Raw genomic sequence first — 112,393 nt, 5'->3', positions numbered from 1 at the left:
CGGATACGGACATCTTCGCACACGCATGAACACACCTTTCCTCGATACCGCCCGCCGCGTGATCCGCTGCGAATCCGACGCGCTGATCGAATTGGCCGACAGCTTGGACGACCGCTTTCGCGCTGCCATTGACCTGATGCGCTCCTGCAAGGGACGGATCATTGTCACGGGCATCGGCAAGTCCGGCCATATCGGCAATAAGATCGCGGCAACGCTGGCTTCCACCGGCACGCCCGCGCAATTCGTGCATCCGGCCGAAGCAAGCCATGGCGACTTGGGCATGATCACCGCCGCCGATGTGGTGCTGGCGATCTCAAACTCCGGCGAAGCGCCCGAACTGGCGAACCTCATCGCCTATTCCCGCCGCTATGCGATCCCGCTCATCGGCATGACCAGCCGCCCCGAGAGCAGCCTTGGGCGGCATAGCGATGTGATACTGGAGCTGCCGCGCACGGCGGAAGCCTGCGGCACCGGCGTGGTACCCACCACCTCAACCACAATGACCTTGGCGATGGGCGATGCGGTGGCCGTGGCGTTGATGGAGAACCGCGCTTTCACCGCTGAGCATTTCCGCGACTTCCACCCCGGCGGCAAATTGGGCGCGCGGCTGAGCCGTGTGGCTGACCTGATGCATGTCGGCGATGCCCTGCCGTTGGTCACCGTTGACGCACCCATGCCCGAAGCGCTTAACGAAATAAGCCGCAAAGGGTTTGGCGTGGTCTGTGTGACCGAAGCGGATGGTGCGCTCGCGGGGATCATTACCATGGGCGACCTTGCGCGGCATCTTGACGGCTTGATGGGCATGACAGCACGCGAGGTGATGACGCCTTCGCCCATCACCATTGGCCCGGATGAACTGGCTGAAAAGGCCGTTGGCGTCATGAACGGTCGTAAGATCACCTGCCTCGTCGTGATTGATCCCGACAAAGGAGAGGCGCCCGCAGGGCTGCTGCACCTCCACGACTGCCTGCGCGTCGGGCTGGGATAGGCTGGCATGGAGGCCGACCGCTACTCTCGCCTTGTCTCTTGGCTGAAGATCCTCTTCCCACTGATTGCGCTGGTGCTGCTGTCGACCCTGTTCCTCCTGTCTCGTGCGATTGATCCCGAGGCAACGATCCCCTTTGCAGACACCGAGGTACAAGAACGCCTGCGCGATCAACAGGTCACTGGGCCGTTCTATTCCGGCACCACCGACGACGGGGATCTGATCTCCTTTTCTGCAGAAAAACTGACCACCCCGCGCGGGCAGACCGGCACCAATGAGGCCGAAGACCTGCGCGCCGTGCTGGATTTGCAGAGCGGGGCGCAGATCGTGATGGATGCGGCCCGCGCCAAAGTGGATGCCGGAGCGGACCAGGCCGAGTTGATCGGAAACGTCCGGATCAATACGTCCACGGGCTACAGTATCCAGTCGGAACGGATGACTTCGAACCTGACCACGCTAGATATCGCGTCACCCGGCCCGGTCGAAGCCAATAGTCCCGCAGGCGAAATCACCGCCGGGGCGATGACCATCACAAACCGGCAGGACAGCGCCGGATCGCAAATGCTTTTCACAAAGGGCGTGAAGCTGATATACACGCCCCAGTCAATGAAAGAGTAACTGCCTTGAGACGTTTGATTTTTCTGCTTTTGCCGCTGTTTTTCGGACTGCAGGCGGCCGCCGTTGCCGCGCAATCGGCGAATGTCGCCTTTGGGGCCATGACGCAGGACACCGGCCTGCCGGTCGAGGTGACCGCAGATAACCTGTCGGTGGACAATGCGACAGGCACGGCGGTTTTCGAAGGCAACGTGCTCATTTCTCAAGGAGAGATGAAGCTATCTGCTCAGCGTGTTCGTGTAGTTTACCGAACCGGTGGCGAGGGGATTGCTCAGATGGAAGCTACGGGCGGCGTGCTGCTCGTCTCTGGTGAGGACGCCGCAGAGGCAGAGCGGGCGGACTACGACATTGACGCGGGCACTTTGGTCATGAGCGGCGATGTCCTGATGACGCAAGGACCCAGTGCGCTGAGTGCGCAGGAAATGACCGTGAACCTGACCGACGGCACCGCCCAGATGTCCGGCCGGGTCAAAACCGTTCTACAGACCGGCACCCGCAACTGATGTCCGCCCCCGATCTGAAGATTTCCGACGGAACGGTAGGGCTGCGCATCGACCACCTGCGCAAATCCTACCGCAAGAAGGCGGTGATCCGGGACTTCTCGATGCATCTTGACCGGGGAGAGGTCGTGGCTTTGCTGGGGCCGAACGGCTCTGGCAAGACGACGACTTTCTATTCCGTTGCCGGGCTTGTCACCCCTGAAGGAGGCCGCGTGACGGTTGACGGCAAGGATGTGACGACCTTGCCCATGTACCGCCGCGCGCAGCTTGGCATTGGTTATTTGCCGCAGGAGATGAGCATCTTTCGCGGGCTTTCTGTCGAAGACAACATCAGCGCGATCCTTGATATCCGGGTCAAACACAGTCACCAGCGGCGCGAGCGGCTTGAAGAACTGTTGACCGAGTTCTCAATCGAACATCTGCGCCGCGCACCCGCGCTGGCTTTATCAGGGGGCGAGCGCCGCCGGGTTGAAATCGCCCGCTGTCTGGCAGCCGATCCGAAGTACCTGCTGCTTGATGAGCCTTTTGCCGGCGTCGATCCGATTTCCGTCGGGGACATCCGTCATCTTGTTGCTGATCTAAAGACCCGGGGAATCGGTGTGCTGATCACCGATCACAACGTCCGCGAAACGCTGGAGATCGTAGACCGGGCCTATATCCTGCACGAAGGCAAGGTACTGATGTCTGGCACGCCGGAAGAAGTGGTGCAGAACGAAAATGTACGGCGGGTCTATCTGGGCGACAATTTCCGTATTTCTTGAACCGGCAACCTGCCGCCAATGTTTCGACTTGCATTCAATATTCCGCGCGTAGCCCATCGCGACCATTGACTTTCAATCCGAAACGCGGCCTCATTGACCTATGGTGATATCGCGTGCCTGTATGATCCTGCAACGCCCTTCATGTGAAGGATTGGGCAAAATCATTCCGCACGCAGCGCCATTCCTCCATATTTGAACCCGCCTTGCTCCACGCGCGCGTGGACCCTTTGGCGACGTTCGGATCAAGAATAACAAGGAGACGTTATGCGGTACCAAATCAGCGGCAAACAGATCGACATCGGCGACTCGCTTCGGACACATGTCCAAGCTGAATTGAATGAGGCGGTGAATAAATACGCCGAACGCCCGACCGATGCTCAGGTGGTGTTTTCCAAATCCGGGCATGAATTTGTCTGCGAAGCGACCGTACATCTTTCCACCGGGCTGAACGCCTCCGCCAAGGCCAAGGCGACTGAAATCTACGCCGCTTTCGACGGATGCCGGGAAAAGATGGAAAAGCAGTTGCGCCGCTATAAGCGCCGTTTGAAGGACCATCACAAAGACCGGTCCGAACCGGTTGAACTTTTGGGAGCGTCCTCTTATATCCTCGCGTCAGACAGCGACTCAGATGCGCAGGAACCCGACAGCCTCCAACCCATGATCATCGCCGAGATGCAGACAAAGATCGCAACTTTGTCTGTAGGTGAAGCGGTTATGCAGATGGAATTGTCGGGCGATCCGGTATTGTTGTTTCGCAAAGAAGGCCAAGAAGGCATGAACGTTGTGTACCGCCGTGAAGACGGGAACATCGGCTGGATTGATCCTTCGTAACGCAACGGCGAAAACAATCGCCATGAGAGCAGGGCGAGCGGAATGGATTTCGGCAAACTCCTTAAGCCGGAGGCGGTCAAGGTTTTGACTTCAGCTTCCAGCAAGAAACGTCTGATGCAGGACATCGGCGATCTGGCGCAGCAGGCCTATGGTCTGCCCGCAGGTCAGGTCGTTGACGCGCTGATGACGCGCGAGACCCTTGGTCCGACCGGTGTCGGCCACGGTGTCGCCCTGCCCCATGCGCGGATCAATGGCATCGACAAAGTCGTGGGTGCCTTCGTCCTGCTCGACAAGCCGATCGACTTTTCGTCGGTAGACCGTCAGCCGGTCGACGTGGCCTTTGCGCTCTTCGCGCCCGAAGATGCAGGTGTCGAGCATCTCAAAGCACTGGCACTGGTGGCCCGCACCCTGCGGGACACCAGCATCTGCACGAAACTGCGGTCGAACCCCGATCCAGCGACGCTCTACACCATCCTGACCGAAGAGAAGGCCGACAAGGCCGCCTGACCCCGCTTAGGCCCCTGCCGGCTCTGCGTTTCGCGGGGTCGGTTGATTGCGGGTCGCCTTCTTCTCCCCCAGCATCAACATCGCCGGTGTCACAACCAAAGTCAGCACCGTCGCGATCACCAGACCGCCTGCAATGGCCGAACTCAGTTCAGTCCACCACTGGGTCGACGGCGCGCCGTAGACGATCTCTCTCGTGAAGAAGTTGATGTTCAGCCCGATCACCATGGGCATCAGGCCAAGGGCGGTTGTAACCGACGTCAACACGACCGGACGCAAACGTTGCGCGCCGGTCCGCAATGCGGCCTCAAAGGGCGACAGCCCGTCTTTCTTGAGGTCGTTATAGGTGTCGATGAGAACGATATTGTTGTTCACCACGATCCCCGCCAGCGCGATCACACCGATCCCCCCCATGACGATGCCAAAGGGCCGCCCGGTGACCAAAAGGCCAAAGAGCACGCCGGCGATAGAGAATACGATCGCCGACATGACGATGAACGCTTGGTAAAAGGTGTTGAACTGGATCACGAGGATCACGAACATCAAGAAGACCGCGGTGATAAAGGCACCGACGAGAAAGATCATGCTCTCCTGCTGGTCTTCAGCCTCACCGCCAAAGCTGGCCTCGACACCTTCTGGCAGCTCCATCGCATCAATCGCAGCGCGCAGGGCGACCGTCTGGTCGTTGACCAAAACCCCTGGTGCGACATTCGCCTCAATCGTCACGACGCGCTGTTGGTCGACCCGTGTGATCGTACCGGTGCGCGGGCTGGGCTCAAACGTCACGAAGTTCGAAATGGGCACCAGACCCGAGGATGTCGGCACGCGAAGCGATTGCAACTCCTCCAGCGTCCGCTCATCCGAGGGGAACCGCACGTTGATATCGATTGAGCCTTCCGCATCGTCGGGCCGGTAATCGGCCACAGTGATGCCCCGCGTTAGCAGTTGAACCGCTTGACCCAATGTCGAAATATCCGCCCCGAAACGCGCTGCCTCCGACCGGTTCACGGCAATACGCCATTCCACACCCGGCAGGGGACGCGTGTCGGTCACATCCGTGAACCCGCCGATGTCCGCCATGGCACCCCGGATTTTTTCGACCACCTGCTGCTGCACCTGCGGATCGTGTGCGCGAACTTTTAGGTTGATGGGCTTACCCGGGCTCGGCCCGTTAGACGCCGTCTGCACCTGCACGTCGATTCCCGGAATGGCGGACATCTCGGTTCTGATCTCTTCCCCGATCACCGCGGCGGTCCGGCGTTTGTCCCAATCGATGAACTCTACCTGAATGGTGCCGATCAGATCGGCGCTGTCCCGGTTGCTACTGCCGGTGCGGGCATAAACGCTGGCAATCTCATCGTATTTAAACAGACGTTGCTCAACCTGACGCACCAATGCGTCCTTTTCGTAGATCGAAAAATTGTCTTGCGCGCGCACCTGAACTTGGGCGAAATCAGGCTCTACATCAGGGAAAAAGGTGATCCCATTGCCGAATTGACCGTAGACGGTAAAGCCCGCCATCAGGAACGCAATGGCGGCAATCAGCGTCATCCACGGGCGCAGAATGGCGAATTGCAGCAGCTTGACGTAGCCACCGGTAAAGCCCGTCAATTCACGCGGATCGCCCTGCTCCGCGGCATAAAGCGTTGCCTTGTCCTTGGCCGACTGTGGAGGGCGTTTGCCGATGATGCCGCCTACGACCGGGATGAACACCAGCGCCATGAAGAGCGAAGCGGTCAGGGTCAGGATCACGGTGATCGGCAGGAATTTCATGAACTCCCCGGTTGTGCCGGACCAGAACAGCAGTGGAAAGAACACGCTCAGCGTCGTCGCAGTCGAGGCGATGATCGGCCACGACATACGTTTGGCGGCATGGGCATAGGCGGCCTTGGGCGAGTGCCCCTCTTGCAAGCGACGGTCGGCCAGTTCGGTTGTCACAATCGCCCCGTCGACCAGCATGCCGACCACGAGAATCAGTGAGAAGAGCACCACAAGGTTCATCGTGTAGCCCATGGCCCAAAGCGCCGTGACCCCAGCCAAGAAAGCGCCCGGAATGGAAAGACCGACAAGAAGTGCCGAGCGGATGCCCAAGGCCCAGACGATTACGATCATCACGAGGATCACCGCGGCGATAACGTTAGCCTCAAGGTCGCTGAGCATATCCTCCACCTGTTCGGACTCGTCTTGCGTGTAGGTCACGGTGATGCTGTCAGGCCATTCGGCGCGCATCTCATCGATCAATTCGCGCACTTCATCCACGGTCTCGATAATGTTCGAACCAGAGCGTTTCTTGACCTCAAGCGCCAAGGCGGGCTGACCATCGATACGGGCGAAACCGGTCGGGTCTTCGAAGGTGCGGCGGATCGTGGCTACATCGGCAAAGGTCACCACCGTATCGCCGCGCACTTTGATCGGCAGCGACATGACGTCTTGGACGTTCTCGATCAGGCCGGGGACCTTGAGTACCAACCGCCCCGCGCTGCTTTCCATGGCGCCCGCTGCAATTAGCAGGTTGTTGCGGGTAATCTGGCCAATCAGCTCTTCGAAAGAGATGTTGTAAGTCTCAAACACTGTCGGATCGATCAAGACCTCCAGCAGTTCGGTCCGCTCCCCGCCCACATCGACCTCAAGCACGCCCGAGAGACCTTCAATCTCATCTTTCAACTCTTCAGTGATCGTGTTGAGCGTGCGTTCCGGCACAGGTCCGGAAAGGATCGCGGTCAGGATCGGGAAAAGCGCCGTGTTGATCTCGGTCACAACAGGGTCGGTCGCGTCTTCGGGGAGGTCCGATTTCGCACGGTCCACGCCTTCGCGCACCTTGTCGAGCGCCTCATCAGAGTCGAACCCCGGCTCGAACTCCAATTGCACCGAAGCATGGCCCTCGGCCCCATTAGAGGTGATCTGCTTCAGCCCGGTCAGCGCGCTCAGTTCGGTCTCCAGCGGCTCAACCAAAAGGCGCTCGCTGTCTTCGGGAGAGATGCCGTCCAGCGATGTCGAGACATAGAGTGTCGGTATTGGGACTTCCGGCGCGCTTTCCTTGGGAATGTTGATATAGGCAAAAGCCCCGACGACGAGGATCATCACCAACGCCAGATTTACCACGCGGGCGCGGCTGAAGGCGGCATCGATCAGGGCGTTCATTCGACTGGCTCCGCCTGGGCCGCCTCGGCGGTGCCGGTGATCTGACCATTACCGGTGTCGGTCTCTTCCGGCTCATCCAAGCCCGAAACACTTGCCGCAAGAGCTTCGACAGGCGCCTCTGCAAGGGCGCTTTCCGGCTGCGGGTTCACGGTTTCGCCGTGATTTACAAAGCCTTGGCCAATCGTGATGATCTCTGCTTTTTCCGGCAGACCTGCGATCCAGATGCCATCCGTTTGGGCGCGTACTATGGCGATGCGGTTAAAGACGACCTTATCTTCTTCATCGACAGTCTTGACCCCAAGCGTGCCATCCGTGTTCAACGACAGGATAGCAGGCGAGACAAAATGCGCTTGGGTATCCCCAGTGGGGATGCGCACCCGCGCCGAAATACCGGCGGGGATTGAGCCGTCAGCGTTCTCCACTTCAATCTCAGCCGTAAAGGTCCGTGTCTCTGCACTGGCGCTGCTGGAGAGGAACTTGACGGTGCCTTTCGCATCAATCCCTGTAATGAAAGACACATCCGCGGCCTGACCGACCGCAATGTATTTCAAAGACTGCTGCGGGATTTGCACCCGAATGGTGAGCGGTGTGTTGTCCACCAGCCGCGCGAAGTCCTCCCCGACGGAGACAAATTCGCCCGCCGAAATGTCCAGTTCTTCCAGCCGCCCGGCAAAGGGCGCGCGGATCTCGGTGTCGCGCATGGCTTCTTCTGCAGAGGTCACGGCTGAACGCGCAGCTGCGAGCGAGGCGCGCGCTTCGCTGACACGGTCTACGGTGGCCACACCACGGTCCAACAGAGCTTGCGCGTTGTCATACTCCCGCTGCGCACGGTTCAGTTCTTCCTGAGCGCGGGCGAGATCGGATTCGCGGGCCGTTGTGTTGAGCCGGGCGATCAAGTCGCCAGCGCTTACGTCCTCGCCTTTCGAGACCAGTACTTCGGCGATCTCGCCACCCGCTTCGGCACGAACCTGCGTGTCACGATCTGGCAGTGCCTGCCCTTCGGCCACGAAGACCTGCGTCACTGCCTCGGCAGTCGAACCTCGCACCGCTACCGTCACTGCGGACGGGGTGATCGGGCCGGTGTCTTCAGCTGCTTCTTCTTCAGTCGGCATGACGAACCCGCTGCCCATCCAGAGCGCGATCAGTAAAGCAATACCGCCAGCAACGAACTTTGAGCGCCCTGCCCCGGCATCGCTTTCGAAATCGAGCCTTTGGCGCTCGGGTGTTGAGGTATCAGTCATTGGTTCGTCTCCGTAGCCGCTGGCCTTTTGGGCCGCGCAGCATCATGTCTTGGGCTTCGTCACCCGGGGTATTGCATCTTCGAGCGCTGCGCTGATCGCATTATAGAAACTGGCAAAGGCTTCGAGGCGGGCGCGTACGTCCTGCGCCTCTTCGGGCAGTTTTTCGATCGTGTCGTCAATCTCAGCTTGGCTGCGGCGTGTGCCAGCCAGCGCAAATTTGGTCATCGCGGCGTAGGCGTCGTCGGCCAGTTGGAAATAGTCTTGCCGGTCGCCGGCCTTATTGATCCGCCGGATCAAACCGCGCTCTTCGAGCAATCTGATTGACGTGCTGATCGTGGCCCGGCTAACAGACAGACGTTTGGCCAAATCACCAAAGGCGACTTCTTCGCCCTCGAAAACCAGCATGGCAAAGACCTGACCGGACATGCGCGGCATGCCGTCATTGGAGGCAATCACCCCCATCCGCGCGATGAAGTCATCCCGCAGGCGGTCGAGTTTTTCGGTCGTTTCCATGAAGCGGTTCCAGACCCGTGACAAAGCGTGGTCGGTAGATAGACAGCCCTAGTCGCCAGTCAAGAGCGTTCAGACATTTCTGAACACTCTGAACGCACAATCGTGTGAAAATTCCCGCGGTCCGTGTAGGCAGATCGGTTTTCGGGCTATTTCAACCCGTTGCGGGCGATATAGCGGGCGAGATCAAGGACGAGCTGCCCCCGCGCGGCCGCGATTGCATTGGGCCCCCCTTCGGGGTTGAAAGGCACGCTCAGATCGAACAGACCGGAGCGCTCGCGACGGCCATCTCTTACAGCAACGAAGAACTGACCCGAGGCGCGAAAGTCACCCGCTTCTGTCGCCACCAGTTCCGCAAAACGCACTTCAACCCGCGCGTCCGGGAAGGCCTCAAAAGGCCAAGGCTCGGACGCCACCTGTTGCCCCGTCAGGCGGGCGAGGTTCTGGCTTAACTCCAGCGCCACCGCGCGTTCGGGCGAGTCCGCCCAGAGTACGTCGGTCGAGCTTACCAAACGACCGTCGGCCAGCTTCAGTGAAATCTCCTCGGCAGCCGCATAGGTCGGCAGGGAGACATCCCGCACTTCGACGGCAGAAAAGGCGATCGACATCTTCTCGCTCACCGCAGGGGCGCTGACCGTGAAACGCTCTGCCGTGCCCCCGCAAGCGACCAACAGGACCAAGAGGCCGAGGGTGGTGAAGGTCTTCACAACTGTCATGTTACCGTCCCAGCAAAAGCGAATTCGGGTTACGTTCAATGGTCCGCGCCAAAGATGCAAGGGCCTCGGCGGCCTTCTGGATCTCGCGCAGGGTCCGTTCGGTGCTACGGCTCAGCTGTTCGCCCTTGTCGTAGCCTTCGATGGTGCGGCCCGCCTGATTAAAGAGCCCAGTGAGGCGCGATACTACATTTGGCAGGTCCTTGGCCGACAACGCGATATTGTCCGCTGCGTTGCGCGCTGATGCCAGCGTACGGTTCACATTCTCGACCGCTCCGCCTTCGCGCAGTTCTTCCAACGTGCGGTTCACCTCATCCAAGGCGCGCTTTAGCGAGCCGGGAAGCGCGATAGCGTCCTCGGTGCCGATCACTGCGTCGGCGGATTCCGTCAGATCGCTAAGTGCCGCGATTAGCTCTTCGACTTCAAGCGAGTCCGCCTTGGCCGCAACGGCTTGAATTTGCTCAACCAGTTCTGGCACGCCTGCGACCGAGGAAGACACCGATTCCGCTGCCTCGGAGGCGCCTTCCAATGCGCTGCCAAGCCGCTCAACGATCCGCTCCTGCTCAAGTCGCGCCACCAAGCCTTCGATCTTCGTTAGCGTCGCGTTCAGTGCGACAGGGACATTCTTCACGTCTTCCGAAGACACCAGCCCCGTTAACTCGCCCAACAGGGTCCGCACGTCCTGCGGCGTCTCGCGCAGGTCTTCGTCAGAGACGAAAGCCTCGGCAGAGTTCAAGAAAGAAATCGCGCTGGACAGCAATTCTTCAATCGGCAGGCTGTTGATCCGGGTAAAGACCCCTTCGACCGTGGCCGCGGCGTCCGATACGTCGCTTTCGGTCGTCGGCATGACGACAAGACCATTCGCCGCCTCTTGCAAAACGGCCTCCTCGGCGTCCTCAACGATCACCATCTCTACCTTCAGCCCGCCGGTCAGCAGACTGGCCGAAGCCAAACGTGCCCGCAGACCGTCCTTCACGCGCTCTTTAAGGAAAGTCAGCGCTGCATCGGCGGTGACTTCGCCACGCAGACCCAAATGTGCTGGCTGGATCGACAAGATCGCGTTCAGCCGGACCCGACTGTCGCCAAAGCGCTCACGGTCAACCATGCCCGAGAGCGTATCGACCTCGCCGATCTCTAGGCCGCTCAGTTCTACGGGAGCACCGACGATCAGACCGGAAATATTATCGTCAAAGACAACGCTCATCTTCAGCGGATCAACTTCTGACGCGTTGAAGACGGAGTTCCGCGCAGTCTCTTTGTCAGGGTAAATCTCGAACACCGTACCGTCAGAAACAGGCTCTCCGCCCGAAACAAAGGTATCAAACGTAATCCCCCCGCCGACCAAGGTCGCCAGCGAGGAAAAATCGATCTCAGCCCCTGCAGGGCCAATGTTCACACTAAAGCCGGAGGCATCCCAGAACCGGGTTGAATCGTTGATCAGCCCGCGGTGCTCTTCAAAAATCAGCGCCTCGACGATGGCATAGTTGCCCTGTGGCGCAATCTTGGCATAACCAACGCGCCCCACTTCGATCCCCTTATACAGGATCGGTGCATTGTCCGTCAGATCACCATTGGCCGTTGAGCGAAAGGCGATCTCCAGCCCACCCTGTCCCGGGCGGATCAACGGCTCGGTTGAGGCGCCTTGGAACCGCTCGGCGTAGGGCCCAATCTGCTGATCCCAGGAGCCTTCGATATAGACCCCACTCAGCACCGTACTGAGGCCGGTGATCCCCTGTGCAGTCACTTCGGGCTGCACCACCCAGAAAACAGCGCCGCCGTCGATATAGGGGGCCACATCCTTGTCCACGCGAATATGCGCGGTCACCTTGTCCAGCCCACCCGTAAAGCCGAGCTTCTCTACCACGCCCACCGTCACATCGCGGAACCGCAACTCGGTTTCCCCGGCGGCGATGCCTGCACCTTCTTCAAACTCGACAATGATGACCGGCCCACGCTCCGCATAGGAGCGGTAGGCGACAAACAAAGCGACGAGAAGTGCAAGAATGGGGATGATCCAGATCACCGAAGCCCCGCTCAGGAATATCTTGCGCACGGGAGAGATCGGCACGTCGGGAGGCGTTTCAGTCATGGTGGTTCGGGCCCTCGTCTTTGGCTTGAGCATCCCAGATCATACGGGAATCAAACGCTTGCGCAGCCAACATCGTAAAGATCACAGAGAGGGCGAAAAAGATGCTCGCAGTTCCCGGATTGATGGATGCCAGTGTCTTGAGTTGCACCAGAGACGACAAAATCGCAACCACAAAGATGTCGATCATGGACCAACGGCCAATGTACTCAACCACCTCATAGAGGTAATGCCGCCGACGCTGCGAAGTGACCCAACCGAGCTGCACGCTGAGCGCCAGATAAGCCACGGCGAAAAACTTGCCCAGCGGAATGGCGACCGACGCAAACAGAATGATAAAGGCGATGCCCCAGTTGCCGTATTGCGCCAGTTCAATCGCACCGCCGATGATCGTGCTCTCATCGACCTGAAACAGGGTCCGTGTCAGGAGCATCGGATAGACGTTGGCGGGGATGTAGCACATCAGTCCGACTGTCCAATAGGCCCAGACCCGCTGCAGGCTCAGCTCATCGCGCGAGATCAGATTGTGCCCGCAACGGCCACAGGTCTCCGTGCCCATCGGCCAAGGCTTGGCGCAACGGGTGCAGGCAACGAGGCCCAACTCACGGGCGCTTAAGATTTTTTCGGGTGTTCCAGAGACTGCCATACTGACCATTTACACAAAAATCTGTCCTGCGCGATGACCAGCACCACCAGAGCTCCGAACATATAGAACGCGGGGCCGAATTCGACATCGGCAAGATCGGCCACTTTGACCAAGGCCACAGCACAGCCGATTGCAAAGACCTCGGCCATAGACCAAGGCCGCAGCCCTTCGGACAGGCGAAACGCCGGGATCGCATGACGGGCCGGGGGGCGGTCCAGCACCACTGGGATCAGCACATAGAGCGTGAGCATGACCCGCAGCAGCGGGATAAAGACAATCAGCGCGGCTGTTGCCAGCGACAGCAAGATCATCGGTCCACCGAACGCCAAGGCGGCATCTAGGATCGATACAGCATTGCTTGTCCCCGCCGCGTCGATCCGCAGAAAGGGAAAGACTGTTGCGCCGAGGATCAGCACCAAGACTGCGAGGGCCACCGCGATGATCTGCAGGCCAGCGTTACGCCGCGGGGTGATCAGAGCCGTGTGGCAGCGGCTGCAGGTTGCACGCTCCCCATGCTTCGGCCGCCGCAACCGGTAGGTGGCATCACACTGCGGACAGACGATCAACTCGTCTAACGGCAGGTCTGCAAGGGGGGTGGCGGCGTGATCCATTATCTCGGGATATATGATGCGTGGCGCAAAAGGCTACCAGTATTCTATGCGGGTCACCTCAATGTCAGAACCTCGCAAGCGGCTTCTCGCACTCACCGAAGTGTGATGGGAACGTAGCGCCTTAGCAGCCGTTGGGTCTTCAGAACCGAAAAGGAGACAGCAATGACCGATATCAACACTGCGAAGATCCTCATTCTGGCCACCGATGGCTTTGAACAGTCCGAACTGCAAAAGCCCTTGAAAGACCTCCGGGCCCGTGGCGCGACAGTGCATGTTGCGACCCCTGAGGGGAATGAGATCAAAGGCTGGGACGAAGACGACTGGGGCGACAGCACGCCTGCCGACCTCGCTCTGAAAGACGTCAATGTCGACGATTACCAAGGCATTGTCCTGCCCGGCGGCCAGATTAACCCCGATCTGCTGCGCGTGAACAAAGACGCCATTGCGCTGATCCGCAAGTTCCATGACAGCGGCAAAACTGTCGCCGCCATCTGCCATGCCCCGTGGCTGCTGATTGAAGCCGGGATCATCAAGGGCCGCAAGGCTACGTGCTGTCCCTCCATCGCAACAGACGTCAAAAACGCCGGAGCGAAATACGAAGACAGCGAAGTGGTGGCCGATCAGGGTATCGTGACCAGCCGGTCGCCCGAAGATCTGGATGCCTTCGTGGCCAAGATCGTTGAAGAGATCGAAGAAGGCAAACACGAGCGCAAAGCGGCCTGAGACGCCTTTGCCCTCTGTGGCTATTCACCCCCGGTTTCGCGACCGGGGGTTTTCTTATGCCAGATCGTGCGCAGACAGTCCGAGTTCGGCCAATACCGCATCGGTATCCGCCCCAATCGGACGCGGGGCGGCGGGCATCTGGGGCTTGGCATCGCCGAAGCGCGGCGCCCGACCTGACTGCAAGACCCCATCCGCACGCAGCATATTCCCTCGTGCCGCCATCTGAGGATGGTCAGGCGCTTCGGAAAAGCTGAGAACCGGCGCGACACAGGCGTCCGATCCATAAAAATGTGCCGCCCAGTCGTCGCGGCTACGGGTGGCAAAGATTTCTGCAAACTCTGCGGTGCGGACGTCCCATGTGGCCGTGTCATTCTGGCTCTCGCGGTAGTCGATCGGCAGACCCAGCTTCTCCAGCAGGATTGCGTAGAACTGTGGCTCCAACGCGCCGACCGCGACAAACTTGCCATCAGCGCAGGTGTAGCAGCGGTAGAACGGCGCCGCCCCGTCAAGCCAGTTTGATGCGCGTTGTTCCGTCCAGGCCCCCTGCGCCAGCATGCTGTGGATCAGCCCCATCATGGCTGGCACACCATCGACCATCGCGGCATCGACCACTTGCCCTTTGCCCGTCACCCCGCGTTCGATGACGGCCGAAAGTATGCCGAACAGCAGAAACATCGTGCCCCCGCCGTAATCGGCCACCAAGTTCAGCGGAGGGACCGGGGGTTGGTCCTTGGACCCCATCGCATGCAATGCGCCGGTCAGGGCGAGGTAGTTAATGTCATGCCCCGCCGTCTGCGCCCAAGGTCCGGTCTGCCCCCAGCCGGTCATGCGGCCATAGATCAGCTTTTCGTGGCATTCCTCTGGTCCCAACCCAAGCCGTTCCATCACGCCGGGGCGGAACCCTTCGATCAATACATCGCTGGCAGCGATCAGCCGCTTCGCCGCTTCCAGCCCATTCGAGGACTTGAGGTTCAGCACCACCGAACGCTTGCCGCGGCGATTGATGTCCGTTGGGTCGGCGGGCGCGGCTTTGCGATCCACCGTCACAACATCGGCGCCAAGATCGGCCAGCAATTGTCCGGCGAGCGGCGCAGGGCCAAGGCCAGAAAACTCGACCACCTTCAGCGATGCCAACGGACCCTTGCGCTCCTCCATCCTTATGCTGCTCCCGGAACCAGCACTTCGCGGCCCCCTTCGGTGAACTCTGACAGAGAAAGCGGCCAGACCGTGCCCGGCCAGCGCAACTCCATCTCGCGTTTGCGAGGACGGTAGATCGCTGTGTAGAGCGTGCCAAAACCGGCATTGAAAGCAGTCGAATAAAGGGGCGGTTTCAGGAACGCGTTTATGAACTTCTCCTCCGGGTCCCGGTGCAAGCGCAGCCGCTGAAGCAGATAGCGCTCCCGCTCGACCGTCGCAGTAAAGCGCGCGTGGCTGATCCACTCGACGCTCTCTTGGTGGTTCGTCGCCACCGCTGCGCGAGTGATCAGCGTAGGACGGTCCGGGGCCATCATCGCGGTGACGTAGTTGCGTTTGCGGTCCAGCACGGTGACGTTGTAGCTCATATGCGTCGGCACGCGGGCCAGCACTTCGCTTGCCTGTTCCGTGGTCTCGCAAGTCTGCAAGACGTACCGCAGGATCAGCGGCACGCCAAAGCCTTCGCCCACTACGCGCCGTCCACCAAAAGTGAGCGAAATCGCGAGCCCCGCGTCATTCACCCCGTCGACCAAGCCCCAAAGCCCGTCCGACGTGCCCATCACCTGTCGCCCCTGCCAGTTCGTGCGCAGCACCATCGCGTCAAAGGACTTGGGGTTATAGTCATAATTCCGCACCATGACCGGCTCTTTGCCCGCCCAAATCGCCTGACTACAGGCCGAGAGATAGGGCGGGAGACAATAGAAGCTCAGGAACCGCGCGGCATGATCGCCGCCGCCTGCGAGGGTGCAAAGCTCGTCATAAAGCGGCAGCAGTTCCGGCATATGGGTGCCAAGCGCGCGGCGGCACTGGGCATAGGTCGGGCGCGCGGCCTCACCTTCCTTGAGCCACCACGCATGGTAGTCGGGCCAATAGGCCGCGAAGAGACCGGCCCACTTGGGGCCGGGCGTGTCTTCGGACAAAGCGCGCCAGAACATCGCGACCTTTCATACCCGTTAAAGGATCTTGAAAGCCGGGTCAGAGACTTCCGGACCGGCAGACGCAGTGGGCAGGGGTTTGCCGTCAACTGCACGTTTGATCCCGTGAATCCACTTTTTCGCGCGCTCATTCAACTGGAAAGACTTCGTCATCGAACGACCCCGCGTCACGAGGATGCCAATGTCGGCCCCTTCATAGCGGTAATCACCCGGCTGAAGGATGCGCAGGAAGAAGGCTTCGTTCTCCGATTCCACCGCGCGGCGGTGATAATCGAAGCGGTCAAAGACGACGCTGCCGTCTTCTTTCATTTTGTAGATGCCGGTCTCTGGCGCTTCGGTGCAGATGTCGACACTGTCTTCGGTGTGTTTGATGACCATCTGGCTCCAGCCATCGATGTTCTGCGGATCGGCCCAGCGGGCGTTTAGCTCATCCACATCGAGGTTGAACTTCTTTTTCGAGAACTCCAGCAAGTGGAACAGGAACAGCGGCGCGTCAGCATGGGCAAAGGCCGCGTGGTTGGTCATCGAAGACGCGCCAGTAATGCGTGGGTTCAATTCGCCGAGCCACAGGTCGCCAGTTTTCTTGTCGATCAGGAAGTCCAACTCGAAATAGCCGCGATAACCCTCTTTGCGGAGTTGCTCCCCAAACTTGAAAGTCAGATCACGCGCCTTTTCGCGCACCTTGGGCGGGAAGGCGGTGGCGAGAATTTCATTGCCACACCAGCCGCCACGATAGGGGGTCAGTTCCTTAAACCCGACTAACTCGGTCATCAGCGGGCCGACGATCGTGCCTTCCTTGGTAGCGCAAGCCTCAATCGCCGCACCCCGGCAATCAATGCGCTTCATGATCTTGATCTCACCCTCGCCGATGATCTCGCTCTCGTGGCGGCGGAAATCGGCTTCGGATTTGATAAAGAACGTGGTGTGCCCGCTGTCGCCATAGGCCGATTGCAGCACCAGATCATTGCCGATCCCGGCCTTTTCACAGGTCTTTTTCAAGTCTTCATAAGACTTAACTTCGGCCAGAACGTTCGGCACCGAAGGCACGCCCGCCTTGTTGCCGATGCGCACGGTTTCGATCTTGTTGTCCATCGACTGGCGCAGCTTGGCCTTTGGGAACCAGACGTCAGCGCCCAGCTCTTTGGACAGGCGCTCGGTTTCTTCGTCGAACATCAGGAAGACGAATTTGGGCTTGCCGCCACGGCGTTTGATAAAGTCGATAACCTCTTTGTGCTGCAGCAGGTAGTTGTTGATGTCCTCAATGCTCTGGAACTCCGCATGCGGCTGTTCCGAAGGGCAAAAGACGTTGGGATGCTTGCCGCCGTAGCAATCGATGTAGCAGATGTATTTGAAGTTCTTCACCCATTCATCCAAGCCCAACAGGTTAAAGTTGGTGGCCGAGATGAAATAGACCGGGTCCTCGTTTCGGTGAAAGAACCGGCGGATTTCAGAGATATTTTTGAGGATTGTTGCCATGTCGTTGGTCCTTTTGGTCAAACGGGTGAAGAAGAAAGGTCTTTGCCGCGTACGCGGCTCAGCGCATCGGTTGTAAAGACGCGCAGGCCCAGATCGGGCCGGTATCCATGGATCTCGCTCACGTCTAATGCACGCATAAAGTCGAGAATTTCCTGGCTGACGACCTGTCCGGGGACAAGGATCGGAAAGCCGGGCGGATAGGGGATGATAAAACTGGCTGAGACCACGGTATCTCCCGCGTCCATCGCCTCTTGCAGTGAGCCGTTCAGGTCGAGGTAGTCACAGTTTTTCTCATCATAGGAGAGGAAGAAGGCCGTGCGAATGTCCCCCTCAGGCGTATCCGCTGCGCGGAAAGCATCGTGGAATTTGCTGAAATCCGGCAGCGGGGGATAATTATCCATCAGGTTGGTGACGCGACGATCGAACGACAGCCGTTCCATCCGGCTGGCATCGTCGAGCAATTCGTCCAGTGATTTCGCGATCTCGACCAACACTTCGATCAGGTAAGCGACCGAAGAGCGCGTGGTGCCGATGTTGGTCATAAACAACACGGTATTGCGCGAGGTCTTGTTGATCTGGATGCCGTACTTATCCATCAAAATCTGCGTCTTGAAGGTATCGCCATCCCAGCCGGTGCCGCCCACGGCGAGGGTGACGCGGGTCGCGTCGAGCACAAACTCGTCCTGCTCCCAGCAGTCCCACATATCGGTCCAGCCCTGTTCGACGTCGTAATAGCTGGTCACCCCGCTTTCACGGTGCATCTCCGGGATCATGTCACCGGCAGAGAGCACTTTGAAGTACTTGCTGAGCAGGGGGTGTTCACTGATCGCGCGGCGCATCGACATGGCCGCTTCGACCTGACGTTGCACAAACTCGAAGCCTTCTAGTTCCACCTGCCGCCGACCGACATCAAGCGAGGCGATGATCTGATAGTTCGGCGAGGTCGACGTGTGGGTCATATAAGCTTCGTGAAAGCTTTGCTCCACCTCGCCTTTAAAGTCCTGATCGTTGACGTGGATCATCGACCCTTGGCGCAGAGAGGTCAGCGTCTTGTGGGTCGATTGCGTTGCATAGGCCCGCACCCGCGCCTGCGGCGGTGGGATCAGACGGGTGTTCAGCAGGGTCTCCTCGTCTGCATCCTTCAGCGTTTTCTGCTGCTCTTCATAGGCCGCGGCATGGGCTTCGGATTTGAACTTTTCGCGCAGCACATTGGCCGCGTTCATCGCCGTGCGCTGGCGATATGTGGGACTAAACCGGGCAAAAGCGAACCACGCCTCATCCCAGAGGAAGATCAGGTCTGGCTTGATCGCCAGACATTCCTCCATCACCCGCTCGACGTTATAGACCAGCCCGTCAAAGGTGCAGTTGGTCAGCAGTAGCATGCGCACGCGATCAAGCTTGCCCGCGGCCTTAAGCTCCAATAGCCGCTCCTTGATTTCCCGCAGCGGTACCGCGCCGTACATCGAGTATTCATTGAGCGGATAGCTGTCGAGGTAACTGACCTGTGCGCCCGCCAGCACCATGCCGTAGTGATGCGACTTGTGGCAATCGCGGTCGACTAGAACGATGTCACCGGGCCGCACCAGTGCCTGCACGACGATCTTGTTACAGGTCGAGGTGCCGTTGGTGGCGAAAAATGTCTGTTTAGAGCCGAAGGCCCGGCTGGCGAGTTCTTGCGCTTCTTTGATCGGTCCATGCGGCTCAAGCAGACTGTCGAGTCCGCCCGACGTTGCTGAAGTCTCTGCGAGGAAGATGTTAGGCCCGTAAAAGGCCCCCATATCTTGAATCCAGTGACTTCGGGTGATCGATTTACCGCGGCTGATTGGCATGGCGTGAAAGACGCCCGTCGGCTGTTTGGAATATTCCACCAGCGCGGTGAAGAAGGGCGACTTGGCCCGCGCCTGCACTCCTCGCAAGATGTTCAAGTGCAGTTCCATAAAGTCTTCTTGGTTGTAGAAAACCCGCCGACAGATCCCCAGATCAAGGCCCGCGATATCCTCAACCGAGCGCTCCGTCACAAGATAGGCGTCCAATTCGGGGCGCACCTTGGCGATCATGCGGCACAGTTCAGGCCCATAGCTTTCGGGATGCAGCGCGTCGATCTCGTCTCGGCCTCCGGCGCGGGCGAGGTAGCGGGTCAGGATTGACTGATCCACTTTGGATTTCAGCGTGAGGCCGGGGCGCACCACGATGGCTTGGATGTTGTGGTTGAACATCACCGCAATGAGCGCGTCTTCGAGGCTGGGCACCACCACCGCCTCATAGATGAACGGATCCTCTGGACGGCGCATGCGGCTCACGTTGTTGCGCAGCCAGCGTTCCTGATGCTCGTTCACGCTGTCGACAATCAGCACTTCGAAATAGGGCTTGGCCAGTGCACGCGCCTCGGGTGGCTGCATGGCCTCGTCGTCGTGTTCGTCCTGATCCAGCGAATCCCGCTCCAGCGGGATGGTCCGGCGCCGGTAGGCGCCGGTGGTCAGGGCGCGGGTCACACGGTTAACGGCAAAAGCCAGATCCTCATAATTCCCGTGGGTGAATTGCCGGCGCATGTGGTCAAAAGCGCCCATGCCCGGAAAGGCCCAATAGGGCTCGATCAGAGCAAGTGAGTCGAACAGCGCCTCGATATCCTTGCGCCCTGCGGCTGCGCCCTTTCCCTTTGCATCTCGCGCAAGAGCGGTGGTGGCGGCGCGCAGCGCGCTCCACCGGTCAGAACGCAGTTGTATGGCCGAGGAATAGTCGTTCATGGAATGCATCAGGCGTCCTCTGCTGGAGGGCCGACCGATGCATCAGGCTGCGAAACGCGCGAACCTTACCTCGGTCTAGCCGCTGGTATTGTCATTCTGCCCGACGGTGACGGGCGGGGTTGGTGGATTAGGCGTCGCCGCAGCGGGTGCGGCAGGCGCCGGAGACTGCGCCACTTCGGGCGCGGTGCCCGCGGTGGGGCTGGCAAGAGGCTCTGGTGGGAAACCATTCTTGCCCTTGTAGGCGGGAAGCTCGGCGGGCACTTGCTGGCCCGGTACATCTACGTGCAGACCGGCGCGGGTGCCCTGTTGCGGGATTTCGAGCGGGCCGAGCGTGTTCAGATAGGCGTCAGCACCGCTTTCGCGGTCATAGATCGGGAAATCAGTCGACCGGTCGCGGAAAGATTTCAGCAACTGGCCCAGACCCTTCATCCCGGTCTCGCGCTGGCGGCGCACCATGTTCAGGTCGATCTCGATTGGGAACATGTCTTCTTGGCCCGCAGACTGGTGCAGAACCATCGATGTCGGGTCGACGACGCAGGATTTGCCCACGCCGCCCGCGCCAAGACCGTTCACGTCGAAGATATAGCACTGGAACTGCGCCGCCGTAGCCCGCGCGATGGCAAGTTCCGCATCGCGGTCGGTCGTGCCGGTCAGCACCGGGTGCAGCAGCACTTCGACCCCTTGCGAGGTCAGTTGGCGCGTGGTCTCGGGGAACCACATGTCATAGCAGATCGACAGGCCAAAGCGGCCCACGTTCGGCACGTCGAAGATGCAGAATTCATTCCCCGCCGCGACCCCGGCTTCATATGGCCGGAAGGGGAACATCTTGGCATAGCGGCGCACCACTTCACCTTCGGGGTTGATCACGACCGAGGTGTTATAGACCCGGCCATCTTCGGGGTGCTTGAGGAACATCGAGCCGGGGATCAGCCAGACCCGGTGCTTGCGCGCGGCGGCTTGGAAGACCTCAATCGTCTCGTTCTCTGGCGGCAGAGCGAAACGGTCCAGCGGGCCGAAGGGCGCAAGCTCGGAGAACAGCACCATCTGCGTCCAAGGGAAGCGCGCCATCAGGATGTCGAGCCGGTGAATCATGCCGTCGACATTGGGCTGCAGGGCGTTGACGTACATTTGCACGCCGGCGATGGCGAAGGGGGTCATGCGTGAATACTCCGAGCAACGCGGCGCATTGGAACATTTCCCTGCTTCATTCCGCGATTCACGTCTCTTACGCCCTCACGACCAGAACGGAAACAGGGGAACGACGCACGATTCGGTCTGCATTTGAGCCGACGAGAAATTCTCGTAGCTTGTCAGGATGTTCGGAGCCCATGACGACCAGATCAGCATCTGATTTCTTTATCGTTTTTAGCGCCTCACGGTGAATCTTACCAAATTTGAGGTGTTGCTTCACCTTTATGTCATCAGGCACTTCGCGGTCGACAAGCTTGGCAAGTTCCTGCGCAGCCCGCGCGGTTGCCTTCTTTTCGTAGTCCTGCGGGAAGAATCCCTCAACCAAAGGCGTCCCCATGTCAGGCACGACCGAGAGGATATGGAGCGTGCCCTTGGACAGACGGATCATGTCGATCGACTGTGGGAGAGCCTTTTCCCAAGATTTGGGATCGCTCAGGTCAATCGTCAGCAAGATGTTATCAAACATAGCGCGCCCTCCTCAGGCTGTCGCGGACTGGCGGGAGGTCCGCTCAGCGCGGCCCCGTTGCAGGAAGACCACTAACGCCAGCAGCAGAAGCGCCGGGATGAACATCCAGTATTTGCTGGGCTGCGGCACAGGCTTCAGCACGCGCAACACTTCTTGGTCCCAATCGAGCCCGGCAGATTGCGCAGGGCTGTCATAGACCACGTCGTCGATGATCATCTTGTCGCCATCCTCACGGAACACCAGGCCAGAGGCTTCCAATTTCTCGGCCCCGGTTTCGCCCTCCCCAATCGGCAACAGCGCGACAAATTCCAACGGATCCCCAAGGTCGTTGACGCCGGAGACCCGCAGTCGCAGCCGTTCCCCTGCCGGGGTTTCTTCGGCAGCCTGTACGATCTCGGTCGGCGCCTCTTCGCTATAGGGCGGCGAGATCATGTCCATCCAGAAGCCCGGGCGGAAGAGCGTAAAGGCGATCAGCAAGAGCGCGATTGTTTCATAGAAACGGTTACGGGTTAGGAACCAGCCCTGCGTCGCCGCTGCAAAGAGCAGCATCGCCACGGTCGCGACCACGAAGATGAACAGCCCCTGCCCCCATCCGACGCCGATCAGCAAAAGCTCGGTGTTGAAAATGAACAGGAACGGCAGCGCCGCGGTGCGCAGGCTGTAGAAGAAGGCCACCAAACCGGTGCGGATCGGATCACCGCCCGACACAGCCGCCGCGGCGAAGCTCGCAAGCCCCACCGGCGGGGTCACGTCCGCCATGATGCCAAAGTAGAAGACAAAGAGGTGCACGGCGATCAGCGGCACAATCAGACCGTTCTGTTGGCCCAACGTCACGATCACCGGTGCGAGCAGCGCCGAGACCACGATGTAGTTCGCCGTGGTGGGCAGGCCCATGCCGAGTATCAGCGACAGCACCGCAGTCAGGAAGAGGATCGCAAGGATATTGCCGCCCGACAGCACCTCAACCACATCCGCCAGCGCCGAACCGACGCCTGTCTGGCTGACCGCACCAACGATGATACCTGCGGTCGCGGTCGCAATGCCGATACCGATCATGTTGCGCGCGCCGGTGACAAGGCCGTCGATCAAGTCAAACACGCCTTCTTTGATGTCATTCACAAACTGGCTCTCACCCCGGAACATCGCCATCAGTGGGCGTTGTGTAAGCAGGATGAAAATCATGTAAGCCGCTGCCCAGAAGGCCGAGAGGCCCGGCGACAGACGGTCGACCATCAGCGCCCAGACCAGCACGACAACCGGTAGGATAAAGTGCAAACCGGAGCGGGCGGTGGGCCCGGGCATCGGCAGGGACGTTACCTCGGCATTCGGGTCGTCGAGCTTGAGCGGCTCTTCCTTGCTCGCCACATAGAGCAGCCCGACATAGACCGCGGTGAGGAAGACAAAGATGATATAGCCCGCCGTTTCTGGGAATGCCGGACGGATCCAGCCCATCAGATAATAAACGGCAAAGGACAACGCGCAGATCGCGATAATCGCAAATGCGATGCCGATCAGCTGCTGCACAAGCGGCTTGGGCGTATATGCGCGCGGCAAGCCCTGCATCCCGGCCTTCATCGCCTCAAGGTGTACGATGTACACCAGTGCGATGTAAGAAATCACCGCCGGAAGGAAGGCATGTTTCACGACGTCGAAGTAGGGGATGCCGACATATTCGACCATGAGGAAGGCCGCAGCCCCCATCACGGGCGGCATGATCTGACCGTTGACCGAAGAGGCCACCTCGACAGCACCGGCTTTTTCGGAGTTAAAGCCGACCTTCTTCATCAACGGAATGGTAAACGTACCCGTGGTCACCACGTTAGCGATGGAGGAGCCTGAGATCAGGCCCGTCATCGCCGAAGCCACGACCGCCGCTTTCGCCGGTCCACCACGCATGTGGCCCATGAGGCTAAAGGCGACCTGAATGAAATAGTTGCCCGCGCCTGCACGGTCCAACAGCGAACCGAAAAGCACGAAAAGGAAGACGAAAGAGGTCGAAACACCAAGGGCGATGCCAAAGACGCCTTCGGTGGTGATCCACTGGTGGTTCACAATCTCGGACAGGCTGTTGCCCTTATGCGCGATAATGCTGGGCATATAGGGGCCGAGCACGGTGTAGAACAGAAATAGGCTCGCCACGATCATCAAAGCCGGCCCGAGCGCGCGGCGCGTGGCTTCGAGCAGGATCAGCAGGCCAGTGACGCCTGCGATATAGTCAGGCAGGATAGGCGCGCCGACGCGATTGGCAATCTCGCGGTAGAAAATGAAGAGATAAAGCGCACAGAAGGTGCCGACGATGGCCAAGGCCCATTCCCAGATTGGGATGCGGTTCTTAGGTGAGCCGAGCAGCACTGTCGCGATGACAAAAAGCGCCGGGATCGGGATCCACCAAACGGCGGTCGAATCCTTTGTGCTGGCCATGAAAAGGGCTGCGAGCACGATAGGCACGATGACACCAAGCGCCACCTGAAAGCTGGTGCGCGTGGCCGGGAAGACCATAATGCCAAGGAAAACAGCAAAGCCGAGGTGGATGGACCGCGCAAGCGTGTCGTTAAACAGGCCGAAGGGCGAAGCGATATAGAGCTGAAACAGCGACCAAGCGAGTGCCACCAACAGCAAAAGAGTGCCCATGGGGCCCGCAACAGCGCGTCCGCCCGTATCAGAAGAAGCAACAAGTTCGTCAAGTTCTGCCTGACTTAATCCGCCGCGATCACCGGTTGCAGCGGTCTCGACGGCAGCCGCCTTTTGCTGGTCCTTCTCCGACATATCGTCCCCCTGTCAGCCCCATCTTATGACGGGTGCTTCTATTCTTCTTTGTTGGGTCTCTGACGGCAGCGTACCGCCGCCAGAGTTGTTATGTCACGCAAATACTAGAAGATTATTCGATCCAGCCTTGCTCTTTGTAGTATTTCTCGGCGCCCGGGTGCAGCGGAGCCGACAGACCGCCGGAGATCATTTCTTCTTCGGTCAGGTTTTCGAAGGCAGGGTGCAGGCGCTTAAAGCGGTCGAAGTTGTCGAAAACCGCTTTAACCACTTGATAGACCACGTCCTCGTCAACATCAGCGGAGGTGACGAATGTCGCTTTCACGCCGAAGGTTTTGACGTCTTCGTCAGTGCCCTTGTACATGCCGCCCGGCACGGTGGCCTCGGCGTAGTATGGGTTGTCGTCGATCAGACCTTGGATCGCGTCACCGTCGACCGGCACCAGCTTGGCGTCGATGGTCGATACGGCTTCTTGGATGGAACCGTTGGGGTGGCCCACGGTGTAGATGATCGCGTCGACCTTGTTGTCGCCTAGAGCAGCCGCTTGCTCAGCAGGCTTCAGCTCGGAGGCCAGAGCGAAATCGTCCAGCGTCCAGCCCTTGGCGTCCATCACGACTTCCATGGTGGCGCGCTGGCCGGAACCGGGGTTGCCGATGTTGACGCGCTTACCCTTGAGATCGTCAAAGGACTCGATGCCGCTGTCGGCACGGGCGATCACGTTGAACGGCTCACCATGCACAGAGAAAACCGCGCGCAGGTTGTCGAACTTATCGCCTTCGAACTGCGAGGAGCCGTTATAGGCGTGGAACTGCCAGTCGGACTGGGCAACTCCCATGTCCATGTCGCCCGCTTTGATCGCGTTGATGTTGGCGATGGAGCCGCCGGTCGACGGCGCGGTGCATTTCAGGTTGTGATCCGCAGTGCCGCGGTTCACCAGACGGCAGATCGACTGACCAACGACGAAGTAAACGCCCGTCTGGCCACCGGTGCCGATGGTGATGAACTTTTCCTGAGCCATGGCCGCGGAACCAGCTACCATGGCGCCGGTCATCGCGAGCATTTTGAACATTTTCATAAGATGTCTCCCATTGTTATATTGGCGGCCCACCCTTTAGGCGGACGCCATTGCATGCACAAGTAGAGCGCCAAGACGATTAGGCAATTGAACCGTCTTGGGAAATTCCACTTTGCGTGAGGGGCCAGGTGACGGCCACGCTCGCAGTGCGGGAATCTCCTAAACAGGTTAAGACGGTTTGCCGTTTCGATCAATCGGCCCGTTAACCTGTCGCTTGCGACAGGTCGGGCAGCACGGGTGCGGCAGCGATCAGCGCTTGGGTATAGGCATGTTGCGGCGCATCAAAGACCTTCGCCGTTTCGCCTGCCTCAACGATCTGCCCGGATTTCATCACTAAGACACGGTCCGTCACGCTGCGCACGACTGACAGATCATGCGAGATAAAGAGATAGGTGAGGTCATAGTGGCCACATAGATCAGCCAGAAGGTCGAGGATCTGCGCCCGGACAGAGACATCGAGGGCGCTGACAGCTTCGTCGAAAAGGATCAACTCTGGCCGGATGATGAGCGCGCGGGCAATGGCGATCCGCTGGCGCTGGCCGCCGGAAAACTCGTGAATGTATTTGCGGGCGTCTTTGGGTCTCAGCCCCACGGCGGTGAGTGCCTCATCAATCGCACGGGTTCGCTCCGCGCCTTGGGGCGGGGTGTCGAGCAGGTGAAATGGCTCGGTCACCAGACGGTCGACCCTATGGCGCGGATTGAAGCTGCCGAAAGGGTCTTGGAAGACCACCTGCAGCTTACGACGGACATTCAGATTGGGCTTTGTTCCGGTAAAGACCGGCTCGCCATCCAATAGGATACTGCCCTCCTGAACCGGCTCGAGGCCCAGAATCGCCCGCGTTAGCGTCGATTTCCCACAACCGGACTCGCCGACAAGTCCCAGCCGTTCGCCACGGTTCAATGTGAAGCTAACGTTGTCTACGGCGCGAAATTGGCCGGGCTGACCGAAGAGCGTTTTTCGCGGCAAGCGGTAGTCTCGGCAGACATCTTTGACCTCCAACAGCGGCACAGGCGCAGGCGCTTCGGGGAGGTTGACCTCATGCCGCGAGGCGTCAAAGAGCATCTTCGTATAGGGATGCTGCATGTTGTGGAGGAGGCTCTGTGTCTCGCCCTGTTCGACAATCTGACCCTTGCGCATGACGATAATGCGATCGGCCATATCTGCCACGACCGCGAGGTCATGGGTGATCATTAACAGGCCCATTCCATCCTCGCGCGCAAGCCGCGTGAGCAGCTGCAGGATCTGCGCTTGCGTGGTTACATCCAACGCAGTGGTGGGCTCATCGGCGATCAGCAGGCGGGGACGCAGGGCGATGGCAATGGCGATCACGACACGCTGTCGCTGGCCGCCACTGAGTTCGTGCGGAAATCGCGACAGAGGGAAGCGTTCTTGCGGAAGGCCGACACGCTCTAGGGTCTCCGCGGCGCGCGCTTCGGCCTCGGCGCGGGAAATGCTGCTGTCATGCACGCGGATGGTTTCAGCCACTTGCCGCCCGATGGACTGCACCGGGTTCAGCGCAGTCATAGGCTCTTGGAAGACCATGCCGATGTCGTTGCCGCGCATGTTACAAAGCGCCGCTTCACTCATCTGCGTCAGATCATCGTCGCCCAGCATGATGTGGCCGGTAGTCGTCGTCCCCTTAGGCAACAGCTGCATCGCCGCCAGCGCGGTCATCGATTTGCCCGAGCCGCTTTCCCCCGTAACGGCGACGATCTCACCGGGATCGACAGAGAAGGTTACCCCGTCGAGAATGTGCAGACCGTGGATCGACAGCGAGAGGTTGGAAACAGTCAAAAGCGTCATGTGCGTGCCACCCTCAGCCGCGGATCAAGCAAATCGCGCAGCCCGTCGCCCATCAGGTTTAGCCCCAACACCGTCAGGATAATCGCAAACCCGGGCATTAACGCCATATGCGGCGCGATGCTCACCATCGTCTGCGCATCTGCCAGCATCCGGCCCCAAGACGGCACCGGCGGCTGGGCACCAAGACCGACATAGCTCAGCCCCGCTTCGGCCAGAATGCCAAGGGAGAACTGAATGGTGCCCTGCACGATAAGCAGGTTCGCGACGTTGGGCAGGATATGCTCTGCCGAGATCCGCGCGGCGGATTTGCCGGCGACACGTGCCGCAAGGATGAATTCCCGCTGCCACAGAGACAGCGCCGCCCCGCGCGTGATGCGGGCGAAAACGGGAATGTTGAAAATGCCGATGGCGATAATGGCGTTGATGGCGCCTGCTCCAAAAACCGCTGTAATCAGAATGGCGATGACAATGGCCGGAAAGGCAAAGACCAGATCATTGCCACGCATGATGATCTCATCCACGAGACTGCCTCGCCGCGCTGCTGCCCAGAGCCCCAGCGGCACACCGGCCCCCATCCCAATGCCCACCGCCACAAGCGCCACTGCAATGGACGTGCGCGCGCCGACCATGATCATGCTCAGAATGTCGCGCCCAAAGTGGTCCGTGCCAAGCGGATGTACCGCCGAGGGCCCCTGCAACTTGTTGGCGATGTCGAGCCCGGCGTAGTCATAGGGCGTCCAGACAAAGCTGATGAGCGCGGCCAGCAGAAACACGGCGGTTAGCGTGGCGCCAAGGATCAGATTGCGGTTCATGTACGTGCCCTGAGCCGGGGGTCGACGGCGGCATAGGCCAGATCGACGAGGAAGTTCACCACGATCACCGAGAAGACCAAGAGCATCACGACAGACTCGACCACAATCAGATCGCGGGCCGAGATGGACTGGAAGACGAGCCGCCCAAGGCCGGGCAAGTAAAAGACCTGCTCAATGATGATCGACCCGGCGAGCAAGAAGGAAAATTGCAGCCCGATAATCGTTAGCACCGGGATCAGTGCATTGCGCAGCCCATGCCGCCAAAGCGCCTGTCGCGCAGTTAGCCCCTTGGCCCGCGCCGTACGCATGAAATCTTCACCCAGTACATCCAGGAGAGACGAGCGCATCACCCGTGCGAGTATCGCCGCCTGTGGCAGGGCCAATGCGATAGCGGGCAAGGTGAGTGCATGCAGCCCGGCCCAAAGCCCCTTGTCCCACCCCACAAAACCACCAGCCGAGAACCAACGTAGGTTAATCGAGAAAATCAGCACGAGGATCATTGCGAACCAGAAGTTCGGCACCGCGACCCCCAACTGCGTCGCTCCCATCACACCGATGTCCCCCGCGCCACCACGGCGCGATGCGGCGTAGATGCCCGCGGGGAAGGCCACGATGATAGACAGCGCCAAGGCATAGATCGCGAGCGGTACGGAAACCCAAAGCCGGTCTCCAATCATCTCGGTCACCGGCGTGCGGTAGGTGTAGGAGGTGCCAAAATCACCGGTCAGCATACCGCCCACCCATGCGAGGTATCGGTCCAGCCGAGACTGGTCGAGCCCCAGTTCTGTGCGCAGAGCGGCAAGGGTTTCGGGCTGTGCGTTCATCCCGAGCATAAAGGAAGCCGGGTCACCGGGGGCGACTTCGATCACGACGAAAATCACCAGCGAGGCGACGGCCAGACTGATAAGCAAGGAAAGAAATCTCTTCGCGGTATAACGCAGCATAGCGCGGAGGTTAGGCGGCGGCGTCGGAAGGGTCCAGAGGGGTCAGAACGATTGACGGGCGCATTCTGCATTTTCTTGCCGCCATCCGGTCACGGAAGCGTGAGCGCCTCCCCGACGGTCGGACAAAGCCTATTTATCAGGCGTTTAGCTCGACGATCACCAGTTATCCGCCGGTTCAATAAAAGCTGCGGGAACCAATGTGCCCAGTTCGGGTTGTCTTCGGGAGAACAGCGAAACAAGGAGATAGAAATGAAAACGACTTTGAAAACACTTGCGATTGCCGGCCTTCTGGGCACCGTATCCGCACCCGCTTTCGCCGCCGCGCATTTGGACATGGCAACCATGACCTGCGCCCAGTACCAGGACCTGAGCGATGAAGACAAAATGGAAGTTGCTTCCATGGCGATCGCTGAGCTGGAAGACGGCGGCCACGGTGGTTCGATGATCACCGAAACGAAAAACGACGGCACTGAGCCAAGCGACATCTCCGCAGCTGAAGCGACAGACGCTGAAGAGACCGAAGGTTCGATGATCGACAACGTCAAAGCTGTCGAAGATTCTGAGTCGGCTGACGAAATGGTCGATTCCGACATGGAGCAGGAAATGGAAGATTTCGCCGTTGCTTGTTCGCAGAACCCTGACGCACTTGTAAGCGAGGCCGCTGCCGGCCTGCGCGGTAAAGATTAACTTCACCTAGCTTATTGAGAAAGGGCGCGCTTATCAGCGCGCCCTTTTTTTGTTTAACAACCAATTAGAGGCTTACTCTCTCCAGCTGACCGCCGTCAGGTCTGTGGCTTGGGTCGGCGCGTTTTTCCAAATACCTTTCAGATCGGCCTTCGCAATGGTCGGGAAAGCCAACTGGAACAGATAGCCATTTACGTAATCCTCAGCGATCATCTGCTGTGCTTTGGCAAGCATCTCGCTGCGGGCCGCAGGGTCGGCAGTCTTGTTGAACTCCGCAATTAAAGACTGGAACTCGGCATTGTCGTACTGGAAATAGTAGTCCGGGTTTGCGTAGATATTAATGTCCATCGGTTCGGTGTGACTAACGATGGTCAGGCCAAAGTCTTTGCCCTTAAAAACAGTCTCTAGCCATTGTGCCCATTCTACATTGGTGATCTCCGCCTTGATGCCCACTTCGGCCAGCTGCGCGGCAATAATTTCACCGCCACGGCGGGCGTAGGAGGGTGGGGGCAGGTGCAATGTAGTCTCGAACCCGTCTTCAAACCCAGCCTCAGCCAGTAGCGCTTTCGCCTTTTCCGGATCGTGGCCGCTCATCTCGGTCAGATCGACATAGTCGGGGTTGTGCGGTGCAAAATGGGTGCCGATGGGCGTGCCATAACCAAACATGGCACCGTCAATGATCGCCTGCCGGTCGATGGCATGCGCCACCGCCTGACGCACCTTCACATTGTCGAAGGGCGCCTGCTTATTATTGATCGAGAGGATGGTCTCTCCCTCAGTCGAGCCGATAAGAACCTGAAAGCGCGGGTCCGCTTCGAACTGCGGAATGTTCTCTGGGGCGGGGAAGCCGGCGAAGACATCCACATCTTCTGCCATCACCGCGGCGAAAGCTGCAGTTGGGTCCGAGATAAATTTGAACGTCGCGGTTTCTAAGGTGGCAGGCTCGCCCCAATAGTCTTCGTAGCGCGATAGGGTGATTTTGTCGCCTTGGCTCCAATCGTCGAACTTAAAGGCGCCCGTACCAATGGGGGTTTGCTTGATATTTTCGATGGACTCCGGTGCCACGATCACAGCATCGCCCCATGCGAGGTTGAACAGCATGTTGCCGTTCGGCTCGCTCAGTTTGACCTCGACAGTTTGCGGGTCGATCACATTGACCTCGGAAATCGCGGAATAGAGCGCTTTTTGCGCGTTTGCGCTGTCTTCGGCGTTGATCCGGTCGAGCGTGAACTTCACGTCTTCGGCGTCCATCGTAGAGCCGTCATGGAAGGTCACACCTTCACGAAGCTTGAAGGTATAGGTCAGCCCGTCTTCGGAAATCTCCCAAGATTCCGCCAGACCCGGCACGACCGATCCATCGCCCATAAATCGGGTCAGCCCTTCGAAGACATTCGAATAGAGGACCGAGTCGATGGCCCCTGCGGCAGCGGACGTAGGATCGAGATGTGGCGGCTCAAGCTGAAGGGCAACGGTGATGTCCTCCTTTGCCCAAGCGCCAGTTGCGGCGACGGCGAGCGTGGCAGCAGCCACCCCGGTCATTAAGCTTTTCAAACGGTTCATGAATTTCTCCCCTGATGTCTTACTTTTCCGAAGGCTAGCCAAAAGCTGCGTGGCGCGCCAGCATTCGTTGCCAAGCGCGCATAAGGAGGGTATCGCCGGGCCTCTGCAAAGGCGCCCAACAGTCACGGCGCCAGCAAAACGAGCGATTGGAGAACCCATGGCCACACTTGGAATTGATTTCGGGACCTCCAATACCGCGGCGGGTATCGCTATTGACGGTGTTCCGCATCTGATTGCGCTTGAGGCTGAGGCGCAGACTCTGCCAACGGCTGTCTTTTTCGATTTTGAATCTTACGAGATGCGAATTGGCGCTGCCGCGTCTGACGCTTTGCTGGCCGGGGCCGAGGGGCGGTACATGCGTGGTCTGAAGAGCTTGCTCGGAACGCGATTGATGCGCGAAAAGCGGGTTCTCTTGGGCGAGCGGCTGGATTTCATCGACATCGTTGCGCGTTTTCTGAGCACGGTGAAGACCCGCGCCGAAGCGGCGACCGGCCAGAAATTCGACGCAGCCCTGTCAGGGCGCCCGGTACGGTTTCACTCAGACAACGACGCACGCAATGCGCAGGCTCTGATTGACCTGAAAGAAGCCTATGCCAGAGCTGGTTTCTCGCAAGTAGACTTTATGAATGAGCCGGAGGCCGCAGCGCAGGCCAACCGTGACGCGCTGCGCCCGGGCGATCTTGGCTTGGTGGTCGATATTGGCGGGGGCACCTCGGATTTCACCCTCTTCCGCCAACGGGGCGCGGATGAGATCGACATCTTGGCCAGCCACGGTATTCGCCTTGGCGGCACGGACTTTGACCGCTCCCTGTCAATTGGGCGGGTGATGCCGCAACTCGGTATGGGCAGCGAGATCCGCCATGCCTTTGGCAATGACACCCACCTGGCGCCGAACGCGATCTTTAACGACCTGGCGACTTGGGCAAAGATCCCATTTCTCTACGGTCCCGAAACACACCGTGCAGCAGCGGACCTACAGAAATTTGCGGTACATCCAAAACGTTTGGCCCGATTGGTCAAAGTGCTCGACGAAGAGTTGGGGCATGATCTGGCCTTTGCCGTTGAGGCGGGGAAAATCCGAGCAAATGACGGAAAGGACGGCGACGAAGACCCTGTGATTGACGTCTCAATGCTCAAACCACGCGCAACGCTTCCTCTGCCCCGCGCTTGGGTGCGCAAACGGTTGTCTGGGCTGGCCGAGCAAATTGGCGCGGCGGCTATGGAGACCTTGAAAGTTGCGGACATGGAGGCGGAAGAAGTGGACCGGCTGATCTTTGTTGGCGGGTCAAGCCTGATGCAGGTTGTCGAGGCGGCTCTGCAGGACCGGTTTCCGCAGGCGGAAGTGCACCGGGGTGCGGCGCTGACGGCGATTGTTGAGGGGTTGGCGTTGAAGTGCTCGAGTGGTTGAACGCGGGCGGACCGTCCGGGGGTGAAGGCGGGATACGGTATTTAAGAAAGGATGAAGGATTGAGGGCTCAAGCAGCTCGCCCAAACGTTTCCGGCAGGGGCACCTTCGCGTGATCAGCCAGCTTTTTACTGTTCGCAGAGGCGCTAAGCACTAGGTAATTCTTGTCTATACACTCAGGAAATATCTGATGGCCCCACTGATCCAGAACAAACCTCCGCAATCCGCTGTGTCGGAAGAAGCTGAAGAACGCTCCGTCAGCAATGCGGCGGCCCTGTCACCCAAACTGATCTATGAGGTGATCCGACGCGAGGGGCGCGACGAGTTGAACCGGACCAATCGCTCGCTGATCTGGTCGGGCATCTCAGCGGGTATGTTGATCAGCCTTTCGGTTTTGGGCGAGGCTATTTTCCGTACTTACCTGCCTGACGCAGAGTGGCGCTACCTCGTAGAGAACCTTGGCTATTCGCTGGGATTCATCGCGGTGATTATGGGGCGGATGCAGCTTTTTACTGAGAACACGATTACAACGGTCTTGCCACTTATGCAGGAACGCAGCTGGGGTATTCTCGGAAGCTTACTTCGGCTCTGGGGCGTGGTGTTAGGCGCCAATGTTATCGGAGCTTTTGCTGCAGCGGCACTGTTCATCTACACGCCTGCAGTCCCTCAAGAGATTCTCCCGGCGATCATTAGCCTGTCGGAACATGCGACAGGGATGGGTCCTGCGGAAGGCTTTTGGCGCGCCATACCGGCGGGGGTGATTGTGGCCCTGATCGTATGGATGTTGCCCGAGGCCGATGAGGCGGCGTTCTTTCTGATTCTTACCTTTACCTGGCTTATCGCTGCAGGTGATTTCACGCATATCGTGGCGGGATCGGTTGAGATGGCGGCGTTGATGCTGCACGGGGGGTTGGGGATCAGCCAAGCCATCTTCGGGTTCTTCCTGCCGGTGCTTGTCGGCAACATCATCGGGGGGACCTTGGTCTTTACCCTTGTCGCTTGGGGCCAGGTTCGCGACGATGTTGAGGAATCTGAACGTTGACCGGCTATGGTTGGCCTCACCCCGGACAGGAAAGGGCCTGATTTGATACAGCGCCGCCCACCGACACGACCGGCGATTTACTGGGACGCGATCAAAGCCAGTCTCGCGCAGGCGGCTGAGGCGAACCTTGCACTTATTTCGGCCGGGGTGGCGTTTTTTGCGATGTTGTCTTTGTTTCCCGCATTGGCTGCGCTGATCGCCCTGCTCGGATTGATTTCCGATCCGGTCGTTGTGGTGGCACAGCTGGAGGACGTTCGCGGGCTTTTGCCGGATGATGTTTATGACATCATCAATACGCAGGTGACGGGGCTCGTCACCGCCCGCGCCGATACTCTGGGTTGGGCGGGGGTGCTTTCGTTATTCGTTGCGTTGTGGTCGGCGCGTGCGGGCGTTGGGGCGATGGTGATTGGCCTCAACACCGTTTATGGCGAACGCAACCGCAAGGCAGCGCGGCATTACCTGCACGCCCTTCTGTTAACGATTAGCCTCGTGGCGGTTGGGATTGTGGCGCTCTTGACGGTTGTCGTCGCGCCGATCTTCTTGGCTTTTATCCCATTGGGCCCCTTTGGCAATGCCGTGGCCGACCTCTTGCGTTGGACGGTGGCCGTGGTCGTCTTGTTCGCAGGCGTTGGGGTTCTCTACCGGTTTGGTCCTAACCGCCGCGCCCCGCGCATGGCGTGGCTGAGCAGCGGTGCCATTCTGGCCGTAATGTCATGGGCTGCCGTGTCTGTTGGGTTTTCCTACTACGTCGCAAATTTCGGTAATTATAACCAAGTCTATGGATCGATTGGCGCGGTCATCGCCATGTTGATCTGGTTGTGGATCAGCAGCTTTTTGATCCTCTTCGGTGCCGCGCTTAATGCGCAGATTGAACGAAGAACCCGCCCGGACAGCACCATAGGCAAACCAAAACCGCGCGGTCAAAGGGGGGCGACTGCGGCGGATACTTGGATTAAGGTGGACAGCGATTAAGCCGCTACATCAGGGGGCGTTTCTGACGTCCTTCGAGCGACGTAAGCCCTTCTTTCGCCAAGGCTTCCAGGTCGTTGATCTGCAAAATACGGTCTGACCAAGAGAGAAGCTGACGCTCTTTGAGCGCGGCTAGGGTCTTGTTTGTATGCACTAGCGACAGGCCGAGCGCGTCTGCAAGGTCGCGCTGAGTATAGGGCAAGGGCATCTGGTTTTGCGTTACCATTCCCAGCGACCTGCCGCGTTCGAAAATCTTGACCAAGGCCCATGCGACAGACTGTGTGGCCGTACGCTGACCAATCGTTGCAAGCACCTCGCCCATGAAATGCTCTTCGATGGCGGCAAGCCAGGTGATGTCAAATGCGCGTTCGGGGTGGGATTTGAAAAAATTGTAGAACTCGCTCCGGTTAAACACACAGAGCCGCATATGGGTCCGCGCTTCAACTGAGTGGCCCATCTCGCCCATGACGCCGGCCTGCAATCCAATAAAGTCACCGGGAAAGACGAAATTAATGACCTGCCGTTTGCCGTTTTCCAAAGTCTTGTCTCGGATGCCCATACCCGAAAGCGCGGTGAACAGTTGCGGTGCGTTGGACCCTTCGAGAAGGATCGGCGTGCCCGGTTCTACGGTAAGCTCGCCCGACTTGAACTTTTCCATGAAGCTCAGTTCGTCTTTCGACAGAGGGAGAAATGCATCTTTGCGCTGTAACGGACAATAGCGGCATTGTGTCGGCATCGGCTGTTTGAGCCCCTTTATGTCATAGTTTAATGCGCGCTTGCCGAGATCGCCTTAGAGGAGGGCTTTTGAACCCTCGGGGGGAGACCCATGTCTATCCTGATCTACGAACCAGACCCATTGGTGTGTTCAGATATTAACGAAACCCTTTCTGCTGCTTTTCCGCAATGTAAAATTGACGTGCTGGAGGCTTTCGACATCACCAAGGTCGTCGAGAGGATCAGTGAGATCGCTGTCGCCGTATTCTCGGTCACGCAGGAAGAGTTTCAGCAGTGGCGGCCAGAAATTCGCAATCTGCGGGCCTGGTTTCCGGTTGTGCTCATCGTTGATGACACCCCTCAACCGGGCGAAGTGGACGTGGACCTAGACTATCTCCCCCGCCCGTTCTCTAGCACCACCTTGTTGAAAACTGTCAGCGACGCGCTTTCTGACCTGCGGTGATGCCCGCAAGAAAAGCCATTACGAGGTTCTTAAGCCCATCATGCTCAGGATGACCGCTATCCGCCTCGGGCTGTCGGGAAGGTGGCGCTGCGCCGCGTGAACCAGCGATGGCCAGGAGTAGAAAGCCAACGCCAAGGTAAGCAGCCCCGAGGATCAAGGCGGCGGTGAGGGCCGTAGTGACGGTCACGAGATAGAGCCAAGCTGCAAGGGTCAGGAACATCAGGCCAATCAGCAGCATGAACGCGCCGGTGGCGCTGAGCATTGCTGTTCGCGCTGCGCGCGCAGCCGAGGCGCGCAGATGTTGCATTACGCCAGCAAGCATTAGCGGCGTGCCGTTATGATACCCACGAGAAAGCCTAGTCCGGCAGCGATACCAAGTGCGGTGCCGGGTTGGGTCCGCAGAAATTCTTCTGCTTGTTTCTGCGCTTCCATTGCTTTCGCCCGTCCGGCTTCGGAAAGCTCGTCAGCAGCAGTTCGCGCCGTGTCACGCATCTCTTCTGACTTGGCTTTGCCGTAGCTGCCCAAAGTCTCGGTCAGAGAAGTAATGTCTTTCTTCAACAGCGCGATCTGATCGGCCAATTCGTCAACGGTCACTTGCTTGGCATTGGCGGCTGGTGTCTTGGCCATGTGTGGCTCCTGTCAAATTTATCTTAGGCCAAAATGGCCCGCTATGGCCTCGCGGCAATCTCGCGAGGGGGACAAGTAAGACGCGCCGATGCCCGCTAAACAAGCGGACAGGTATGGGCACGGCGCGTCTCTTGGCTTTAGGCGTTCAATGTTTCCGTGGAAGAGAAGAACATCGCCTGGGATACGGCGGAAACCACTTGATCCACAGAATAGGGTTTGGAGATCAAGAAGGCCGGTTCCGGCTTGTCACCTGTCAGCAAACGCTCGGGGAAGGCCGTGATAAAGATTACCGGGCGCATGCCAAGCTCGTTCAACAGGTCATTCACAGCGTCGATACCTGAAGAGTTATCAGCGAGCTGAATGTCCGCGAGGATGAGGTCCGGAACATCAGCCTTGCCGAGTTTGACCGCCTCTTCGCGGGTCCGTGCGATACCTGTTACACGGTGGCCCATGTCGGCCACGATGGATTCAATGTCCATCGCGATGATCGCTTCGTCTTCGATGATCATGACCGAACCAGAAGTGCTGTCCGCCATTTCGCGGTGGGCGATCTGGATCAATTCAGCCGCTTCGGCATCATCAACGCCGATAATCTTGGCGATCTCTTCGTGAGAAAAACCCTCAATCGTGTGCAGCAAAAGCGCTTCTCGGCTGTTGTTTGTGAGGCTGGACAGATGGCGCTGCGCCTTGGCCCGGGGGCCGCTTTCACCCTCTTCAACGGGGGCACCAGCGCTGGCCCAAATGCCGTAGAGCACCTTGAACAAACCTGTCTTTGTATCTACTCCGTCAAGCACCGAGCGATCAACCAGGATGGCCTCCAGCGCTGCGGCCGCGAAAGTGTCGCCGCTGGTCTGGCTACCTGTCATTGCCCGCGCGAACCGGCGAAGATAGGGAATGTTTGCACCCAGTTCATCGCTGATGCTGGTCTTTTGTGTCGCATCGTTCATCTAGTCGGATCCTTTTTAACTTTTCTTGGAACCAAACACCCGGACATTGTGTTTGGTTCCAGTATGCGTACATAATTATTCAAACGAGACGACGATGCCAGAGGTGATGTTAGTGAACTCAGGAAACAAGGACGAGCGCGAGCGCGTCATAGATGACAACCTCAAGCGGGTTTTCGATGAGACGCTGGAGGAAGGAATCCCTGATCGCTTCAAGGACCTGCTTCAAAAGCTGAAGGAACAGGACTCAGAAAAAGGATCGTCATAATGAACCGCTCCGATCCGCGCGATGAGCTGGTAGAACACCTGCCGGCCATGCGGGCCTTTGCCATTAGCCTGACCCGCAACGGCGCGACAGCAGACGACATGGTACAGGACACGCTGGTCAAGGCATGGACGAACATCGACAAATTTGAAGTCGGTACCAATATGCGGGCCTGGCTCTTCACCATTTTGCGCAACACCTATTACTCGTCTCGTCGTAAGGCCAAGCGCGAAGTGTCCGATGTTGACGGTGTCCTGACAGATGGTTTGGCGGAAAAGCCGGCCCATGATGGGCACATGCAGATGACTGACTTCCGCAAAGCTCTGGCTCTGCTGAAAGACGAACAACGCGAAGCCCTCTTGCTCGTTGGGGCCTCTGGGTTCTCTTACGAAGAAGCTGCCGAGATGTGCGGGGTTGCTGTTGGCACGATCAAGAGCCGTACCAATCGGGCACGTGCACGTCTGGCTGAACTTCTGGGTCACCACGACAATGAATCTTTGGAGATGACCGATGACGCCACAATGTCCGTGCTCTCCGCTTCCAAAGTTTCTTCTTTCTAAACATGACTTCAGGCTTTTTCAGCGGTGATCTGATGCGCGGGCTGACGATCCGGGTTCTGCTGTTTTTGTCCCTCGCGCTATTGCCCATCGGGCTGATCGCGGTGGTACAAACTCGGCAGATCGCGGATCAAAGCCGTGAAAGCGCGGAATTATCGCTGATTGCCGTAACCGAACAAGCTTCTGCAGCAGAGCGCCGGGTCATTCAGGAAGCATTCGGCGCCGCCGAGGCGCTAACCTCAATCGTACGCCTTAGGCGGGATGACCCGCAGGAATGCACCGACTTTCTAAGAGAGTATAAACAGGCCTCTGACATCTACTCGCTTGTTGGCTTTGTCGGACTGGATGGAAAAATGACCTGCTCCTCCACGGGGCAGGAACATGATTTTTCTGAGGTCGAGAACTTTCGCACTCTGCACGACAACCCGGTGCGTCGGGCCATGCCGGTCACCCAGGGGGCTGTTAGCAAACAGGTCATCACCCTTATCAATGCGCCGGTGTACGAAAACCGGGAGCTGATTGGGTTTATGGCCCTTAGCATCCCGCAGGACGCGATCAACGCGATCCGGGAAACCAACGATAAGCACAGCAACGTGGCGATGATGACCCTGAACAAGAAGGGCCATATCCTGACCACGGAAAACGGGTTGGAAACCGCCAAACAGGAATACCCGGCTGATATTGCGCTCTCTCTGCTGACGAATCAGGAGCCGAGCGTTTTCTTCTCCAAGAACGCGGTGGGCGAAGAACGCGCCTATGCAATCGTGCCGATTGTGCCGGATACAGTCTATGCCCTCAGCGTCTGGCCGAGCGATACGCCCTTTTTGGATACCGGCGTTTCAACACGACTGAGTGCGCTCTTGCCGATTGTCATGTGGGTCGCCAGCCTCGTCGTGGCCTTTTGGGCGCTGAACCGGCTTGCGATTAACCACATCCGCAAGCTGGGCCGGCAGATGCGGCGCTTCGCGCTGAACCGGACCCTGCCCCGTGGGACATTGGGATCGTCCGTGCCGACCGAACTTGTGGAGATGGAGGCCGCCTTCATCGGGATGGCGGAATCCATTCTGCGCGATGAAGCCACGCTCGAAGACAGTCTGCGGCAGAAGAACATCTTGCTGAAAGAGGTTCACCACCGGGTCAAAAACAACCTGCAACTGATCTCATCGATCATGAACATGCAGATCCGTCAGGCGAAAAGCGAAGATGCGCGTTTTGTCCTTCGGCGCTTGCAAGAGCGGATTCTCAGCCTCGCTACGGTTCACAAAAACTTGTATCAGAACGACGATCTCGTCCGTGTCGATGCCAGTGAACTCCTGCGCGAGATCGTAAATCAGAGCCTGTCGATCGGGCTGGCCTCCGGGGGCGATGTTCAGGTTGACCAGAGCTATGAAACCATTGAGATCGACGCGGACGACGCGGCCCCGCTAACGCTGCTGGTCTCCGAAGCGGTAACGAACGCGCTGAAGTACGTCGCGACCGTCGCCCCAGGCAAGGGCTTCATTTCGCTTAAACTCAGCTATACTGGGCCGGAAAAGGCGATGCTGGAGGTGCGCAATACCATCGGCAATCCTGACGAGGTGCCAACGGGCACCGGGCTCGGATCGCGGTTGATCCTCGCTTTTACCCGTCAGCTTAATGGCCATGTGGAAATCGAAACCAAGAACGGCGTCTATGAAATGCGCGTCGACTTCCCCGTGCCGACCGACAGTAAGATGGTTTACGATTACTAAACGCCTTTGTGCGAGTCTTTGCCGAGAAAGTGGCGCTTTGGTCACCGGGCCGATCAATCGTGAAATTTCCGGGAACCCTTTGCGTCAGTCCCAGTTGAGACCTTGAAACGCACTGCGGAAAGGACATGGAATGACCACGGAGCTATTTCTCGGCGGCCTGACCATCCTGACCTTGGCTGCGGTCATTATCCTTGCCCTCACCACGGGCCGAAGAGAACTTCATACGGATGAGGACCGAGCCGGAAGCGACGAACGGCAACCGGAAGCACAAAGGTCGAATTATCGGTCAGACTACTGACGACCTAAGCATGATCACCCGCCCCGAACACCAGTTTCGGGGCGGGTGATCGCTTGGCTGCCCTATGTCGGGAAATCTAGAAGCTTGGCGGCGTGCAAGCGCTGACAATGACGCATTTCTTGTCGCCTGTATTGCGGAACCGATGCGGCAGCCGACTGTCGAAGAGATATCCATCGCCTGCGCCGAGGTTGCTGATCGTGCCATCCACCGTTACCTCAATATCGCCTTGCACGACGATACCCGCTTCCTCGCCTTCATGGCTGAGCCATTCCGGCCCCGTGTCCGCGCCGGGTTCATAGGTCTCATACAACACCTGCAAAGCATGCCGCTCGGCATTTCCCAATTGGCGAAGTGACACCCCCCCTTGGCTGCTCGGGGAAATCTCGGTGAGTTCGTCGGCTCGGTAGAACACCTTGACCGTATCCTCGTCTTCCAAAATTGAGAAAAACTCCGCCATACTGATGGGAATCGCATCAAGCAGGCTCTTGAGAGAAGCCACTGAGGGGCTTGTGCGGTTCTTTTCGATCAGCGAAATCGTGCCATTGGTCAACCCGGCCCGCGACGCAAGTTCGCGTTGCGATAGCCCATGCTGCTCCCTTAGGGCCCGGAGTTTGTCGCCGATATTCAAAGACTTGTCCTTTTGGGTTTTCCGCCGTCTGCGCCCTTATAGCTAAAGGCATTCACGCCAGCACAAGCAAATTGGTAGATAGAGAACGAAATCAAGATTGACAATTATTTTAAACGACATCAGAGATTTTTTAAACGATCTACTGCTACAACCCCGTTCCTTCGCTTAAAGGTATCAGCCCATGTCCAGCACTGCCAAGAAGAAGACCAACCGCAAAACCTCTGCCAAAACCAAGGTGGAAGCGCCGAAAATGACCGTTGTGTCCTCGGACGTCGCCAACCAAAGCGGCCCGACCAACGCGGCACTCGTTGCCCGTCGCGATGCTGCTGTTCCGCGCGGCGTCGCTTCTGCCGCACCGATCTATGCCAAATATGCCGAAAACGCCGAGCTTTGGGACGTAGAAGGCAACCGTTACATCGACTTCGTTGGCGGCATCGGCGTGTTGAACACCGGCCACCGCCACCCCAAAGTCGTCGAAGCTGCGAAGGCGCAAGAAGACCTCTACACGCACACCAGCTTTCAGGTCGTGCCTTATGGTCCTTACATTGACCTCGCAGAAAAGCTGAACGCGCTGGCCCCCGGCGATGCGCCGAAAAAGACCCTGTTGGTCACCACCGGTGCCGAAGCGGTCGAGAACGCTGTGAAAATCGCCCGCGCCGCGACTGGCCGTCCGGGTGTTATCGCCTTCACCGGCGGCTACCATGGCCGCACACTGCTGACGCTGGGCATGACCGGCAAAGTCACTCCCTACAAAAAGGACGTCGGCCCCTTCCCGGCAGATGTCTTCCGCGCGCCTTTCCCGTCGGTCCGTGACGGTATCACCGTGCAGGACGCGATCACCGGGTTGAAGAACCTCTTCCTGACCGACGCCCAGCCCGAGCGCGTGGCCGCGATCATCATTGAGCCGGTGCTCGGCGAAGGCGGCTACACACCGGTTCCTTTCGAAATGATGCAGGAACTTCGTGCGATCTGCGACCAGCACGGCATTTTGCTGATTGCCGACGAAGTTCAGGCCGGCTTTGGCCGCACCGGCACTTGGTTCGCCATTGAGCACTCCGGCGTTGTGCCGGACCTTATCACCGTGGCGAAATCCATGGCCGGTGGTTACCCGCTGGCTGGCGTGATTGGCCGGGCCGATGTGATGGACGCAATGGCCCCCGGCGGCTTGGGCGGCACATATGGCGGCAACCCAGTCGCCTGCGCCGCAGCGTTGGCAGCGATTGAAGCGATCGAGGACGAAGGCCTGCTGGCCCGCTCCACCGCGATGGGCGAAACGCTGAAAGCCCGCTTTGCCGAGATCGGCGCGCGTGCGGCTCCCTACCGTTTCTGGGACATCCGCGGCCTTGGCGCCATGGTTGCCGTGGAGTTTGTGTCCGACTTTGACACCGCAACACCGGACGCCGACTTCACCAAACGCGTCATCGCCCACGCCCTCCAGCGCGGCCTGCTGCTGCTGAGCTGTGGCATGCATGGCAACGCCGTGCGGGTCATGGTGCCGCTGACTGCCTCAGACGCAATCGTTGACGAAGGTCTCGCGATTTTCGAAGCCGCAGTCGCGGCGGCGGTGGCCGAAGAGCAGAAGTAATCTCGAGCGGTTCATACCGGTCGGACTGAAGGCGCGCGGGGCAACCTGCGCGCCTTTTTTAATGGCTTCCGCCTGAGCGAGGCGCGTTTCTGGAAGTGTCAAGTCTTGGCATCGCGCGTCGAAGGGCGCAAACTCCGCGCAGCTGCAACACGCCAGAACTGGGGACCGCCATGCGACTGACAGGGAAAACGGCCATCGTAACCGGGGGAGCTTCGGGCTTTGGTGCGGGCATCGTCAGGCGCTTTTTGAAAGACGGGGCACGGGTGATGATCGCCGATATCGATGGCGATGGCGCAGCGCAACTGGCCCGCGAAATGGGGGACCACGCAACAGCACAGCAGGTTGATGTGGGCGACGCTGCATCGGTACGCGACTTGACGATCGCCGCGCAGGACCTTTGGGACCATATCGACATTCTGGTAAACAACGCAGGCGTCACCCACCTGCCCGGCGCGTTAGAAGACATCAGCGAAGAAGACTTCGACCGAATGTTTCACGTGAATATGAAGTCCGTCTATCTAACCGCGCGAACGGTGGTCCCCCATATGAAAGAGCAGGGGCGCGGTGCGATCTTGAACATTGCCTCCACGGGCGGTGTTTCACCCCGTGCGGGCCTGAACTGGTATAACGCGTCGAAGGGGTGGATGATCACCGCGACCAAAACGATGGCCGTGGAATTGGCGGATCACAGTATCCGGGTCAATGCGATCAACCCGGTGGCCGGAGAGACACCGCTGCTGGCATCCTTTATGGGAGAAGACACCCCTGAAATGCGCGAGAAATTTCTCTCCACCATCCCGCTAGGGCGCTTTTCGCAGCCCGAAGATATCGGCAACGCGGCCCTTTACCTTTGTTCTGACGAAGCCTCTATGGTCACCGGCGTGGCGCTGGAAGTCGACGGCGGGCGCTGTATATGAGCACAGCGATGAAGCCCGGCCCGCGCAACCTCATTACCGACGTGGCGGGGCTCAAAGTCGGCAATGCGCAAGACGAAGCGCTGAAATCTGGCACGACGGTTCTGATTGGGGACAACCCTTTCACCGCATCTGTACATGTCATGGGCGGCGCGCCCGGCACGCGTGAGACTGACCTGCTGGCGCCGGACAAGACCGTGGCCGCAGTGGATGCGCTGGTGCTATCAGGCGGCTCCGCCTTTGGTTTGGATGCCTGCTCGGGCGTGGTGGACGCATTGCGCGCTCAAGGGCGCGGCTTTCGCGTAGGCGATGCGCTGATCCCGCTGGTGCCCGGCGCGATCTTGTTTGATCTGCTAAACGGCGGTGACAAAGGCTGGGGGCAGAACCCCTACGCCGATCTAGGCCGCGCAGCGCTGGCGGATGCGTCTGAGAATTTTCCCCTCGGCTCCGTCGGCGCAGGCACCGGCGCGCTAAGTGCGATGGTCAAAGGTGGCCTCGGCTCTGCTAGTTTGCAACTGCCTGACGGTAGCATGGTTGGCGCACTGGTAGGCGCCAACCCGGTGGGCGCCGTCACCACCCCCGGAGACCACCACTTTCACGCCGCCCCTTTCGAGATTGATGGGGAGTTCGGCGGACTGGGGCCAGACCCGACCAGCGGTTTGGGGCTCAGTTTTGAAAGCCGCAAAATGGCGGCGATGTCGGCCCGCGCGAATACCACTATCGCTATTGTGGCGACCGATGCCACGCTCTCCAAAGCCGAATGCCAGCGCGTCGCCGTGGCGGCCCATGACGGCATCGCCCGCGCCGTCGTCCCCGCGCATATGCCGAATGACGGTGATCTGGTTTTCTCGCTGACCACCGCCTCAAAACCGGCCGGCGATGTGGCGATGATTGGCCATGCGGCGGCGCTCTGCCTGTCCCGCGCAATTGCCCGCGCGATCTATGCCGCCACCCCCGCCGAAGGGGATCTCTTGCCCTGCTGGAGCACATTGAATGCCTGAACTATCTCTTCCCGACATCTCCCTACACTACGAAATCGACGGCAGCGGACCGCCGCTCTTGATGCTGGCTGGCATGCTCAGCGACAGCGCGAGTTGGGGCGCATTGGCGCCGCTGCTTACCGATCATTTCACCCTAATCCGCCCAGACAACCGCAGCACCGGGCGCACAACGCCGTGGGACGCGGAAATCAGCGTGGCGCAAATGGCCCGCGACGCCTTGGCGCTGATGGATCATCTGGGGCATGAGACATTCCACCTCGTCGGTCACTCCATGGGCGGTTTGATGGCGATGGAATTGACCGGCATGGCCCTAGACCGGGTTCAAGCGCTTAGCATTCTCGCTTCGGCCCCTGTTCGCGCACCGCGGACGATGGCAGTGTTTGACGCGCTGCTGGCCGTGCGCCGGGCGCCGGAGGGGGAGCAACTCTGGCTGCGCGCGCTCTACCCATGGATTTTTGCGCCCGGATTTTTCACGGATCCCGACAATGTCGGAACGGCCCTTGCCGCCGCGCTCGCCTATCCCCACGCGCAAAGCGCTGACGCGATGGCCCATCAAATGCAGGCCCTCCGCGGCTTCCGCCCCACAGTACGCCCCGCCGATCTGACCTACCGGACGCAGGTGCTCCACGGCGCTGACGACCTGCTGATCCCCCGCGCCGATGCTGAGAAGGCCTTTGCTGCGATCCCCGACGTGACACAACGTACCCTGCCCGATGCCGGTCATTCGATCCATTGGGACGCGGCCGACGCCGTGGCCAAACACCTGCGCCAATTCCACGATACGACCCCGGAGACATAAGATGACACAAGACCTCTATGGGCTAGAAACCACAGCCAGCCGCCCGGATACCCTACAGGCAATTGATGACTTCATCCACGGTTTCCTCGCCTATCAACCCAAATCCGCCGGCGTCATTGCTGCGGCGGACGCGGATCCGGAGAGCCCCTTGGTCAACGCCTATGCGGCCTTGCTCTGGATGTTTCTCGAACACCCCGTCGCCCCCGAGAAAGCACGGCCCTATCTGCAGCGCGCTCAGGCGGCCCGTGGTGCGAATGCGCGGGAGCAAGAGGTCATCCGCGCTGTTGGCCATTGGGTCGACGGCGATGTGCCGGGCCTGTTGGCCGCCTGCGATAAGATCACCGATCAATGGCCACGCGATCTGGCGATGCTGAAACTGGCGCAATACCATTTGTTCAACATCGGGGATGCGGCTGGGATGCTGCGCATGGCACTGAAGTCTCTGCCCGAGGCCGAAGACATCGCCTACACACACGGCATGATCGCCTTTGGCTACGAACAATGCCATCTGCTCGACCGCGCCGAAGCCGCCGCCCGTCGCGCGATGGAGCTGCGCCATGACGAGCCTTGGGCGCATCACGCGCTGGCCCATGTCATGCTGACCGAGGGGCGCGTCGCCGAGGGGGCGCGTTTTATGGAGAGCGTTGTGGAAACTTGGACCGATCTGAACTCCTTTATGCGCAGTCACAACTGGTGGCATCTGGCGCTGTTCTACCTGTCGCAGGGCCGTCACGATGACGTGCGGCAGGCCTATGATCAGCACATCTGGGGGCTGGAGAAAGACTATTCGCAAGACCAAGTCGGCGCTGTGTCCTTGCTTGCACGGATGGAGTTTGCTGGCGTCGATGTAGGTGACCGCTGGGGCGATGTAGCCGATCACGTTGCGGCGCGGGGGCAAGATACGGTCAGCCCCTTCCTCACGCTGCAATACCTTTATGCGCTTTGCCGCACCGACCGGCCCGAGGCCGCTGAATTGTTCAAAGCTATCGAAGCTCGCTCCGCCGATACCACGGCCTATGACCACGCTGCCTGGGCCGAAGTGGCCCTGCCCGCCGCGCGCGGGATCGCAGCCCACGCCAAAGGTGACTGGGCTACTGCAATCCGCGAGTTGGGTATGGCCCTGCCGCGTATGGCGGAATGTGGTGGCAGTCATGCGCAGCGCGACTTGTTCGAACAGATCCACCTCGACGCGCTTGTGCGCGATGGCCGGGCCTCTGCCGCACAGCAGGTTTTAGAGATGCGACGCACCTATGATCCTGACGGGGTGCCACTGAACCTGATGCTCAGCGAAGTCTACGAAAAGACCGGCCTGCCCGATCTGGCCAAACAAGCCCGCGCCCGCGCGGAGCGGACGCTGGCCAGCGTTTAATTCGAGATCGGCGTTGCGGGCCCGAAAGCCACCTTAGCCCCGTGGGCCGATCGTCACCTCAAATTCCGCGATCCCGTCGACCCCGCCGGTCAACACATCGCCGGGCTCTACTGCGCCAACGCCCGCCGGTGTTCCGGTCATAATGATGTCACCCGGTGCCAGTGTCACACCGCGCGACAAGGCGGCGGTATGCTCGCGCACGGACCAGATCATATCGGCCAGATCAGCCTCTTGTTTCATCTCGCCATTCACCGCCAGCCAGATACGTCCTTTTTCAACCGAGGCGACATCCGCAATCGGCAGGATCGGTGCGATGGGCGCTGAATTGTCAAAGGCTTTGGCCCAGTCCCAAGGACGGCCCATCTTCTTGGCCTCCGCCTGCAAGTCCCGCCGGGTGAGGTCGATCCCCGCAGACGCGCCCCAAATGTGGTCCATCACCTCCGCCTCTTCAATATTCGCCCCGCCCTTGCCAATGGCGATGACCAGCTCGGCTTCGAAATGAAAGCTCTCGGTCAAAGGCGGATAGGGCACTGTGCAGGGCGTGTCGCGTGCTGCGTCGGCAGGCTTGGTGAAAAAGAACGGCGGGTCGCGCATGTCGTTGCCCATTTCGAGCACATGCGCCTCGTAATTGCGGCCGACACAGAACACGCGACGAACTGGAAAACGCTCTTCGCGGCCCTGTACGGCAAGACTGCTCTGCTTTGGGGGGGCAATCACATACATGGCTGGAATCCTCTTAAAATGTTACGGCTAAGGAACACCCGCGCTCAGTGACAGTCAATGACCCCCGCGCCTATATCATCATGCGAGTACCTTACAGATCGGCGCCTGTGCTGATCGCCTTTTGAACCTCTTTGATCTCCTCGGCACTCAACCCATAGTCTGCGGCTGCCACCTCGGCACTTATATAGCCGCGTAGCAGGTCGCGTTTGACCAGTTCCTTGGGCCGTTCGGACGCATTGCCGTAGCCGGCGCCACCGGGGAAGGCCATGACCACCTTGCGCCCATGCGGCACGAACTGTTTGCCCTTGCCGCGCATCGGCGTGCCGTCGTCCTGCGTGATGGTGGTCGGGGCACCTGGCGCGCCCCCCTGCCGTCCCCGTGCAGGGTGATCGACGCGGTCAAACATCGCTTGCATGTCGAACTCATGCCCCTCGCGCGCGCTGACCTCCATATATTGCCCCAAGCCACCACGCTGCCGTCCCGCGCCGCCGCTATCGGGGCGCAGCTCCTTGCGCCAGATCACCACCGGGCCTGCGTGTTCCGTGGCCTCCACCGGCATGGTCATCACGCCCGAGGGGAAGGCCGTGGCGTTGAGCCCGTCATGCTGGGGCCGCGCGCCGGAGCCGCCCGAGTTGAAAGTCAGCACCTCGGCGCGCCGGGCACCCTTGGGGGCCTCAGCATCGGTGCGCGGGCGCAGGCTGACTTGGAAGTTGCACAGACAGCCCGCACCCTCGGCAGGCACCATATTGGGCAGGATCTGATCCAACGCGGCATAGACCGTATCGGGCACAAAATGCCCCACGATATGGCGCAGCGCCACAGGGGCGGGATGCAGCGCATGCACGATGGTGTCCTCGGGTGCGGCGATGCGGAAGGGTGCGAGCGAGGCCGCGTTGTTGGGGATTTCCGGCGCGATGGCGCATTTCAGCGCGTAGCAGGCATAGGCTTTGGTATAGACCAGCGGGCAGTTGATGCCCTTTTTGTCGATCCCGCTGGTGCCCGCGAAATCCGACAGGATGTGGTCTTCTTCGATGCTCACCGTGACCTTCAGCGTGATCGGCGTGTCAAACCCGTCAATGGTCATCTCCCCCGTCGCCTGTTGGCGCGGCAGGGCGGCGATGCGCTCCAAAGTGGCGCGGCGGGAGTTGTCGAGGATGAAGCTGGCGATGCCGGTCAGATCATCGAGGGCGAACTCCTCCATCATATCAATCAGGCGGCGGTGACCGATCTCATTACAGGTGATCAGCGCGTAGATGTCGCCGATGAGCTGGTCCGGCTCGCGCACATTGCCGCGGATGATCCGCACCAGCGTCGCATCAACCTTGCCCGCATCGGCGAATTTCATGATCGGCAGGTAGAGCCCTTCCTCATAGACGCTCGCCGCATCCGCCCCAAAGCCGCGCCCGCCGATGTCGACGATATGCGCGGTACAGGCAAAGAACCCGACCAGCTTGCCACGGTGAAACGACGGCGTGACCATGGTGATGTCATGCAGGTGGCCGGTGCCCTCCCACGGGTCATTGGTGATATAGACGTCGCCCTCAAGGATGTTCTGCCGCCCGATGCGGCGGATGAAATGCGCCACCGCGTCGGCCATGGCGTTGACGTGACCCGGCGTGCCAGTGACTGCTTGGGCCAGCATCTGGCCGTCGGTGTCATAGACCCCTGCCGAGAGGTCCCCCGCTTCGCGCACCGAGGTCGAAAACGCCGTGCGCACCAGCGCCTGTGCCTGTTCTTCAACGACCGAGATCAACCGGTTCCACATGACCTGATAGGCGACGTTCGAATGTGTCTGCGTCATGTCTTTACCCTTTCACGGTGATGTCGATGCAGCCATCCGGCTGGCAGATGGCGCGGCGCGAGGCGGGGAGAATGATGGTGGTTTCATCCTCAGTGATCGCGGCGGGGCCTTGGGCGGTTTGGCCGGGGGTCATCTGCCCGCGCAGGACAACATTGGCCTCGCAGTATTCCGCCAGTGCCGGATCGAAAATACGCCGTGTTAGAGCCACATCTGCCGCGTCGCCGGGGGTCTGCTCCGGGGTTCTAGCGACGGCTTCGGGCGGGGTAGTGGCATTGACCGACCAGACCGTGATCTCGATGTCCAAGCCCTCGACGGTGCGGCCAAAGAGCTTGGCGTAATCCGCCTCGAACAACGCCTCGAAACGCGCCGCGTCCGGGGCCATCGCATCTTTCGCGCTCAGGATGATCGGGATTTCCCAGCCCTGCCCGCTGTAGCGCATGTAGACTTTGAACTCGGAGAGGATTTGCGCCTGGGCATCGCAGTTGCGCACAAAGCCCGTGGCCTCGTCTTGCAGTTCCCCCAACAGCGTCTTGATCCGGTCTGCGTCGAAATCCGAGAGTTTCATATAGACCGAACGGTTCGCCTCAAAACTGAACGGTGCGCGCAGGAAGCCAATGGCCGAGCCGACGCCAGCCCCCGGTGGCACCAGCAGACGCTCCACACCCAGTTTCTCGCAGAGCCGTCCGGCATGCAGCGGCGCGGCACCGCCAAAGGCGATCATCGTGTATTCGCTCAAGTCCTCGCCATTTTCCACTGCATGAACGCGAGCCGCGTTGGCCATGTTTTCGTCCACCACCTCGGCCAGACCGAAAGCAGCGGTGGCGGCGTCCATGTCGAGCTCTTGGCCGATGACATTTTGCAACGCCCCTTCGGAGCCTCCGGTGTCAAGCCGGATCGAGCCGCCCGCAAAATTGTCGGGGTCCAGCTTGCCCAGCACCAGATCGGCGTCGGTCACGGCGGGCTTCTCACCCCCGCGCCCGTAGCAGGCCGGCCCCGGCTCAGAGCCTGCGCTTTCCGGCCCGACGCGGATCTGCCGCATGGCGTCGACATGGGCCAGCGAGCCACCGCCTGCACCGATCTCTACCATGTCGATCACCGGGATCGAAATCGGCATGCCGGAGCCCTTCTTGAACCGATAGGTCCGCGCCACCTCAAAAACTCGGCTGGTCTTGGGGGTTTGGTTCTTGATTAGGCAAATCTTGGCGGTGGTGCCGCCCATGTCAAAGCTCAGCACCTTATCGAGCCCATAGCGTGCGGCGATGTTCGCGGCGAAAACCGCGCCGCCTGCGGGGCCGGATTCCACCAGACGCACGGGAAATTCGGCGGCGCTTTCGATCGAGATGATGCCGCCGCCGGAATGCATCAGGAAGATGTTGCAAGAGACACCTTCGTCCTGCAAGCGCCCTTCGAGCCGCCCGAGGTAGGACTTCATCAGCGGCTTGATATAGGCGTTGGCGACCACGGTGTTGAACCGCTCATACTCACGCATCTGTGGCGAGACCTCGGCAGAGATCGAGACCATGACGCCCGGCAGGCGCTCTTCCAGCACCTCGCGGATCATCCGCTCATGCGCGTCATTCAGATAGCTATGGATGAGCCCCACCGCGACACTGGTATAGCCGCCCTCGGCTATGCGGTCGGCCAAGGCTTCGACCTCGGCGCGGTCCAGCGGGATCAGCACGGCACCGGTGGCATCGACACGCTCATTCACCGTGTAGCGCATCTGACGGGGCAGCAGCGGCTCAGGCAGGGTGAGGTTCAGGTCATATTGCTCGAACCGGCTCTCGGTGCGCATTTCGATCACGTCGCGAAAACCTTGGGTGGTGATCAGCGCCGTCTTGGCCCCGCGCCGCTCGATCAGCGCGTTGGTGGCCAGCGTTGTGCCGTGGATGATCTGGGTGAGGTCGGCAGGCGTGACCCCGGCCTTGGCGCAGACCTGATGCATCCCATCGATGATCGCGTTTTCCGGAGCGGCATAGGTGGTGAGCACTTTGGTCGAAAAGCTCTCGCCGTCTTTTTCAAGCACCACGTCGGTGAAGGTGCCGCCGATGTCTACGCCCAGTCGGGTGGCCGATGCTGCCATGTCTCTCTCCTGTTTGGCGCAGGATAGGAGCGGGCACAGCATCGGTGCAAATTATTATATTCTATTGGCGTGAAAGGTTTTTGTGATCGTGGGCGAAGGACATGGCGCAGTCCCGCGCCAGTTCGGCGGCGCGGGTGACATGGCCGGGCGTGCGTTCGGCATGGTAGCGCGCTGCGACCTGCAAGGGCTGCGGATGCCACGGCGCGGGGAGGATCTTTAGCGTGCCCTCCGTCAGCGCGCCGGCCACCATCACCCGTGGCATCACCGCAACGCCCATCCCGTCCAGCACCATATTCATCGCCGCCGACAGGCTGCTCGACGGGACCAATCTGGCTTTCGGCGCGGTGGTCCCATCAAAGTGATGGATCAGATCAAGATGCGCCTGCGTGTGACGGGCGTGGCCCAGCACCGGATGGCGCACCAAAGCGGCGAGGTCGGGCGCGGGGCCGATCTGCGCGGCGAGGTCTGGGGCCGCGACCCAGACGTAGTCATAGGTCGCCAGGTCCAACTGCCCGCTGGCGGGGGTAGAGAAAGGCGCGGTTTGCAGGGTCAGATCAAGCGCATTGGCCGCCAGTTCCTGATCCAGATCGCGGGACAGATCGACCGTGAGTTCGACTGTGAGATTGGGATAGGCCTCGGCCAGCGCGCGCAGAAAGGGGCGGAGCCATGTGCTGGCGACGACTTCGGTCACGCCAAGGCGGATGCTGTCGTCGATCAGGTCGGGCCGCTCGGCGATCGTGACCAGACCTTCGGCTTCACGCAGGACCTGCCGCGCTTGGGCGAGCAGGGCGGTGCCTTTTTCGGTTAGGCGGATCGAGCCAGCGTCGCGCTGCATCAGGGTCACGCCCAGCGTGGTCTCTAAGCCCGCAATCCGGGCCGATATATTAGGCTGCGTGGTATTCAGATGCGCGGCGGCGCGGCGAAAGCTGCCCAGATCGGCGACCCAGATCAGCGCTTCAAGCTGTTTCAGCGTGAAGAGATTGCCGATCATTCGCGCCAGTCAAAAAAGCCCGGCCCGGCCTCGGCCAAAAGCTTGCGGGCCATATCGCGCCCCGCTTCGGCTCCGTCGGAGATCGTGCAAGTGACATCATCACCGATGGCGTCTGATCCATCCGGGCGCAGCACTTGGCCGCGCAGGCGCATGTTGGTGCCGTTGAGTTCGGCCAGCCCGGCAATGGGGGTCTCGCAGGAGCCGTCCAGCGTGGCGAGAAAGGCGCGTTCGGCGGCCAGTTGTTCGCCGGTCTTGCGGTCATGGATCGCTGCCAGCATCTCTGCGGCGCGGGGATCGTCCATGCGGCGCTCGATACCAATGGCACCTTGGGCAATCGCGGGCAGCATATCATCCGTATGCACGGCAGCCTTTGGCACTTCATCCATCTTCAGGCGGTTCAGCCCCGCCATGGCGAGGAACGTCGCCTCGGCCACACCGTCCTCCAGCTTTTTCAAACGGGTTTGCAGGTTGCCGCGGAACTCGACCACTTCCAGATCGGGCCGCCGCAGTTTCACCTGCGCACGGCGGCGCAGGCTAGAGGTGCCGACGACTGCGCCTTCGGGCAAGTCAGCGATGGACCTCAGATGCGGTGAGATAAACGCGTCCCGCATGTCTTCGCGCGGCAGATAGGTGTCGATCACCAGCCCGCCGGGCTGCAGCGTCGGCATGTCCTTCATCGAATGAACGGCGATATCGATGGACCCATCGAGCAATGCCGCTTCGATCTCGCGGGTGAACAGCCCCTTGCCGCCGATCTCTTTCAGCGGGCGGTCGATGATCCGGTCGCCTGTGGTCTTGATCACCACGATGGTGAAAGCCTCGAACGGCAGATCAAAGGCCTGGGCGAGCCGGTCGCGCACCTCATTCGCTTGCGCAAGCGCCAGAAGCGATCCGCGTGTGCCGATGTTGAGGGGCTGGGCCGGGGTGGGGAGCTGATACGTCATGACGCATCCCTACCCCCGTCGACATGAACTGACAACTGCTGTACCTCGCTTCACAACGGCTTTGCCATATTTAGGAGCGCCATAATGACCGCAAACAAGACCATCCTGCGCGCCCTTGCGGGCGAAACCCTGCCAACCCCGCCAATCTGGATGATGCGGCAAGCTGGGCGCTATCTGCCCGAGTATCGCGCGACACGGGCAAAGGCGGGTGATTTTCTGTCGCTTTGTTACAACCCGGAACTGGCCGCCGAGGTGACGTTGCAGCCGATCCGGCGCTATGGGTTTGATGGGTCGATCCTATTTGCGGATATCCTCTTGGTGCCGCAGGCGCTTGGGGCGGACCTGTGGTTTGTCACCGGCGAAGGCCCGCGGCTGTCGACGATTACGACCAAGGCCGAGATGGAAGCGCTGAAGCCTGCCGATGCGATCCACGACCACCTCGCCCCGATTTACGAGACCGTGCGCATCCTGTCGCGCGAATTGCCGGGTGAAACGACGCTAATCGGCTTTGCCGGGGCGCCTTGGACGGTGGCGACCTATATGATTGCGGGCAAGGGCACGCCGGATCAGGGTCCGGCGCATGCGTTGAAGGACGAGAACCCAGAGGTCTTTGATGCGCTGATGGAGCGGATCACGCTGGCGACCATCGAATATCTCGACATGCAAATTCAGGCCGGGGCCGAGGTGGTAAAGCTCTTTGATAGCTGGGCTGGGTCCTTGCAAGGCACGGACTTTGACCGCTACTCGACCGAGCCCTTGCGTCAGATTATCAGTGCACTGAAGGCCCGGCACCCACAGGTGCCGATCATTGCTTTCCCGCGCGGTGCGGGTGCGCGCTTTGCCAATCTGCATGCGGCGACAGGGGCGGACTGTATTGCGGTGGATGACGCTGTGAGTGCGGAATGGGTGGCAGAAAACGTGCAGCCGCATGGTTGCGTGCAGGGCAATCTGAAGTCCTCGCATATGGTGACCGGCGGTGAGGCTTTGGTTCAGGAGACGCGGGCGATTGTAGATGCGCTGTCGAAGGGGCCGCATATCTTTAATCTCGGGCATGGGATTACGCCGGATGCGGATCCGGAGAATGTGCAGTTAATGATCGACACAGTGCGCGAAAAGCGCAGCTAAACGTCCGCATTGAGGGCCATCGCCTGCCCGCGAGTCGGCGATGCAACGCTCGGTTCATGCCGCTTTATGGTTCAGCCGTGATGTGCGTTCTCAGTGTCGCACCCAGCCTCACTCAATCGCCTACCCGTCCGGGCGGGCAGGCGATGGCCCGGCGCCTGCGGCTTGATTCCGGGCCGGGTCATTACTTCAAGCCCATTTCGCCATCGGCGGGAGGCTCATCAGCACCGCGTCAGGGTCGTGCCCCGTTTCCAACCCAAATTTTGTGCCCCGATCATAGACAAGGTTATACTCAGCATAGAGCCCCCGATGGCGCAGCTGCACGTCCTTGTCATCCATATCCCACTCCGTCTCGCGGCGCTTATCGACTAGCGGCACATAGGCAGGCAGGAAGGCACGGCCCACGTCTTGGGTTAGCGCAAAGTCAGCTGCCCAATCGCCACTGTTGCGATCGTCATAAAAGATACCGCCCACACCCCGCGCACGTTTGCGGTGGGGAATGTAGAAATACTCGTCAGCCCAAACCTTGAGTTCATTATAGAGCGTCGCGCCATGGGCATCGCAGGCCCGCTTCATCTCGGCGTGAAAATGCGCGGTGTCCTCGTCATACTCGATACAGGGGTTCAGGTCCGCCCCGCCACCGAACCACCATGCATGCGGGGTCCAGAACATCCGGGTGTTCATATGCACCGCCGGCACGTGGGGGTTTTGCATATGCGCAACCAGACTGATGCCCGAGGCCCAAAACCGCGGGTCATCGGCCATGCCAGGCAGCCCCTTGCGCGCTGCCATCGCCGCCTGCGCGCGTTCGCCCAAGGTGCCGTAAACGGTGGAGATATTTACGCCCACCTTTTCAAACACCCGACCGCCGCGCATGACGGACATTTCGCCGCCGCCCGCGTCTGAGCCATCCGGCGCAGTGCGGGTCGTGTTGCTGACAACGAACTCCCCCGCTTCCTCTTCGCCCACGTGACGCGCCTCAATGTCGTGAAAAGCCTGCACGATCTCGTCGCGCAGCGCGCGGAACCAATCAGAGGCGCGGGTCTTTTCGTCTTGCATGTCGTCGGTCATCTCTGGCCCACCTTTCTGGTTAATCGGTTGCCCCATCGCCAAGGATCAGCCCTTCGTGCTCGGCCATATAGATCCGCAGCCAGGGCGTATAACGTTCGGGGTTCTGCGCGAGGTCGGCATGAAGGTCGCTGAGTGTCATCCAGCGCGTCGCCATCACCTCGCCAGGATTGTTCGCAATTTCCAAGTCTTCGGTCGCGCGAGCCAAGAAGACTTCGACCACCTCATGCTCGATCAAGCCACCTCCAACGTCAGCGCGGTATTCGACCTGTCCACGATGGGTTAGCTTGAGCCCAGAGATCCCCAGTTCTTCGTCCAACCGCCGCTGCGCACAGACTTCGGCTGGCTCGCCCCATTCGGGGTGGGTGCAACAGGTGTTCGCCCAAAGGCCCGGCGTGTGGTATTTGCCAAGCGCGCGCTGTTGCAGCAGCAGCTTGTCGCCCGCGATCACAAAGATCGACACCGCCATATGCCGCAGACCGCGCTCATGGGCGGCGAGTTTCTCGACCGGCTGAAGGGTGCCATCGACCCATGCGGGGACCATGATCTCCATCAGATGCGCTCTGCCGCTGTATTCATGCCGCCCCCCGGGCCCTGAGAAAATTCACTCAGCGTTATCGTGGGAATTCCCCGTAGGCTCAACCATTAACCGGATGACGGCCAAAGCGATGCTACACTTTGGCGCAGCCCACGCCCTTTACCCTGTCAACAGAGACGCTAGTTTCCTTCCGGAAAGCTGGAGGAGTTAACACATGAACATGCGTATCGCGTCTATTTTTGCCCTATGCCTCGGAGCAACCCCGCTGTGGGCCGACGGTCATGCCACTGGGGATGCCGAAGCTGGGGAAAAGGTATTCCGCAAGTGCAAAAGCTGTCACATGATCACCGATGATGAAGGCAATGACATCCAAAAAGGGGGCCGCACCGGGCCGAACCTTTATGGCATCTACAACCGGGTCGCCGGGTCGGTCGAAGATTTCCGCTATGGCGATTCCATCGTTGAAGCGGGCGAAGCTGGTCTGGCATGGAACGAAGAGGCGTTCGTTGGCTTTGTCGCGGACCCCAAGAAATACTTGGCTGAGTACCTCGACGTGAAGCGGGCGAAATCCAAGATGTCCTACCGTCTGAAAGACGAAGAAGACGCCAAGAACGTTTGGGCCTATCTGGTATCGGTTGGCCCTGAGGTCACCGAAGAAGATATGGAAAAAGCAGACGACGCCAAAGAGACTGAATAACGTCTCGTTTTAAGCGCTGCCAAAGAACAGGGGGCCGCATCATGCGGCCCCCTGTCTTGATTTCAAAGACACTCTCGCAGCAACTGCGTTGTGTTTTCGCGGGTGAGTTCGATCGGATTGCCGCCGCAGCTTGGGTCTTGCAAAGCCGAGGCCACCAGCGCGTCGATGTCGGGATCGGTGACACCGAGATCGGTCAGATTGGCGGGAATGTTCAACTCCGCGTTCAGCTTGCCCACGAAATCGTAGAACCCATCAAAGCCGCCGACGATGTCGAGATAGGCTGCCGCCTTGGCCAGACGCTCCTCGATCGCCGGGCGGTTCATCCGCAGCACCGGCTGCATGACCACCGCGTTGGTGGTCCCGTGGTGCGTATGATGCACAGCGCCGATGGGGTGGCTCAGCGCATGGATCGCGCCCAAGCCCTTTTGAAACGCCGTGGCCCCCATCGCGGCGGCGGACATCATATGCCCCCGTGCTTCGATATCGGTGCCATCGGCATAGGCGCGGGGCAGGTACTCTTTGACCAAACGCATCCCCTCCAGCGCCATGCCTTGGCTCATCGGGTGGTAATGCGGCGAGCAGAAGGCTTCGAGACAATGCGCGAAAGCATCCATCCCGGTGCCTGCAGTGATCATTGGCGGCATACCGACGGTCAGTTCTGGGTCACAGATCACCACTGCGGGCAGGATTTTCGGATGGAAGATGATCTTCTTCTCATGGGTCTGCGAATTGGTGATGACGCTGGCGCGGCCCACTTCGGAGCCGGTGCCGGCAGTTGTCGGCACGGCCACGATGGGCGCGATGCCCTCGGGGTCGGCGCGGGTCCACCAATCGCCGATATCCTCAAAATCCCACAGCGGGCGGGTCTGGCCCGCCATAAAGGCGATAACCTTGCCCAGATCGAGGCCAGAGCCACCGCCAAAGGCAATCACCCCATCATGGCCGCCCTCTCGGTAAATGCGGATGCCCGCTTCGGCGTTCATCTCTGTCGGGTTTGGATCAACGTCCGAGAACATCGCCCGGCCAAGGCCCGCAGCCTCCATCAGATCGAGCGTGGACTGGGTGATCGGCAGATAGGCCAGCCCCTTGTCGGTGACCAAAAGCGGTTTGGTGATGCCCGCCGCAGCACAGGCCTCGGCGATCTCGGCGATACGGCCCGCGCCAAAGCGGATGGCGGTGGGGTAGGACCAGTTGGCAGTCAGGGACATGTCTCAGGCTTTCTTAAGGTGGTAAGATTTGGGGCGGGTCAGCGCGTGATAGCCCAGTTCCGACAGGCCCGCGCCGCGCCCGGTCTGCTTGCAGCCCGTCCAGCACAGCGCCGGGTCGAGGTAGTCAGCGCGGTTCATGAAGACGGTGCCGGTTTCCAGCCGCGGGGCCATGGCCTCGGCGGCCTCAACGTCCTTGGTAAAGATCGCGGCGGTCAGGCCAAACTGGCTGTCGTTCATCAGCGCGATGGCTTCCTCGTCGTCCTTGACCGGCATGATGCCAACCACGGGGCCAAAGCTTTCGTCGCGCATGACGCGCATCTCATGGGTCACATCCGTCAGGATCTGTGGTGTGAGATATGCGCCGCCATCGTCGGCGGGCATCTTTTCGATATGCGCCTTGGCACCGGCGGCGACGGCCTCGTCGATCTGAGCGCGGACCTCATTGGCGAAACGCACATTGGCCATCGGGCCAAGCGTTGTCGCCTCTTCCAGCGGGTTGCCCAAGGTGAGGTTGTTCACCCAGGCCACGGCCTTTTCTACAAAGGCGTGATAGAGGCTTTCGTGCACATAGATGCGCTCGATCCCGCAGCAGCATTGGCCCGCGTTGAACATCGCGCCGTCCATCACGCCATCGACCGCCGCATCCAGATCAGCATCGGCGCGGACATAGGCCGGGTCTTTGCCGCCAAGCTCGGTCGCGACACCGGTGAAAGTGCCCGCCGCCGCGCGCTCCATCGCCTGACCGCCGCCGACAGAGCCGGTGAAGTTCACGAAATCGAACGCATTGTCGGCGAGCAACGCTGATGTGGTGTCATGGCTCAGCACGACGTTCTGGAACACCTCCTCAGGCACGCCCGCCGCGCGGTAGGCATCGGCCAGATGCTCGCCCACCAGAATGGTCTGCGAGGCATGTTTCAGGATCACCGCATTGCCCGCAATCAGCGCGGGCCCGATGGTGTTGTTGGCGGTCATATAGGGGTAGTTCCAAGGCGCCACGACAAAGACCACGCCATGCGGCTCGCGCATGATCTTGCGGGTGAAGGCGTCGCTCTCCTCAATCACCTTGGGCGCCAGCGCCTCGCTGGCGATCTTGGCCATATGGCTGGTGCGCTCCTGCAGCCCGCCAAATTCACCACCATAGCGCACTGGGCGGCCCATCTGGTGCGCCAGTTCCTCGGTCATCCGGTCGGTGGAATTCTCGATCTCTTTCAAGGCACCCATCACCAGATCGACGCGCTCCTGCAGGGGCCGTGCCGCCCATGCCTTCTGCGCCTTGCGGGCGCGGGCCACGGCCTCTTGCGCCGCCGCTTGGGTCAGGGTTTCGCGCTCCGCATAGACCGATCCGTCGATGGGAGAGATACATTTTACCGTCGTCATACTCAGGCCCTTTCAAAGCCACGGGCGATTTCCCAGTCGGTCACCACCCGGTCATATTCTTCCTGTTCCCATTCCGCCGCGCGGCAGTAATGGGTCACTACATCGTCGCCCAGCACCTCGCGCAAGAAGGTCGAGCCGCGCAGGGTCTCGGTCGCTGCCCGCAGGGTCTGGGGGATGTCGACCGCCTTGCTTTCGCCGTAAGCATCACCGCGCGTCGGCGGGTCGAGTTTCATCTTGTCTTCGATCCCCTTGATCCCAGCGGCCAGTATGACCGTCTGCGCCAGATAGGGGTTCAAGTCCGATCCGCCAATACGGCATTCGACACGCACGCCCTTGGTGCCCGCCCCACAAAGCCGGAAACCCGCGGTGCGGTTGTCCACGGACCAGACGGTTTTGGTGGGGGCAAAGGTGCCTTTGGCGAAGCGTTTGTAGCTGTTGATATAGGGCGCGAGGAAATAGGTATATTCCGGCGCATAGGCGATCAAACCCGCCATATAGTGCCGCATCAAATCGGACATGCCCAAGTCATCGTCGGCATCGACAAACATCGGTTTGCCGTCTTTCCACAGCGACTGGTGCACATGGCTCGACGAGCCGACACGGTCCTTGTCCCACTTGGGCAGGAAGCTCGCGGCATGGCCCTGCTGCCAAGCGATCTCCTTGACCGCATGTTTGGCAATCGTGTGGTAATCGGCGCAATCCAGCGCCTGCGAATAGCGGATGTTAAGCTCTTCCTGCCCCGCTTCGGCCTCGCCCTTGGTATTCTCAATCGGCAGACCGGCGGCAAAGAGATGGTTGCGCAGGGGGCGCATCACGTTCTCTTCCTTGGTGGTCTGGAAGATATTGTAATCTTCGTTGTAGCCGCTGATCGGCGTCAACTCGCGGTAGCCGCCTTTGCGGATCGTGTCGAAGCTTTGCTCAAAGAGGAAAAACTCCAACTCGGTCGCCATCATGGCGTCGAAACCCAAGTCTTTCAGCCGGGCGATCTGTTTCTTCAGCATGGCGCGAGGGGAGTGAGGGACTGGGGCATGGGTGTCGTGGTCAAGCACATCGCAAAGCACCATCACCGTACCCTCAAGCCACGGCACCGGGCGGATCGTCTCAAGGTCGGGCTGCATGACATAATCGCCATAGCCCGTCTCCCATGAGGTCGAGGCAAAGCCCTCGGGCGTGGACATCACAAGGTCCGTCGCCAGCAGGTAATTGCAGCAATGGGTCTCTTTGTAAGAGGTCTCGACAAAATTCACGGCGTGAAAGCGTTTGCCCATCAAGCGGCCCTGCATGTCCACAAGGCAGGCAAGAACGGTATCCACCGAGCCGTCTTTGACCATTTTCTTCAGCGCATCGAATGTCAGGGTGCCGGGCATGTTCAGTCCACTTCAAAAGATAAGGCGGGGGCGCGGGTTGCGCGCCCCCGGTTGTCGGTTCAGCCGTTGGTATAGGGCGGACCGGCTTTGTTGATGACCTCGTTATAGTCGCGGAAGATCTGCACGATCTTGCTGTGCACTTCGCCTTCCTCGGCGATCTCGGTCCAGAACTCCTTGGCCGCATCTTCGACCTCGGCCCATTCATCCGCAGGCACGGTGCTGAGCTTGAGCTTGTCACCCTGCGCCCGCAGACGCGCCTCGCCGCCCCAGTACCACTGGTTGCGGTATGTGTGGCCCGCTTCGATACCCGCCATGACCAGTTGCTTGAGGTGATCCGGCAGATCGGCCCACTGCTGCTGGTTGACGAAGAAGCTGCCGATCCACGCGCCCGAGATGTTGTTGGTCAGGAAGTAGTCCGTCACATCGGCCCAGCCCACGGTGTAGTCTTCGGTAATGCCTGACCAAGCCATACCGTCCAACTCGCCGGTTTGCACGGCCACTTCGGCGTCCTCGTAGGGGATGTTCACCGGCACCACGCCGAACTTCGACAAGAAGCGGCCCGCGGTGGGGAAGGTATAGAGCTTCAGACCGTCCAGATCGGCGACCGACTTGATCTCTTTGGTGGTGTTGAAGTTACAGGGGTCTTGACCCGCAGCCGACAGCCATTCGACCCCAACCTTGGCGTATTCTTCTTTCCAGATCTCCGCGAGGCCATACTGATTGAACAGCACCGGCACGTCGAGGATGTGCTTGGTGGCAAAGGGGAAGTAGCCGCCGAACTGCTGCAACGGCGTCGGCGAGGCCATGCTATCGTCATCGGAATGCACCATGTCGATGGTGCCGCGCTGCATGGCTTGGAACAGTTCGCCGGTGGGGACGATCTGGTCGGCGTAGAAGAGCTCGATCTCCATCTCGCCATTGGCGGCGGCGTTGATGTAATCGACGGCAGGTTTGGTTACCTGCTCACCCAGTGCAGCGCCCGCATAGGTCTGCATGCGCCATTTGATCGGCGCTTGGGCGTGGACGATGGACGGTGCGGCCAGCGCCGCTGGGGCGGCTACGGCGGCCCCGGATAAGAACTTTCTGCGAGTGGTCATAGGTCTCTCCTTTGTTGAAAATCAGGCCGTCTTTGCGCGGCTCTCGTTGTTATTTGTCGTAGATGTAATCGGGCAGCCATGTCGCGATCTGTGGGAAGACCATGACAAGTATCAGCGCCAAGACCATCACCAGCACGAAGGGCGTGATCGAGGCATAGATGTCGCGCAGCGTGATCTCTGGCGGGGCCATGGCGCGCATCAGGAAGAGGTTATAGCCGAAGGGCGGCGTCATATAGGCGATCTGCGTGGTGATCGTGTAGAGGATACCGTACCAGATCAGATCAAAGCCAAGCGCACCGACCAAAGGCACGTAGAGCGGCGCCACGATCACCAGCATCGCGGTATCGTCAAGGAAGGTGCCCATGAGAATGAAGCTGAGCTGCATCAGGATCAGGATCATCCAGGGGCTGAGGCCCATCTTCTCGGTAAACAGGCTCTCAATCGCCTTCACCGCGCCCAGCCCGTCAAAGACCGCGCCAAAGGCAAGTGCTGCGAGAATGATCCACATGAACATGCAGGTGATCCCCAGCGTGTTGCGCACTGAGTTCTCGAAGACCGTGCGCGTCATTCGGCCCTTCAGCACTGCGGCGATGAAAGCCGCCGCCGCGCCGATGGCCGAGCTTTCGACAAGGCTGGTCCAGCCGTTCACGAAGGGCACCATCATCACAGCAAAGATCACCAGCGGCAGGATGCCCGCGCGCAGCAGGCGCAGCTTTTCGGCGCGGGGGATGTCGCGGTCCGCAGCAGGCAGAACCGGGCCAAGGTCCGGGTTTTTCCAGCAGCGGATCACGATATAGGCGATGAACATCGAGGCCATCATCAGACCCGGCACCACACCCGCGAGCCACAACTGCCCCACCGGCTGGCGCGCGATCATCGCGTAAAGCACCAGCACGACCGAGGGCGGCACGAGGATGCCGAGGCTTGACCCCGCTTGGATCACCCCGGTCACCATCCTCTTGTCATAGCCACGTTTCAGCAGTTCCGGCAAAGCAATCGTCGAGCCAATCGCCATGCCGGCGACGCTGAGCCCATTCATCGCCGAGATCAGCACCATCAGACCAATCGTGCCAATCGCAAGCCCGCCGCGCACGCCGCCCATCCAGACGTGGAACATCTTATACAGGTCATCGGCAATGCGGCTCTCGCTCAGCACATAGCCCATGAAAATGAACATCGGCAGGGTCAGCAGCGGATACCATTTCATCAGCTTCATCGCGGCGGCAAAACCGATGTCATAGCCGCCCTTGTCACCCCAAAGCAGCAGCGCCGAGACCACGGCGATAAAGCCGATCGCCCCAAAGACCCGCTGGCCGGTCAGCAGCATCAGCATCATCGACGAGAACATCAATGTCGCGATCATTTCATAGGACATCAAATGGCCTCACCCTTAAGCCGCAGCACGTCTTTGGCGAGCTCGGACAGACATTGCAGCAGCATCAGCACAAAACCGACGATCATCACGACTTTGATGGGCCAAAGGTAGGGCCGCCACGCGGAACTGGATTGCTCCATATGACCAATCTCTTCCGCGCCGGTGACCAGCCCTCCAAAGAAGCTGAACGGCTCGGTCCCCCAATAGCCCAGCGAATAGGCGGTGGAACTGACCGCGCCATAGAGCAGCACGCAGAGATAGAAGATCAGGAAACAGACGGTGAAGAGATCAAACCACGCCTTCCGGCGCAGTGACCAATCGCCATAAAGCAGATCCATCCGCACGTTCGAGCCAAGCTGAAGCGAATAGGGCCCGCCCAAGATATAATAGCCCACCATCACAAATTGCGCCATTTCCAGTGTCCAGAGCGAGGGGACAAAGAATGCCTTGCTGACGGTGGACCACAAAAGCACCCCCATCAGGACAAAAATGCCATACATCATCACCCGCCCGATCCGCCGGTTCATCGCGTCAATGCGCCGGATATAGCCGCGCAGGAATCTCATGGTCTGGCGTCCTTCATTTCGGGCCGCGCAAGGGCGACACGCAGCCAATCGCTGATCATCGCGCCCATCTGCTGCTGTTCAGCCTCAGTCGTGATCAGATCATTGCGGATTTCCAGCATGACATGCGGATGGCCATGCACCAAACCATGTTCTTTCAGGGTATGGGTTACGCCATCTTGCGGACCGTAGGGTTCATTGCGCTCGACCTTCAGCTTGGTGTGATCCGCCGCTGTGGCGAGCATCGCATCGGCCAAGCGCGTGTCGCTGTCATGGAGAATACCGATCTCCACACTGCGCGGCTCGCCGTGATAAATGGGCGTGAAACTATGCACGGTGACAATAACCGGCGAGGCAACCCGCGTGATCGTAGCGGCAAGCGTGGCGCGGAACGGCTCGTAGTAGCGCTTTACCCGGTCCGCACGGGCCGCATCGTCGAGCGCCGCATTGCCGGGGATCGCGAAAATCTCGCTTTGCGCAGGCATCGCACCGAGCGCTTCGGGCGGACGGTTACAGTCGTAAACCAGCCGCGACACGCGACCTGCAACCAACACCGCATCCAGCTCATCCGACATCTTTCGCGCAACGCTCAGCGCGCCCGGGTCCCATGCGACATGGCTTTCGCGCGCAGCCGCAGCGAGGCCAAGACCCTCAAACTGCGCAGGAATGTCGCGCGACGCATGCTCACAGACAAGCACCACCGACGCCTTGGCGCCTGCGTTGATCACCTCAACGGCCTCCTGCATTGCGTCGCTTGTTTCTGACACCCTATCCCCCTTCGCTGCATCGAACCTCATGCGGACAGTCGCCTCTGTCAACAAAATTATGTCGGATTTATTACACCCTCTCGCAGTTTGTGCTATTACTCGTCAAAAGAGAGGCGCGCATGGCTGAACCTGCACTGACGATTTCCGACCGCATCCAGCAGGAACTGGACCGTTTGACCCGCGCCGAGCGGCAGTTGGCCCATTCGATTCTCGAAAACTATCCGGCTTCCGGCCTCGGCCCGCTGACCGCACTCGCCAAGGACGCCAATGTCTCCACGCCCACCGTGGCGCGGATGGTGCAAAAGCTGGGGTTCAAGGGCTACCCGGAGTTCCAGAACGAGCTGCGCGAGGAGCTAAAAGCCAAAGCCAAGAACCCCATCGCCAAACACGACACTTGGGCCGAGGGGGCGCCTTCGGGCCATGTGCTCAACCGCTTCACCGATGCGGTGATCGACAACATCCGTCACACGCTGGGCCAGATCGAGCCCGAGACCTTCGACCGCGCCTGTGCGCTGATCGCCGACACCAAGCACCCGCTCTACATCGTTGGCGGGCGGATCACACACACGATGGCGGAATATCTGTTTCTACACGCCCAGATCATCCGCCCAAAAGTGACCCATATCCAATCGACCTCCAACGCATGGCCGCACTACCTGTTGGACGTGGGTGAAGGCGATGTTTTCGTGATCTTCGATGTGCGTCGCTATGAGAACAACACGCTGAAACTCGCGGAAATGGCCCATGCGCGGGGGGCGAAAATCATCTTGTTTACCGACCAATGGCGCTCGCCGGTGCACAGCCTTGCTGATATCTGTTTCTCCAGCCGCATCGTCGCGCCATCGGCTTGGGACTCTGCGGCGGCGACCCTGCTGCTGGTGGAAAGCGTCATCTCTTCCATGCAGGACATCAATTGGGCCGATACCAAGGACCGGGCAGAACGGCTCGAAGATATGTTCGACCAGACCCGCCTGTTCCGCAAATTCACTTGACCGCCACCGGGTAGAGCCCTTGCCATAAAGGGTATCGGCTTGCCCGCCCGCCCCCAGTCGTCTATGGCCAACCCGCCGGGTGTGGTGTCCAGCGCGGTGCCGTGACACGCGCCAAGGCCGGAGGGGGACCGACCATGCGTGATAAAATTTTTTCGCCCAGCGAGCTTGAGCGCCACTACGACCTTGCGCCATCGCCCGCGCTGGCCGCCGAAATGGCCGATCTCTATGCGAAAATGGACCGCGTCGTCTCGCCCCCCGATTGGGCCATCCATGCGCCCTATGTCGCCGCGATCAACAAGCTTAAGAAAGAGCGCAATGCGGTGATCCTCGCGCATAATTACATGACGCCCGACATCTACCACGGCATTGCGGATTTTGTCGGCGACAGCCTGCAATTGGCGATCAAGGCGACAGAGGTCGAGGCCGATGTCATCGTGCAATGCGGCGTGCATTTCATGGCGGAAACCTCAAAGATCCTGAACCCGTCGAAAACCGTGCTGATTCCGGACATGGAAGCGGGCTGTTCGCTGGCCGAAAGCATCACCGCAGAGGGCGTGGCCAAGATGCGCGCGCAATATCCCGGCGCGCCGGTGGTGACCTATGTGAACACCACCGCCGAGGTCAAAGCTGCGTCTGACATCTGCTGCACCTCATCCAACGCGGCGCAGATCGTCGCGGCGATGGAGAGCGACACGGTGATCATGACGCCCGACAAATATCTGGCCCAGAACATCGCCAAACAGGTGCCGCAAAAGCGCATCGTCTGGTGGGACGGCGCCTGCATCGTGCACGAACGCTACACCGCCAAAGACATCGCCGACTATCGCGAATGGAACCCCGACACCCGCATCATCGCGCATCCCGAATGCCCGCCCGATGTGGTGGCCGAAGCCGACTTTTCAGGCTCTACCAGCGGCATTCTGGACTATGTCCACCGCGAGAAACCGGCTAAGGCGATGCTGGTCACCGAATGCTCCATGGCGTCGAACATCGCGGATGAGTTGCCCGAGGTCGATTTCGTCGGTCCCTGCAACATGTGCCCCTATATGAAGAAGATCACGCTGGAAAAGGTGCTCTGGTCGCTGCACACCATGTCCGGCGCGGTCGAGGTTGAGGCTGAAGTCGCGGGCAAGGCACGCGTGGCCGTGCAGCGGATGATCGACCTCTCCCGCGACCTCGGCCTGTAAGGGCCGCGCCCCGTGCAAGAGATCGCAACCGGCAGGATCATCATCGTCGGCGCGGGCCTCGGCGCGCTTTATGCCGCCCTTTGCCTCGCGCCGCTCCCGGTGTTGCTGATCTCGCCCGATAAGTTGGGCACCGGCGCCAGTTCCGCCTGGGCGCAAGGCGGCGTGGCAGCAGCGATGGCCCAAAGCGACAGCGCCGCCGCCCATGCCCAAGACACCATCGCCGCCGGCGCAGGCACGGTCGAGCCACGCGTGGCCGCGACAGTGACCGAAGAAGCCCGTGCGCATATCCTTGCCCTGACCGATTTTGGCACCGCTTTCGATCGCGGCGCTGACGGCGGCTATGTCCTTGCCCGCGAGGCCGCGCATAGTTTTGCGCGGGTGGTGCGAGTGCAGGGCGATCAGGCTGGGGCAGAGATCATGCGCGCCCTGATCGAACGGGTGCGGGCGACCCCCTCCATCCAAGTCCTCGAAGGCGTGCTCGCTTGCGGCTTGGACAGTGACGGCACAACGGTCTCCGGCGTCGCGGTCGAACTGGCGCGGCCCGAAGGCTCCGCGCCGGTGATGCTGCGCGGCGCGGGTGTTTTATTGGCAGGCGGCGGCTCCGGCGGGCTTTATGCGCTGACCACCAATCCCGCCCGCATCCGGGGCCAAGTAATCGGCATGGCCGCCCGCGCCGGTGCCTTGATCGCGGATGCGGAGTTCGTCCAATTCCACCCCACCGCCATCGACTGCGGCGAAGACCCGGCCCCGCTCGCCACCGAAGCCCTGCGCGGCGCGGGGGCGCATCTGGTCAACCGCGAGGGCCAGCGCTTTATGGCGGACCTCCACCCGCTGGCCGAACTCGCCCCGCGTGACATCGTGGCACGCGCAATCTTTGCGCAAACGCAAGCGGGGCTGCGCCCGATGCTCGACACCCGCACGGCCTTGGGCGGTGCGGTGCTGATCGACTACCCCGCCGTCGCCGCCGCCTGCGCGCGCAATGGCATCGACCCTGTGACCCAGCCGATCCCCGTCGCCGCCGCCGCGCATTACCACATGGGCGGCGTGGCAACCGATGCGCATGGACGGTCGAGCTTAGGCGGGCTCTGGGTCTGTGGTGAGGCCTCCTCCACCGGCTTGCACGGCGCGAACCGGCTGGCCTCGAACGGGCTGCTCGAAGCGCTGGTTTTTGCCCGTCGTGCGGCGTTGGACATGCTGGAAAATTGTGTCGCAAGTGATGCAACCGAGGTGACCTTGCCTGATCTGCCGCCAGGTGTAACACCGGACGAACACCTGATCGCCCAGCTGCGCCGCACAATGACTGACCACGTCGGTGTGTTGCGCGAGGCCGAAGGCCTGCAAACCGCTCTGCGCCACATCGCGCAGATCGAAGCCGCACAGCCCGATTGCACCCAACTGCAAAACATGACTGCCGCCGCTACGCTGATCGCTGCCGCCGCCCTTGCCCGGCGCGAGAGCCGCGGCGCACATTGCCGCACCGATTTCCCAGACACGCTCGCCCTCGCGCAGCGCAGCTTCATGACGCTGGCCGACGCCATCGCCTTCCGCCCAACCCCCGAGGACCTCCCCGCATGACAACCGCCCTGCCCGATCTGATCCTTGAGCCCTTGGTACGCGCCGCACTGATGGAAGACCTTGGCACCTATGGCGATGTCACCACCCGCAGCGTGATTCCAGCAGGCACGACCTACACCGCCCGCCTGCGCGCCCGTGCGGCGGGCGTGGTCTCGGGTATGCAGATCGCCCGCATGGCGTTTCATCTGGTCGACCCGACGCTTCAGGTGCGCACGCTCAAGACAGACGGCAGCACCATCGCCAAAGGGGATGTACTCATGGAAATCGAAGGCTCTGCCGCCGCAATCTTGTCCGCCGAACGCGTGGCGCTGAACTTTGCCGGACGGCTCTCGGGCATCGCGACCCTCACGGCGGCCTGTGTGGCGGAGACCAAAGGCACCGAGACCCGCATCACCTGCACCCGCAAAACCACCCCCGGCCTGCGCATGGTCGAAAAACAAGCGGTGCTGCATGGCGGCGGGTTCAACCACCGTTTCTCGCTCTCGGATGCGATCCTGATTAAGGACAACCACATCGCTGCTGCGGGTGGCATCCGGCCCGTGTTGCAGGCGGTGAAAGCCAATGCCTCGCATATGATCCGCGTCGAGATAGAGGTGGATACACTGGACCAACTGGCCGAGGTGCTAGACGAAACCGGCGCGGATGTTGTGCTCTTGGACAATATGGACACCGCTACGCTCTCCAAAGCCGTGGAAATGGCACAGGGGCGCATCGTGCTTGAAGCCTCGGGCAACATGACCCTGCCGCGTATTGCCAAAGTCGCCGCAACCGGGGTGAACTATATCTCCATGGGCGCGCTGACCCATTCCGCGACAACACTGGACCTCGGGCTCGATTTCTGACCCACTGGGGCAACCACCGCGCCTCAGCGAAGGGAGCCCCAGCATGACGACACCGAAAAGCCTGACTATCCGCCCTGTCAAAGATCACGACCGCGCCGATTGGGAGCGGCTCTATCAAGGCTACGCGGCCTTTTACAAAGTCGAGCAGACCGTGGAAATGCGCGCCCGCGTCTGGTCTTGGCTACATGATCCGCTGTCCGAAGTCGAAGGACTGGTCTGTGAAAACGCGCTTGGCAATGTGATCGGCATTACCCATTTTCGCCGCTTCGCCCGGCCACTGGCCGCCGCGACAGGCTGCTTTCTAGACGATCTTTTCGTCGCGCCAGAAGCCCGGGGCAGCGGCGCCGCCGATGCGCTGATCGGCGGCGTGCGAGAGATCGCTGAGAAACGCGGCTGGAGCCTCGTGCGCTGGATCACGGCCGAGGATAACTACCGCGGCCGTGGTGTCTATGATCGGCTTGCCATGCGGACCAATTGGGTGACCTACGACATCAAGCTGTAGGGTCTGGCGGCCGCTTTGACGTGTCTTGCTGCCCGGAGATTTCCGGGTCGGTTACCAGTTCCGCCTCTTCGATATCATCCGTGCGGGTGGTCAGCGCGCCCTCAGTCGGGGGTGCCGCCTCGGGTGTCCCAACGATGAGTGGCAACATCTGCACGCCGCTGGGCATCGCAACCTCGGACAGTGGTGGGGTTTTCCATTCCAACGTGTCGAAGCTCTCGCAGTTCTCGCAGATCGGCTTCCATTCCGCGTGAATATGGTGGCAGTTTTCGCAGATCCACTGTGGCCCGCGCGATACGTTGAGCGCCCGTGTAAGCCAGCCTTTGACCACGGTATCCGATGCCCCCTCACCGCGTTCAATCGCAGCCATTAGAGTCACCGAGCGGGCCGAAGGATCGGTCTCCACCAGATCACCAAGCGCACGGCGGGCCTCTGGGAAGTCCTCGTTTGCGATGTGCAACTCAGCCAGAAGCATCTTGGTTTCGGCATGATCGGGCTGCGATTTGGTCAGCGCCCGGAAACGTTTGATCCGCTGCTGCGGTGTCTCCTCTGGCTGAACTTCGGCAAAGGCCGCAGCAAGGTCGGGGTGCGGGTGCACGCTCCAAGCCTTCTGCAAGACTTTTGCGGCGTAACGCGGTTTGCCCTGATCAATATAGCCACGGGCCGCCATGACCGCTGCTGGCACCAGATCGGGCGACAGGCGGTTGGCTTCAATCGCCGCTTCGCGGGCTTCGATGCTGTTGCCTTCGGCGATGACTTCGCGGGCCTCTGACAGGGCCAATACCGCGTCACGACGTTTGTGCACATCGCGGGGCAGGTGACCGTTCTTGTACTTGGCCTGCAAGGTGTGCCGCGCCCCGGTCCAATCGTGCTTTTCAGCTTGCAGCTTCAGCAATGTATCGCCGGTTTCTTCGTGCTTGGGCTTTAGGGCAAAGGCTTTCTCAGCCAGTTTCAGAGCAGTTTCCGTATCCCCCTCGGCCAGCTTTTGCTTCATGATACCGCGCACACCGACGAAACGTGTTTTCTCGTCCTCGACCAGCTTGCGATAGGTGCGCTCTGCTTTGTGGTGATCTCCGGCCAACTCGGCGGCCTGCGCGGTCAGCAAGTTGGTCAGCGCGGGGCGTTTGAGGTAGCGGTCGGCCTTGGCGGCTTTGGCCATTGCCAGTTGACCCTCACCGCTGGCCAGCGCCATTAGACCATCCGATAGCGCTTCATAGCCTTTACGCTCGCGGTTGCGGTCAAAGTAGCGCGACAGCGCGGTCTCATCCCCATTAAGGAAATGCCAAGTGGCCGAGAGCAGTGCTACGATCTTGAGCAGCAGCCAGACCGCAAGCATCAACAACAGCACAGCGATCACCGATTGCAGCGGCCCGAGGGTGTATTCGGTGCCCGCGACGGTCAGTTGAATGCCGCCTTGGCTTTCGAGCAAGAACCCTGCGCCCCAAGCAAGGGCAGCGACAAGCACGACGAACAGAACGATTTTAATTAGAGACCAGAGCATTTTTCGTTCCTCAGTTTGCCGTCAGGCGTTGTGACAGATCGTCGGCGGCGTTTTCCGCCGCCTGACGGGCGCGTGCATCGGCCAGCCAGTCCGCCATGGCGGCCTGTGCGGCTTCTGGCAATGTATCGATCTCGGCCAGCGCATCGGTCAACCGACCGTCACGTACCGCAGCTTCGGCGCGGGATAGGACCGCGTCGGGGTCAGAGCCTTCTCGCGGTGCGACGGACCGGGCGCCCAACTGGCGCTTGAGGAAGCTTCCGAAACCGCCCTCGCCTTCGTCCGGGACCGCAGCGCGGGCTTCTGCCAACGCTGCGCGGGCCGCATCAGGGTAGCGCGCTTGCAAATTGGCCAAGGTCACGACCCCTGCCAAGGCCGTTTCGTTCAGCGCTTCGGGGATATCTTCTACCCCCGCGTCGCGCAGTTCCGAGAGGGGGGCCTCATAGGGCCGACCAGCGGTAAGCGCTGTGTTGATCCGGGTCATGGCAGTTTGCGCACGGGCCGCTTCCGCTGCTTCAGCGGTGGCTTCCTCTACGCTCTGGGCGTTTTCTAACAGCCCTTCGATCTCAGCGCGCTGCGCCGCTACGGATTCTCGCAAGGCTTCCATTTCGCGCTCAAACGCAGCAACGGCGATATCGTTATCGCCACCGCTAGCGGGTTGTTTTTCGACCGTGGTCAAGCGGCTGTCGATCCCGGAGAGTTGCTCTTGCAAGGCAGCCAATTCCTGTCGCGCGGCCTGCAGTTCTTCGGTCAAAGCATCAACCTGTGGCAGGCTTTCCGGCAGCGCTGCGGGTTCAGCGGCACGAGCTTCTAGGTCTGCGATACGGGCCTGCTGAGCTTCGAGCAGCTCTTGCAGTTCCGCATCACTCTGCGCGCGTGTGCCCATCACATCGTATTCCGCTGCGGCGAAACCCAGACCTGCGGCGATTGCACCGCCCAAGAGCATCGGGAAAAAGACGCTACGCTTGCGCTCTCTAGGCGCAGCCTCTGGGGTCGCGGTGGTCGAAGAGGTGCTTGAGCTAGAAGCCGATGTGGCAGGCTTGTCTGCGGCGCCCTTTGGATTGGATGCCGCAGAACTTGCGCGAGAGGTGCTCGCAGATTTGTCGGCTTTGGTATCCGCGACAGGTTTGCTGCTGTCTAGCGGCGGATTGCCCGCGCCAGCAGAGGCGCCCTTGCTCTCTGTCGAGGTGGTCGCTTTTGCAGATGTCGCGGCTACGGGGTCTGATTTGCCGCCCTTCTCCGGAGAGGGCGTATCCCCAGGTTTTGGCGTGTCAGGCTTCGACGGACTCTCCGCTTTGCTGCTTTTCTCAGCAGTTGCCCCTTTTTCGGCCTCAGCGGAGGTCTTCGCCGCGGATTTCGCGACATTGCCTTTCGCAGCGTCACCTGAAGGAGACGTATCCGGCTTATCCGCCGCAGCTACCGACGGCTTCGCGTCGCCGGAGCCTGTCGTTGTCGCGTGGTCCTTGGGCTTGTCCGCTTCTACCTTCGGCGCGGCGGAGGAGGGTGTCTCGCTTTTATCCGCTTCGCTTTTAGTGACTGTCTTCTTGGGTTTCGCCACGCCGCCCGCCTTTCCGATTCTGAACCTGTCTGTCGCTCGCCGCGGCAAGCTTATCCGGCATAATAAAGCCTCTCAAGGCAAGGTGGTGCGGCGAAAGAGTTTTTCAACGGCCTCTGCCATGGCCTCACCTGTAGGCTCTGCGGCTATATCATGCGCCCGCAGCGGCAGAGCTTCAAGCGCCTCTGCCGCAGCTGCACTGATGGAGACGGCCAACACAGCATCCGTCCTAGTCGCAGCCTGCGCGAACTGCGCCGCGCTGCGGGGGGAAAACAGGGGGACCAATACGGGAGCGTCACCGTGCAACAAGGCCTGCGCTTCTTCTGACAATGGCAAAAGCCGCTGGTCGTAGAGCGTTGCCACGTCGACCTGCAGCCCCGTTTTGCTGAGCACCCCGGCCACATCGCCTCGACGGTGTTTGCCGGCTAGATGCAGCAGCGGCCCTAATTCAGTGCGACCTGAAAGCGCGGCGATCATTGCCTCGGCATCCAGCCCGGGCATTTGGGCCTGCCAGCCCGCCGCGGTCGCCGCCTGGGTGGTTTGCGGTCCCACGCAATAAGCCGGACGACCTTTGCCAGCGGGCGCATGGGCCACAGCATTGGCGGAGGTGAAAATCACCCCGGCATAGGACGTGAGGTCTGGAGAGGCATCGTTCGGTACAATTTCGATCAGAGGTGAGATCACGGCTCCCACACGCAGCGCCGGGGAAAGCCGCGCAAGAAAGGTCTCAGCGCCGGGGCGGGGACGTGTCAGAAGCAATCTTGGCTGTGCCATGCTCAGGCTCCGGCATTGTTTGCGCGTGACAGCGGTGTTACCTGCGGTACAGGTGCCTTGCAACGGAAAGCCCCCATGCCAAAAACCCGGTTGATCCTAGGATTGGAGAGCAGCTGCGACGATACCGCCGCTGCTGTGGTGCAGATTGACGACGAAGGGCGCGGCACTGTGCTGTCTTCTGTCGTGGCAGGCCAAACGGCGCTGCACGCGGATTTCGGTGGGGTGGTGCCCGAGATTGCAGCGCGTGCTCATGCTGAGAAGCTCGACCACTGTGTCGAAGATGCTTTGGCCGAGGCAAGCGTCCCTCTCTCGCAAATCGACGCTATTGCCGTCACCGCCGGGCCCGGTCTTATCGGCGGCGTTGTCTCTGGCGTCATGTGCGCCAAAGGACTTTCAGCGGCAACGGGCAAACCGCTTTATGGGGTCAACCATCTGGCCGGCCATGCGCTGACGCCGCGGCTGACGGATAATGTCCCTTATCCTTATCTCATGCTGTTGGTCTCGGGCGGTCATTGCCAATTTCTGCTGGTGCGCGGGCCGGAGAGTTTCGACCGGCTAGGCGGCACCATCGACGACGCGCCGGGTGAGGCATTCGATAAGGTCGCGCGGCTCTTGGGGCTGCCACAACCCGGTGGGCCCGCGATTGAACGCTGTGCTGAGACAGGCGACCCCAACCGCTTTGCCCTGCCCCGCCCGCTGCTCGACCGGGACGGATGCGATATGTCTTTCTCCGGCCTGAAGACCGCAGTTCTGCGCACGCGCGACAAATGCGTGGCCGATGCCGGGGGCCTGACGCGACAGGATCAGGCAGATCTCGCCGCCGGGTTTCAGGCTGCGGTGGTCGAGGTGCTCGCCAAGAAGACGCGCCGCGCCTTTGCCAGCTACCCCGCGGATGCGCCGCGCGGTCTTTGCGTGGCCGGTGGGGTCGCTGCAAACAAGCCGATCCGCGCTGCGTTGGAGGCAGTTGCTGCCGAGGAAGACGCGGCCTTTATCGCCCCGCCGCTGGCGCTTTGCACCGACAATGCCGCCATGATCGCCTTTGCAGCCGCCGAGCAATCCGGCCTGCGCAGCGCTGACGATCTCACCCTTTCGGCCCGGCCCCGCTGGCCGCTGGATACGGCCCGGCCCTCAATGTTGGGCAGCGGAAAAAAAGGAGCCAAAGCATGAGCGTTTCGGTTCTTGGCGCGGGTGCTTTTGGCACGGCACTGGCAATTTCACTGGCGCGAAAGGCCCCGGCTACGCTCTGGGCACGGCAGGTCGGCGAGATGGCCAAGACCCGCGAAAACAGCAAACGCCTGCCCGGTTGTCCTTTCCCCGATGCCCTGACTGTGACGGAAGATCTTACCGCCGCAGTGCAGGCCGACATCCTCCTACTCGCTGTGCCGATGCAGAAGCTGCGCGATGTGCTGGAGACGCATGCCGATCTACTGAAGGGCAAACACCTTGTCGCCTGCTGTAAGGGGATTGAGCTTAACAGCGGGGTCGGTCCGGTCATGGTGATATCCCAAACCATCCCTGACGCGACTGCCGCGATTCTTACCGGGCCGAGCTTTGCCGCAGACATCGCGCGTGGTTTGCCGACCGCGCTGACCCTCGCCTGTGCGGATGCGGAAGCTGGTGCCTATCTTCAAGAAGAGCTGACGACCGAGAACCTGAGGCTCTATCGCACCACCGATACCATCGGCGCTGAACTCGGCGGTGCGCTGAAAAACGTCATCGCCATCGCCAGCGGTGCCGCCATCGGTGCGGGGCTGGGCGAAAGCGCACGGGCCGCGCTAATGACACGGGGCTATGCCGAAATGCAGCGCCTTGCCGCACATCTGAACGCCGAGCCGACGACCCTGGCCGGGCTTTCCGGATTTGGCGACCTGACGCTGACTTGCACGTCGGAGCAATCCCGCAACTACCGTCTTGGCCAATCTCTCGGCGCAGGACGGGCTTTTGACGCGGACACCACTGTCGAGGGAGCCGCCACCGCCCGTGCCGTCGATGCGCTCGCCCGCGATGCGGGGCTCGACATGCCCATCACCCGCGCGGTGGCCGGGCTGCTTGACCAAGAGCTAGACGTCGCGACCGCCATGAAATCTCTGCTTACCCGTCCATTAAAGGAAGAATGATATGTTCGTTGCCCTGATTGCCCACGACAAACCTGACTCTCTGCCCATACGCCAAGAAAACCGCCCGGATCACCTCGCCTATCTGAAATCAAGCGACGCCGTCGCGCAGGCCGGTCCATTGCTGGACGGAGAAGGCGCCATGATCGGCTCGCTAATCATTCTAGATGTTGCCGACATGGACGCGGCCAAGACATGGGCTGAGAATGACCCCTACGCCAAGGCTGGCCTTTTTCAGAGCGTGACCCTGACCCATTGGAACCGGGTGATCGGCTAATGGCCTATTGGTTGTTCAAATCCGAGCCCTCGACCTGGGGCTGGGATGACCAAGTCGCTAAGGGCGATGCCGGTGAAGAGTGGGATGGGGTGCGCAACTATCAGGCGCGTAACTTCATGCGCGAGATGAAGCTGGGCGATCTGGGGTTCTTTTACCATTCGCAAAAGGACCGTGAGGTCGTCGGCATCGTTGAGGTCTGCGCCGAAGCGCACCCCGATAGCACAACAGATGATGACCGTTGGGAATGTGTCGACATCAAAGCGGTACGCCCGTTCAAGGCCTCGGTGAGCTTAGACGCAATCAAAGCCGATCCCCGATTGGCCGAAATGGTGCTGGTCAAGAACTCCCGCCTGTCCGTGCAACCGGTGACCGAAGCGGAATGGAAGATCGTCTGCTCCTTGGGCAATACGACACCGTAGACCGAGCGCGGTTTTCTGGGTCATAGTCCTCTGACAACAGGAGGAAAGACATGGGAATTATTGCCGTACTCGTTGCCGCCTTTGCGGGGTTTGCCGTAGGGGCGGTCTGGTACATGATGCTGGCCAAACCGTGGATGGCTGCGGCAGAGGTTCGGGTGGGGCCTGATGGCCGGCCAGAGGGCGGCGCTCTGCCCTATGTGCTATCGGCCATCGCCATGGTGCTGGTGGCCGGGATGATGCGCCATGTCTTTGCTCTTTCGGCCGTGGACAGTTGGGATAAGGGGCTGATCTCTGGCCTCGGCATCGGGCTGTTTTTCATCAGCCCTTGGATCATGATCAACAATGCCTATGCCGGGCGGCCCTTCCGGCTGACTTTGATCGACGGTGGCTACGCGGTAATTGGCTGCGCAGTCATCGGTTTGGTGCTGACGCTGTTCTAAGCAGCACCCAGTAGGACAACGAAAAAAGGGTTCCGGCACCCCGCCAGAACCCTTTCTCACCCCGTGTGCTCCCAAATCCACCACACACGTATTCGAAATCTCGTTCTGGCCGTACTGGCCGATGTGATAGGGATAGCTCAAAGCACCGCTCGGAGCAACTTCCGAGTGTCTCAAAGCCCTTTGAAAATCGAAACGCGCGCTTAACCAAACGCGCGCCTCTTTAGGGTTTTATTTACGGGTAAACAAAGGGTTACCCGTTATCCAATTGTTCAACTGTAAGCAGATTCTTTGCCGAAATGCTTGACCAGCATGTAATAGACAACGGCGCGATATTTGTTGCGCTCAGAACGGCCATAAGTCTCAATCGCCTTCTGAATTCCGCCCATAAGATGCTCATCATCCGGCAGGCCGAGCTTTTTGACCAGGAAGTTGTTCTTCACCGTGTTCAACTCTTCCGTATCCCCGGCGGAAACGGTCTGCGCGTCGGCATTGTAAATCGACGGGCCGCAGCCGATGGTTACCTTGGTCAACAAGTCCATGTCCGGCTCCATCCCACACTTGTTGCGCAGGTCCTCGGCGTATTTCGCGATCCACTCGTCACGTTTGCCCATTTAAAATCTCCCAATAGCAATTTCTGGCCCCCCACTTGGAGGTCCTTGAGGGGAGACTAAGGTCAAACGCCTGTTTCGCAAAAGAATAATTTCAGAACAGGGCCCGGAACGAAAAAGAGACGCCCCAAAGGGCGCCTCTCTCATTCAGTCATTAGAAAGCTTTAGGAAGCGTCGTCGAGGCGCACGTCGTCCTCAAGACCTTCGATTTCGCTCTCGTCAACTTCAGGCTGCGCTTCCAGCTCGGCTTTGGTCCAAGCGCTCAGCTTCAGGTCGTTTTCAGCGGCCATGGAGATTTCTTCCAGCGGTACGGCGACAGTGTGTTCACCAAGGCCAAGGAAGCCACCCACGCCGACGACAGCTGCATAGCCGGTGTCGGTTTTGATGACATAGTCCACGTCACCGATTTCTTCACCGTCGGCTTCAACAACAGTTTGGCCGATCAGGTCACCTACGACCATACCGGTGAAAGCGTTGCTCATGCCGGTGTCGGTGCGTGTGACATCAGTTTCCATTGTGGTTTCCGTGTCCGAAGCCACATCTGCGGTCAGATCGGTGTCGCTTTCCATCTCGCCTTCGGCGGTCACTTCGCTGTCCAGTTCGGCGTCGGCATCAGCAGCGACATCTGTATCAGCTTCTGTGTCGATCTCGCTGTCGGTTTCCGCGCTCAGCGTGGAGTTGGACTCGCTGTCAGAATTGCCAGTCAATTCAGTCTCGGCATCCAGAGTCGTGTCAGTCTCTGCCGTGGTTTCAGCCGAATTGTCGAGCTCGGCATCGGCGTCAACTTCAGCATTCTCCGTCGGCGCTGTCATGACTTCATCGACAGTATTCGCCGCGTTGTCAGCCGCGTCGCGAACAGCTTGGGCTGTATCTTCGGCCTGTTTCTTCAGAGTCGTGGAGGCATCGTCAGCAGTGTTGCTCACGCTTTCGCCTGCCACGGTGGCTTCTGCCTCGGCGGCGGCACCGGTGTTGGTGTCTACGTCCTGCGCAAAGGCTGTGCCTGCGGTCAGAGCAAGGGCTGCGACGGTCGAATTCAGGAATGTACGTTTCATTTTCGAACTCCTTTCGGTGTTGGTCTGGGGGAGAAACACCGCCGCCGAGTGGATGTTCCGACCCTTGTTCCAACAGGGCGGGAATGTGCCTGAATCCGCCGATACGAAAGGATTATGGCGTAAAAACAAAGTTTTAATCTTCAGATACGAAAAACGCCGCCCAACATTCGATGGGCGGCGTCGTAAGATTCTTTGGAATGAAGCGGAACTTCTACCGATTAGTAGCGATAATGCTCCGGTTTGAACGGTCCGTCGGGAGATACGCCAATATAAGCCGCCTGCTCAGGGTCCAGCTTCGACAGCTTTACGCCGATCCGGTCCAGATGCAGGCGGGCGACTTTCTCGTCCAAGTGCTTGGGCAGGATGTAAACGTCGTTGCCGTATTTGTCGGTGTTTTCCCACAGTTCGATCTGCGCCAGCACCTGATTGGTAAAGGAGGCAGACATCACGAAGGAAGGGTGGCCGGTGGCGTTGCCAAGGTTTAGCAGGCGGCCTTCGGAAAGCAGGATCAAGCGATTGCCATTCGGCATCTCGATCATGTCCACCTGTTCTTTGATGTTCGTCCACTTGTGGTTCTTCAGGCTGGCAACCTGGATCTCATTGTCGAAGTGGCCGATGTTGCCGACGATCGCCATATCCTTCATCTCGCGCATGTGCTCGATGCGGATAACGTCTTTGTTGCCGGTAGTAGTAATGAAGATGTCAGCGGTGGAAACGACGTCTTCCAGCAGCACGACCTCAAAACCGTCCATGGCTGCCTGCAGCGCGCAGATCGGGTCGACTTCGGTGACCTTCACCCGGGCACCCGCGCCGCGCAGAGAGGCGGCGGAGCCTTTGCCGACGTCGCCGTAGCCCATCACGACAGCGACCTTACCAGCCATCATCGTGTCCGTGGCGCGGCGGATGCCGTCGACGAGGCTTTCTTTGCAGCCATATTTATTGTCGAACTTCGACTTGGTGACAGAGTCGTTCACGTTGATCGCGGGGAAGGGCAGTTGGCCCTGCTTTACGAGATCATAAAGACGGTGCACACCGGTGGTGGTTTCTTCGGAAACGCCCTTGATCTGGTCGCGCATCCTGGTGAACCAACCGGGGCTTTCGGCCATGCGCTTTTTGATCTGCGCAAAGATCGCTTCTTCTTCCTCGGATTTCGGCACGGCGATCAGGTCGTCTTCGCCATTCTCAACCCGTGCACCCAACAGGATGTAGAGGGTCGCATCGCCGCCATCGTCGAGGATCAGGTTCGGGCCTTCGGGGAACATGAAGGATTTGTCCAGGTAATCCCAATGCTCGACCAGCGACTGACCTTTAATCGCGAAGACCGGAACGCCAGCTTCGGCAATCGCAGCAGCAGCGTGATCCTGTGTCGAGAAGATGTTGCAAGACGCCCAACGCACATCCGCGCCAAGCGCGACCAGCGTCTCAATCAGAACGGCGGTCTGGATAGTCATGTGCAGCGAGCCGACGATCCGCGCGCCTTTGAGCGGTTTGCTCTGGCCATATTCTTCGCGCAGAGCCATCAGGCCCGGCATTTCGGTTTCGGCAATGTCCAATTCCTTGCGGCCATAGGCGGCGAGGTTGATATCCTTAACAATATAGTCCTTGGCCATGCGGCGCTCCTGTCTGAAGGTGTTGGAGGCCGCCTAGCATCTCAGCGAGGAATTCTCAATCTATATGGAGGGGGGTGGTCCTGTTGGTCAGTCCAGCAGAGCGGCCAATTGCTTATTGCCCGTCACCCCTTCCATCCAGTCATTGCCCTGCGCCATCACGCAGGCATTCCCGTCCGCCATGGATTTCACCAAGGTCCATGTGCCTGACTGTTCCGATGCCCAAAGCTGGCTGTTTTCTTTCGCCTGGCCCGGCACCGGCTCTTCGCCGTACCAGTCGATCAGGGCCGACTTCATTTCGTGCTGGGGCATGCAGACTTCTTCTGCTTGGGCGATACCGGCAAAGCTGCCGAAGGTAACTGCAAGTATCAGGCCGGAAAAAACGGGTTTCATGATTATCTCCTTCGTGGGATGAACAGGTTTACCGGGAAATGGTTCCCAAAGGATTGCCAAGAGAAGGACCGCAGGCGATGGCGCAGAAACCCCGCGCATGGCAGCGTATGCTCTCGGGCCGCAGGCTCGATCTGCTGGACCCGACCCCGGTGGATGTTGAGATTGATGACATCGCCCATGGTCTCGCATTCGTCGCCCGCTGGAACGGTCAGACCCGTGGGGACTACGCCTATTCAGTGGCCGAACACTCGCTGCTGGTAGAGACAATTTTTGCCCGTATCGCCCCGCGTGCACCAGCCAAATGGCGGCTCGCGGCATTGCTGCATGACGCGCCGGAATATGTGATCGGCGACATGATCTCGCCGGTGAAAGCCGCCGTGGGCCCCGATTATCGCGCGCTGGATGACCGGCTTACCACCGCGGTGCATCTGCGCTTTGGCCTTCCTGCAAGTCTCCCGGTGCGGGTAAAACAACAGATCAAAAAGGCGGACCGCGTCAGCGCGTGGATGGAAGCCAGTCAGATCGCCGGGTTCTCTGAGACTGAAGCCACCCGGTTTTTTGGGCGTCCCGACGCGGCGCTGATGGAGGGCCTGACCATTCTGCTGCGCCCGCCAGTAGAGGTGCGCAACGACTTCACAGCACGGCACGAAGCGCTGCTGCGCGAGATGGCATGATCCACGTCCGCCGCGCCGGGGCGCTTGATACCCGCACAATGGCGGAGTTGCTCAACGCGATCATCGCAGCAGGCGGCACGACGGCGATGACCGCCCTAGTCACCCCACGAGAGTTGCAGAGCTGGATGGCGGCACCCGACAGCGCATGGCATCTCGCCGAAGACAGCAGCGGCGCGTTGAAAGGCTTTCAATATATCGAGCCTCATCCCGACCTGCCCGAAGGCGGCGTGGATGTGGCAACCTTTGTGCGCTTGGGCGAGACCGGTTTGGGCATCGGCTCCGCGCTGTTTGAGCGCACGAAAGAGGCGGCGCGAGACCTCGGCTACCGCCATATTCATGCAATCATCCGCGCGGATAATGCAGGCGGTCTCGCCTACTACCAAAGCCGCGGATTTGAGGATTTCAGACGCCTGCCCAACAGCGAACTCGCCGATGGGAGCCACGTCGACAAAATCTGGAAACGCTTCGAGCTTTAGCGCGGCGAGCGTTTGGCCAAGATCCGCTGCAAGGTCCGCCGGTGCATGTTCAACCGCCGCGCCGTTTCCGAGACATTGCGATCACAAAGCTCATAGACCCGCTGGATATGTTCCCACCGCACCCGGTCCGCGCTCATCGGGTTCTCGGGCGGCTCAGGTAGATCGCCCCCGGTCGCCAACAGCGCATTGACGATGTCATTGGCGTCAGCGGGTTTGGACAGGTAATCCGTCGCGCCCGACTTCACCGCCGCCACCGCCGTGGCAATCGCGCCATATCCGGTCAACACCACCACCCGCGTATCGGCACGCCGTTCGCGGAGCACTTCGACAACATCAAGACCGTTGCCGTCCTGAAGCCGCAGGTCCACCACTGCGAAAGCCGGGGGCCGCGCCGTGGAAATGGCCTTACCTGCGGCGACCGAGAGGGCGGTTTCCACCTCGAACCCGCGCTTCTCCATGGCTTTGGCGAGGCGGCGCAAAAACGGCTCATCATCATCCACAAGCAGTAGCGTGCGGTCTGGACCAAGGTCAGAAATATCCGGCATTAACGTCCCCTCTCGCGCTCAATATGGTGCGTGGGCTACCGATGGTCAATTTTACCGTTGATCGAGGAAGCAACCGATCTTGTCGGCCATCTCTTCGGGCCGAACTTCGCGGCGGAAGAAATCGACCACCCCTTCGTCGGGCATGACCAGATAGCTAAAGGTCGAATGGTCCACGAGGTATTCGCCATCCTGCGGCGGGTGCAGCTTATAATAGGTGCGGTAGGCTTGGCTCGCGGCCTTGACCTGTGCGGCTGATCCGGTGAGGCCGACCATGCGCGGGTGCATTGCTTCGGCAAACTCGCCCACGACCTTTGGTGTGTCGCGCTCGGGGTCGACGGTGATGAACACCGGGGTGATGCTCTGGCCGCGCTCTTCGAGGATCTCGGTGGCCGCTGCGTTGCGGTCCACGTCCAGCGGACAGACGTCGGGGCAGGAGGTGTAGCCGAAGTAGATCAGCGCCGGTTCGGTAATCACTTCAGCATCGGTCACTGTCTCGCCCGCGCCATTGACCAGTTCAAACGGCCCGCCGATGTCTCCGCCCGCCACTTGGCTGGAGCGGCAAGATGCATAGGCGTCGTCGTCACCCTGCAACACCATAAAGGCCGTGCCTGCCAGAAATACCGCCGCCACTCCAACAGCGCCAAATGCTACCATCCGTCTCATGTCAGTCTCCTGCGCCAGCGGGCGCTCTTGAACGTGTTTCGCGGCAGACCTACGCTAGATCGCAGGCGATGCAAGACGCAATGACGTGAAGGGGCGAAGATGACGCAGCCAGACATACGACCCCTCAGCGGGCGCACCCGCGCCAGTTGGATCAGGCTGCGCACAATGATCTTGCTGCGCTGGTTCGCCATTGCGGGGCAGCTGACTGCCGTGACGGTCGCGCAGTGGATGTTCGGGCTGCAACTGGCTTTCGGGCTCTGCTATCTGGTGATCGGCGCGTCGATTGTGGGCAATCTGGTCGCCGGTTTTGTCTTTCCGCAGAACAAGCGCCTGTCGGAGCGTGAGAACCTTGCGATGGTTCTTTTCGACCTGCTGCAACTGACCGCGCTTTTGGGGCTGACCGGGGGGCTGCACAATCCCTTTGCACTGCTGTTGTTGGCCCCGGTGACCATCTCGGCCACAGCCCTCAGCCTGCGTTCAACGCTGGTGCTTTGCGCCACAGCGATCATTGCGGCTTCCGTCCTTGCCTTTTGGCATCTGCCGCTGGTTACACAGTCAGGCGATGTGCTGCAATTACCCGGTATTTTCGTCTTTGGCCATTGGATCGCCTTGCTGATCGCCATCATCTTTACCAGCGCCTATTCCCGCCGGGTGACTTCCGAAGTGCACTCGATGGCTGACGCGCTTTCCGCGACACAAATGGTGCTAGCACGCGAACAGAAATTGTCTGACCTTAGCGGTGTCGTAGCCGCTGCCGCGCATGAACTGGGCACCCCTTTAGCAACCATCAAATTGGCCAGCACCGAACTGCTGGGGGATTTGGAAGACCGCCCCGACCTTGCCGAAGATGCCGCCCTGATCCGCGATCAAGCGGACCGTTGCCGTGACATCCTCCGCGACATGGGGCGCTCGGGCAAAGATGACCTCCACATGCAACGCGCGCCTTTGACAGCGGTGATAAAAGAGGCCGCAGAACCGCATCTGGACCGGGGGAAAGCGGTGATATTTTCCGACAACCCGATGGTGGTCGGACAGGGGCGCACGCCAACGATACCGCGCAGACCGGAGATCATTCACGGGTTGCGTAACCTTGTGCAGAACGCGGTGGATTTTGCCGACACCACTGTCTGGATCGAGACCGAATGGTCGCCAGATACGATCTCGGTTCGGATTATCGACGATGGCCCCGGCTTCCCTCCGCAAGACCTTGGCCGCATCGGCGACCCCTTCCTGCGCCGCCGTAGCAGTTCGGCGGCTGATCCGGCCCGTCCTGCCTATGAAGGTATGGGCTTGGGCCTGTTTATCGCCAAGACGTTCCTAGAGCGCGGCGGCGGGCGGTTGCGTTTCGCCAATGGGTCCGACAGCGGCTGGTTGCGTGGCTTGCCCCCTGCGGGCAGCGGAGCGGTGGTCGAGGTGGTCTGGCCCCGCGCGCTTCTTGACCTCGGGTCTGATGATGCCGCAATGGGCGAGAACCAGCATCTTATTGCCTAAGGTTACCTGCAGCTTCCCGCGTTAACCATCTGTTAACCTTTCCTCGCCACGGTGAAGGGATCGCATTTGCCGAAAGGATTTTCCGTCATGGCATTGCAGGAGTTCCTCATTGTGTTGCTCGCCATCTGCCTGACGGCGGCGGGCGCGTTGTGGTGGCTGCAAACGCCCCGCCCTGTTGCGCCGACGTCCCCGCAAGGGGGCGAGGATATGAGCTTGCTCTTCGAAGACGGCTATTTGCTGCACGGTTCGGAACAGGCGCTGACCCGCTTTGCCCTTGTTCCGGGGCACCATCATTGGGAGGACATTCGCAGCGCTTTGCTTGCGCGTTTCCCCGACTTTCCAGCCGTGCCGCGCAGCAACAATACCGGCAGCATCACCCTGCGGGCCGAGGATGGCGATAGCCCTGGCGAAGTGCGTATCAGTTGGCGGGACGCCCTGTGTTGGCTGCATTTACCGCTGGCCCGCACCGATCCCGACATCACACAGGAAACACGGGACCACCTTAGCGCCCTGCGCCGCGCGAGCGATTGCAACCCAAACCCATCGTGGCAAACTGACTCCAGCGGTCGGATCATCTGGCACAACCGCGCCTATGCAACGCTCAAGCGCAAAGCAGGCGATCAATCAGACGCCAGCGGCGCTGCGCTGTTCAGCACGCCAGAGCCCGAACACCCCAACCGCGTTTGCCTGCAGGCAGATTCAGAAGCTGTGCCACATTGGTATGCTTTGACCACAACCTCGCAGGACGGCGTTCAGATATATCACGCGACCAATATAAATGCCGTGGTTGCCGCAGAAGAAGCACAGCGAAACTTCGTGCAAACCCTTGCGAAAACCTTTGCCCATCTGTCCATCGGGCTCGCTATCTTTGACCGGAACGGACAACTTGCCCTGTTCAACCCGGCACTGGTTGATCTCACAGCCCTGCCCGCACCTTTCCTTAGCGCACGCCCGACAATGGTGTCCTTCTTTGACCAGCTTCGCGAAAACCGGCGCATGCCAGAACCGAAGAACTACCTAAACTGGCGACAAGAGATTTCCGAGGTGATCGCAGCGGCGACAGACGGGCGCTATCAGGAAACATGGTCGCTTGAATCCGGACAGACCTACAGCGTACGCGGTCGCCCCCATCCGGACGGCGCGACGGCCTTTCTGATCGAAGACATCACTGCCGAAGTAACCCTAACACGCAATTTCCGGGCTGAACTGGAACTGAGCCAAAGCCTGCTCGATACGCTCGAAGACGGGTTCGCCGTCTTCTCTGCCTCTGGCGTATTGAGCTTTTGCAATGCCGCCTATCGCGACCTGTGGAAACAGGACCCGGACAAGAGCTTTGCCGAAATCACGATCATCGATGCAATCGCCGTCTGGCGCCAAATGTCCGCGCCAAACCCGCTCTGGCCCGATCTTGCGGACTTCGTTTCCGGACGCGGGGATCGCGCGGGCTGGAGCATGCCGATCTATCCGCTCCGTGGCGCCCCGCTGCATTGCGAGATTTCGGCAATCGCTTCTGGCGCGACTTTGGTGCGGTTTCGCCAAGCGGTCGCGCAAACTGCGCAGACCGTACCGTACCGCCACCCCGTCACGGATCGGCGGCAGCCTTCTTAGAGGTATGTGCCGCCCGCTTTCATCTTGCGGCTGCGCGTCGGGACGCTAAGCATGGGGCATGTCCACCCAATCGCTTTCACTGACATTGACCGGCCCTGACGACACTGCCGAACGCGCTCGGCAGCTTGCCAGAAAGCTCGCGCCCGGTGATGTCATTTTGCTGAGCGGCGACGTTGGCGCAGGAAAGACCCATTTCGCCCGTTCTCTGATTAAGGCGCTGCTTGAATATCCTGAAGACATCCCCTCGCCCACGTTCACGCTGGTGCAGACCTATGACGGACGCAGCGGAGCGATTTGGCATGCGGACCTCTACCGCCTGACCTCGACCTATGAAATCGAAGAACTGGGCCTTATCGAAGCTTTCCACGATGCGATCTGCCTCGTCGAATGGCCCGATCGCCTCGGCCCGCTCGCGCCCAGCGACGCGTTGGATATTAGCCTCTCGCCCGGACCTAGCGATGACAGTCGCCAAATGTCCGTGCAGTGGAATGGGCCACAATGGGCGGACAAGCTGGCGGATTGGCGCGCATGACGGACCGGACCTCATTGATCGAAGACTTCCTGCAAGCAGCAGGCTGGGCGGAAACCGAACGCATGTTACTGGCCGGTGACGCATCGAACCGCCGCTACGACCGTTTGCGCAGACCCGATGGTCAGACTGCGATCCTCATGGACGCCCCGCCGGAGCGTGGCGAAGATGTGCGCCCGTTTCAGCAGGTCGCGGCTTATCTTAGTTCCACAGGGCTGAGCGCGCCGGAAATTTATCATGCCGATTCCGCTCATGGTTTGCTGCTGATCGAAGACTTAGGCGATGATCTCTTTGCCCGGTTGATGGCCGGTGATCCCGCGTTGCAAGAGCCGCTATACCGCGCCGCCGTCGATGTGTTGGTCCAACTGCACGCTGCCCCCCTCCCCGACTTGCCCCTTTGCAATGCGGCGTGGCTTATCGATATGACGGCCCCCGCCTTCGAGTTCTACGCGACCGAACGGCAGGAACAGCCCAGCGCCCCATTCACACACGCCTTCGCACCCCTCGCCCAAGAGCTAGATGCCGCCCCCAAGGTTGTGATCCTCCGGGACTACCACGCAGAAAACCTGCTGTGGCTGCCCGAGCGCCAAGGCGCCGCCCGCGTCGGCCTGCTCGATTTTCAAGACGCCCTGCTGGGCCATCCGGCCTATGATCTCGTCTCGATCCTGCAAGACGCGCGGCGCGATGTACCGCCCGAGATCGAAGCGCATATGATCGACTACTATGTCGCCCAGAGCGGCACCGACCCAGACACCTTCCGCCGCGCCTATGCCCTGCTCGGCGCACAGCGTAACCTGCGTATTTTGGGAATTTTTGCCCGCCTCTGCTTGCGTGACGGCAAGGCGCATTACGTTGATCTAATCCCCCGGGTCTGGAACCATCTGCAAAACAATTTGCGCCACCCTGCCCTTGCCCCGGTGGCACGCAGCATCGAAGGTATCCTACCCCGCCCGACCCCCGACTTTCTGGAGCAACTGAAAAGCCAATGCGCGAGTATCCCGACGCCATCATGATGTTCGCCGCCGGTTTCGGCACGCGCATGAAACATCTGACCCAACACCAGCCGAAGCCCTTGGTGCCTGTCGCAGGTCGTCCCTTGATCGACCATGCGCTCGACCTCGCACGGGGCGTTGGGCCTTCTCGGATTGTGGCGAACTTGCATTATCTACCCGAGCAGCTCGACGCGCATCTGAAGCCGCAGGGGGTCACGACAATTATCGAAACGCCAGAGATTCTCGACACCGGCGGCGGGTTGCGCAACGCGTTGCCGCTTCTTGGCACCGAGCCGGTTTTTACTATGAACAGCGATGCGATCTGGGCTGGGCCGAACCCGCTGTCGCTGCTGCGCAAGGCTTGGAAACCCGAGCAAATGGACGCACTGTTGATGACGGTACCGCTCGGGCAAACCCTCGGTCACGGTGGTCAGGGTGATTTCACACTTGGTGAAAATGGCCATCTGACGCGCGGTCCGGGGAACGTTTATGGCGGCGTGCAGATCATCAAAACAGATTTGCTGAGCGATATCGACGCTGACAAGTTCTCGCTCAATCTGCTGTGGGACATGATGCTCGAACGACAAACCCTCTTTGGTCTGCCCTACCCCGGACGTTGGTGCGATGTGGGCCATCCCGGCGGCATCGCTCTGGCCGAAAGCCTGCTGGCGGATGCAGATGTTTGAGCCTCAAGGCACACCCCGCGTCTTTGGACTTGCCCCCGGTGTCGACTTCCCGCGCGGTCTGGTGCGAGGGCTTTGCGACCGGTTAGAAGACAGCCCGCCAGAAGCGATGGCGCGGGTCGAATTGATCGTGAACACTAATCGCATGGCCCGTCGCTTGCGCCATGACTTTGACGCAGGCCCGGCTGGGTTTCTGCCACGCGTCCGGTTGATCACCGATCTTGACGCACTGGCCCCCGGCGTCGCTTTGCCCGCGCCGACACCCCCTCTACAGCGACGGCTTGAGTTAATACAACTTGTCTCTCGCCTTCTTGACGCCGCCCCCGACCTTGCGCCGCGCGCGTCGCTTTATGCGCTGTCGGACAGTCTTGCGGGACTGATTGATGAGATGCAGGGCGAAGGTGTTTCGCCCGAGACAGTTGCCGGGCTGGATGTAGGCAACCTCTCGGCCCATTGGGAACGTGCGCAACGCTTCCTCGCGATTGCGCATGACTATCTCGGCCAGACCACCACGCGCCCCGATGCCGAAGCACGGCGGCGGCAGCTTGTCGCCCGGATCATCACGCGCTGGCAAGACAACCCACCGCAACATCCGGTGATCCTCGCGGGTTCCACCGGCTCGCGTGGGACGACGGCGCTGTTGATGGAGGCCGTGGCCCGCCTGCCCCAAGGCGCGATCATCCTGCCCGGTTTTGACTTTGAAATGCCCACCGCCGTTTGGAACGAGTTGGACCAAGCACTGCTGGCCGAGGATCACCCGCAGTACCGTTTCCGCAAGTTGATGAACATGCTCGAAGTGTCGCGCGGTGCGGTTGAGCCGTGGTGCGAAATGCCCCCCGTTTCTGCTGCGCGCAACAAGCTGTTGTCGCTGTCGCTGCGCCCCGCTCCTGTCACACATGCCTGGCTGAACGAAGGTCCGAAACTCGAAGACCTTTCCAGAGCCACCGCTGACATCACGCTGATCGAAGCCCCCACACCTCGTGTCGAAGCGCTCGCCATCGCGCTCCGGCTGCGTCAAGCCGCCGAAGATGGCGTGAAGGCCGCGTTGATCACCCCTGACCGGATGCTGACCCGTCAGGTCACTGCCGCACTCGACCGTTGGAATATTCTGCCGGATGACAGTGCCGGAATGCCGCTGCAACTGTCCCCGCCGGGGCGGTTTCTGCGCCATGTGGCGGCGCTTTTCGTCCGCAAGCTTGATGCCGAAGCGCTGCTAACCTTGCTGAAACACCCTCTGACCCACAGTGGCGCGGGGCGGAACTTTCACCAGCTTTACACCCAGCGCCTTGAGGCCGAAATCCGCCGCCACGGTCTGCCCTATCCCAGCGCCGAGGGTCTGGCCGAGATCCCGGAACGTGCCGCCAAACGCATGGAAGACCCGAGCGGTTTTCGAGACTGGATCGCTTGGGTGGGTGAGACTTTTCCCGGCCATGACGCCCCCGGCGAACGCCCTCTGCCCGACTGCGTGGCCACCCATTTGGCACTGGCCGAAAGGATCGCCGCCGGCGCGTCCGCTGATCCCGATCACCTGCTTTGGCAACATGGCGCCGGTATCTCGGCTGAGGCGGTCATGGCGAACCTGACGGAACATGCCGTGCATGGTGGCGCGATGAATGCCGCCGATTATGCGGATCTATTGGGCGCTTTGCTGTCTCAAGAGGAGGTCCGCGAGGCCGATACGCCGCACCCTGACATCATGATCTGGGGCACGATGGAAGCGCGTGTTCAGGGTGCCGATCTAGTAATCCTCGGGGGTCTCAACGAAGGCACATGGCCCGAAGCACCGCCGCCCGATCCTTGGCTGAACCGTCAGATGCGCGAGAAAGCGGGACTACTCCTGCCTGAACGGCGCATCGGTCTGTCGGCGCATGACTACCAACAGGCCATTGCCAGCCCCGAGGTCTGGATCACCCGCGCCATTCGCTCGGATGAGGCCGAAATGGTGCCGTCGCGTTGGCTCAACCGGCTGGGCAATCTGCTAGGTGGTCTGGGCGACACCGGCGGGCCAGAGGCTTGGCGTGCGATGCAGCAACGTGGTGCCCGGTGGCTGGACCAAGTCAGCGCCTTGGAGGCGGTCGAACGCACGCCCCCCGCGCCGCGCCCGTCGCCCCGCCCCCCGCGCGCGGCACGGCCCCGCAAACTGTCGGTGACCGAGATCAAAACCCTGATCCGCGACCCCTATGCCGTCTATGCCAAACACAGCCTGAAACTGCGCGCCATCAACCCGCTGGTGCAATCGCCCGACGCCCCAGTGCGCGGCATCATCTTGCACCGCATCATGGAAGATTTCGTGAAACTGGTCGCCCGCGATCCGGCGCGACTGACCCGCGAAACATTGCTCGACGTGGCGGCACAGGTATTGGAGGACGAAGCCCCTTGGCCTGCCGCCCGTGCCATGTGGCTGGCGCGAATTGACCGGATTGCGGATTGGTTCATCTCCCGCGAACACAGCCGCGCCGCCTTCTCCAGCCCCGTCGCCTTCGAGCAAGGTGCGCGCGGCAGTTACACCTTTGCGGACCTAGGGTTTACCCTCAGCGGTTTTGCGGACCGGATTGACCAGACCGACGACGGCGATGTGCTGATCTATGACTACAAGACCGGCACGCCGCCGGGCAAAAAGGAACAGCGCTTGTTCGACAAACAACTGCTGATCGAAGCGGCCATGGTGGAGCGCGGCGGTTTCCCTGAGGTGGGCGTGGCGCATGTGGCGCATGCTGCTTTCATCGGGCTGGGCTCCAAACCCGTCGAAGTGCCCGCGCCTTTGGACGAGGAAAATCCCCAAGAGGTGCTCGCCGGGCTCCACGCCCTGCTGTCACGCTACCTCGACGAAGGCCAAGGCTTCACCGCGCGGCGCATGGTGCAAACGGACGCCTTTGCTGGGAACTACGACCAATTGGCCCGCTTTGGCGAATGGGATGGCACCACGGTCGCCAAGCCGGAGGATCTGGAATGATGCGTGATTTTAACGATGCAACCGCCGCCCAGATTGACGCCGCCCGGCCCGATGCCTCCACTTGGCTGACCGCCAATGCGGGCTCCGGCAAGACCCGCGTGCTGACCGACCGCGTGGCCCGGCTGCTCTTGGACGACGTCGAGCCGCAGCATATTCTTTGCCTGACCTACACTAAAGCCGCCGCGTCAGAGATGCAGAACCGCCTGTTCAAGCGTCTGGGCGAATGGGCGATGCTGAAAGACGAGGCGCTGCGCAGCGCGCTGGCCGATTTGGGCGTCGAGGGTGAGCTGACGCCTGAGCAGCTGCGCAATGCCCGCACCCTGTTCGCCCGTGCCATTGAAACGCCGGGCGGGCTGAAAATTCAAACGATCCACTCCTTCTGCGCCGCGCTCTTGCGCCGCTTCCCGCTAGAGGCGCAAGTCAGCCCGCAGTTCACCGAGATCGAGGACCGCGCTGCTGATCTTCTCAGGGCAGAGATTGTGGATGAGATGGCCGAAGGCGAAGATGCGCCGCTGGTGGCCGACCTTGCGCGGCACTACACCGGTGAGGATTTCGCCAGCCTGACGCGCAGCATTGTCAGCCAGCGGGATGCTTTTGCCGAGGCCCGTGCATGGCCCGACATCCTCACCCTCTTCGATCAGCCCGAAGACCTTACCGAAGACAGCATTGCGACGTCCGTCTTTCTGGGCAGCGAAGCGGCAATCATGGCCGAAATCATACCCCATCTGCTGGCCAAGGGCGGCAACGACGCTAAGGCGGGCGCGGCGCTGCAAGAGATCGAGAGCTATGATCTCTCCGCCCTGCCCCAGTTGGAGAATACCCTCCTCACCGGCAGCGGCGCGAAATCGCCCTTTACCGCCAAGATCGGCAGGTTCCCCACCAAACCGACGCAAAAGATCATCGCCGAGCAGATGCCGCAGCTCGAACAGCTGATGCAGCGGGTTGAGGACGCCCGCGAAGCACGGCTCGCCCTGAAGGCGGCACGCAAAACCTATGTGCTCCACCGTTTCGCCGCCCGTTTCCTTGCCCGCTATGCAAACGAGAAACAAAAGCGCGGCTGGCTCGATTTCGACGATTTGATCCTCAAAGCCCGCGCTCTGCTGACCGACAAGGCCGTGGCGGCATGGGTGCTCTACCGGATCGACGGCGGCATTGATCACATCCTTGTGGACGAAGCCCAAGACACCTCGCCCCGACAATGGGACGTGATCGAACGGCTTACGGATGAATTCTACAGCGGCGCAGGCGCGCGCAATGATGTGGACCGCACGCTCTTTGTCGTGGGGGACAAGAAACAGTCGATCTATTCCTTCCAAGGCGCTGACCCGGAGGAATTGGACCGCAAAGGCGTCACCTTTGAGCAGAAGATCGGCGAGGCTGGCCAGTTCTTCCAACGCCGCAGCCTTGCTTATTCATTCCGCTCTTCCTCGGCCATTCTGCAAGCGGTTGATGGGGTTTTTGACCCCGATATCCAAAGTGGTTTCGCAAATGATGAAGGGCATAAAGCCTTTAAAGACCTCTTGCCGGGGCGGGTCGACCTTTGGCCCTTTATCGAAAAAGCCGGCCCGGACGAGGAAGGCGACTGGACCGATCCCGTTGACCGCCGCAGTGCGCGGCACCACACGGTGCAACTGGCGGAACGCATTGCGCGGCGGATCAAGGAATTGACGACCGAAGAGCATTACCTGCCCGACGATAGCAAAGGCGGATTGGCCCGGCGGCGTATTCAGCCCGGTGACTTCCTGATCCTTGTGCAACGGCGCTCCGCGCTGTTTTCCGAGATCATCCGCGCCTGTAAGGCGGCGGAACTGCCCATCGCTGGGGCGGATCGGCTTAAGGTCGGTGCCGAGCTGGCAGTCCGCGATTTGGCGGCGATCCTGTCGTTTCTGGCGACGCCTGACGATGACCTGTCGCTCGCGACCGCTCTCAAGTCGCCGCTCTTCGGCTGGTCGGAGCAGGCGCTTTTCACGCTCGCCCATTACCGCAAAGAGGACCACCTCTGGCAAGCGCTGCGCAATCAGACCGAGGAACACGCCTCGACCCTCGCCGTGCTGCGCGATCTGCGGGCGCAGGTGGACTACCTGCGGCCCTATGATTTGATCGAGCGCATCCTCACCCGCCACGATGGCCGCCGCAAACTGCTAGCCCGTTTGGGGCCAGAGGCCGAAGATGGGATCAACGCGATGCTCAGCCAAGCGCTGTCCTATGAGCGTGGGTCGGTGCCGAGCCTGACCGGTTTTCTGCAATGGATGCAGACCGATGATCTAGAGATCAAACGCCAGATCGACAGCGCCTCGAACCAGATCCGGGTGATGACGGTGCATGGCGCCAAAGGGCTAGAGGCGCCCATCGTCATCTTGCCCGACACCGGGCGGCGTGACGTAACGATCAAGGATGAGATCATCACGTTGGGCGGCACGCCCGTGTGGAAAGCTGCGGCCAATGACATGCCGCGGCCCGTGCAAGCGCGACTGGAAGAGATGAAAGACGCCGCACTACAAGAGCGGCTGCGGCTGCTCTACGTGGCCATGACCCGCGCCGAAAAATGGCTGATCGTCGCGGCGGCAGGGGAATTGTCGAAAGACGGGTCCTCTTGGTATCAAATTACGGAGGCGGCCTTGACCCGGTTGCAGGCAGAGCCATTAAGTGACGATGGCACGATCCGGTATCAACAAGGCGATTGGGATGCGCTTGAAGTGGTGGAAACGCCGCAGGAAACGGTCAAAATTCCCGAGTTAGACCCTATTTTTACCCGCTCAGCCCCGTCGCCCAGCAGTGAGGCCAAAACGCTATCGCCCTCCGATCTGGGCGGTGCCAAAGCGCTGGCGGGCGAAGCGGGTGCCGATATGGATACGGCGCTGAGCTATGGCACTTTGGTACATGAACTGCTCGAACATCTGCCGCTGATGAATGCCGATGCGCGGGCCATTTTCTTGACCCGACTGCAACGCCATCATCCGCAAGAAATCATTCTGCGTGCCCAGCAAGAAGCCGAGACCGTGCTCAATACGCCCGCCTTGACCGCACTCTTCGCAGACACGACGCTCGCCGAAGTCCCTGTGACCGGACGCCTTGGCGACCAACGGCTGCACGGCACGATCGACCGTCTGGTGATCGGCGAAGATCATATTCTGGCAGTGGATTTCAAAACCAATCGGGTGGTGCCAAACAGTGTTAAAGCCTGCCCAGACGGGCTGCTGCGCCAGATGGGGGCCTATGCCCATATGCTGCGGCAAATCTATCCAGACAGACGCATCGAGACCGCGATCCTCTGGACCGCCAAGGCTGATCTCATGGTGTTGCCCAACGATATCGTGACAAATGCACTGCACGCCCTGCCATATCTTGACGCCAGTGCCCCGCGTTCATAGGTTCAGGCCTTAACCCATTCCTGTCAGGAGAGCATCATGGCAACCGTCGCAGTCACCGACGACACTTTCGACGCCGAAGTCAAAAATTCGGACATTCCGGTTCTGGTCGATTTTTGGGCCGAATGGTGCGGCCCGTGCAAACAGATCGGCCCTTCGCTGGAAGAGCTTTCGGATGAAATGAACGGTCGCGTGAAGATCGTTAAAGTTAACGTCGACGAAAACCCGAACTCGCCCGCTCAGGTCGGCGTGCGTGGTATTCCGGCGCTGTTCATCTTCAAAGACGGTCAGGTCGTATCCAACCTTGCCGGCGCACGCCCCAAAGCGGCCCTGCAAAGCTGGATCGAAGAGTCCCTTTGATCCTAAGGGCTTAGGCTAAGATAAATGACGAAAACGGGCGCCTTTCGGGGCGCCCTTTTCTTTGACGTTAAACGGGCCAGCCAAAACGGCGCAACCGGGCAGCGATCTTCTCTTCCGCTTCCGGTCGGCCCGCGTTGATGCAATTTTCCTGCCAGAACCAGTAGAGATAGGCCGCGTAATCCGGTTTGGCCTGCGCTACCGCCGCAAAGCTGCCCGCGAGGTCGGAAAGGTCGGCTTTGACCCCGATGTGGTGAAAGTCGATGTCGCCGAAAAACAGTGCGGGTTTGCCGAAGAAGTAGCCGGAAAAGGCGGCGGCGGAATTCATGGTCATCACATAGGCGCAGTTGGCCAAATGGCGCTCCATCTCGCCCATGGTGATCTGCAAGCGGGAGTGCCGAGCCGCGAGCGTTTTTAGCGTTGCCTGTTCCTGTGCCGTGTAGTCTTCCTTTGGGTGCAGGGCCGCAACGACCGGTCTATCACCGTGGTCGAGCGTATGTTCCAGCATCTCCATAGGTGTGCAGCACTGGAAAGACCGTCTCTGCAACAAGCGCCCCTGCAAGGGCACATAGATCGGCCCGTCGCACCGCGCCTGTTGAGGCGCTTCTCCAAAGAGACGTTTTTGCCAAAACCGATAGAATTGTGCCGCGGCTTTGGCCTGAACCTGCGCAGGGTCAAACTGCGCTTGCGCCACATCCCAAAGCCAGCGCTCAGGCCGCGCTTCAATCTGCCAGAACGGGTAGTGATAGCAGCGGCGGAACACCAAACCTCGGGCGGTCGGGGCAGGGGCCATATGGCTCAGCGCGTAGCCTTCGGTATCCCGCACCGGCCCGCCGCTATCGCAAAATGCGACCCTAAATCGAGCGTTTTCCAACACATGCGCCACTTTACCGATAAAGTTATGCGCCCCGGCCTCCGCACTCTCGCGCAGCGCAGGTTCGAGGTAGATATCAACACGGGCGCGATCTTGCATGAAGCCACGCTATCGCGCCCCCCAGCCGCCCACAAGCGGCGCTGCCCTTGTCCCGCCTGACCATGGGGGCCATATAGAGCGCCAAGCGACAGGAGGCCCCATGGCACAGAACGACGATTTCCCCGGTTGGCACGGGACTACGATCATTGGCGTCAAAAAAGGCGGCGAAGTGGTGATTGCCGGTGACGGACAGGTCAGCCTTGGCCAAACCGTGATCAAAGGCACCGCCCGCAAGGTGCGCAAGCTCAGCCCCGGCGGCTATGAGGTAGTGGCGGGTTTTGCTGGCTCCACCGCCGATGCTTTCACGCTGCTGGAACGGCTGGAGGCCAAGCTGGAAGCGACACCGGGGCAATTGGCCCGCGCGAGTGTTGAACTGGCCAAAGACTGGCGCACCGATAAATACCTGCAAAAGCTCGAAGCGATGTTGATCGTGACCGATGGCAAAGACCTGTTGGTCATCACCGGCGCAGGCGATGTGCTGGAACCGGAGCATGAAGTCGCGGCGATTGGCTCGGGTGGGAACTACGCCCTCGCCGCCGCACGCGGCATGATGGAAAGCGACCGCGACGCCGAGGCTATCGCCCGCGATGCCATGGCGATTGCTGCCGACATCTGCGTCTACACCAACGGCAACCTCACCGTGGAGAAAATCACCGCATGACTGACCTGACCCCCCGCGAGATCGTATCCGAGTTGGACCGCTATATCATCGGCCAGAACGACGCCAAACGCGCGGTCGCCGTGGCCCTGCGCAACCGCTGGCGGCGCAAGCAGTTGTCGGATGATCTGCGCGACGAAGTGTATCCCAAGAACATTCTGATGATCGGCCCCACGGGCGTTGGTAAAACAGAGATCAGCCGGCGTTTGGCCAAGCTGGCCCGTGCGCCCTTCATCAAGATCGAAGCGACGAAATTCACCGAGGTTGGCTATGTCGGCCGCGATGTGGAACAGATCATCCGCGATCTGCTCGACAGCTCCATCGCCATGACCCGCGAATTCATGCGCGAAGACGTGAAGACCAAGGCCGAGCAAGCCGCCGAAGAGCGCGTGATCGACGCCATCGCCGGAACCGATGCCCGCGACGGCACCCGTGAGATGTTCCGCAAAAAGCTGCGTGCCGGTGAGTTGGACGACACGATGATTGAGCTTGAGGTCGCTGACACCTCCAGCCCCTTCCCGATGATGGACATTCCCGGCCAACCCGGTGGCGGCATGGGCATGATGAATATCGGTGATCTCTTCGGCAAAGCCATGGGCGGTCGGACCACCAAGAAGCGCATGGCGGTGGCCGACAGCTACGAAGTGCTGTTGGGCGAAGAGGCTGACAAGTTGTTGGAGGAAGAAGCCGTGAACCGCGCCGCGATTGAAGCGGTGGAGCAGAACGGGATCGTCTTCCTCGATGAGATTGACAAGGTCTGCGCCCGCTCGGACGCGCGCGGCGGTGATGTTTCACGTGAAGGCGTGCAGCGCGATTTGCTGCCGCTGATTGAAGGCACCATTGTCTCGACCAAATATGGCCCGGTGAAGACCGATCATATCCTCTTTATCGCCTCCGGCGCTTTCCACATCGCGAAACCGTCGGACCTGCTGCCCGAGTTGCAAGGCCGTCTGCCGATCCGCGTCGAACTTCGGGCGCTGACCGAAGAGGATTTCGTTCGCATCTTGACCGAGACCGACAACGCGCTTACGCGTCAGTACACCGCCCTCATGGGCACCGAAGAGCTGACCGTCACCTTCACCGATGAAGGCATCGCGGCGCTGGCCAAGATCGCGGCGGATGTGAACACCTCGGTCGAGAACATCGGCGCGCGGCGGCTGTATACCGTGATGGAACGGGTGTTCGAGGAAGTCTCCTTTGACGCGCCGGACCGCTCGGGCCAAGAGATCACCGTCGACGCCGATTTTGTCGAGGCGAATTTGGGCGAATTGACCCGGTCGACCGATCTGAGCCGCTACGTCCTTTAGGGCTTTCCATTTCTCCATGCCCCGGCGATGAAGGGGCATGGATTACCTCAAGTTTCTGCGGCGTAACTGGCTGTTTCTGCTGGCCGGTTTCCTGCTCACCTTCACCTCGTCCTATGGACAGACCTATTTTATCTCGCTCTTTGCGGGCGCGATAAAGGGTGACTTTGGCCTGAGCGACGGACAATGGGGCGGCATCTATACCATCGGCACCACACTTTCGGCGCTGACCATGGTCTGGGCCGGGGTGCTGACGGATCGCTTTCGCGTACGGGTGTTGGCCTTTGGCGTGATGGTGGCTCTAGCAGGCGCTTGTCTCGCGATGGCGGCGGTGCCGAATTGGGTCGCGCTGATCTTTGTGATCTATGCGCTGCGCCTGACCGGGCAGGGGATGATGTCCCAGCTCGGGCAGGTTGCGATGGTGCGCTGGTTTGAGGCGTCGCGGGGCAAGGCACTGTCGCTGTCTTCGATGGGGTTTGCCGCGGGGCAGGCGTTTCTGCCGATTGTCTTTGTCGCGCTCTTTGCCAGCTTTCATTGGCGCAGCCTTTGGGTGCTGGCCGCGGTACTGGTGCTGCTGACCATTCCCGTGATCCTCATGCTGCTGCGCCAAGAGCGCACGCCGCAGTCTATGGCGGAACAAGCGCAACGGGCCGGGATGCAGGGGCGGCATTGGACGCGCAAAGAGATGTTTGGCTCCAGCCTGTTCTGGCTGATGATCCCCTTTGCTGTCGGTCCGGCGGCCTGGGGCACCGCTTTGTTCTTTCATCAGGTTCATTTGGTTGAGATGAAGGGCTGGGAGCTGGTCGAATTCGTCGCCCTCATGCCGATCTATACGCTCTCGGCGGTGGCCTGCACCTTCCTGTCCGGCTGGGCGATTGACCGCTTTGGGGTGAGCCGCGTGGTGCCGGTGCAGATGGTGCCCTTCGGCGTGGCCTTTGTCGTGCTGTCCTATGCCGACACGCTTTGGATGGCGGGGATCGGGCTGGTAATTTTCGGCGCCGGGCAGGGGATGCAGTCAACCGCGCCGGCGGCGTTTTGGGCGGAGTATTACGGCACCCGTCATGTTGGATCGATTAAGGCTGTGGCCGCGGCGCTGATGGTCTTTGGCTCGGCCATCGGGCCGGGGATTACTGGGCTGTTCATCGACCTTGGCGTTACTTTCCCGCAGCAGATGTTGCCGATTGCGCTCTACTATTTCGCAGCGGCAGCTTTGGCGGGCTGGGCGATCCACCGCTACAAGCCGACGCTCCCCACCTAACGGTTGCGGCGCAGATAGACGTAGTAAGCACCGCCGCCGCCGTGGCTGACATGGGCCTGTGTCACTTGTAGCACCAGCGCGTTCAGCGGCGGCATCGACAGCCATTGCGGCACCTGATGGCGCAGCACCCCGTCGCGCACCGGGATCGGCCCGCCTTCGTCGCGACGCTTGCCTTTGCCAGTGATGACCAGCACCAAGCGCTTGCCGCGGCGATGTGCGTCGATGATGAAGCCCTGAAGCGCAGGGTGGGCGCGGTCCAGCGTCATGCCGTGCAGGTCGATGCGGCCTTCGGGGCGTAGCTTGCCGCGTTTGAGCTTGGTGAAAGCCTTGTGGTCCATCTGAACCGGGGCAGATTTCATTTGTTCCGCCAGTGATGGGCGCAGATCATTGCTGCGTTTTTTGGCCTGTGGCTGCGGCTTGTTGCCCTGCAAGGCGATCTTGGCCCGGCGCACTTGGGGCGGGGCTGGTGGCGGCGTGTCGATCTCAGGCGTGAATAGCGTCTTGAGGTCGAGCTTCTCGGTCCGCTCTGTCACCTTGCGCCAAAGCGCCAGATCATCGTCGTTCAACCGCCGCCGTTTCATATCGCGCTTTCGGGCAGGTAGGCATAGGCGCGTTGGATCGGCATGAGCACCAGCATCCGCCCGGGATCACGCAGACGACCAGCGGCGCGGCCTGCTTTGTCCCCGGTGCCGAAAAACACATCGGCCCTTTGCGTGCCCTTGATGGCCGAGCCGGTATCTTGTGCGATCATCAGACGGCGCAGGGGTTCCTTGCCGTCTTTCTCCAGCCAGACCGGCGCGCCGAGCGGGACATAGGCCGGATCCACCGCCACGCTGCGCATCGCGGTGATTGAGCGGTTCATCGCGCCGAGCGGCCCTTTGTCGGCGGGAACGCGGCTGACTTCGCGGAAGAACACATAAGACGGGTTGTGATAAAGCAGCTCGCGCCCATCCTCGGGATTACGCCGCACCCAGTTCTTAATCACATCGGCGCTCACCTGATGCGGTTCATAGACACCACGGCGCACCAGTTCGACGCCGACGGAGCGATAGTCATGGCCGTTCGCGCCGCGATAGCCGACACGCAGATAGCTGCCATCGGGCAGACGGATACGGCCAGAACCTTGGATTTGCAGGAAAAATAACTCAACCGGATCATCGACCCATGCGATCTCCAACCCTCGGTCACGCATAACGTCGCCGTCAAGGATCTCGCGCCGGGTGAGCCACGGGCGGATCTCTTCGGCTTCGGGGGGCATGGCGTAGATCGGGTATTGAAAACGAGCGGAGGGGTAGAGGTCACCGTCCAACTCAGGCTCAAAATAGCCGGTGAACAGCGGGTCTTTCCCGTCTTCCATCAACACGGGTCGGAAGAACAACTCGAAGAACTGTCGCGGGGAGGGCCCGTCTTTGGCCAGCTTGCACAGGGCGCGCCAGTCGACGTCTTTCATATCTCCGCAGGTGCTCGTGAAAACGTCAAATGCGGCGGCGTGATCATCTTCGGCCCAGCCATCCAGATCAGCATAGTCCAAGACTTGATAATGCACTTCGGCTGCGGCCGGCGGGGTCATGCCCACACCTGCCAGCAGCGCCAGTGCGCCAAGCGCACCGGTTACCCGTCTGTAGAAACCAACAGCCAATTCGGATCATCCGAGCCCATGACACGGGCGAAGACCCATGTATCTTTTTGGCGTTTGATTTCTTTGCTGCTGCCCTCGACAACCTCGCCTTCGCGGTTGCGGACTTCGGAGGTCAACTCGCCCACGAAACGGATCGTCATTTCGGCTTCTTTGGTGGTGTCCTCGAGGCGGGCGTCGACCAGTTCCATCTCACGCACACCGATAAAATTAGCATCAATGGTCAGCCCTTGATCCTCGCGTGCGGCGACGCCGTCGACGAAGCTTTCGTAGACATCTTCGGCGAGGAAAGGTTGGATTTCTTTCAGATCACCGCGCTCATAGCCCATGACGATCATCTCATAAGCGCCACGTGCGCCTTGCAAGAAATCGCTGACGCCAAAGGACGGCTCAAGCCGCTTCATCTCGGCCAAGGCTTTGCCCGAGGTGCTGTCTGCTGGCACATGGTCGGTAATATCGAGATCAGGGCCGCCTTCGATCACTTCAAAGGCCGGGCCACTGCGCGGCGCCGGGGTCTGATCGGACACGGGCGGTTTTTCAAAACCTTCGCGCGTGCCCAGCACATTTTTCAAGCGCAGGATCAAGAATACGGCGATACCGGCAAGCACCAGAAGCTGTATCAAAGGAGAATTCATCGAAACCTCGTTCAGGGGTGGCATGGAAACATGCGAGTTCTGCTCTTATGTAGGGGCTTGACCGGGGCAAGTCCACTCTGCCCCCAGCGAAAGGACCCTGCCGCATGTGGCTATTGATCGCATTTATCGCCGTGCCTCTGATCGAGATCACGCTTTTCATTCAAGTCGGCGGGGCCATCGGCCTTGGCTGGACCCTTGCCGTGGTGGTGCTGACGGCCATTCTGGGCACATGGTTGGTGCGCTCTCAGGGCGCTATTGCGATGGGGCAGCTGCGCAGTTCCTTTTCTGATCTGCGCGACCCGACCGAGCCTTTGGTGCATGGGGCGATGATCCTTTTCTCCGGCGCTTTGTTGCTCACGCCCGGGTTCTTCACCGATGCGGTCGGCTTTGCCTTTCTGATCCCGCGCTTCCGGGCCGCAGCTTATCGCGCGATTCGAGACCGCGTGAAAATCCAGAGCTTTGGCACCCCGGGCGGGCAGGGACCACGCCCCGGACCGCAGGGCAGACGTGATCCGCGTGGGGATGTGATCGACGGTGATTTTCACGAAATCCCTGAACAGCCGCGCCAAACCAAAGGCCCTTCGGGCTGGACAAAGGATTGAGCGGCCCCGGCCAAACTGATAAGCCCGGCTGGATTTAAGAATTTAACCACTACAGGACACAGACCATGGCAGAAAACGAAACACCCCAGGCAAAGCAGCCGTCGATGCGCGTGCTGGGCCAGTTCATCCGCGATATGTCGTTTGAAAACATTATGGCGCAAAAGGGTGCACCCGCCGATGTGCAGCCTGACGTTCAGGTTCAGGTGAACCTCGATGCGAAAAAGCGCGGCGGTGACAACCAGTATGAAACCGCGATCAAGCTGAACATCACGTCCAAGGCGAAAGACGGCGACGCGACGCTGTTCGTGTTGGAGATCGACTATGTCGGCATCTTCCAAGTTGAAAACGTGCCGGAAGAGCAGATGCACCCCTATCTGCTGATCGAATGCCCGCGCATGATCTTCCCGTTCCTGCGCCGCATCGTCAGCGACGTGACCCGCGACGGTGGCTTCCCGCCGCTGAACCTCGAAAACATCGACTTCCTGTCGCTGTACCGCAACGAAGTTGCCCGCCGTCAGGCCGAAAATCCGCCCAAAGCCGACGCCTAAGCGTCAGCCAAGCTGTTTCCACAGCGCGTCGTCGCCCAGTTTGCCGATAAATTCGGCATGGGCGGCGGCTTCGGCCTCTGTCAGACGCGCGGGCAGGGGATTGGGCCGCGGTTTCGGGGTCCAGCGCGTGTCAGGCTCACCAGACTTCCGCTCGGGCGCCGAAGACAGCGCAAAGTCCGGCTGCCGCCCGCCGATGAGTTCCAGATAAACTTCAGCTAGAATTTCACTGTCGAGCAAAGCGCCGTGCAGGGTCCGCGAGGTATTGTCGATGCCGAAGCGTCGGCAGAGTGCATCGAGCGATGCGGGCGAACCGGGAAAGCGTTTGCGCGCAATTTCCAGCGTATCCAGCGCCTGCTCCCATGGGATCTGCGGCAGGCCCATCCAGCGCAGCTCGGCGTTCAGGAATTTGATGTCGAAGGCGGCGTTGTGGATGATCAGTTTCGAGGTGCCGATAAAATCGAGAAATGACTTACCGATCTGCGCGAACTTGGGTTTGTCGCGCAGGAAATCATCACCCAACCCATGCACCTGAAACGCCTCTTCGGGCATGGAGCGTTCGGGGTTGATGTACTGATGATAGGTCTCACCCGTCGCCATATGGTTCATCAGCTCAACCGCACCGATCTCGACAATGCGGTCGCCGCTTTCGGGGTCAAAGCCGGTGGTTTCGGTGTCGAGTACGATTTCACGCATGGCGCAGTTTTTCCCTGATGTCGCGGATCACCGCCCGGACCTGCGCGCGGGCATGGTCGAGCATGTCGGTCTCTATCACATAGTCGGCGCGGGCGCACTTCTCTTCGGCGGGCATTTGCTTGGCGCGGATGGCGTCGAATTGCGCCTCGGTCATGGTGCCGCGCGCAAGCACGCGGTCGCGCTGGACGTCGTCGGGTATGGTGACACAGGCGACAGCATCCATCGCAGCCGCACCGCCGGTTTCAAACAGCAGCGGGATGTCGAGCACAGCGATGTCGCTTTTAGCATCTGCTAGGAATGTTGCACGGTCTTCGGCCACAAGCGGATGCACAATCGCTTCGATCCGGGGCAGGGCGGTTGGATCGGCAGCGATGGTCTCTTTAAGCGCCTCGCGAGAGACTGCGCCATCTTTGATCGCGGCGGGAAATTCTGCCGCCATTGGCGCCACTGCCGCACCGCCCTTGCCATATAGCCGATGCACCGCCGCATCCGCATCCCAAACGGCGCAGCCTTCCTCGGCAAACATCTTGGCCGTGGTCGATTTGCCCATGCCAATCGACCCCGTCAGCCCCAAAAGAAACATCAGCGCAGCACCGCCGTGCGCGTTGCCCGGTCAACTTCTGGCCTTGTGCCAAACCAACGCTCGAACGCGGGTACGGCTTGATGCAGCAACATGCCTAGGCCGTCGACTGTCACGCAGCCCATCTGATCGGCCGTTTCCAGCAAATGCGTGCGCAGCGGGGCATAGACGAGATCCGTCACCACCGTGCCAGGACGCAGCCCATCGAGCGGCACGCGCAGCGCGCCTTTGCCGATCATCCCAAGCGAGGTGGTGTTCACCACCAAATTAGCATGATCCAGCATGTTGCCCGCCTGCACCCAATCGACAACGGTGACACGGTTGCCGAAATCCCGTTTCAATTGCTCAGCCCTAACGCGGGTGCGGTTCGACAGGCAAATCTCAGGCACGCCAGCATCGATCAATGAAGACACCACCGCCCGCGCCGCGCCCCCGGCGCCCAGCACCGCTGCTGGCCCGGCTTTGGGGTTCCAATCCGGCGCGCCAGCCTTGAGGTTTTCGATGAAACCGTAGCCATCGGTGTTGTCTGCGTGAATTTTCCCATCGGCGCGAAAGATCAGAGTATTGGCCGCGCCGATCAGCGTCGCGCGGTCTGTAATAAGGTCCGCAATCTTCATCACCGCTTCTTTATGCGGGATCGTCAGGTTCACGCCGACAAAACCCATCTTTGGAAGCGCTCTCAGCACTTCTTCCAGATCGCCCGGTTCAACGTCGAGCGGCACGTAGTGGCCCGCGATGCCGTAGGTCTCAAGCCAATGGCCGTGCAACTGTGGGGATTTGGAATGGGCGATGGGCGAGCCGATCACACCGGCAAGGGGAATTTTCGACAGGCTCATGTCTCGAGGTCTCCGCGCAGCGTCAGATAGTTCAGCAGTTCAAGAAATGGCATACCGAGGACGTGAAAGTAATCCCCTTCGATCTGACTGAACAGCCGTACGCCTTCTTCCTCTAGCTTATAGCAACCCACGGCGTGACGGATGCTCTCCCAGTTTCGATCGACATAGTCCGCGATATAGGCGTCGCTTGCCTCGCGCATCCTCAGCCGGACCTGACCGATATGCCTCCAGAGCGGTTTGCCGTCTTCATAGAGAACGGCTGCTGATAGCAAAGAATGGCGATCTCCGCGCAGTTGATGCAATTGGGCGATGGCCTCTTCTCGGTCCGCAGGCTTGTGCAGCATCTCGCCCCGATGCTCTAAAACCTGATCACAGCCTAGCACCAGCGCGCCGGGGTGCTTTTCGCTTACCTTTCGCGCCTTCATCTCGGCCAAGGTATCGGCAATATCACGCGGTTTTGCTGCTTCACTGCGCAGGGCGGCGGTGATCATCTCTTCGTCAATCCGCGCCGGGATCACCTCATGCGCGATCGCAGCCTGCCGCAAGAGTTGCGCACGTATCTCGGAGCCGGAGGCGAGGATGAATTTTTGCGGCATGTGGATAACCCTGTGATGAACTGGCGCAAATCTTGAGGATTTGTTCTGCGAGATAAGCGTTGACAGCACAAGGCCCCAAATCTCGCCCCGAGTCGCGGTTTTTGTCGCCGATTCCCACCCCGAGGGATAGGGATAACCCGCTTGTGCGTATAACCAGTGCAGTTCAATGGTTATCCCCCGGGCAATACATTTTGTCCCCCGGAAAATACTCTGACAAATTATTGTAAACGTTCGATATCGCCGAATCGGATCGGTTTTTTCCACAGGGCCTCAGGAGGATTACTCACCTGTTGATAAGCAGCCGTATAAATCAATAATCCACAGGAATCCGCTTCCCTACAATCAACTACATCTTTTCTCTTTTCTTATTTATTAAGAAAGAAGCACGCACACCGGAGCCTTCCCCATGTTTGACCTTCTCAGCTTTGCCTATCCGTGGATCAAAGCGCTCCATATCGTGTCCGTCATCAGCTGGATGGCCGCGCTGTTTTACCTGCCGCGTCTATTTGTGCATCACGTCGAGCAGGCAGGGTCTTCCGGGCAAATGCATGAGACCTTCTCGATGATGGAAATTAAGCTCGCTCAGTTCATCATGCGGCCCGCCATGATGGCGACATGGGTATTTGGCCTCGCGCTCGTTCTAACGCCCGGTATCGTGGACTGGACGATGATCTGGCCGTGGACCAAAGGTGCCAGCGTCATCGCGATGACGGTTTTCCATGTCTGGCTAAAAAAACAGGTCAGCGCGGTTGAGCGCGGAGAAAGCACCATAACAGGGCGCCAGTTCCGCCTGTTGAACGAAGTGCCGACCTTGCTGATGATCGTGATCGTCTTCTCCGTCGTCGTGAAATTCTGATCCGATTGACTCGTAGCGCGCAGGCCCCTATATCTGCGCCACTGTCCCGTCCGGGGTGGTTTCTGCCTGCCACATTCAAATAATCGACCAGCCCGCATTCTGCTGCGGCTGAACAGGATGCTTCATGACAACCGAAACGCTGAACCTCGCTGATCTTAAGGCGCAGACACCGAAAAACCTGCTTGCCATGGCCGAAGAGCTGGAGATCGAGAACGCCTCGACCATGCGCAAGGGCGAGATGATGTTCCAGATTCTCCGCGAACGCGCGGATGACGGCTGGGAAATCTCCGGCGACGGCGTGCTTGAGGTGTTGCAAGACGGATTTGGCTTCCTCCGTTCGCCCGAAGCGAACTACCTTCCGGGCCCGGATGACATCTACGTCTCACCCGACATGATCCGCAAATGGTCGCTACGCACCGGGGACACGATTGAGGGGCTGATCAAAGCGCCTGACGACACCGAGCGCTACTTTGCCCTGACCGAGGTCACCAAGATCAACTTTGAGGCGCCTGAGAAGGCCCGCCATAAGGTCGCCTTTGAAAACCTGACGCCGCTCTACCCTGACGAGCGGCTTACGATGGAGGTCGACGATCCCACGATCAAAGACCGCTCAGCCCGTATCATCGACTTGGTCTCGCCCATCGGTAAAGGCCAGCGTTCGCTGATCGTCGCTCCGCCGCGCACTGGTAAGACCGTGCTGTTGCAGAACATCGCCAACAGCATCGAGAAAAACCACCCCGAGTGTTATTTGATCGTCTTGTTGATTGACGAGCGCCCTGAGGAAGTCACCGACATGCAGCGGTCCGTGAAGGGTGAGGTCGTGTCCTCCACCTTTGACGAGCCTGCAACACGTCACGTGGCCGTCTCCGAGATGGTTATCGAGAAAGCCAAACGTCTGGTCGAGCATAAGCGTGACGTTGTCATCCTGCTCGATTCGATCACCCGTCTGGGCCGCGCCTTCAACACCGTGGTGCCCTCGTCGGGCAAGGTCCTAACCGGTGGTGTCGATGCCAACGCGCTGCAGCGTCCGAAACGGTTCTTCGGTGCGGCACGAAACATCGAAGAGGGTGGCTCGCTCACCATCATCGCCACCGCGTTGATTGACACCGGCAGCCGTATGGACGAAGTGATTTTCGAAGAGTTCAAAGGCACCGGCAACTCCGAGATCGTGCTCGACCGCAAGATTGCCGACAAACGCGTCTTCCCGGCGATCGACATCCTTAAGTCCGGCACGCGGAAAGAAGACCTGCTGGTCGACAAGGTCGACTTGCAGAAAACCTTCGTCCTGCGCCGCATCCTCAACCCGATGGGTACCACCGACGCCATCGAGTTCCTGCTGGGCAAGCTCAAACAAACCAAGTCGAATTCTGACTTCTTCGACTCCATGAACACCTGAGTTATTTAATAATAACAGTAGGTTAGTGAACTATGGACACGATATTCGCTCTAGCGTCAGCGCAGGGCCGTGCCGGGGTTGCGGTGGTCCGTATCTCCGGCCCGCTCGCCTTTGACATCACGCAGGAAATCGCTGGGCGGCGTCCGAAAGGGCGTGAAACCACCCTGCGGAACCTGCGTGGCCGTGATGGCGAAATTATCGACCAAGCTTTGGTCCTCAGCTTTGTACTACCAAACTCCTTCACTGGTGAGGATGTCGTCGAACTCCATCTTCACGGATCCATCGCCGTAACCCGAGCGGTTCTCGCGCTTCTTTCTACCTTCCCGGAAACACGTCACGCTGAAGCAGGCGAGTTTACTCGGCGGGCGCTAGAAAACGAAAAGCTCGATCTCGCGCAGGTGGAAGGGTTGGCTGATCTAATCGAGGCAGAAACCGAGGCCCAGCGGAAACAGGCAGTTCGAGTACTCTCTGGGCGGCTAGGAGAGCGGATCGAAGGCTGGCGTGCGGATCTGATTAGAGCAGCTGCGTTACTCGAAGCGACAATCGATTTCGCTGACGAAGATGTTCCTATTGATGTGACGCCAGAAGTTGATGCTCTCCTGACTAACGTCACGGCTGAGTTGAACAGTGAGATTGCGGGCACCTATGTTGCCGAGCGGGTTCGCACCGGTTTTGAAGTCGCAATCGTCGGCGCGCCCAACGCTGGGAAATCAACGTTGTTAAATGCGCTCGCAGGGCGTGATGCCGCAATCACTTCGGAGATTGCGGGCACTACAAGAGACGTCATAGAAGTGCGCATGGACCTTGGCGGTCTTCCAGTAACGCTTCTCGACACGGCTGGCGTCAGAGATAGCTTGGATCAGATCGAAACGATCGGTATTGAACGGGCGCGGGAACGCGCGGCTCAGGCGGATCTCCGCGTGTTCCTTGTCCAACCGGGGGAAGACCTTGGAATCACGGCGCAGCCTGACGATATATCCCTGACGCCAAAGGTTGATTTGTATGCTAATGGCACGGCTGGCGTTTCAGGAAAGACAGGGCAGGGTATCTCGGAACTCGTGTCCTACATCCAGGAAGCGCTCCTCAAACGAAGTGGAAGCATTGGTCTGGCGACCCATGAGCGACACCGCGTAGCACTTGAGAAAGCCGCCTCGTCATTAGGCGGCGTGGATGTTATCTTGCAGCGAGGCCCGGACGGGTATGATTTGGCTGCGGAAGAATTGCGGTTTGCGATCCGGGCTTTGGAAGCCCTCGTGGGGCGAATAGACGTCGAAAATCTGCTGGATGAAATATTCTCCAGCTTTTGCGTAGGTAAATGACTGGAGTGTTTCACGTGAAACATTTTGACGTAATCGTTATTGGCGGTGGGCACGCCGGCTCTGAGGCAGCGCACGCAGCGGCCCGCATCGGTGCGAAAACGGCGCTCGTCACGATGTCGCGGGGCGGTATCGGCGTAATGTCCTGCAATCCGGCGATCGGCGGTCTAGGAAAAGGTCACCTTGTCCGCGAGATCGACGCTATGGACGGCGTTATGGGACGCGTCGCGGACAAGGCCGGTATTCAGTTCCGCCTTCTCAATCGTCGCAAGGGGCCGGCAGTTCAGGGCCCCCGCGCGCAGGCTGACCGAAAAATCTATCAGCGGGAAATGCTTCGGGAAATCGAGCGGCAGGCGAATCTGACTGTCGTCGAAGGGGAAGTCATCGATCTGGTTCTGGAAAACGGAAGCGTTAACGGCGTTGTCCTTTCAGATGGAAATAGCCTCACTGCGCCGTCCGTAGTCCTTACGACCGGAACTTTCCTTCGGGGAGTCATCCACATCGGCGATGTCTCTTACGCCGGAGGGCGGATGGGTGATAAGGCTTCCGTTAAACTCGCAGAGCGGATCGATTCCTTTAACCTGCCTATGGGGCGGTTGAAGACCGGTACGCCACCTCGGCTTGATGGACGGACGATTAACTGGGACGTTCTGGATTCCCAGCCTGGAGACGACGAGCCAGTCTTATTTTCATTTATGTCGAAGGTGATCTCGGCGAAGCAGGTCGCTTGTGGGATCACGCATACCAATGAGAAAACTCACCAGATCATCAAAGAAAACCTGACTAAGTCAGCGATGTATGGCGGCCATATTGACGGGGTAGGGCCACGCTATTGCCCATCAATCGAAGATAAAGTCGTCCGGTTCGCGGAGAAAGAGTCACACCAAGTATTCTTGGAACCCGAGGGCGTAGATGATCATACCATCTATCCCAACGGTATCTCGACTTCCCTTCCTGAAAGCGTCCAACTGGAATACGTCCGCAGCATGGTCGGTCTGGAAAATGCCGTTATCACCCAGCCGGGGTACGCCATTGAATATGACTATGTGGATCCCCGTGCCCTGTCGTCCAAGCTAGAAATCGAGACTGTACCCGGCCTATACCTCGCGGGGCAGATTAACGGAACGACTGGATACGAGGAGGCCGCAGCTCAAGGTCTAGTTGCAGGACTTAATGCTGGGCTGACTTCTCAGGGCAAAGATCCTGTCCAGTTTAGCAGGTCCTCCAGCTACATAGGCGTGATGATCGATGATCTTGTAACCCGTGGGGTGACTGAGCCGTATCGCATGTTCACGTCTCGGGCAGAATTTCGGTTGTCTTTACGGGCAGATAACGCAGATCAGAGGCTTACGCCTTTGGCGATAGAGTTGGGGTGCGTTTCGCCGGAACGGCAGAACGCCTTTGAGGAGAAGTCTAAGCAGTTGGCCCTTGCGAAAGATGCACTTACATCAGCTTTGTATTCTTCGTCTGCTTTACGATCGGTAGGAATGGAAGTGAAGGAAGACGGGACTAAGCGCTCCGCCTATCAGGTTCTTGCGTTCTCGAATGTCTGTTTTGACGATCTGCTAAAGCTAGATCCCGAACTCGAACGGTTTTCAGCGGAGATTCGTGAACAGGTCTCCCGTGATGCTCTTTACGCAACATATATCGAACGGCAGACCCGTGAAATTGCGTCTTTGCAGAAGGACGAGGCTATCCGGATCCCCGCTGACTTCGCGTACGAAGAATTGTCAGGCTTGTCGAACGAGCTTACCGCAAAGCTGGTGAAAGCGCGGCCTGAGACAATTGCTCAGGCTGGGCGTATTGACGGGATGACGCCTGCTGCGTTGACCTTGATCCTTGCGCGTATTCGTAAGCGGTCTGTGAAACTGACGGCATGAGCAATCCGCTGCCTAATGTTTCACGTGAAACATCTGACCAGCTCCACGCCTACGCGGATCTGGTTCGGAAATGGAACCCAAGGATCAATCTGGTTTCGAAGACCAGCGTAAATGAATTCTGGGAACGGCACATTCTGGATTCCGTCCAAGTTTACAACATCGCGGATAGTTCGGGCCATTGGGTTGACCTCGGTAGCGGAGGAGGGCTGCCGGGTATCGTTGTGGCAATTCTTAACGACACGGAGCAGAAGTACACCGTCTCTCTCGTCGAAAGCGATCAGCGCAAATGCGCCTTTCTTCGTACTGCAGTCCGCGAAATGGGCTTAAATGCTACGATCTATACTGATCGGATCGAACTGTTACCGCCGCAGGATGCCGATGTGTTATCAGCAAGGGCTTTGAGCGACCTTCCTAAACTTCTCGAGTTCGCAGAACGCCATCTTAGACCCGAAGGGATCGCAGTATTCCCCAAAGGCGAAACGTGGAAAAATGAAATTGCTCGAGCTGAGAGCGAATGGTCGTTTACCTACGAAGCAGTGCCCAGTACGACCAATTACGATTCCGCCGTATTAAAGATCAAGGATATTATTCGTGTCTGACCTATCTCGCCCGGCAGGACCAAAAATCGTCGCGGTAGCTAACCAGAAGGGCGGGGTCGGGAAAACGACCACGACAATCAACCTGGCTGCCGCACTCGCGGAAACGGGGCTTAGGGTTCTGGTCGTTGACCTAGATCCGCAGGGCAATGCGTCTACCGGCCTGGGCATCGAAGTCGAAGACCGGGAATTCACGACCTACGAACTTCTGCTCGAAGATGTCGCACTTGATGAGGTCGTTAAAACGACAGTGTCTGACAACCTATTTATCGTTCCCGCGACAGTCGACCTTAGCTCAGCCGATATTGAACTGTTCGCCAACGAGAAGCGCAGCTTTCTGCTCCATGACGCCCTGCGCCAAACGCAGATGGACCAGTTTAAGCTGGATTATATCCTGATCGATTGTCCGCCGTCTTTAAACCTCCTGACTGTAAACGCGATGATCGCAGCACACTCGGTGCTGGTACCGCTTCAGAGCGAATTCTTTGCGCTGGAAGGTCTGTCGCAGCTGATGCTCACCATCCGCGAAGTGCGGCAATCAGGAAATAAGGACCTACGGATCGAAGGTGTACTTTTGACGATGTACGACAAGCGCAATAACCTGTCCCAGCAGGTAGAAAATGATGCGCGGAGCAATCTCGGTGAGCTGGTTTTCAAGACCGTAATCCCCCGTAACGTGCGTGTTAGCGAGGCGCCGAGCTTTGCTGTTCCGGTGTTGAGCTATGACACGACATCGAAAGGTGCGATGGCATATCGAGAACTCGCCGCGGAACTGATCAAAAACAATGGATAACGAGGTGGCAGAATGGCTGAAAAACAAGAGCGTAGACGTGGTTTGGGTCGGGGGCTTTCGGCCCTAATGGCGGACGTAGCAGAGACAGAGACCGTGGCAGCCAAAGGCGCCGCGGCGGCGGAGCAATTTGTTCCGATCGAACGAATCAAGCCGAACCCGGATCAGCCGCGTAAGCGTTTTGAGCAAGAGAACCTCGACGATCTTGCAGCGTCGATCAAAGAGAAGGGGGTTATCCAACCCCTCATCGTTCGCGCGATTGCGGATGGAAATTTTGAGATCGTGGCTGGAGAACGCCGCTGGCGCGCGTCACAAATCGCAAAGGTGCACAGCCTTCCGGTGATCGTCCGAGAGTTCACGGATGTAGAAGTGCTCGAAGTCGCGATTATCGAAAACATCCAGCGGGCCGATCTGAACTCAGTGGAAGAGGCAGCAGGCTATCGGCAGCTGATGGACAAGTTCGGCCATACGCAAGAGAAGATGGCAGAAGCGCTCGGCAAGAGCCGGAGCCACATTGCTAACC

111 protein-coding genes (2 of these 111 only partly in view) are annotated in these 112,393 nt (G+C 60.0%); 56 read left to right on the top strand and 55 right to left on the bottom strand.

Annotated elements, in window-relative coordinates:
- The 7 genes from BLS57_RS03070 to BLS57_RS03040 form a co-directional block, all read left to right on the top strand.
- Positions 1–29: the 3' portion of a ribonuclease D gene (locus tag BLS57_RS03070; RefSeq protein WP_093739030.1), read on the top strand. Its footprint begins 586 nt before the window's first position; only the last 29 of its 615 coding nucleotides appear in the window; the start codon falls outside the window, past its left edge; it ends in the stop codon at positions 27–29.
- Positions 26–988: a KpsF/GutQ family sugar-phosphate isomerase gene (locus tag BLS57_RS03065; protein ID WP_093739028.1), complete on the top strand. Its 963-nt coding sequence runs from the start codon at positions 26–28 to the stop codon at positions 986–988. The genes BLS57_RS03070 and BLS57_RS03065 overlap by 4 nt, the downstream gene beginning before the upstream one ends.
- A gap of 6 nt (positions 989–994) precedes the next feature.
- The gene (lptC, locus tag BLS57_RS03060; RefSeq protein WP_093739026.1) at positions 995–1,603 is read left to right on the top strand and encodes an LPS export ABC transporter periplasmic protein LptC; all 609 of its coding nucleotides are present in this window, start codon (positions 995–997) and stop codon (positions 1,601–1,603) included.
- Between the two features lie 14 nt (positions 1,604–1,617).
- Positions 1,618–2,103 carry an LptA/OstA family protein gene (locus tag BLS57_RS03055; RefSeq protein ID WP_425274325.1) on the top strand — a complete coding sequence of 162 codons (486 nt, stop codon included), beginning with the start codon at positions 1,618–1,620 and terminating at the stop codon, positions 2,101–2,103.
- Positions 2,103–2,861, top strand: coding sequence for an LPS export ABC transporter ATP-binding protein (lptB, locus tag BLS57_RS03050; protein WP_093739024.1), 759 nt, complete (start codon positions 2,103–2,105; stop codon positions 2,859–2,861). The genes BLS57_RS03055 and lptB overlap by 1 nt, the downstream gene beginning before the upstream one ends.
- Positions 2,862–3,125: 264 nt before the next feature.
- The gene (gene hpf, locus BLS57_RS03045) at positions 3,126–3,692 is read left to right on the top strand and encodes a ribosome hibernation-promoting factor, HPF/YfiA family (RefSeq protein ID WP_093739022.1); all 567 of its coding nucleotides are present in this window, start codon (positions 3,126–3,128) and stop codon (positions 3,690–3,692) included.
- 42 nt (positions 3,693–3,734) lie between these two features.
- Positions 3,735–4,199 carry a PTS sugar transporter subunit IIA gene (locus BLS57_RS03040; RefSeq protein WP_093739020.1) on the top strand — a complete coding sequence of 155 codons (465 nt, stop codon included), beginning with the start codon at positions 3,735–3,737 and terminating at the stop codon, positions 4,197–4,199.
- A gap of 6 nt (positions 4,200–4,205) precedes the next feature.
- Here the strand turns inward: BLS57_RS03040 and BLS57_RS03035 are convergent, their stop codons facing one another.
- From BLS57_RS03035 to BLS57_RS03005, 7 genes are all read right to left on the bottom strand, one after another.
- A complete protein-coding gene (locus BLS57_RS03035) occupies positions 4,206–7,337 on the bottom strand; it encodes an efflux RND transporter permease subunit (RefSeq protein ID WP_093739018.1) in 3,132 nt (1,043 codons plus the stop codon).
- The gene (locus tag BLS57_RS03030; RefSeq protein ID WP_093739016.1) at positions 7,334–8,578 is read right to left on the bottom strand and encodes an efflux RND transporter periplasmic adaptor subunit; all 1,245 of its coding nucleotides are present in this window, start codon (positions 8,576–8,578) and stop codon (positions 7,334–7,336) included. Before BLS57_RS03030 ends, BLS57_RS03035 begins: the two co-directional genes overlap by 4 nt.
- A gap of 42 nt (positions 8,579–8,620) precedes the next feature.
- Positions 8,621–9,091: a GbsR/MarR family transcriptional regulator gene (locus BLS57_RS03025; protein ID WP_093739014.1), complete on the bottom strand. Its 471-nt coding sequence runs from the start codon at positions 9,089–9,091 to the stop codon at positions 8,621–8,623.
- Positions 9,092–9,237: 146 nt separating this feature from the next.
- Positions 9,238–9,804 (bottom strand): PqiC family protein, encoded by a 567-nt coding sequence (locus BLS57_RS03020; protein WP_093739012.1) that lies wholly within the window; start codon positions 9,802–9,804, stop codon positions 9,238–9,240.
- A 1-nt stretch (position 9,805) separates the two neighbouring features.
- Positions 9,806–11,890, bottom strand: coding sequence for a PqiB family protein (locus BLS57_RS03015; RefSeq protein ID WP_093739010.1), 2,085 nt, complete (start codon positions 11,888–11,890; stop codon positions 9,806–9,808).
- Positions 11,883–12,446 (bottom strand): paraquat-inducible protein A, encoded by a 564-nt coding sequence (locus BLS57_RS03010; RefSeq protein ID WP_244153583.1) that lies wholly within the window; start codon positions 12,444–12,446, stop codon positions 11,883–11,885. The genes BLS57_RS03015 and BLS57_RS03010 overlap by 8 nt, the downstream gene beginning before the upstream one ends.
- 53 nt (positions 12,447–12,499) lie before the next feature.
- On the bottom strand, positions 12,500–13,144 hold the full coding sequence (locus BLS57_RS03005; RefSeq protein WP_093739006.1) for a paraquat-inducible protein A: 645 nt from the start codon (positions 13,142–13,144) through the stop codon (positions 12,500–12,502).
- Positions 13,145–13,306: 162 nt separating this feature from the next.
- Between BLS57_RS03005 and BLS57_RS03000 the strand changes: the two genes are divergently transcribed.
- The gene (locus BLS57_RS03000; RefSeq protein WP_093739004.1) at positions 13,307–13,867 is read left to right on the top strand and encodes a type 1 glutamine amidotransferase domain-containing protein; all 561 of its coding nucleotides are present in this window, start codon (positions 13,307–13,309) and stop codon (positions 13,865–13,867) included.
- A gap of 54 nt (positions 13,868–13,921) precedes the next feature.
- Here the strand turns inward: BLS57_RS03000 and BLS57_RS02995 are convergent, their stop codons facing one another.
- From BLS57_RS02995 to BLS57_RS02945, 11 genes are all read right to left on the bottom strand, one after another.
- Entirely contained in the window at positions 13,922–15,022 is a 1,101-nt protein-coding gene (locus tag BLS57_RS02995) for a CaiB/BaiF CoA transferase family protein (protein WP_093739002.1), read from the bottom strand.
- Between the two features lie 2 nt (positions 15,023–15,024).
- Positions 15,025–15,996 (bottom strand): C45 family autoproteolytic acyltransferase/hydrolase, encoded by a 972-nt coding sequence (locus tag BLS57_RS02990; RefSeq protein ID WP_093739001.1) that lies wholly within the window; start codon positions 15,994–15,996, stop codon positions 15,025–15,027.
- An 18-nt stretch (positions 15,997–16,014) separates the two neighbouring features.
- A complete protein-coding gene (locus BLS57_RS02985) occupies positions 16,015–17,472 on the bottom strand; it encodes a biotin carboxylase (RefSeq protein WP_093738999.1) in 1,458 nt (485 codons plus the stop codon).
- Between the two features lie 17 nt (positions 17,473–17,489).
- Positions 17,490–20,225, bottom strand: coding sequence for an aminotransferase class I/II-fold pyridoxal phosphate-dependent enzyme (locus BLS57_RS02980; protein ID WP_093738997.1), 2,736 nt, complete (start codon positions 20,223–20,225; stop codon positions 17,490–17,492).
- Positions 20,226–20,291: 66 nt separating this feature from the next.
- A complete protein-coding gene (locus tag BLS57_RS02975) occupies positions 20,292–21,374 on the bottom strand; it encodes a carbon-nitrogen hydrolase family protein (protein ID WP_093738995.1) in 1,083 nt (360 codons plus the stop codon).
- A 67-nt stretch (positions 21,375–21,441) separates the two neighbouring features.
- Entirely contained in the window at positions 21,442–21,873 is a 432-nt protein-coding gene (locus BLS57_RS02970) for a universal stress protein (RefSeq protein WP_093738993.1), read from the bottom strand.
- Positions 21,874–21,885: 12 nt separating this feature from the next.
- On the bottom strand, positions 21,886–24,639 hold the full coding sequence (locus BLS57_RS02965; RefSeq protein WP_093738991.1) for a TRAP transporter permease: 2,754 nt from the start codon (positions 24,637–24,639) through the stop codon (positions 21,886–21,888).
- 112 nt (positions 24,640–24,751) lie between these two features.
- On the bottom strand, positions 24,752–25,711 hold the full coding sequence (locus BLS57_RS02960) for a TAXI family TRAP transporter solute-binding subunit (RefSeq protein WP_093738989.1): 960 nt from the start codon (positions 25,709–25,711) through the stop codon (positions 24,752–24,754).
- 202 nt (positions 25,712–25,913) lie between these two features.
- Positions 25,914–27,515: an ABC transporter ATP-binding protein gene (locus BLS57_RS02955; RefSeq protein ID WP_093738987.1), complete on the bottom strand. Its 1,602-nt coding sequence runs from the start codon at positions 27,513–27,515 to the stop codon at positions 25,914–25,916.
- The gene (locus tag BLS57_RS02950) at positions 27,512–28,327 is read right to left on the bottom strand and encodes an ABC transporter permease (RefSeq protein WP_093738985.1); all 816 of its coding nucleotides are present in this window, start codon (positions 28,325–28,327) and stop codon (positions 27,512–27,514) included. The genes BLS57_RS02955 and BLS57_RS02950 overlap by 4 nt, the downstream gene beginning before the upstream one ends.
- Entirely contained in the window at positions 28,324–29,271 is a 948-nt protein-coding gene (locus tag BLS57_RS02945) for an ABC transporter permease (RefSeq protein ID WP_093738983.1), read from the bottom strand. Before BLS57_RS02945 ends, BLS57_RS02950 begins: the two co-directional genes overlap by 4 nt.
- A 249-nt stretch (positions 29,272–29,520) precedes the next feature.
- Here BLS57_RS02945 and BLS57_RS02940 point away from each other — a divergent pair, with 249 nt between their 5' ends.
- Positions 29,521–29,958 (top strand): HdeA/HdeB family chaperone, encoded by a 438-nt coding sequence (locus BLS57_RS02940; protein ID WP_093738981.1) that lies wholly within the window; start codon positions 29,521–29,523, stop codon positions 29,956–29,958.
- 72 nt (positions 29,959–30,030) lie between these two features.
- Here the strand turns inward: BLS57_RS02940 and BLS57_RS02935 are convergent, their stop codons facing one another.
- Complete coding sequence (locus BLS57_RS02935; protein WP_093738979.1) at positions 30,031–31,515, bottom strand: ABC transporter substrate-binding protein; 1,485 nt, start codon at positions 31,513–31,515, stop codon at positions 30,031–30,033.
- A gap of 157 nt (positions 31,516–31,672) precedes the next feature.
- On the opposite strand from BLS57_RS02935, the gene BLS57_RS02930 reads away from it, so the two are divergent.
- From BLS57_RS02930 to BLS57_RS02920, 3 genes are all read left to right on the top strand, one after another.
- Positions 31,673–32,923 (top strand): Hsp70 family protein, encoded by a 1,251-nt coding sequence (locus BLS57_RS02930; RefSeq protein ID WP_093738977.1) that lies wholly within the window; start codon positions 31,673–31,675, stop codon positions 32,921–32,923.
- 187 nt (positions 32,924–33,110) lie between these two features.
- A complete protein-coding gene (locus BLS57_RS02925) occupies positions 33,111–33,962 on the top strand; it encodes a formate/nitrite transporter family protein (protein ID WP_093738975.1) in 852 nt (283 codons plus the stop codon).
- 42 nt (positions 33,963–34,004) lie between these two features.
- On the top strand, positions 34,005–34,934 hold the full coding sequence (locus BLS57_RS02920; RefSeq protein WP_093739166.1) for a YihY/virulence factor BrkB family protein: 930 nt from the start codon (positions 34,005–34,007) through the stop codon (positions 34,932–34,934).
- Positions 34,935–34,938: 4 nt separating this feature from the next.
- On the opposite strand, the gene BLS57_RS02915 is transcribed toward BLS57_RS02920, so the two are convergent.
- Positions 34,939–35,667 carry a Crp/Fnr family transcriptional regulator gene (locus tag BLS57_RS02915; RefSeq protein WP_093738973.1) on the bottom strand — a complete coding sequence of 243 codons (729 nt, stop codon included), beginning with the start codon at positions 35,665–35,667 and terminating at the stop codon, positions 34,939–34,941.
- A 90-nt stretch (positions 35,668–35,757) separates the two neighbouring features.
- Between BLS57_RS02915 and BLS57_RS02910 the strand changes: the two genes are divergently transcribed.
- Positions 35,758–36,108, top strand: coding sequence for a DNA-binding transcriptional response regulator (locus tag BLS57_RS02910; protein ID WP_093738971.1), 351 nt, complete (start codon positions 35,758–35,760; stop codon positions 36,106–36,108).
- Here BLS57_RS02910 and BLS57_RS02905 read toward each other — a convergent pair.
- The 3 genes from BLS57_RS02905 to BLS57_RS02895 all read right to left on the bottom strand — a co-directional run bounded on the left by BLS57_RS02905 (position 36,080) and on the right by BLS57_RS02895 (position 37,682).
- Positions 36,080–36,430: a phage holin family protein gene (locus BLS57_RS02905; protein WP_093738969.1), complete on the bottom strand. Its 351-nt coding sequence runs from the start codon at positions 36,428–36,430 to the stop codon at positions 36,080–36,082. The genes BLS57_RS02910 and BLS57_RS02905 overlap by 29 nt on opposite strands.
- The gene (locus tag BLS57_RS02900; protein WP_093738967.1) at positions 36,430–36,735 is read right to left on the bottom strand and encodes an ElaB/YgaM/YqjD family protein; all 306 of its coding nucleotides are present in this window, start codon (positions 36,733–36,735) and stop codon (positions 36,430–36,432) included. The genes BLS57_RS02905 and BLS57_RS02900 overlap by 1 nt, the downstream gene beginning before the upstream one ends.
- A gap of 137 nt (positions 36,736–36,872) precedes the next feature.
- Complete coding sequence (locus tag BLS57_RS02895; protein WP_093738965.1) at positions 36,873–37,682, bottom strand: response regulator; 810 nt, start codon at positions 37,680–37,682, stop codon at positions 36,873–36,875.
- Between the two features lie 94 nt (positions 37,683–37,776).
- Between BLS57_RS02895 and BLS57_RS02890 the strand changes: the two genes are divergently transcribed.
- The 4 genes from BLS57_RS02890 to BLS57_RS19690 all read left to right on the top strand — a co-directional run bounded on the left by BLS57_RS02890 (position 37,777) and on the right by BLS57_RS19690 (position 40,529).
- The gene (locus BLS57_RS02890) at positions 37,777–37,947 is read left to right on the top strand and encodes a NepR family anti-sigma factor (protein ID WP_208597504.1); all 171 of its coding nucleotides are present in this window, start codon (positions 37,777–37,779) and stop codon (positions 37,945–37,947) included.
- Positions 37,947–38,504, top strand: coding sequence for an RNA polymerase sigma factor (locus tag BLS57_RS02885; protein WP_093738963.1), 558 nt, complete (start codon positions 37,947–37,949; stop codon positions 38,502–38,504). Before BLS57_RS02890 ends, BLS57_RS02885 begins: the two co-directional genes overlap by 1 nt.
- 2 nt (positions 38,505–38,506) lie before the next feature.
- On the top strand, positions 38,507–40,231 hold the full coding sequence (locus BLS57_RS02880) for a histidine kinase dimerization/phosphoacceptor domain -containing protein (RefSeq protein ID WP_093738961.1): 1,725 nt from the start codon (positions 38,507–38,509) through the stop codon (positions 40,229–40,231).
- 130 nt (positions 40,232–40,361) lie between these two features.
- Positions 40,362–40,529 (top strand): hypothetical protein, encoded by a 168-nt coding sequence (locus BLS57_RS19690; RefSeq protein ID WP_167356360.1) that lies wholly within the window; start codon positions 40,362–40,364, stop codon positions 40,527–40,529.
- Between the two features lie 76 nt (positions 40,530–40,605).
- On the opposite strand, the gene BLS57_RS02875 is transcribed toward BLS57_RS19690, so the two are convergent.
- Positions 40,606–41,157, bottom strand: a complete 552-nt coding sequence (locus BLS57_RS02875) for a cupin domain-containing protein (protein ID WP_093738959.1) — start codon at positions 41,155–41,157, stop codon at positions 40,606–40,608.
- A 181-nt stretch (positions 41,158–41,338) separates the two neighbouring features.
- Here BLS57_RS02875 and gabT point away from each other — a divergent pair, with 181 nt between their 5' ends.
- The 5 genes from gabT (at position 41,339) to BLS57_RS02850 (ending at position 46,825) form a co-directional block, all read left to right on the top strand.
- Positions 41,339–42,742: a 4-aminobutyrate--2-oxoglutarate transaminase gene (gabT, locus tag BLS57_RS02870; protein ID WP_208597503.1), complete on the top strand. Its 1,404-nt coding sequence runs from the start codon at positions 41,339–41,341 to the stop codon at positions 42,740–42,742.
- Positions 42,743–42,912: 170 nt separating this feature from the next.
- Positions 42,913–43,659: an SDR family oxidoreductase gene (locus BLS57_RS02865; RefSeq protein WP_093738957.1), complete on the top strand. Its 747-nt coding sequence runs from the start codon at positions 42,913–42,915 to the stop codon at positions 43,657–43,659.
- A gap of 8 nt (positions 43,660–43,667) precedes the next feature.
- The gene (locus tag BLS57_RS02860; protein WP_093738955.1) at positions 43,668–44,657 is read left to right on the top strand and encodes a P1 family peptidase; all 990 of its coding nucleotides are present in this window, start codon (positions 43,668–43,670) and stop codon (positions 44,655–44,657) included.
- Entirely contained in the window at positions 44,650–45,456 is an 807-nt protein-coding gene (locus tag BLS57_RS02855) for an alpha/beta fold hydrolase (RefSeq protein WP_093738953.1), read from the top strand. Before BLS57_RS02860 ends, BLS57_RS02855 begins: the two co-directional genes overlap by 8 nt.
- A 1-nt stretch (position 45,457) precedes the next feature.
- On the top strand, positions 45,458–46,825 hold the full coding sequence (locus BLS57_RS02850; protein WP_093738951.1) for a tetratricopeptide repeat protein: 1,368 nt from the start codon (positions 45,458–45,460) through the stop codon (positions 46,823–46,825).
- 33 nt (positions 46,826–46,858) lie between these two features.
- Here BLS57_RS02850 and BLS57_RS02845 read toward each other — a convergent pair whose 3' ends face one another.
- From BLS57_RS02845 to hemC, 5 genes are all read right to left on the bottom strand, one after another.
- Complete coding sequence (locus BLS57_RS02845) at positions 46,859–47,548, bottom strand: fumarylacetoacetate hydrolase family protein (RefSeq protein WP_093738949.1); 690 nt, start codon at positions 47,546–47,548, stop codon at positions 46,859–46,861.
- 91 nt (positions 47,549–47,639) lie between these two features.
- On the bottom strand, positions 47,640–49,349 hold the full coding sequence (locus BLS57_RS02840) for a hydantoinase B/oxoprolinase family protein (protein WP_093738947.1): 1,710 nt from the start codon (positions 49,347–49,349) through the stop codon (positions 47,640–47,642).
- Between the two features lie 4 nt (positions 49,350–49,353).
- The gene (locus BLS57_RS02835) at positions 49,354–51,432 is read right to left on the bottom strand and encodes a hydantoinase/oxoprolinase family protein (RefSeq protein WP_093738945.1); all 2,079 of its coding nucleotides are present in this window, start codon (positions 51,430–51,432) and stop codon (positions 49,354–49,356) included.
- Between the two features lie 61 nt (positions 51,433–51,493).
- A complete protein-coding gene (locus BLS57_RS02830; RefSeq protein ID WP_093738943.1) occupies positions 51,494–52,423 on the bottom strand; it encodes a LysR family transcriptional regulator in 930 nt (309 codons plus the stop codon).
- Positions 52,420–53,367: a hydroxymethylbilane synthase gene (gene hemC, locus BLS57_RS02825; protein WP_093738941.1), complete on the bottom strand. Its 948-nt coding sequence runs from the start codon at positions 53,365–53,367 to the stop codon at positions 52,420–52,422. Before hemC ends, BLS57_RS02830 begins: the two co-directional genes overlap by 4 nt.
- A gap of 84 nt (positions 53,368–53,451) precedes the next feature.
- On the opposite strand from hemC, the gene hemE reads away from it, so the two are divergent.
- Positions 53,452–54,492: a uroporphyrinogen decarboxylase gene (gene hemE / locus BLS57_RS02820; RefSeq protein WP_093738939.1), complete on the top strand. Its 1,041-nt coding sequence runs from the start codon at positions 53,452–53,454 to the stop codon at positions 54,490–54,492.
- A 186-nt stretch (positions 54,493–54,678) separates the two neighbouring features.
- Here the strand turns inward: hemE and hemF are convergent, their stop codons facing one another.
- Together hemF and idi are read right to left on the bottom strand one after the other, a co-directional pair.
- On the bottom strand, positions 54,679–55,560 hold the full coding sequence (gene hemF / locus BLS57_RS02815) for an oxygen-dependent coproporphyrinogen oxidase (RefSeq protein WP_093739160.1): 882 nt from the start codon (positions 55,558–55,560) through the stop codon (positions 54,679–54,681).
- 19 nt (positions 55,561–55,579) lie between these two features.
- Complete coding sequence (idi, locus tag BLS57_RS02810; protein ID WP_093738937.1) at positions 55,580–56,110, bottom strand: isopentenyl-diphosphate Delta-isomerase; 531 nt, start codon at positions 56,108–56,110, stop codon at positions 55,580–55,582.
- A gap of 199 nt (positions 56,111–56,309) precedes the next feature.
- Between idi and BLS57_RS02805 the strand changes: the two genes are divergently transcribed.
- On the top strand, positions 56,310–56,792 hold the full coding sequence (locus BLS57_RS02805) for a c-type cytochrome (RefSeq protein WP_093738935.1): 483 nt from the start codon (positions 56,310–56,312) through the stop codon (positions 56,790–56,792).
- A gap of 62 nt (positions 56,793–56,854) precedes the next feature.
- Here BLS57_RS02805 and BLS57_RS02800 read toward each other — a convergent pair whose 3' ends face one another.
- Genes BLS57_RS02800 through BLS57_RS02770 form a run of 7 tightly spaced genes read right to left on the bottom strand, consistent with a single transcriptional unit; the run spans position 56,855 to position 64,525 of the window.
- Positions 56,855–58,000 carry an iron-containing alcohol dehydrogenase gene (locus BLS57_RS02800; RefSeq protein WP_093738933.1) on the bottom strand — a complete coding sequence of 382 codons (1,146 nt, stop codon included), beginning with the start codon at positions 57,998–58,000 and terminating at the stop codon, positions 56,855–56,857.
- Positions 58,001–58,003: 3 nt separating this feature from the next.
- Entirely contained in the window at positions 58,004–59,377 is a 1,374-nt protein-coding gene (locus BLS57_RS02795) for an aldehyde dehydrogenase family protein (protein ID WP_093738931.1), read from the bottom strand.
- Positions 59,378–59,379: 2 nt separating this feature from the next.
- Positions 59,380–60,744 (bottom strand): glutamine synthetase family protein, encoded by a 1,365-nt coding sequence (locus BLS57_RS02790; RefSeq protein ID WP_093738929.1) that lies wholly within the window; start codon positions 60,742–60,744, stop codon positions 59,380–59,382.
- Between the two features lie 59 nt (positions 60,745–60,803).
- The gene (locus tag BLS57_RS02785) at positions 60,804–61,841 is read right to left on the bottom strand and encodes a TRAP transporter substrate-binding protein (protein WP_093738927.1); all 1,038 of its coding nucleotides are present in this window, start codon (positions 61,839–61,841) and stop codon (positions 60,804–60,806) included.
- Positions 61,842–61,890: 49 nt separating this feature from the next.
- Positions 61,891–63,216: a TRAP transporter large permease gene (locus tag BLS57_RS02780; protein WP_093738925.1), complete on the bottom strand. Its 1,326-nt coding sequence runs from the start codon at positions 63,214–63,216 to the stop codon at positions 61,891–61,893.
- Complete coding sequence (locus BLS57_RS02775; protein ID WP_093738923.1) at positions 63,216–63,782, bottom strand: TRAP transporter small permease subunit; 567 nt, start codon at positions 63,780–63,782, stop codon at positions 63,216–63,218. Before BLS57_RS02775 ends, BLS57_RS02780 begins: the two co-directional genes overlap by 1 nt.
- Positions 63,779–64,525, bottom strand: a complete 747-nt coding sequence (locus BLS57_RS02770) for an N-formylglutamate amidohydrolase (RefSeq protein ID WP_093738921.1) — start codon at positions 64,523–64,525, stop codon at positions 63,779–63,781. Before BLS57_RS02770 ends, BLS57_RS02775 begins: the two co-directional genes overlap by 4 nt.
- Positions 64,526–64,665: 140 nt before the next feature.
- On the opposite strand from BLS57_RS02770, the gene BLS57_RS02765 reads away from it, so the two are divergent.
- The 5 genes from BLS57_RS02765 to BLS57_RS02745 all read left to right on the top strand — a co-directional run bounded on the left by BLS57_RS02765 (position 64,666) and on the right by BLS57_RS02745 (position 69,644).
- Positions 64,666–65,538, top strand: a complete 873-nt coding sequence (locus BLS57_RS02765) for a MurR/RpiR family transcriptional regulator (RefSeq protein ID WP_093738919.1) — start codon at positions 64,666–64,668, stop codon at positions 65,536–65,538.
- Between the two features lie 134 nt (positions 65,539–65,672).
- Positions 65,673–66,725: a quinolinate synthase NadA gene (nadA, locus tag BLS57_RS02760; RefSeq protein ID WP_093738917.1), complete on the top strand. Its 1,053-nt coding sequence runs from the start codon at positions 65,673–65,675 to the stop codon at positions 66,723–66,725.
- A 12-nt stretch (positions 66,726–66,737) separates the two neighbouring features.
- Positions 66,738–68,300 (top strand): L-aspartate oxidase, encoded by a 1,563-nt coding sequence (locus BLS57_RS02755; protein WP_093738915.1) that lies wholly within the window; start codon positions 66,738–66,740, stop codon positions 68,298–68,300.
- The gene (gene nadC / locus BLS57_RS02750) at positions 68,297–69,142 is read left to right on the top strand and encodes a carboxylating nicotinate-nucleotide diphosphorylase (RefSeq protein WP_093738913.1); all 846 of its coding nucleotides are present in this window, start codon (positions 68,297–68,299) and stop codon (positions 69,140–69,142) included. Before BLS57_RS02755 ends, nadC begins: the two co-directional genes overlap by 4 nt.
- Before the next feature lie 43 nt (positions 69,143–69,185).
- Positions 69,186–69,644, top strand: coding sequence for a GNAT family N-acetyltransferase (locus BLS57_RS02745; RefSeq protein WP_093738911.1), 459 nt, complete (start codon positions 69,186–69,188; stop codon positions 69,642–69,644).
- Here the strand turns inward: BLS57_RS02745 and BLS57_RS02740 are convergent.
- From BLS57_RS02740 to BLS57_RS02730, 3 genes are all read right to left on the bottom strand, one after another.
- On the bottom strand, positions 69,634–71,142 hold the full coding sequence (locus BLS57_RS02740; protein ID WP_093738909.1) for a heme biosynthesis protein HemY: 1,509 nt from the start codon (positions 71,140–71,142) through the stop codon (positions 69,634–69,636). The two genes, BLS57_RS02745 and BLS57_RS02740, sit on opposite strands and share 11 nt — an antisense overlap.
- A gap of 10 nt (positions 71,143–71,152) precedes the next feature.
- Entirely contained in the window at positions 71,153–72,697 is a 1,545-nt protein-coding gene (locus BLS57_RS19895; RefSeq protein WP_244153582.1) for a hypothetical protein, read from the bottom strand.
- Positions 72,698–72,769: 72 nt separating this feature from the next.
- Complete coding sequence (locus BLS57_RS02730) at positions 72,770–73,468, bottom strand: uroporphyrinogen-III synthase (RefSeq protein ID WP_093738907.1); 699 nt, start codon at positions 73,466–73,468, stop codon at positions 72,770–72,772.
- A gap of 75 nt (positions 73,469–73,543) precedes the next feature.
- Here BLS57_RS02730 and tsaD point away from each other — a divergent pair, with 75 nt between their 5' ends.
- Genes tsaD through BLS57_RS02705 form a run of 5 tightly spaced genes read left to right on the top strand, consistent with a single transcriptional unit; the run spans position 73,544 to position 76,718 of the window.
- Positions 73,544–74,635 (top strand): tRNA (adenosine(37)-N6)-threonylcarbamoyltransferase complex transferase subunit TsaD, encoded by a 1,092-nt coding sequence (gene tsaD, locus BLS57_RS02725; protein ID WP_093738905.1) that lies wholly within the window; start codon positions 73,544–73,546, stop codon positions 74,633–74,635.
- Positions 74,632–75,585, top strand: coding sequence for an NAD(P)H-dependent glycerol-3-phosphate dehydrogenase (locus BLS57_RS02720; RefSeq protein WP_093738903.1), 954 nt, complete (start codon positions 74,632–74,634; stop codon positions 75,583–75,585). Before tsaD ends, BLS57_RS02720 begins: the two co-directional genes overlap by 4 nt.
- 1 nt (position 75,586) lies before the next feature.
- Complete coding sequence (locus BLS57_RS02715; RefSeq protein ID WP_093738901.1) at positions 75,587–75,859, top strand: YciI family protein; 273 nt, start codon at positions 75,587–75,589, stop codon at positions 75,857–75,859.
- Complete coding sequence (locus BLS57_RS02710) at positions 75,859–76,278, top strand: EVE domain-containing protein (protein WP_093738899.1); 420 nt, start codon at positions 75,859–75,861, stop codon at positions 76,276–76,278. Before BLS57_RS02715 ends, BLS57_RS02710 begins: the two co-directional genes overlap by 1 nt.
- A gap of 50 nt (positions 76,279–76,328) precedes the next feature.
- Positions 76,329–76,718, top strand: a complete 390-nt coding sequence (locus BLS57_RS02705; protein ID WP_093738897.1) for a DUF1761 domain-containing protein — start codon at positions 76,329–76,331, stop codon at positions 76,716–76,718.
- 269 nt (positions 76,719–76,987) lie between these two features.
- Here the strand turns inward: BLS57_RS02705 and BLS57_RS02700 are convergent, their stop codons facing one another.
- From BLS57_RS02700 to BLS57_RS02685, 4 genes are all read right to left on the bottom strand, one after another.
- Positions 76,988–77,329 carry a DUF2853 family protein gene (locus BLS57_RS02700; RefSeq protein WP_093738895.1) on the bottom strand — a complete coding sequence of 114 codons (342 nt, stop codon included), beginning with the start codon at positions 77,327–77,329 and terminating at the stop codon, positions 76,988–76,990.
- A gap of 161 nt (positions 77,330–77,490) precedes the next feature.
- Positions 77,491–78,378: a PRC-barrel domain-containing protein gene (locus tag BLS57_RS02695; RefSeq protein WP_093738893.1), complete on the bottom strand. Its 888-nt coding sequence runs from the start codon at positions 78,376–78,378 to the stop codon at positions 77,491–77,493.
- A 218-nt stretch (positions 78,379–78,596) separates the two neighbouring features.
- On the bottom strand, positions 78,597–79,988 hold the full coding sequence (gene ahcY / locus BLS57_RS02690; RefSeq protein ID WP_093738891.1) for an adenosylhomocysteinase: 1,392 nt from the start codon (positions 79,986–79,988) through the stop codon (positions 78,597–78,599).
- A gap of 87 nt (positions 79,989–80,075) precedes the next feature.
- A complete protein-coding gene (locus BLS57_RS02685; protein ID WP_244153581.1) occupies positions 80,076–80,378 on the bottom strand; it encodes an S-adenosyl-L-homocysteine hydrolase in 303 nt (100 codons plus the stop codon).
- A 77-nt stretch (positions 80,379–80,455) separates the two neighbouring features.
- Here BLS57_RS02685 and BLS57_RS02680 point away from each other — a divergent pair, with 77 nt between their 5' ends.
- Together BLS57_RS02680 and BLS57_RS02675 are read left to right on the top strand one after the other, a co-directional pair.
- The gene (locus BLS57_RS02680; protein WP_093738889.1) at positions 80,456–81,052 is read left to right on the top strand and encodes an HD domain-containing protein; all 597 of its coding nucleotides are present in this window, start codon (positions 80,456–80,458) and stop codon (positions 81,050–81,052) included.
- Entirely contained in the window at positions 81,049–81,528 is a 480-nt protein-coding gene (locus BLS57_RS02675; RefSeq protein WP_093738887.1) for a GNAT family N-acetyltransferase, read from the top strand. Before BLS57_RS02680 ends, BLS57_RS02675 begins: the two co-directional genes overlap by 4 nt.
- On the opposite strand, the gene BLS57_RS02670 is transcribed toward BLS57_RS02675, so the two are convergent.
- Complete coding sequence (locus BLS57_RS02670) at positions 81,525–82,073, bottom strand: ActR/PrrA/RegA family redox response regulator transcription factor (RefSeq protein ID WP_093738885.1); 549 nt, start codon at positions 82,071–82,073, stop codon at positions 81,525–81,527. The two genes, BLS57_RS02675 and BLS57_RS02670, sit on opposite strands and share 4 nt — an antisense overlap.
- A gap of 51 nt (positions 82,074–82,124) precedes the next feature.
- The gene (locus BLS57_RS02665; protein WP_093738883.1) at positions 82,125–82,736 is read right to left on the bottom strand and encodes an SCO family protein; all 612 of its coding nucleotides are present in this window, start codon (positions 82,734–82,736) and stop codon (positions 82,125–82,127) included.
- Between the two features lie 99 nt (positions 82,737–82,835).
- Between BLS57_RS02665 and regB the strand changes: the two genes are divergently transcribed.
- From regB to trxA, 8 genes are all read left to right on the top strand, one after another.
- Complete coding sequence (regB, locus tag BLS57_RS02660; RefSeq protein ID WP_093738881.1) at positions 82,836–84,227, top strand: sensor histidine kinase RegB; 1,392 nt, start codon at positions 82,836–82,838, stop codon at positions 84,225–84,227.
- Between the two features lie 87 nt (positions 84,228–84,314).
- Positions 84,315–85,835 (top strand): PAS-domain containing protein, encoded by a 1,521-nt coding sequence (locus tag BLS57_RS02655; RefSeq protein WP_093738879.1) that lies wholly within the window; start codon positions 84,315–84,317, stop codon positions 85,833–85,835.
- 58 nt (positions 85,836–85,893) lie between these two features.
- Positions 85,894–86,367 (top strand): tRNA (adenosine(37)-N6)-threonylcarbamoyltransferase complex ATPase subunit type 1 TsaE, encoded by a 474-nt coding sequence (tsaE, locus tag BLS57_RS02650; protein ID WP_093738877.1) that lies wholly within the window; start codon positions 85,894–85,896, stop codon positions 86,365–86,367.
- Positions 86,364–87,377: an aminoglycoside phosphotransferase family protein gene (locus tag BLS57_RS02645; protein ID WP_244153580.1), complete on the top strand. Its 1,014-nt coding sequence runs from the start codon at positions 86,364–86,366 to the stop codon at positions 87,375–87,377. Before tsaE ends, BLS57_RS02645 begins: the two co-directional genes overlap by 4 nt.
- Complete coding sequence (locus BLS57_RS02640; protein WP_093738875.1) at positions 87,350–88,042, top strand: nucleotidyltransferase family protein; 693 nt, start codon at positions 87,350–87,352, stop codon at positions 88,040–88,042. Before BLS57_RS02645 ends, BLS57_RS02640 begins: the two co-directional genes overlap by 28 nt.
- Positions 88,035–90,992, top strand: a complete 2,958-nt coding sequence (gene addB / locus BLS57_RS02635) for a double-strand break repair protein AddB (RefSeq protein ID WP_093739152.1) — start codon at positions 88,035–88,037, stop codon at positions 90,990–90,992. The genes BLS57_RS02640 and addB overlap by 8 nt, the downstream gene beginning before the upstream one ends.
- Positions 90,989–94,363 (top strand): double-strand break repair helicase AddA, encoded by a 3,375-nt coding sequence (gene addA, locus BLS57_RS02630; protein WP_093738873.1) that lies wholly within the window; start codon positions 90,989–90,991, stop codon positions 94,361–94,363. Before addB ends, addA begins: the two co-directional genes overlap by 4 nt.
- Before the next feature lie 36 nt (positions 94,364–94,399).
- Positions 94,400–94,720: a thioredoxin gene (gene trxA / locus BLS57_RS02625; protein WP_093738871.1), complete on the top strand. Its 321-nt coding sequence runs from the start codon at positions 94,400–94,402 to the stop codon at positions 94,718–94,720.
- Positions 94,721–94,787: 67 nt separating this feature from the next.
- Here the strand turns inward: trxA and BLS57_RS02620 are convergent, their stop codons facing one another.
- Positions 94,788–95,690, bottom strand: a complete 903-nt coding sequence (locus BLS57_RS02620) for a hypothetical protein (protein WP_093738869.1) — start codon at positions 95,688–95,690, stop codon at positions 94,788–94,790.
- A 100-nt stretch (positions 95,691–95,790) separates the two neighbouring features.
- On the opposite strand from BLS57_RS02620, the gene hslV reads away from it, so the two are divergent.
- The 3 genes from hslV to BLS57_RS02605 are packed head-to-tail and all read left to right on the top strand — an operon-like array spanning position 95,791 to position 98,910.
- Positions 95,791–96,351: an ATP-dependent protease subunit HslV gene (hslV, locus tag BLS57_RS02615; protein WP_093738867.1), complete on the top strand. Its 561-nt coding sequence runs from the start codon at positions 95,791–95,793 to the stop codon at positions 96,349–96,351.
- Positions 96,348–97,655, top strand: a complete 1,308-nt coding sequence (gene hslU, locus BLS57_RS02610; RefSeq protein ID WP_093738865.1) for an ATP-dependent protease ATPase subunit HslU — start codon at positions 96,348–96,350, stop codon at positions 97,653–97,655. Before hslV ends, hslU begins: the two co-directional genes overlap by 4 nt.
- Before the next feature lie 37 nt (positions 97,656–97,692).
- Complete coding sequence (locus tag BLS57_RS02605) at positions 97,693–98,910, top strand: MFS transporter (RefSeq protein ID WP_093738863.1); 1,218 nt, start codon at positions 97,693–97,695, stop codon at positions 98,908–98,910.
- Here BLS57_RS02605 and BLS57_RS02600 read toward each other — a convergent pair.
- The 3 genes from BLS57_RS02600 to BLS57_RS02590 are packed head-to-tail and all read right to left on the bottom strand — an operon-like array spanning position 98,907 to position 101,181.
- Positions 98,907–99,491 (bottom strand): Smr/MutS family protein, encoded by a 585-nt coding sequence (locus tag BLS57_RS02600; protein WP_093738861.1) that lies wholly within the window; start codon positions 99,489–99,491, stop codon positions 98,907–98,909. The genes BLS57_RS02605 and BLS57_RS02600 overlap by 4 nt on opposite strands.
- Positions 99,488–100,480: a murein transglycosylase A gene (mltA, locus tag BLS57_RS02595; RefSeq protein WP_093739150.1), complete on the bottom strand. Its 993-nt coding sequence runs from the start codon at positions 100,478–100,480 to the stop codon at positions 99,488–99,490. Before mltA ends, BLS57_RS02600 begins: the two co-directional genes overlap by 4 nt.
- 41 nt (positions 100,481–100,521) lie before the next feature.
- Positions 100,522–101,181, bottom strand: a complete 660-nt coding sequence (locus tag BLS57_RS02590) for a Tim44/TimA family putative adaptor protein (protein ID WP_093739148.1) — start codon at positions 101,179–101,181, stop codon at positions 100,522–100,524.
- A gap of 104 nt (positions 101,182–101,285) precedes the next feature.
- On the opposite strand from BLS57_RS02590, the gene BLS57_RS02585 reads away from it, so the two are divergent.
- Together BLS57_RS02585 and secB are read left to right on the top strand one after the other, a co-directional pair.
- On the top strand, positions 101,286–101,783 hold the full coding sequence (locus BLS57_RS02585) for an FxsA family protein (RefSeq protein ID WP_093738859.1): 498 nt from the start codon (positions 101,286–101,288) through the stop codon (positions 101,781–101,783).
- Positions 101,784–101,848: 65 nt separating this feature from the next.
- Positions 101,849–102,331 carry a protein-export chaperone SecB gene (gene secB, locus BLS57_RS02580; RefSeq protein ID WP_093738857.1) on the top strand — a complete coding sequence of 161 codons (483 nt, stop codon included), beginning with the start codon at positions 101,849–101,851 and terminating at the stop codon, positions 102,329–102,331.
- 3 nt (positions 102,332–102,334) lie between these two features.
- Here the strand turns inward: secB and dnaQ are convergent, their stop codons facing one another.
- Genes dnaQ through BLS57_RS02560 form a run of 4 tightly spaced genes read right to left on the bottom strand, consistent with a single transcriptional unit; the run spans position 102,335 to position 105,036 of the window.
- Entirely contained in the window at positions 102,335–103,024 is a 690-nt protein-coding gene (dnaQ, locus tag BLS57_RS02575) for a DNA polymerase III subunit epsilon (protein WP_093738855.1), read from the bottom strand.
- Positions 103,017–103,607: a dephospho-CoA kinase gene (coaE, locus tag BLS57_RS02570; protein ID WP_093738853.1), complete on the bottom strand. Its 591-nt coding sequence runs from the start codon at positions 103,605–103,607 to the stop codon at positions 103,017–103,019. The genes dnaQ and coaE overlap by 8 nt, the downstream gene beginning before the upstream one ends.
- A complete protein-coding gene (locus BLS57_RS02565; RefSeq protein WP_093738851.1) occupies positions 103,607–104,440 on the bottom strand; it encodes a shikimate dehydrogenase in 834 nt (277 codons plus the stop codon). Before BLS57_RS02565 ends, coaE begins: the two co-directional genes overlap by 1 nt.
- Positions 104,437–105,036 (bottom strand): Maf family protein, encoded by a 600-nt coding sequence (locus tag BLS57_RS02560; RefSeq protein ID WP_093738849.1) that lies wholly within the window; start codon positions 105,034–105,036, stop codon positions 104,437–104,439. The genes BLS57_RS02565 and BLS57_RS02560 overlap by 4 nt, the downstream gene beginning before the upstream one ends.
- 406 nt (positions 105,037–105,442) lie before the next feature.
- Between BLS57_RS02560 and BLS57_RS02555 the strand changes: the two genes are divergently transcribed.
- The 7 genes from BLS57_RS02555 to BLS57_RS02525 form a co-directional block, all read left to right on the top strand.
- The gene (locus tag BLS57_RS02555; protein WP_093738847.1) at positions 105,443–105,892 is read left to right on the top strand and encodes a CopD family protein; all 450 of its coding nucleotides are present in this window, start codon (positions 105,443–105,445) and stop codon (positions 105,890–105,892) included.
- Positions 105,893–106,016: 124 nt separating this feature from the next.
- Positions 106,017–107,288, top strand: coding sequence for a transcription termination factor Rho (gene rho, locus BLS57_RS02550; protein WP_067267859.1), 1,272 nt, complete (start codon positions 106,017–106,019; stop codon positions 107,286–107,288).
- A 32-nt stretch (positions 107,289–107,320) separates the two neighbouring features.
- A complete protein-coding gene (gene mnmE, locus BLS57_RS02545; protein ID WP_093738845.1) occupies positions 107,321–108,607 on the top strand; it encodes a tRNA uridine-5-carboxymethylaminomethyl(34) synthesis GTPase MnmE in 1,287 nt (428 codons plus the stop codon).
- Between the two features lie 14 nt (positions 108,608–108,621).
- Entirely contained in the window at positions 108,622–110,484 is a 1,863-nt protein-coding gene (gene mnmG, locus BLS57_RS02540; protein WP_093739146.1) for a tRNA uridine-5-carboxymethylaminomethyl(34) synthesis enzyme MnmG, read from the top strand.
- A complete protein-coding gene (rsmG, locus tag BLS57_RS02535) occupies positions 110,481–111,083 on the top strand; it encodes a 16S rRNA (guanine(527)-N(7))-methyltransferase RsmG (protein WP_093738843.1) in 603 nt (200 codons plus the stop codon). The genes mnmG and rsmG overlap by 4 nt, the downstream gene beginning before the upstream one ends.
- A complete protein-coding gene (locus BLS57_RS02530; RefSeq protein ID WP_093738841.1) occupies positions 111,076–111,873 on the top strand; it encodes a ParA family protein in 798 nt (265 codons plus the stop codon). The genes rsmG and BLS57_RS02530 overlap by 8 nt, the downstream gene beginning before the upstream one ends.
- A 12-nt stretch (positions 111,874–111,885) precedes the next feature.
- Positions 111,886–112,393, top strand: the 5' portion of a protein-coding gene (locus BLS57_RS02525; RefSeq protein WP_093738839.1) for a ParB/RepB/Spo0J family partition protein. 392 nt of this gene lie beyond the right edge of the window; only the first 508 of its 900 coding nucleotides appear in the window; the start codon lies at positions 111,886–111,888; the stop codon falls past the right edge of the window.

Source organism: Sulfitobacter delicatus (genome assembly GCF_900102535.1).
Classification (GTDB): Bacteria; Pseudomonadota; Alphaproteobacteria; order Rhodobacterales; family Rhodobacteraceae; genus Sulfitobacter; species Sulfitobacter delicatus.
Note: the sequence above shows the minus strand (reverse complement) of the source record. Positions and strands in the feature narration are given on the sequence as shown.

Coding starts and splice junctions, on each gene's coding strand:
- BLS57_RS03065 (WP_093739028.1), top strand. CDS start 26: ATGAACACACCTTTCCTCGATACCGCCCGCCGCGTGATCCGCTGCGAA.
- lptC (WP_093739026.1), top strand. CDS start 995: ATGGAGGCCGACCGCTACTCTCGCCTTGTCTCTTGGCTGAAGATCCTC.
- lptB (WP_093739024.1), top strand. CDS start 2,103: ATGTCCGCCCCCGATCTGAAGATTTCCGACGGAACGGTAGGGCTGCGC.
- hpf (WP_093739022.1), top strand. CDS start 3,126: ATGCGGTACCAAATCAGCGGCAAACAGATCGACATCGGCGACTCGCTT.
- BLS57_RS03040 (WP_093739020.1), top strand. CDS start 3,735: ATGGATTTCGGCAAACTCCTTAAGCCGGAGGCGGTCAAGGTTTTGACT.
- BLS57_RS03035 (WP_093739018.1), bottom strand. CDS start 7,337: ATGAACGCCCTGATCGATGCCGCCTTCAGCCGCGCCCGCGTGGTAAAT.
- BLS57_RS03030 (WP_093739016.1), bottom strand. CDS start 8,578: ATGACTGATACCTCAACACCCGAGCGCCAAAGGCTCGATTTCGAAAGC.
- BLS57_RS03025 (WP_093739014.1), bottom strand. CDS start 9,091: ATGGAAACGACCGAAAAACTCGACCGCCTGCGGGATGACTTCATCGCG.
- BLS57_RS03020 (WP_093739012.1), bottom strand. CDS start 9,804: ATGACAGTTGTGAAGACCTTCACCACCCTCGGCCTCTTGGTCCTGTTG.
- BLS57_RS03015 (WP_093739010.1), bottom strand. CDS start 11,890: ATGACTGAAACGCCTCCCGACGTGCCGATCTCTCCCGTGCGCAAGATA.
- BLS57_RS03010 (WP_244153583.1), bottom strand. CDS start 12,446: ATGGGCACGGAGACCTGTGGCCGTTGCGGGCACAATCTGATCTCGCGC.
- BLS57_RS03005 (WP_093739006.1), bottom strand. CDS start 13,144: ATGGATCACGCCGCCACCCCCCTTGCAGACCTGCCGTTAGACGAGTTG.
- BLS57_RS03000 (WP_093739004.1), top strand. CDS start 13,307: ATGACCGATATCAACACTGCGAAGATCCTCATTCTGGCCACCGATGGC.
- BLS57_RS02995 (WP_093739002.1), bottom strand. CDS start 15,022: ATGGAGGAGCGCAAGGGTCCGTTGGCATCGCTGAAGGTGGTCGAGTTT.
- BLS57_RS02990 (WP_093739001.1), bottom strand. CDS start 15,996: ATGTTCTGGCGCGCTTTGTCCGAAGACACGCCCGGCCCCAAGTGGGCC.
- BLS57_RS02985 (WP_093738999.1), bottom strand. CDS start 17,472: ATGGCAACAATCCTCAAAAATATCTCTGAAATCCGCCGGTTCTTTCAC.
- BLS57_RS02980 (WP_093738997.1), bottom strand. CDS start 20,225: ATGCATTCCATGAACGACTATTCCTCGGCCATACAACTGCGTTCTGAC.
- BLS57_RS02975 (WP_093738995.1), bottom strand. CDS start 21,374: ATGACCCCCTTCGCCATCGCCGGCGTGCAAATGTACGTCAACGCCCTG.
- BLS57_RS02970 (WP_093738993.1), bottom strand. CDS start 21,873: ATGTTTGATAACATCTTGCTGACGATTGACCTGAGCGATCCCAAATCT.
- BLS57_RS02965 (WP_093738991.1), bottom strand. CDS start 24,639: ATGTCGGAGAAGGACCAGCAAAAGGCGGCTGCCGTCGAGACCGCTGCA.
- BLS57_RS02960 (WP_093738989.1), bottom strand. CDS start 25,711: ATGAAAATGTTCAAAATGCTCGCGATGACCGGCGCCATGGTAGCTGGT.
- BLS57_RS02955 (WP_093738987.1), bottom strand. CDS start 27,515: ATGACGCTTTTGACTGTTTCCAACCTCTCGCTGTCGATCCACGGTCTG.
- BLS57_RS02950 (WP_093738985.1), bottom strand. CDS start 28,327: ATGAACCGCAATCTGATCCTTGGCGCCACGCTAACCGCCGTGTTTCTG.
- BLS57_RS02945 (WP_093738983.1), bottom strand. CDS start 29,271: ATGCTGCGTTATACCGCGAAGAGATTTCTTTCCTTGCTTATCAGTCTG.
- BLS57_RS02940 (WP_093738981.1), top strand. CDS start 29,521: ATGAAAACGACTTTGAAAACACTTGCGATTGCCGGCCTTCTGGGCACC.
- BLS57_RS02935 (WP_093738979.1), bottom strand. CDS start 31,515: ATGAACCGTTTGAAAAGCTTAATGACCGGGGTGGCTGCTGCCACGCTC.
- BLS57_RS02930 (WP_093738977.1), top strand. CDS start 31,673: ATGGCCACACTTGGAATTGATTTCGGGACCTCCAATACCGCGGCGGGT.
- BLS57_RS02925 (WP_093738975.1), top strand. CDS start 33,111: ATGGCCCCACTGATCCAGAACAAACCTCCGCAATCCGCTGTGTCGGAA.
- BLS57_RS02915 (WP_093738973.1), bottom strand. CDS start 35,667: ATGCCGACACAATGCCGCTATTGTCCGTTACAGCGCAAAGATGCATTT.
- BLS57_RS02910 (WP_093738971.1), top strand. CDS start 35,758: ATGTCTATCCTGATCTACGAACCAGACCCATTGGTGTGTTCAGATATT.
- BLS57_RS02905 (WP_093738969.1), bottom strand. CDS start 36,430: ATGCTTGCTGGCGTAATGCAACATCTGCGCGCCTCGGCTGCGCGCGCA.
- BLS57_RS02900 (WP_093738967.1), bottom strand. CDS start 36,735: ATGGCCAAGACACCAGCCGCCAATGCCAAGCAAGTGACCGTTGACGAA.
- BLS57_RS02895 (WP_093738965.1), bottom strand. CDS start 37,682: ATGAACGATGCGACACAAAAGACCAGCATCAGCGATGAACTGGGTGCA.
- BLS57_RS02890 (WP_208597504.1), top strand. CDS start 37,777: ATGCCAGAGGTGATGTTAGTGAACTCAGGAAACAAGGACGAGCGCGAG.
- BLS57_RS02885 (WP_093738963.1), top strand. CDS start 37,947: ATGAACCGCTCCGATCCGCGCGATGAGCTGGTAGAACACCTGCCGGCC.
- BLS57_RS02880 (WP_093738961.1), top strand. CDS start 38,507: ATGACTTCAGGCTTTTTCAGCGGTGATCTGATGCGCGGGCTGACGATC.
- BLS57_RS19690 (WP_167356360.1), top strand. CDS start 40,362: ATGACCACGGAGCTATTTCTCGGCGGCCTGACCATCCTGACCTTGGCT.
- gabT (WP_208597503.1), top strand. CDS start 41,339: ATGTCCAGCACTGCCAAGAAGAAGACCAACCGCAAAACCTCTGCCAAA.
- BLS57_RS02865 (WP_093738957.1), top strand. CDS start 42,913: ATGCGACTGACAGGGAAAACGGCCATCGTAACCGGGGGAGCTTCGGGC.
- BLS57_RS02860 (WP_093738955.1), top strand. CDS start 43,668: ATGAAGCCCGGCCCGCGCAACCTCATTACCGACGTGGCGGGGCTCAAA.
- BLS57_RS02855 (WP_093738953.1), top strand. CDS start 44,650: ATGCCTGAACTATCTCTTCCCGACATCTCCCTACACTACGAAATCGAC.
- BLS57_RS02850 (WP_093738951.1), top strand. CDS start 45,458: ATGACACAAGACCTCTATGGGCTAGAAACCACAGCCAGCCGCCCGGAT.
- BLS57_RS02845 (WP_093738949.1), bottom strand. CDS start 47,548: ATGTATGTGATTGCCCCCCCAAAGCAGAGCAGTCTTGCCGTACAGGGC.
- BLS57_RS02840 (WP_093738947.1), bottom strand. CDS start 49,349: ATGACGCAGACACATTCGAACGTCGCCTATCAGGTCATGTGGAACCGG.
- BLS57_RS02835 (WP_093738945.1), bottom strand. CDS start 51,432: ATGGCAGCATCGGCCACCCGACTGGGCGTAGACATCGGCGGCACCTTC.
- BLS57_RS02830 (WP_093738943.1), bottom strand. CDS start 52,423: ATGATCGGCAATCTCTTCACGCTGAAACAGCTTGAAGCGCTGATCTGG.
- hemC (WP_093738941.1), bottom strand. CDS start 53,367: ATGACGTATCAGCTCCCCACCCCGGCCCAGCCCCTCAACATCGGCACA.
- hemE (WP_093738939.1), top strand. CDS start 53,452: ATGACCGCAAACAAGACCATCCTGCGCGCCCTTGCGGGCGAAACCCTG.
- hemF (WP_093739160.1), bottom strand. CDS start 55,560: ATGACCGACGACATGCAAGACGAAAAGACCCGCGCCTCTGATTGGTTC.
- idi (WP_093738937.1), bottom strand. CDS start 56,110: ATGGAGATCATGGTCCCCGCATGGGTCGATGGCACCCTTCAGCCGGTC.
- BLS57_RS02805 (WP_093738935.1), top strand. CDS start 56,310: ATGAACATGCGTATCGCGTCTATTTTTGCCCTATGCCTCGGAGCAACC.
- BLS57_RS02800 (WP_093738933.1), bottom strand. CDS start 58,000: ATGTCCCTGACTGCCAACTGGTCCTACCCCACCGCCATCCGCTTTGGC.
- BLS57_RS02795 (WP_093738931.1), bottom strand. CDS start 59,377: ATGACGACGGTAAAATGTATCTCTCCCATCGACGGATCGGTCTATGCG.
- BLS57_RS02790 (WP_093738929.1), bottom strand. CDS start 60,744: ATGCCCGGCACCCTGACATTCGATGCGCTGAAGAAAATGGTCAAAGAC.
- BLS57_RS02785 (WP_093738927.1), bottom strand. CDS start 61,841: ATGACCACTCGCAGAAAGTTCTTATCCGGGGCCGCCGTAGCCGCCCCA.
- BLS57_RS02780 (WP_093738925.1), bottom strand. CDS start 63,216: ATGTCCTATGAAATGATCGCGACATTGATGTTCTCGTCGATGATGCTG.
- BLS57_RS02775 (WP_093738923.1), bottom strand. CDS start 63,782: ATGAGATTCCTGCGCGGCTATATCCGGCGCATTGACGCGATGAACCGG.
- BLS57_RS02770 (WP_093738921.1), bottom strand. CDS start 64,525: ATGCAGGAGGCCGTTGAGGTGATCAACGCAGGCGCCAAGGCGTCGGTG.
- BLS57_RS02765 (WP_093738919.1), top strand. CDS start 64,666: ATGGCTGAACCTGCACTGACGATTTCCGACCGCATCCAGCAGGAACTG.
- nadA (WP_093738917.1), top strand. CDS start 65,673: ATGCGTGATAAAATTTTTTCGCCCAGCGAGCTTGAGCGCCACTACGAC.
- nadC (WP_093738913.1), top strand. CDS start 68,297: ATGACAACCGCCCTGCCCGATCTGATCCTTGAGCCCTTGGTACGCGCC.
- BLS57_RS02745 (WP_093738911.1), top strand. CDS start 69,186: ATGACGACACCGAAAAGCCTGACTATCCGCCCTGTCAAAGATCACGAC.
- BLS57_RS02740 (WP_093738909.1), bottom strand. CDS start 71,142: ATGCTCTGGTCTCTAATTAAAATCGTTCTGTTCGTCGTGCTTGTCGCT.
- BLS57_RS02730 (WP_093738907.1), bottom strand. CDS start 73,468: ATGGCACAGCCAAGATTGCTTCTGACACGTCCCCGCCCCGGCGCTGAG.
- tsaD (WP_093738905.1), top strand. CDS start 73,544: ATGCCAAAAACCCGGTTGATCCTAGGATTGGAGAGCAGCTGCGACGAT.
- BLS57_RS02720 (WP_093738903.1), top strand. CDS start 74,632: ATGAGCGTTTCGGTTCTTGGCGCGGGTGCTTTTGGCACGGCACTGGCA.
- BLS57_RS02715 (WP_093738901.1), top strand. CDS start 75,587: ATGTTCGTTGCCCTGATTGCCCACGACAAACCTGACTCTCTGCCCATA.
- BLS57_RS02710 (WP_093738899.1), top strand. CDS start 75,859: ATGGCCTATTGGTTGTTCAAATCCGAGCCCTCGACCTGGGGCTGGGAT.
- BLS57_RS02705 (WP_093738897.1), top strand. CDS start 76,329: ATGGGAATTATTGCCGTACTCGTTGCCGCCTTTGCGGGGTTTGCCGTA.
- BLS57_RS02700 (WP_093738895.1), bottom strand. CDS start 77,329: ATGGGCAAACGTGACGAGTGGATCGCGAAATACGCCGAGGACCTGCGC.
- BLS57_RS02695 (WP_093738893.1), bottom strand. CDS start 78,378: ATGAAACGTACATTCCTGAATTCGACCGTCGCAGCCCTTGCTCTGACC.
- ahcY (WP_093738891.1), bottom strand. CDS start 79,988: ATGGCCAAGGACTATATTGTTAAGGATATCAACCTCGCCGCCTATGGC.
- BLS57_RS02685 (WP_244153581.1), bottom strand. CDS start 80,378: ATGAAACCCGTTTTTTCCGGCCTGATACTTGCAGTTACCTTCGGCAGC.
- BLS57_RS02680 (WP_093738889.1), top strand. CDS start 80,456: ATGGCGCAGAAACCCCGCGCATGGCAGCGTATGCTCTCGGGCCGCAGG.
- BLS57_RS02675 (WP_093738887.1), top strand. CDS start 81,049: ATGATCCACGTCCGCCGCGCCGGGGCGCTTGATACCCGCACAATGGCG.
- BLS57_RS02670 (WP_093738885.1), bottom strand. CDS start 82,073: ATGCCGGATATTTCTGACCTTGGTCCAGACCGCACGCTACTGCTTGTG.
- BLS57_RS02665 (WP_093738883.1), bottom strand. CDS start 82,736: ATGAGACGGATGGTAGCATTTGGCGCTGTTGGAGTGGCGGCGGTATTT.
- regB (WP_093738881.1), top strand. CDS start 82,836: ATGACGCAGCCAGACATACGACCCCTCAGCGGGCGCACCCGCGCCAGT.
- BLS57_RS02655 (WP_093738879.1), top strand. CDS start 84,315: ATGGCATTGCAGGAGTTCCTCATTGTGTTGCTCGCCATCTGCCTGACG.
- tsaE (WP_093738877.1), top strand. CDS start 85,894: ATGTCCACCCAATCGCTTTCACTGACATTGACCGGCCCTGACGACACT.
- BLS57_RS02645 (WP_244153580.1), top strand. CDS start 86,364: ATGACGGACCGGACCTCATTGATCGAAGACTTCCTGCAAGCAGCAGGC.
- BLS57_RS02640 (WP_093738875.1), top strand. CDS start 87,350: ATGCGCGAGTATCCCGACGCCATCATGATGTTCGCCGCCGGTTTCGGC.
- addB (WP_093739152.1), top strand. CDS start 88,035: ATGTTTGAGCCTCAAGGCACACCCCGCGTCTTTGGACTTGCCCCCGGT.
- addA (WP_093738873.1), top strand. CDS start 90,989: ATGATGCGTGATTTTAACGATGCAACCGCCGCCCAGATTGACGCCGCC.
- trxA (WP_093738871.1), top strand. CDS start 94,400: ATGGCAACCGTCGCAGTCACCGACGACACTTTCGACGCCGAAGTCAAA.
- BLS57_RS02620 (WP_093738869.1), bottom strand. CDS start 95,690: ATGCAAGATCGCGCCCGTGTTGATATCTACCTCGAACCTGCGCTGCGC.
- hslV (WP_093738867.1), top strand. CDS start 95,791: ATGGCACAGAACGACGATTTCCCCGGTTGGCACGGGACTACGATCATT.
- hslU (WP_093738865.1), top strand. CDS start 96,348: ATGACTGACCTGACCCCCCGCGAGATCGTATCCGAGTTGGACCGCTAT.
- BLS57_RS02605 (WP_093738863.1), top strand. CDS start 97,693: ATGGATTACCTCAAGTTTCTGCGGCGTAACTGGCTGTTTCTGCTGGCC.
- BLS57_RS02600 (WP_093738861.1), bottom strand. CDS start 99,491: ATGAAACGGCGGCGGTTGAACGACGATGATCTGGCGCTTTGGCGCAAG.
- mltA (WP_093739150.1), bottom strand. CDS start 100,480: ATGACCCCGCCGGCCGCAGCCGAAGTGCATTATCAAGTCTTGGACTAT.
- BLS57_RS02590 (WP_093739148.1), bottom strand. CDS start 101,181: ATGAATTCTCCTTTGATACAGCTTCTGGTGCTTGCCGGTATCGCCGTA.
- BLS57_RS02585 (WP_093738859.1), top strand. CDS start 101,286: ATGTGGCTATTGATCGCATTTATCGCCGTGCCTCTGATCGAGATCACG.
- secB (WP_093738857.1), top strand. CDS start 101,849: ATGGCAGAAAACGAAACACCCCAGGCAAAGCAGCCGTCGATGCGCGTG.
- dnaQ (WP_093738855.1), bottom strand. CDS start 103,024: ATGCGTGAAATCGTACTCGACACCGAAACCACCGGCTTTGACCCCGAA.
- coaE (WP_093738853.1), bottom strand. CDS start 103,607: ATGTTTCTTTTGGGGCTGACGGGGTCGATTGGCATGGGCAAATCGACC.
- BLS57_RS02565 (WP_093738851.1), bottom strand. CDS start 104,440: ATGAGCCTGTCGAAAATTCCCCTTGCCGGTGTGATCGGCTCGCCCATC.
- BLS57_RS02560 (WP_093738849.1), bottom strand. CDS start 105,036: ATGCCGCAAAAATTCATCCTCGCCTCCGGCTCCGAGATACGTGCGCAA.
- BLS57_RS02555 (WP_093738847.1), top strand. CDS start 105,443: ATGTTTGACCTTCTCAGCTTTGCCTATCCGTGGATCAAAGCGCTCCAT.
- rho (WP_067267859.1), top strand. CDS start 106,017: ATGACAACCGAAACGCTGAACCTCGCTGATCTTAAGGCGCAGACACCG.
- mnmE (WP_093738845.1), top strand. CDS start 107,321: ATGGACACGATATTCGCTCTAGCGTCAGCGCAGGGCCGTGCCGGGGTT.
- rsmG (WP_093738843.1), top strand. CDS start 110,481: ATGAGCAATCCGCTGCCTAATGTTTCACGTGAAACATCTGACCAGCTC.